Genomic DNA, 115,343 nt, shown 5'->3' with positions numbered 1-115,343 from the left:
CTATTATATCGCAATTTATGTCTATTTGTTAAAACCCTTAACTATTTAAAGGTTTTATTGTCGAAAAACTTTAAATCCGATCTATATCAGCACTTTCGACTACTTGACCACACGCGTTCGAGGGGTCGCACGCTTGCCAAGATAGCTTAATAATAGCAGAAGCGCAATCACGATTAAGATGGGGTAATTACCAAAGCGCATAAAAGGTGTATTACCGACTCGCGCCTGAATATCACCGCGTAATACCGTCCGCTCAAATTGCGGCGCACGCTTCACAATACGACCTTTGTGGTCAATGATAGCCGTGACACCAGTATTGGTCGCACGCATAAACCAACGACCGTTTTCAAGCGCGCGCATTTGTACCATTTGCAGATGTTGTAGCGGACCGGCTGACGTGCCAAACCAAGCATCATTGGAGATGGTCAATAAAAAGTCAGTGTTAATAGCGTTTTTGCGGGTGGTATCAGGATAAGCAACTTCATAGCAAACCGCTGCGCCTAAATTATGACCACGCACACGCAGCGGTGATTGGTTGTCACTACCACGACTATAGCTCAAGATTTCTTGACTGCCTGCTAAATTGGGCAAAATATCCAGCAGTCCTTCAAAAGGAATGTATTCACCAAAAGGTACTAAGCGCTGCTTTTTATAAAGCCCTTCTGCTTCAGCACCTAAGGCAATGACACTATTATAAAATGGCGGATACTTATCATTGGCTTCATCAAACGCCGCTTCATCCTTATAAGGAATGCCAGTTACCCATGTGGTATTCGTTTCTTTGGCCATTTTTACCATTTCACTGATAAAGCCAACCGCATCGGTCTGAAACATCGGAATCGACGACTCAGGCCACAGGACGATATCACGCCCCCACTCTGTACTCGTCAACGTTGCATAGATTTTTAGGGTTTCTACTTGATACTCAGTGAGCCATTTTAAATCTTGCGGAATATTGCCTTGAATTAAGGATACCGATAAATCAGGCGTGCCTTTCGGCTTCGTCCATTGTGGATTCATCAACCATAATGCGCTGCTAATAATTAACAAGGCTAAAGATGGAATCATATAGCCGCCACGGCGACGCAGTAGCTCAACTAAACTGGCTGCCAATAACACCGCCACAAAAGAGACGGCAAACACGCCAGCAACTGGTGCTAATGACGATAACCAATACTGCTCAGTAAAAGCATAACCGACAAACAACCACGGAAAACCGGTAAATAGCCAAGTTTTCATCCATTCTTGTAATATCCAAAGCGCGGCAAAAGACAACGGCTGCTTACCGACCACTCGATTAAAAATCAGCGCCAAAAAGCCATGGAACAATCCCATGCCCAAACCCATCAGCGCAATCATAATCAGCGCAAGCCACGCTGGCGTATCACCATAGACGTGAATAGAGGTATATAGCCAAAACGCCCCAACACACCAAAGCCCGGTACCATAAGCCTGTCCAATAGCAAACGCACGCTTACCACTCATCTCTGGCACCAATAACGCGTATAAAATAGCCGGCGATACCAATGCTAGCGGCCAGATATCGTAAGGCGCGAGCGCAAAGATAAACACTGCCCCTGCCAGCAACGCAATCAATAGAGTCAGCACCAAAGGTAAGCCCTTTGGCTTATCGGGGTTCAGACGTTTTTGCAAATCAACAGTAGACAGACGCATAGCAGTTATCCAAAACCTTATTATTCAATAATTTTAAAACTCAATGATGCAGTCAATGTTCAATTTAAAGCCGACACTATTATGATAAATACAGCGTCTAAAAATTAAACCCGCCTATGATAGCAGCCTCCGCCACTCAATAGGTAAATTTGCGTTGTAAAATACCGGTTTTGAAAGCAAAAAAAACACGACCGCAATCGTGTTTTTTGGGATTAATCATTCATAGATTTAATAATAATGTGAATGATAAATCTGGCTGATAAAACTTTTCGATAAATTAATGACTGAAAAACTGGTGGCTAATAAACTAATGACTGCCTATTAACACTTGCGGGTCATCGTTTATTTTAGTCACCTCAAGATTTTGGATAAAACGTCCCTCAACATCGGTAATGATGATTTGCCAATCATCTATGACGACGCTCTCACCTTCTAGATCACCGACGTAGCCTAGCGCCTGCATGACCAAACCACCCATGGTATCGACATCGGTATCATCAAAATCAGAGCCAATCTCATCATTACAGTCTTCAATCGCCGTAGACGCTTGGATGCGCCACGTATTTGGCTTTTCAGGATCGGCGACAATATTATTAATATCACTGTCTTCATCGAAATCATCATGCTCATCGACGATGTCACCGACGATCTCCTCGAGTAAATCCTCCATCGTCACCACACCACCAAAGTTGCCAAACTCATCGACGACAACCGCCATATGGACTTGGGTACGCTGCAACGAGCGTAGCAAGGTATCAGAGCGTGCGCTCTCACTGATATATAGTGGCTGACGTACCAAATCTCTTAAGCGTTTACTATCAATCTTGTCTTCTTGGTCGCGCACCATATGCACCAAAAGAGGAATTAAATCTTTTGCCAATAGGATACCGATGACCGCATCATCATCTTGGCTATCAAATACTGGATAGCGCGAATGGGTCGTCTCAAGAATGATATCCATCACTTCAGCCAGACTGGTGCTTTCATGCAAGCCAATCACTTGCGGACGTGGAGTCATAATTTCACGAACTTGTGTCGCCGGCAGATCGAGCACGCCTTCTAACATGTCCACCGTATCTGGCTCTAAGAATTGGCGTGACTGTTGCACTAAACTAATCAATTCATCACGGGTTTCGGGGGCAGTCGATAGCCAGCGTTTTAAGCCGCGCATCGACCAACTACTCGGGCTGGGAGCATCTTCAGACATGATGGTGTGAGTTAACCTCTTTAGTTAATGGTAATTAAAATAATACATAGAAAATATGTAAAGTGATATATGGAGATTAAAACAATAAATAAAACCGATTACTTATTATTAAAAATAAATGGACCAGCTTAATGAGTTTCACTTTATCGCAAGGCTTACTGACATTCAACGATAAATTCACTCAAATTGTATTGTCAGTGTGTTGCAAACTTTGCTATGGTCAAAGCCTTCATTCCTCAAAATCAACCCTATGTCGCTACGTGCCTTTGTTTCTCGCCTGCTTTCGTCTCATTCAAATAGCCATCGCTCAGATAACGGCTCAGACAGTCATGGCTTAGAAGCTGATAATTTAAATAATGACATAAAGGCTAGCGCACCGAATAGCAATCCGCCAAAGTCTAAATGGCGACATTATCTGCTGCAATTTTTAATTGCGCTCACCCTTATATTGTCCGCCGTTTGGTTATTGCTGGCGATTTGGTACCAATTTGGTGGGCAATCGGTCATAACGTGGCTAACGATAACCCTTATTGTCGGAGTGCTGGCAACTTTACTGGGTATAAATGCTTGGTCAAAAACTGCTGAAAAATTAATGGATAGGCTCACTAGCGAGCGACGCATCAGTAATAAAAAATCCAACGTTAAAAAAACAAACAATAAGAAAACCACAACTAAAAAGACAGCAACCAGATGGTTAGTGGGATTGTACGCTGCTATTTGGGTTATTGGCTTTGGTTGGTTTATGACTATCGAACCCAAGCAACAACGCGACTGGATGCCTGAAGTCAGTGAAAGAGTTACTTACACGCGTGATGCGACCAACCCTGATTTAATTACCCTAACCAATGTACGCAACTTTGATTGGCATAATGCTGACGCTGCCACTGAACGCTGGGAGACGCGCACGATTGATATGTCGAAATTGTCTGGCGTTGATGTGACCAACTCTTACTGGATGGGACCGCTGATTGCGCATACGTTAGTGAGCTTTCGCTTTGAAGATGATCGACCACTTGCCTTTTCATTTGAGATTCGTAAAGAAAATGGGGAGTCGTTTTCTGCACTCGCTGGATTTTTTAGACGTTTTGAGCTCAGCTTAGTCGCCGCAGAAGAGCGCGATATTATTTATACTCGTAGTAATGCGCGTGGTGAGCAGGTTTATCTATTTCCGATCAGTCATTTGCAGCAGCATGAGGTCAAAGCATTATTTGAATCTTATTTGATCGCCGCCGATGAGCTAAATGAAGAACCCACTTGGTATAACACCTTAATTAGTAACTGTACCAATATTATTTTTTATATGGCTCGTATCGTCAGTGATGATCGTCTGCCATGGGATTATCGAATTTGGGTCTCGGGTTGGCTGCCAAACTATCTACACGATGTCGGTATGTTAGATACCAATCCTGAAAAAACAGGACAACCTTGGTCGATGGATACCTGGTATGAGCGCACGCATATCAATCCGAAGGTCAAAGGCTTTCATAATAACAACGACATTCATGGCAGCGAATTTTCTCAGCAAATTCGCCAAGCTATTCCCATTCCGCCACTTGCTGACTCGCGAACTGATGCCAAGGTAGGCGCTAAATCTGCGGCTCAGGCTTCTAACGAATACTGATGACGATTGCTTCTTCTTAATATCACAGCTTTTAAGGGTTGAGATTTTCAAGAGAAAAGGTTAACGCAACTAACGCCTAATACCATTAAGGCTTAACCCAATTCACCACGCGCGTTTCCATCTCTTCATCATCCATACCAATTTCAGTCACACAGCGACCAGCCACGCCGACATTGGCAGCGCGCATTTGTTGTTGCGTGACTACTGCATCTTGGGTCAATAGCAAATGCCAACTGGGTAAGCTTTGACCTTTATACAAGCGCTTATAGGCACAGTGCGACGGTAGCCACATCATTTTTGGCAAGTTCTCAATGTTCAGTTGAATACAATCTGGCACATGCGCTTGGCGCGTGTCGTAATGCTGACAGTAACCGGTCGCACAGTCCATCAGCTGGCAAGTCACATCGGTATATTCGACCATTTCTTCGTCAACATCGCCGTCCTCGTCTTCGTCAATATACTTAATCAAGCAGCAGCTGCCGCAGCCATCACACAAGGCTTCCCACTCGCTATGGTTTAATTCTGCTAGTGTAAAGCGCGACCAAAACTGCGGACGTAATGTTTCAGTTGCTGCATCATCCAACAGCTGATTCATAGCTGATTGTGACCCTGATTTTTCCTGAGCATCCGAATCAACATCAGTAGCTGCATTTAAGCTGGCTTCATATTTATTTAACAAATTTAGCGTCATAAAGTTGCCGTATCATTTTGACAAAGAGCGTTACAGTATTATAGCTGTTTTTGACTAGGTTGGGCGTTAAGGTAGTAAAGGTAAGGAAAATGATCAGTTAAAAATACTCCTACATCACATTCCTAACCCAAAAATCATGACCTAACATTCATAACATAAAAAAAAGGACAACAATATGTCAATTAAGACTTTTGAATTAATCAGTACTACCGAAAATGGCATTCAGCTAATTAGCTATGTCGCACTGCCAGAAAACGCCTCAGATGACAATCCAGTAGCCGGCATTTTAGTCGCACCAGAATGGTGGGGCGTCGTCGAACATCCAAAATCAATCGTTGAACGCTTAGCAGAAGCAGGCTACGCCGCCGTCGCGATGGACGTCTATGGTGAAGGAAAACTCACCACTGATGCGGCTCAAGCCAATATGTGGATGGAGCAAGTACTTGCTGATCAAGATATGCTTATGGCACGCTGTCGTTTAATTCTCAATGACTTTAGTGACCAGATGGCTGTTAATGGCGATAATCTAGCCGCCATTGGCTTTTGCTTCGGTGGCAAAGTCGTCCTCGATATGGCACGTGAAGGCATGCCGTTAAAAGCAGTTGCAACTTTCCATGGCAACCCTTCACCGAAGCAGCCAGCCGATAAAAACTTCAAAGCTAAAGTATTGGTCGCCCACGGTCGCGATGATTCGATGGTATCGATGGAAGCCATAGAAGGTCTCAAATCAGAGCTAGATGCCGCTGATGTCGATTACACTATTGATGTTTATGACAACGCTAAGCATGGTTTCACTAACCCACAAGCCGATGAGCGCGCTGCCAAAAATGGCGTAGATTTGGGCTATAACGAAGCCGCTGCCAAACAAAGCTGGGAAAATATGTTGGAGTTTATGAAAAGCAACTTGGCATAAAGCTTTATAAAATCTTGTTATAAATAACGCAGCAAAAACAAGGGCAGCTTAAATATTAAGCTGCCCTTGTTTTATAAGTAAAACCATCAGTCTTGTGCTTATCGTCAAATAACGTCATTATCACTCTATTATCAGATGGATTGAGTGACGAGGATGCTATATCTATTTATAAACCAGCTTGGTTGGCTGGCTTTTATTGCTTTGTTAATTGTGGTTGTGGCGTTATACGCCAAGATAAATCAGCAGCTCAGGCATTTACGCCGCGATATGGCACAACTACAAGCTGAGCTTGAGCTGCATAAAGATAGCATAGTAGCAGTAAAACCTGCCCATTCTGCTGATATAAGCTTTATTAAAGATAGTAGTTTTGAATCAGAATCTGTAGCAGCACCTGATAGCGCTTCAAGTCCTTGGCCACCAACGCTTACTTCTTCATCATCGTTATCTTCAGAAGAAGAAAAAGTTACTTCTGCGTCATCTACTTTACCTATTTTTGACTCTATTAAAAACCTGCGCTTAAAGTCGAAACCACAAAATTCAACCACTGACATAGAGCCGGACGAACGCTCTTTGCCAATAGTTACTTCCATTATCAGCTCGATTAAAAACTGGTTCTTTGGCGGTAATTTGGTGGTACGTGTCGGAGTCTTAGTATTGCTGGTCGGCGTGGTTTTATTGCTACGCTTACTAAGCGATTATATCGAGATACCAATTACCGTTAAGCTTATTGCGATAGGCATCATTGGTTTAGGGCTAGCAGGATTGGGATTAAAACTGGCAAAAAATCGTTTTGCTTACGGCATTACCTTGCAAGGAGCCGGTTTAGCCATCGCTTATTTAAGTACCTTTTTTGCCTATAGCGTGTATCACGTCATTAGTGGCTTACCAAGCTTTATGGCACTCGGTATATTATCGGCGCTAACGGTTGCTTTAGCGGTGCGCCAAAATGCATTTCCTTTAGCATTATTGGCATTATCGGGTGGCTTTTTTGCGCCAATTTTGACCAGTCAAGATACCGGCAGCTTAACGGTATTATTTAGCTATTACTTATTATTAAATGTGACTATTGCTGCTATCGCCCATTATCGCCCGTGGAAGGTACTTAACTTATTGGGTGTGGGCGTGACGTTTGGGCTGGCATACTATTGGGGGCTCACTGAGAATTTAATAGCAATTATTGATAATCAGCGCTGGGCATTGGTCCTGCTCGTAGCACTACATGTCCTGCTCTATCTATTCGTCGTCATTCGCTATGCTCAGCAAATCATTGCTTATAACAATAGCCATGAGTTGGATGCTAATAGTAAAAATCAAACTGCTGATATTAAGGCGGCTGTTGACATTCAGACCGCTAATATTACTGACCATCAGTATTTATTTCCTATAGATATCGGGCTGCTATTTTCAGTGCCGATATTGGCATTTGGCTTATTTTCAGCGTTATTGAGCGATATCAATCACGCATTAACCTTTGCTAGCGCTATTTTAGCAGCGATTTATTTGGGGCTTGGCTGGACCTTTATTCAGCGTAGTCAGCGCTATACGCTGATTACTGAAGGCATGCTGGCATTAGGATTTGGCTTTTTAGCCTTGGTGATTCCACTGGCGTTAAACGCTGAGTGGATTGCCTTTGGTTGGTCGGTGCAAGGTTTGGCATTGGTCTGGTTTGGCAGGCGCTCATTACGCGCATGGTCGGTATTATTCGGTTTATCGTTACAGCTGATTAGTATTGCTATGCTGTTAAATAACCTTGTTATCACTGTTACGCATTATCCCACGTTGGCATTAACCATTTCTGCCATCAGTGCGCTCGCCAGCGTTTTTATCCTACGTGCCAGCAACTCGCCTATCCTATCTCCTATCGCAGAGATTCAAGATTCAGCACAAGCTACTCATTATTCTGAAAACGAGCTTAACGCCAATCATACGCTGTCAGAATATGCCAAAGCATTAGGTATCAGTGAAACGGCAGCTCAGCAATGGCTTGCCAGTATCAATAGCCAAAGCATAGCATTTAAAGTTATTTGGCAAAGTCCAGTTTTGATACGTCTGCTAACGCTCACCGCGATGGGTTGGCTACTATATGTGTTAAGTATCGATTTTGATCAATGGCTTACCAGTTGGCAATTGGCAACAACAGCACTGATAGCAATGGCAGCTTTAACCAGCTTAATCATTTATTGGCTAATGAATCAGTATCGTTCATGGTCAGAGATCAGACAGTTTAGCCATGGTTTGCTGCTGTTATTTTATGCCATGATCGTACTACAGCTGCCACAAAAATATGAATTTGATTATCAATGGACGACATTTCATTGGCCGATATTTATGACGCTCTTAATCGGCTGGTTAGTCGTTGGGCAACTTTGGTTAAAAACGTGGCATGACAATACTGATATCAATAAAGACAATCATAACAATGCAGAATTAAAAGGCTACGATAGCGCTAGCTGGCTTGGCACTGGAATTATAGTTTTGGCAGAATTGGTACATTATAGATTGCCCGATTCACAAGGGGTGATGACTATCCTTGTACCGGTTGCGCTTATGCTAGCTGGACTCTGGTGGACGCACCGTCATAACTTAATTCAATCCCATCATTCGCCAGAAAAAAACACATCTTCAGCGCTTTCGCTGTACTGGTTTGACTGGCAACAGGCGCTATTAGGTAGTGCCAAAATTTTTGTGCCCATTACATTAGGCTGGGTTATTTTTACCAACTTCTCCTATGATGGCGTGATTTGGGGACTACCCTATTTCCCTTTGTTTAATTTATATGATGTGACGTTATGGCTAATCGTATTTTATGGGTTGGGCGTTTATTTACTCGATCAATCACAGGGCAAGCAATCGCAAAACATCTTAGATGCCATTCCTAAAAATAATACGCTACTCATTATATTGGCGCTGATAGCATTTTGGATATTCTCTAGTATGTTAGTCAGAACGCTGCACGCTTTTATTAATACACCACTATGGATTGTTGATTTCTACGAAAGTATCGGCGGCGCATGGTACAGCGAGCAAGTGCAGACAGGATTGACCATTTTATGGACGTTACTGGCATTGGCTGCAACTATTATTGCCAGTCGCTACCTACAGCGGGCGCTGTGGTTTATGGGTATTGGCTTATTAGGCATCGTCGTGCTGAAACTGGTCTTGGTTGATTTATCACAAACTGAGGCAATTTGGCGAGTCATTTCTTTCCTTGGCGCAGGTAGTTTGATATTGGTGATTGGTTATTTGGCACCCCTGCCACCTGCTCATGATGAGGTCGTAGATGATCCTCAAGGATAGCGACCGTGATAACTGCCACTGATGACGTCAAGAAATTGTAACGTGATAACGCTGGTTCTGTAGTAAACTGAACACCATTAAAAAGTAAATGACGATTGTCTTACTTTTAGCATTTTTTATAAAAGGTTATAAAAGCAAATGGATAAGAGAGTAAGTATTCAGTGGTTCCCTGGGCATATGAACAAAGCCCGCAATGAAATCAAAGAAAACATGCCACAAATGGACGTGGTCATCGAAGTGATTGATGCGCGTATCCCTTATAGTAGTGAAAACCCAATGGTCGCGGCATTGCGCGGCGAAAAACCGGTCATTAAAATCTTAAACAAAGCCGATCTTGCTGATCCCGAATTGACCCAAGCGTGGATGGATTATCTTGAGCAACAAGATGGGGTCAAAGCCATTGCTTGTGACGATAATAAAGCCGATGACGTAAAGCGCATCATCGCCCTTTGTAAAAAACTTGTCCCCAATAAAGTCGGCACGGGTCGCCAGATCAAAGCCATGATTATGGGGGTTCCAAACGTCGGTAAATCGACTTTGATTAATACCCTAGCAGGACGTGCGGTTGCTAGAACAGGTGACGAACCAGCGGTGACTAAGTCGCAGCAGCTAATTAAGCTTGACGATGACATCATGCTCTATGATACCCCTGGCATGCTGTGGCCAAAGGTTGAAAACGAAAACTCTGGTTATCGTTTGGCAGCGACCGGCGGCATTCGTGATACAGCATTTGATTTTGCTGACGTCGCAGGCTATACCGCTGAATATTTGCTTGAAGCCTATCCTGAGCTATTAAAAGCCCGCTATAAAATCGAAGAATTGCCCAAGACGGATTGGGAGTTTTTTGAAATAGCTGGACGTAATCGCGGCTGTGTGCGCGCGGGCAATAAAGTCGATACTTACCGGATGTCTGAGATTTTGGTGAATGAGCTGCGTAGCGGTAAGATTGGGCGTATTACTTTGGAGACGCCAGCTATGACTGAGGCTGAAGAAGTCGTCGTCGCTCAGCAACGCTTAGCAGCAGAAGAAAAAAGAATAGCTAAAGAAGAAGAAAAGCGCCTGCGTCGTTTAAAGACACGTAAGAATCGGAAGTAGCTAACTCTCAATTTGAGCTATACCTATAATTACAGATCATCTTCTTAGAATAAATGGTTAAACATAAACATGAATAAAAAATATCAGGTTTTTATTAGTTCCACATATGAAGACCTCAAAGAGGAACGCGACCAAGCAATTAAAGCTGTATTGGAAATGGGTCATATTCCTGTAGGAATGGAGATGTTTAGTGCTGGTGACGAAGAACAGTGGCAAATTATTGCCAGACAAATTGAAGCTACTGATTATTATGTAGTAATTGTTGGTCATCGCTATGGTTCTGAAACTGATGAAGGTATTAGCTATACAGAAAAAGAATACGATTACGCTAAGGAATGCGGTGTACCTACATTAGGATTCGTTATAGATAACAAAGCACCTTGGCCTCATGATAAAACTGATAATGACTCTGTTAAGAAAGGTAAGTTGGATGTATTTAAAGCCAAAGTAAAGTCAAAACCAATTCATTTTTGGTCTAACAAAGAGGATTTACATGGAAAAGTTTCAATTTCTTTAATTAAAACTATGAATGCCAATCCAAGGGTTGGATGGACTCGTTCTGATGAGGCTATAGGTCCAGAAGTCACTAAAGAAATATCTAGATTAAGCGCAGAGAATGCTCACCTAAGACGAGATATTGAAAAATTAAAAAAAGCTAAGAATAGTCAAGAAAATAAAGTCAAAGAAGTTGCGCGCATTATGTTCGGTAATAAAAGAAGTTTAAGAGTAAGAGAGTCAACAGCAACTCCTTGGGAAGACTCTCATGAGTATATAAATACTTTATTCAGTATCTTTAGATATATAGCGCCCAATCTAATTAACGAAAGTAGTAATTCTAGCATTGCAATAGATATTGCTTTTAATTTACACGGAAACAAGTATTCCCAAGAAACTCCAATCCCAACTAATATGATTTCAGGCTTAATTACTGACTTTGTAGCACTTGAAGTTATTGAGCCCTCAAAAAAGAAGCATACTGTAAGTGATAAGGAAAAGTATTGGACTTTAACTATTTTAGGTAAAGAATTAATAAAAAAATCTAAAAGAATTGAACTAGAAAGTAACTTGAATTCTGGTGAAGATGAACAAGAAACTAAAGATGATAATAGTAAAAAAGATTTGGTCAAATAATCTTCGTTCCACGCGTCAAATATCATAACAACTCTCTCAACAGCTGCATGAAACGCACACTACTGGATAGTTTAGGAAAATCATTGCAAAATTCGTTCAAACATAGCATCAGAGACCTCCACTCATTCGCCCCGCGCCTACTCGCTTGGTTTGAAATAAACGGTCGCCATGACCTGCCATGGCAACAACACCAAACCGACACGCCCAACCCTTATATTGTTTGGCTATCTGAAGTCATGCTTCAGCAAACGCAAGTAACAACGGTGCTACCGTACTTCGCCCGCTTTATGGCGTCGTTTCCGACCGTGCAAGATTTGGCAGCAGCAGAATGGGATACCGTCGCAGAGCATTGGGCGGGGCTTGGTTACTATGCACGCGCGCGTAATTTGCATAAAGGCGCTAAACAGTTGGTCGAAGTTATCGCTGAGACTGGCGAATATCCAACGACCCTAGCAGGTTGGGAAGCAATATCTGGCGTTGGTCCTTCGACCGCTGGCGCGATTATGGCGATGGGCTTGCATCGTTATGGCGTCATCTGTGATGGTAATGTCAAACGTGTACTCACACGCTGGGCGGCAATTGATGGTGATATCACTAAGTCGGCGACGACTAAAGAATTATGGGCGTTGGCAGAGCGTTTAACGCCTAGAGAGCAATCAGGATTGTTTGCGCAAGCGATGATGGATATGGGCGCAACGTTATGTACGCGTAGCAAGCCCGCTTGTCTATTATGTCCGCTACAAGATGATTGCTTAGCACATGCACAAGGGCGCGAGACGGACTATCCGGTCAAGGCAAAAAAGCAGCCAAAACCCAGTAAATTCAGTAATGCGCTACTTATTAAAAATACAGCTGGTGAGATACTCTGGCTACAACGCCCTGATAATGGCATTTGGGGTGGGCTGTGGAGTTTACCACTAGAGTTTGTAGAAAAGATTAGCGGAAAAGTTGCTGTTAAAGCTGTTATTAAAGACACTATTAAAAATACTGACAACAATACAGATAACAAACTAAGCGCCGCGACTGGTAATCAAACATTAGAAGTTGCTAGTAATGAGAAAGTATACGAAACAGAATTTACCACTGCTGAACAGATTATTAATGAGTGGTTGGCAAAAAATCAATTAATAGCAAAATCAGTGACTAAAAGTTTATTAGATGACGCGCCGATTAAACATTCATTGACCCATTTTCATTGGTATTTGACGCCGCAATCAGTCACTTTAAATGCTAAACAAACTACCGATATAACCGAAGCATTACAAGCTGGTGACATTAATATCAATTGGTTGAATGCTGATGATGCACAAGCAACGCTAGGATTACCAAGAGCGATGGTTAAAATTTTAGAGTAATAATTTGCATTATTCATCTAAACTAAATGCTTAAAAAAGTACTACATACACCATAAAAAAAGCGACTCATAATTAATTATGAGTCGCTTTTACTTTATTGCTTTTACTTAAATAAGCATAATAAATCTATAGAAAACTAAGACTTCGGCACACGCAAACGCATTAAGCCTTCTTGCTGTACCGTCGCCACCAGCTTACCATCTTGCCAAAACTGACCGTGATTTAATCCCATCGCATTGGATGTCGTATCACTCCACATGTCGTATAACAGCCATTCGTTTAAGTCAAAGTGACGATGAAAATGCATCGAATGGTCGATACTAGCAGCCTGCAGACCGCTGGTCATAAAGCTAATACCGTGTGACATCAGACCGGTGCCAACCAGATAAAAATCAGATGAAAATGCCAATAATGCTTGCTGGATGGCGAGCGGCTGATTACCCAATTCACGAATGCGTAGCCAGTTCGCTTGCTTCGGTTTCATCGGTTCTGGATGAATCGGATCACGCGGCTTAACGGGTTTGATCTCGATATGACGGCGGCGCATAAAGCGCGCTTTTAACGCCTCTGGGACTTTACCGACATACTCTTCTTTTAAATCCTGCTCAGCCAATAAATCTTCAGGCGGCGGATAAACCGGCATATCCTCTTGATATTCTAAGCCTTCTTCCATCGGTGAAAAAGACGCAATCATCGAAAATATCACTTGCTCAACCGGCGGCTTACCGCGTACTTGCTTATATTGAATAGCGGTTACTTCACGCGCAGACAGACTGCGACCGTCACGTAAGCGGCGCACTTGATAAATTACCGGTTGATTGATATCACCACCGCGTAAAAAATACCCATGCAATGAATGACAAGGCTTGTCTTTATCAAGCGTATGCGCTGCTGCCATGATCGCTTGCGCGAGCACTTGCCCACCGAAAATACGGGCACCAACATAGTCATGGCTTTTACCTTCAAACACATCAGGGCTGACTTCAATGAGCGCCACTGTGGCAAGTAACTCATCGATCAGTTGCGAATAATCAGACATGACGGTATTTTCCTTATTTTTGTCAATAACGCCAAGCATCTAGATATAAGCGCCAAACGATATCAATATGATATGGCTCAAGCCGATATGGCGTTTTAATTTAAAATAATGTGAAATCACTTGAAGTAATATACAAGAGAAATTTTAGGATGAGCAATAACTTAGTATGATTCATAATAATAACAGACAATAAAACGATTACTCATAACTCATTATAAAACGAAAGGCGTAAAAACGAGATGTTTTATATCACCTCGTTTTTACTATTGTCTTACATTTATGGCTTCACTGCCACCAGCACACGAATAGAATCTGGTACGAGTGATAAGCTTCCTAGCGCCTGCTCGCCTTGTGCTTGTAACTGCTCTAAGCGTTCAATCTCTTCCGGACGCACGTTAGGATTGATAGTCTGTAGATGCTTAAGACGTTTAATCTCACGCGACCACTGCTGGCTAAAGCGTGCGCTTGCTTGCTCACCAATTTCAGCCAACTGCTGACGGGCAATGTCTTCGGCTTCATAATAACGCTGCTCAATCACATCGCCACGTACTTTAATCACTTGGCGCGCGCGGTTTTTATCTAAGCGCTCAATGTGCGGCATAATCATATCGGCGCTGATACGTGCTGATAAATCACTACCCTGCTCACTAATAAAGACACGGATATTTTGCGTGCTCAAGGTCGCTGGCAAATTAAGCAATTTTGGTGCGATGGCTTCTACGCGGAAGTTTACTTCTAGCAGTACCATGCCTTGTGGCACGGCGGCACTTTTTAGCATCGCAACCGTGGTATTACCAAAGGTGCTGGTACTCGCCAGCTCATAAATCGCGCGCATTAGCGGATGCTCATGAGTGATGAATTCGATATCCTCACGCTGCAGCGCTTGCTCACGCTCAAAAGTCAACGTCATGCCATCTTCATCACCAAGTGGCAGACCGTCGATATAATCACTAATTTCAGTGCTATCAATCGGTGCAATCACCCATGAGCCATCACGTTGGATGTTATGCTCGATATTGGCTGAAGCAAAAAATCGCTCAATAAACTGCGGCAATAGATTGTGACCGTCGAAGTCACGCATGGCATCAGCGATACGTCCAGCAACACGTGGACGGCACGAGTTGTATTCTAGTAAACGGTCGCGACCCGCTTGCAGCTGTTCCTCAAGTCCCAATCGCGTCTGTAATGCTTCTGCGACAACATTTTTAAGCGTTGTACGATTCTCGTCAGTATCTGCACCCTCAAGCATTGGTTTCAGCTCTTGGATATACTGCTCTTGTACGCTTTGCGCCGTCGGTGAAATCTGATTAAACATATTTAGCGCGCTGCTGTACCAGTGATAGAGGCGTTCTTGCGCTGTGCCCTGCACATAAGGCACATGCAACATAATTTGCTGCGTTTGCCCGATACGATCTAGACGACCGATACGCTGCTCTAGTGTATCTGGGTTGGCTGGTAAGTCCCACAATATCAGCTGGCTGGCAAACTGGAAGTTGCGACCTTCAGAACCAATCTCAGAACATAATAATATCTGCGCACCTTCACTATCCGCAAAAAATGCCGCCGCTTGGTCGCGCTCAAGTAAGGTCATCTGCTCGGTAAAGATGGCCGTCTTAATACCAGCATGTAGACGCAATACTGCTTCTAAACTCTCAACCGTCGCGCCACTACGAGCAATCAATAGCACTTTTTTGTGCTTAAGCTCACCCTTTAAGATATTAATTAACCAAGGAACACGCGGGTCATCTTCTAACCAGCCGCCATCAGGCTGATTTTCTTCGCCCCATAGCTGCTCACGCAATTTGCCGTTAGTTTGGTAGCTATCGATCCATGCTTCAGGTAATGGCAGTGGATATGGCTGGCTACTACGTCCGTAGAAGCCTTTAACACTCTCACGGGTATTGCGGAATAAGATACGCCCGGTACCATGGCGATCTAGCAGCTCATTGAGCGCATAAGTGCGTAGTTTTTCGTCTTCATTAATCGTTGCTAATTCATCAATACTAATCGTAAGCAGGCTGCTTAACGCTGCGATTTGCCCTTCACTTAACGGCTTATCTTCTATTAATACGCTTGCGACTGACGCAGTTTCCGCAAAGGCTTCTTGTCCATCGATAAATTCATCTAAATCGTCAAAGCGAGCGGGATCTAATAAACGCAAACGCGCAAAGTGACTTTGTGCCCCAAGCTGCTCAGGCGTCGCTGTCAGTAACATGACCCCTGCCGTTTCTTCGGCGAAGTCTGCAATGAGGTCATACTTATCATTACCGCCTTGCGTCTCATCCCAATGCAAGTGATGCGCCTCATCGACGACCAGTAAATCAAACCCTGCGTCCATCGCTTGATCATACAAATCAGGATGGTCGAGCAATAGATCCATACCAGCGATGATACATTGCTCAGTGTTAAAGACGTTTTGCTCAGGGTCATGTTCTTTAATCGCCGCGGTACGTACCAAATCAAACAGGGCAAAGTTTAGATTAAAACGACGACGTAGCTCGATCATCCACTGGTATTGCAGACTGTCCGGCACGAGAATGAGCACGCGCTCAGCTTTGCCAGTCAGCAACTGCTGATGAATAATCAAACCCGCTTCAATAGTTTTACCCAAACCAACTTCATCGGCAAGCAACACACGTGGTGCGATACGTTTGCCAACTTCATGGGCGATATAGAGCTGATGCTCAATGATATCGACGCGCGCGCCCATTAGACCTTTTAATGGATGACCAGCAATTGCCGATTGCATACGCAAAATATCTTGACGCAAATCGTACCAATCACTACGTTCAATACGACCAGCCAGCAGACGCTCAAGTGGCTTTGCTAAGGTGATATTGGCGGCAAGACGGGTTTCCATGATTGCTTTCTCATGCCCATCAACGCTGTATTTGAGCACGCCCATCACTTCTTCGACGGCGCTTACCGTATAGCTCTTACCCGCCTGATCAGAGATGCTATCGCCAACCTTAAATACTACACGCGACAACGGCGCAGAGTTTTTCGCATAAACGCGCGTCTCTTCACTTTGGGGAAATAAAATATGTACACATCGGTCGTCTACATCGATGACCACACCTAAGCCCAGCTCGGACTCCGTATCAGATAAATAGCGTTGACCAACGGCGAATTCGGTGCTGTGCAATGAAGCGATAGAGATAGTCATAGGGCGATGTCTTTTGTACTCAGATGATAAGAAAGTAGGTAGCTTACGATGCGAGCCATGCTTGCTGGGTCAGTAACATTAGTAAGCTAGGTCAGTCAATAAAGCAGACCATTATATAACGTTAGCGACTAGATGAGTGCGCTAAGTTAACTTTTCAAGAGCAGATTCATGCAAGATTCTGACAAAGCCAAGCATAAGTTGGTCATACAAAACAATAAGATTACGACTCGCAAGTAAAGAAAAAATATTGTCATTATAAAATTGTTGCTGTATTGTTAAAAAATGCAATAGGACATTGCTTTCTATTTGCAAGACTATCTGATCAATCTGAATTACCTAGATATTTACCCACCTATTACCTATACACCCATGATAGCCACTATCGATTCTTTCTCAGCGGTTATAGGCATAGTTTTTCTTATTATAGTCCATTAAGTTATTATTTAAATTTCTTATCATTACTTTAAGTTATGTAAATACTTTTTGTCGTTTACGTTTATTACCAATTATTTATATAGCGTTTTAATTAAGCATAACCACATAAGCGATTGTGACCAATAAACCATATTGGCAGTCTTCTTTGTGATCCCTATTACCCAAGGACAAACACTATAATGAGTGACTCCAAAAAAGTTGGCTTTTTCAACCAAGTTAGTACCCAAGTTACTACTATTTTATTTATTGCTTTTGCGGTCGTACTGGCGGTCGTTGTTTATGTTGTTGACAAAGAAGGTTATGAAAAAATTCGCCTTGAGTCAGCAAAACTGGTTGCTGAGCGCGGTAACACGGCGGTTAATAGTATCTCTGCCGATATCAATCGGGTGATGCGTAGTGCTTTGCTATTGCAGCAAAGTGCGCAAACCTTACCACTACAAGAAAATATTTTACAAGCCAGTACCGCCAATGCTTTTGATAAGCGCGATTATAACTTATTAGGTAGTGGCGGCATTTGGCCTGATAACGGTGCACTTGGAGCAAATACCGCGACGCATCCGTTCTTGATGGTACGCCAAAATGGTGATTATCAAGCGGTACTAAGCGATCCAAATCCGGCCAATCCTTATTATCAAGAAGATTGGTTTAGCGTTCTAAAATTGCTCAAACCTGACAGCTGTATCTGGAACCATGTCCGCGCCAGCCAAACCAAAGGCGAGCTTGCCATGAGCTGCGGTGTCGCTATTGAACGTGACAATCAGTTTTGGGGTGCCAGTACGGTTAACTTTACCCTCAACCAGTTACAAGAAAATATCGTTAAGCTCAGTGAAAGCTCTGGCTCAGGCTATATTCTATTACTAGATAATAGTGACAAGGTTATCGCCTCCTCTAACCCTGAACGCTTAAGCTATATTGATGAAGAGACAGGCACGCCGCTTGATATCAAACAAGTGATTAACTCAGATCCAGCTTGGCAACCGGTGCTTGATTTCTTAGATGTTCAACGTCAAGAAACTATCGAGCAAGTCGCCGCCAGTGTTTCGCCGCAAGTACAGCAAGTACTAACCACACTCGATAAAGCTGAAACCGGCACGGCAAAAGGTTACTATTTGGTCAACTACGCTGCTTATTTAAATAACGGTGAAAATAAGCAAAATGCCATGGATAGCCGCTTGTTACAAAGCTTTGAGCTGGCAAAAGACAGTTACTATAACGGCAGTCAAGCGTATGTGTTTGAGATTCCTGAAACTTATTGGAAGCTGATTGTCGTACAACCTGATGCTGAGATTAACGCCATTGCCGATAATCTAAGTGAAAACTTGATTAACTGGATTGCTTTAGCGTTATTATTCACGGCTGGTATTATTTATTTCATGCTGACTTTCTTGGCATTTAAACCATTGAAAGAAACTACTGATAAAATTTCTTTGGCAGAAAACATCATTAACAATAAGCAATACAACAAATTGAGCTCCGTTAAATTTAAGAAAGGTCGTAACGAGATTGGGCTGGTAAACGGCTCTATTAATGACCTATTAGATCGCATTCAATCTAACGAAGGTAAACTTGCCAATATCAATCAACAGCTTGAGATTAAAGTCGAAGAACGTACCGCTGAGCTGCAAGAGACGCTAAAAGAGCTGAAAAACTCACAGCTGCAATTGATCCGTTCAGAAAAAATGGCAACGCTAGGACAAATGGTTGCAGGTGTTGCTCATGAAGTAAACACGCCATTGTCTTATGTGCAAAATAACCTTGAGATTATCGGTCAGTTGACCGAGCAATACGAAGAGTTGATTGAATTGGTACAAGGTTTAAAAGGTATCAAGTCTGACGCGGCTGCTGATGGCAAGATTGACAAGCTATTGACTGATATTGTCCGTGCTTCTGATGAAATCCAAGAAGATGATCTGTCAGCTGAGCTGAAAGAGCTGATTAAAGATTCGTTATTCGGCGTCGAGCAAATCACTGAGATGGTACTCAATCTTCGTAACTTTGCCCGTCTTGATGAGTCAAAAGTGAAAACTATTGATGTGCGTGAATGTATCGAAGCCTCACTTAAAATCGCTGGTAACTCTATCAGACATCAAGAGATTGTCACTGATTTTGCCCCAACCCCTGAAGTGAAATGCTCACCGTCGCAGATCAACCAAGTATTGGTCAATTTGTTAAACAATGCCGCACAAGCTATGGAAGAAAAACCGGATGGCAAAATCGAAGTGCGAACCCGTGCTGATGACAGCAATGTCTATATTGATGTGATTGATAATGGTAAAGGCATGAGCGCTGAAGTGCTTAACCAAATATTCGAGCCGTTCTTTACCACCAAAGGCGCAGGCGAAGGTACTGGTCTTGGGATGGCAATCAGTCAGCAGATTATGGAGCAGCATAATGGTGACATTAAAGCCGTATCGACTGAAGGCGTTGGCACCACATTTACCTTAACGCTACCGATTGATAATGATTTAACAGAAAAAAGCCTAGCAGCATAATCGCTAGGTTCTGTTCTTATTTTAATTGTTAAATAAAGTTATAGCACTGTTATTCATTATAAGGAACTCATCATGAATGAATTAGAAAACGACATCAGTAATGACATCAGAACCGCTGAACTAGGGGTTGAAGCTAAGCCGAAGCTGGCATTTATTGACGATGAACAACGCATTTTACGTTCTATGAAACTGCTGTTTCGTAAAACCCATGACGTTTTTATCACAACGGATCCTACTGAGTATATTGACTATATTAAAAACAACCATGTACATGTCGCGGTCAGTGACCAGCGTATGCCTGAGCGTGTTGGCGTCGATATCCTACGGGAAGTAAAAGAAGTATCACCGTCTACCATGCGCATCCTATTGACCGGTTATGCGGATCTAAATGCAATTATTGGCTCTATTAATGACGGTGAGATTTATCGTTATTTGACCAAGCCGTGCAAATCTGAAGAGCTACTCTCGGTCGTCGGTCGCGCCACCGAAATCGCCTTGACTTATAATCCAGACGAAGACGCTGAGCAATTCGACAGCTCAGGTAATAAGCAAACGCTATTGGTGATCGATGAGACCAACGATCTGATTGAGCAAATACGCAAGCAATTCTCTAACAGTTATAAAGTACTGCATGCTAAAGGCTTAGAAGAAGCTTACGATTATTTGGCGAACGAAGATATCGGTGTTTGTATCACCGATATTAATGTCAGCGGCGAGAATATCGCACCGATTATCTTTACCTTAAAACAAGATGCACCGCATTTAGTGGTCTTGGTACAGACTGAATTCCAAGACGCTGGCTTGCTCATTGATTTGATTAATAAAGGTCAGGTCTATCGCTGCTTACCGAAGCCGATGCGCGCCAGTCTGCTTGAGATTAGTGTTAACCGTGCGTTTCAGCATCATGCAAAACTCAAAGCCAGTCCTGAATTGGTCAAACGTTATGAAGTAGAACACGATCCTGAAAACGATGTGCGTATTGATTTAAGCAGTCGCGTACGTAGTCTGATTGGTAAATTGCGTAAGCGCTTCTCTTTATAAGTGCATAACTTTACAGCGCTTGGATTTATCACCTTATAAGCGATAAAAGATTATTGTCCAATAAAATAAAACCTCTATTTCAAAGCTGAAGTAGAGGTTTTTTTGCTTTGTACTTTTTGACGTACTTTTTGAATAAAGGCAGCAACGTGCTACATTAAGCCGATAATAACCAAAGCCCATTTACCATAACAATGAGATAAGGAATCACCATGCAAGCGGTTTTTTTAGATAAAGGCACTTTTTCTGATAACGTTGACTTGCCAGCACCAGCTGGCGTCACTGATTACATTACGTACGACGATACACCGCAAGAGCTCATAATTGAGCGCTGTCAACATGCGGATATTATCTTTACTAATAAAGTGCAAATCAGTGCCGATGTGATTGCTAAGCTACCCAAGCTGAAGCTCATTCAATTGACCGCAACCGGTATGAACAACGTCGACCAGGATGCTTGCGCTGAACATGGTATCGCGCTGTATAACGTTGCTGGTTACGCAGTTAAAAGTGTGCCTGAACATACCTTTATGCTGATGCTAAATGCAATGCGTGCAGGCTTACATTATCATAATAAAGTGATTGATGGCACGTGGGTAGAGGATGGTAATTTTTGTTTGCTTGATATACCGCTAGTCGATTTAGAAGATAAAACGCTAGGTATTATTGGTATCGGCACCATTGGCAAGCGCGTCACTCAAATCGCCCGTGCATTTGGTATGACGGTATTGTGGGCGGAGCACCAAGGTCGCACGCCGCGTAATGACGATTATACTGCCTTTGATGACGTGCTCGCCGCTGCTGATGTGATTAGCTTACATTGTCCTTTAAACGATGATACCAAGCATTTGATTAATAAAGACACACTGGCAAAAATGACTAAGAAACCGTTACTGGTTAACGTTGCCCGCGGTGGTATCGTCGATAGTACAGCGCTCGCTGATGCCATTAATAACGAGCAAATTTTGGGATATGGTAGCGATGTTTTTGAGCAAGAGCCAATCGCTGCCAACGATCCTTTACTTGCTCTTGATGAGCATCCGCGTGTGATCTTTAGCCCGCATAATGCTTGGGGTAGTAAAAGCGCCCAAGAAACTTTGTGGCAGATGCTCAGCAAGCAAGTTACTGGCTTTATTAAACAGAGTCAGAGAGCTTAGGAAATGACCAACGTTAGTAAAAAATTAACGAGTAAAATGTAGCCACTCATCTTTGATTTTACGGTATTTCAACATTAGGCGATCGGTTAGATAATTATTATTCACCCGCCACGGATAGCGGTCGCCTTGTTTCGGCAACTCATCTTTGGCACGGCTGATATAACCTGCAGATAGCGCGCCAAGTACCGTATCCGGCTGCATGTTCACTTGCTCTTGCTTAGTCTCAGCCTGCGCACATACTGTTTTATAGCCTTCTTTATTCATATAATTAAGTAACCGCAGCACATACTGACAGGCCAAATCAATCTTCAGCGTCCAAGAAGCGTTGGTGTAGCCGAACATGATTGCCATGTTTGGCACGCCCTCAAGCATTACCGCTTTATAGGTCATCCGCGAGCCTACATCGACTGGCTGTCCATCGACATATAAAGCAGCGCCGCCGAGCATCTGTAATTTGAGACCAGTAGCAGTAACAATAATATCTGCCTCCAAATGCCTGCCTGATGCCAATGCAATACCCGTCTGCGTAAAGTGGCTAATGGTATCGGTAACTATCTCAGCACGCTTGCTATGTAAAGCTTGAAACAAATCGCTATCAGGCACTGCACATAAGCGCTCTTCCCACGGATTATAAGCAGGCTTAAAATGGGCAACATCCACGCCACTACCTTTAAGCTCTTTTTTGACTCTATGAGTTAAAACCGCTTTCATAACTTTTGGCGCATGAATCGCGACTCGATAAATCCCTTGCTGAAACATCACATTACGCGTACGTAGCAAGGTATAGGCTTGCGCCTTTGATAAAGGTGAGAATTTACCGGATAACAAAGCAAGTGCATAATCATCGCCTGGTACGCTTGCGACATAAGTCGGTGAACGTTGCAACATCGTGACATGACGGGCACACTGGTCATTATTTTCATCGACCAACGCTGGTATCAGTGTCATTGCTGTCGCGCCACTACCGATGACAATCACTTTTTTATCGTCATAGTGCGTATCTTGCCAATGCTGCGGATGGACAACTTTACCTTTAAAATTTTCTTCACTTTTAAAATATGGTCTATAACCGGCCTCATAATCATAATAACCAGTCGCCCCAACGACGAAATTCGCTGTTAAGGTGAATATTTCACCAGTGGCATGATTTTTAATCATCGCCGTCCATTGTTTACTACTACTTGACCACGATAGCTGCTGTAGCTCATGTTGATAGCGAATATGTTCTACGATTTTGAACTCGCGGGCGGTATCAGCGATATAGCTTTTAATGTCAGCGCCTTTTGCCAGCATTTTGTGATCTAGCCATGGCCGGAAGCTATAGCCAAACGTTAATGCATCAGAGTCAGAGCGAATACCAGGATAGGTAAATAAATCCCATGTACCACCCAAATCCTCTCGTTTCTCTAACACTAAAAAGCGCTCGGTAGCGTTTTTTTCTTTATTTTTACGCGTTTGTTTTACAGCATTTTTACTCTTAAAAAACCCGCTACCTTTTTGTTGCTGTTGGAGATGGCAAGCCATACTTATACCGGCAATACCAGCGCCAATGATAAGCACCTCATAATCCGCTGAGGTGGTCGATTGTGGTTTTGGGCGTTTGAATAAACGTTTGATACTCTTACGATTGCTTTCATTAGCGCCTTTTTGAGTATCATGATGCGCTTGAGATAGTGTGTTATCGACCATGGTCTTATTTATCCTTTATTAATATTTAATCATCCTTAACTCAATCAACTATAAACAATTTTAGCGCTAGGTTAACTTATATTACTGACTGGTCTTTCCAAACTCACTCTTTAACAGGGACTCTTTAACTAAGATTGTAAAAAGTTACCTTTAAAGAGCTATGCATTAAAGAGCTATGTATTTAAAAATCCATTCATTTAAAAAGGTACAGGACTTTCCCAATCCATCCATGCGCCAAGTGTCGGATGCTTAAGACGCAGTTGCTGCGCATGTAAATTAAGCCTTGGCGCAATATCTAATGCACGACCTTCAGCATAAATGGGGTCGCCAATCATCACATGCCCGACGTGTACCATATGGACGCGCAGCTGATGGCTACGACCGGTAACTGGCTTTAACAGTACTCGAGTGACTATCTGACCATTGCATTCTTCATGCGCCAGCACTTCATACAAGGTTAAAGCATGTTTTGACCAATTATGATCGACGATGTGGCGCGGTTTGGTGGCTGGCTCATAACGTACAGGTGCTGATATCTTGCCCGTTGCACCCACACTTTCCCATTGCCCAAATACTCGTGCTTGGTATTTTTTCTGTGGTAGCCGGTCAATAAACTGTTTACTAATATGGGTTTGCGCTGCCGCGTTTTTTGCAAAAATGAGCAGCCCTGAGGTGTCCATATCTAGGCGATGGATCAATTTAACCGCTGGATTGGCGCGCTCAAGCCGAGCAAGCAAACTTACCTTGAGCGTTTTACCATCGACACTTAATAGTCCTACCGGCTTGTCCACCACCCAAATATCATCGTCTTCATAGACAGTAACTTTTTTGGCGAATGTTTGAAAAAACTCAAGCGGATAGGCTTTTTCTTGAGCATTAAGGGCGTCGATCTCTTGATCAGTAAAAGACATAAAAATGGGCTACTTATAGTAATGGACTTGAATCTATAAACCATACTCAGCGAGCGAGTAAAGTTTGAGAGGATGGTAAATTTTGACGCAAAGGTGACGACAGATTAAAGCAAGTGACAGATAAATCATAAGCTGTATCGTTATGTGTCGATTTATTGTACTAATCGTAATTGTTAAACAATTTAACCAGCCTGCGTCTGTCAACTCTAGGCAAACATGTTAATATAATGGCAGGTTTTCACCCCTTCTTAACCATTCTTTAGCCACTCATCATTTTATCGTGACATCTATGTTTATATGGATGAGTGGTGACAGATATAATAAAACAAGAGAGAGAAATTATGTCAGACCTTATTATTAATACTACCGATGCTAACTTTGACCAAGACGTACTGCAATCTGACGTACCAGTCTTAGTAGACTTTTGGGCAACGTGGTGTGGTCCTTGTAAAGCTATCGCTCCTATTTTAGAAGATTTAGCGACTGAGTACCAAGGTAAAGTTAAAATCGTTAAAGTTGACGTCGACAACAACCCACAAGCAGCAAGCCGTTTCGGTATTCGCAACATTCCTACCTTATTCGTCTTTAAAGATGGCGAAAAAGTAGATTCAGTGATGGGTCTACAGCCAAAAGCTGAATTGGCAAAAGTAATAGATAAGCATCTATAAGTAGCCATTTATTTAAGACCGATGATTGCTAGGGTTTAATGATATTTAGTTACTCTCATGCAAGTCATTTGTCGTATAAAAAAACTCTCGAAAAAGCCATTGTCTGTACAAGATAATGGCTTTTTTGCTGCTTTTATGAGCAAAAAACTGGATTATACGACTTTTTTGGCAAAAATTATTGACAATGCTGTCTTGAAGGTCGTATAGTCTGCTAACAAGAGAAAACCAATTGTTTTCATAAATATCTTGTCGCTACTCTCCCCGTGTTTGTCAACAAAAACACCATCGTCATTATTAAAAAACACTACTGACCGAATGACTAAACACAATGAATTATATTGAGTTTTTAACACAGACTCTTATGTAGACTTCTTTATCTTCACTTTTATTACTTTGCCTGTATTTCTTACAACAAGCATATAAGCTGGCACGTTAAATCAAATCTACATAAACCTCAACGCTGTGTATACATCCTCTATCTCCCTAATACTGTTTAATCAATATCGTGATTTGTGCAGATAATGGCATCTCTCATCTGACCAACTGCTAATGACCTATCTATGAATCTAACTGAATTAAAGAAAAAATCAATCGCTGAGCTATTGGCTATCGCCAAAGAAATGGGTCTTGATAATATGGCACGTAGCCGTAAACAAGACATTATCTTTGCTATTTTAAAAACCCATGCCCGTAACGGTGAGGCCATCTATGGTGATGGTGTGCTTGAAGTGCTCCCAGATGGTTTTGGCTTTTTGCGCTCATCAGAAGGCTCTTACTTAGCAGGTCCTGACGACATTTATGTCAGCCCGAGCCAAATTCGCCGCTTTAGTCTCAAGACAGGCGACAGTATCGCTGGCACGATTCGTCCACCCAAAGACTCTGAGCGTTATTTTGCGCTATTGAAAGTCGGCGAAATCAACTTTGATACCCCAGATCGCTCGCGTCATAAGCTTATTTTTGAAAACTTAACGCCGCTATTTCCAACCGAGCATCTCAAGCTTGAGCTTGGTAACGGCACGACTGAGGACTTGACCGGTCGAATTATTGATCTGATTGCCCCTATCGGTAAAGGTCAGCGCTCCATTATCGTTGCCCCGCCAAAAGCCGGTAAAACGATGCTCCTACAGACTATCGCTCAGTCCATCACACGTAACAATCCTGAATGCTATTTGATCGTCTTACTGATCGATGAGCGTCCAGAAGAAGTCACCGAAATGGTGCGTACAGTACGCGGTGAAGTGGTTGCCTCAACCTTTGATGAGCCGCCACAGCGTCATGTGCAGGTTGCAGAGATGGTCATTGAAAAAGCGAAGCGTTTGGTCGAGCATAAACAAGACGTGGTCATTTTACTTGACTCTATTACCCGTCTTGCTCGCGCCTATAACACTGTCATTCCTTCATCAGGTAAAGTGTTGACCGGTGGTCTGGATGCCAATGCTCTAGAGCGTCCAAAACGTTTCTTCGGTGCTGCTCGTAACATTGAAGAAGGTGGTAGTTTGACCATTATTGCCAGTGCCCTTATCGATACCGGCAGTAAAATGGACAGCGTTATCTTTGAAGAGTTTAAGGGAACAGGTAACCAAGAGATTACCCTTGAGCGTGATTTGGCTGAAAAACGGGTCTTCCCAGCAATTAATATCAAGAAATCTGGCACGCGCCGCGAAGAGCGCTTGCTTGATGAAGATAAGCTACGTAAGGTTTGGATTTTACGTAAATTACTACAGCCAATGGATGGCGTACAAGCGACTGAATTCTTATTAGATCGCTTAAAAGAAGCGAAAACCAATGACGAATTCTTTGAGCAAATGAAGCGTAAATCACAAAATTAATTTACCCTCATTCATTGTTGTTAATATAAACCGTTAATCAATGTTCCAATTATAAAGGCTGCCTCAAAGGCAGTCTTTTTGCTTTTGTAACCATTAAAAGTCGTCTTATTAGAAACAGTTAGCTTACTATCAGTATTAATACAATAACCCTAAGCAAAAGCACTACCAACGATACAGTGAAGCAACATACTTTACAGGTTATTTGCAAAGCTTAGCGTTTCTACTACGACCATAAATACATTAACAGTGGTACTATTAGATATGGCATAAGTGTGCTTTATATTAATCAGTGTTGGAAGGAATCAGTACTGAATTTTAATCTTGATAACTCAATAGGTAATATTATGAAATTTGCTAAAACGATCGTAATGACAGCCATTACTGGCTCAGCTCTCATCATGGGTGGCTGTAACTCAACTGGCGGATACGGATACAACAGTGGTATAAACAACACCGCTAAAGGCGCTGCTGCTGGTGCTGCTGCTGGTGCGCTTATCAGAAGTGGCGGCGACAGTAAAGACATCGCTCGTGGCGCAATTGGTGGTGCTGCAATTGGTGGCGCTGGTGCATACATTCTTAATAACAGCAGATAATTGGTTTTAGGTAGCTATATTGGCGGATAGGTTTTGATTAAAAACATTATCTAACCAGATAGCCTACACAAAAAAGCCTGCAATCGATTGCAGGCTTTTTTGTGTCTAGTAGTTTTATATTAGTTAACGAGCAATCTTATAAAATTAGTCTATGTAACTTGATCTATAAAGCGCCACTAAACGTATCACAAGATTGTACATTACCACTCTCTAGACCACGCGTAAACCATTGGATACGCTGTTGGCTAGTGCCATGAGTGAAGTTATCAGGTACTACCGCCCCGCCGCCTGCACGTGCTAAGCGATCATCACCGATTTGACCAGCCGCATTGATGGCTTCATCGATGTCTCCTGCTTCTAAAAACTGTACGCGTTCTTGATTGCGCTGTGCCCAAACGCCAGCAAAGCAATCGGCTTGTAGCTCTTGCAGTACCGATAATTTATTAGCCTGTGCACTTGTCACTTGATGGCTGGCTTCACTAACTTGCTGGGTAATACCTAGCAAGGTCTGTACATGATGACCGACCTCATGTGAAATGACATAAGCTTGGGCAAAGTCGCCCGCTTTATTTTGGTTTTCGCTATCGCCTGAGCCTTGAATATCACCCGCAATACCAAGATTTTGCCGCATTTCTACAAAAAACGACGTATCTAGATAGACAGTCTGATCACCTGGGCAATAAAAAGGTCCTGTCGCCGAGCTAGCACTGCCACAAGCTGAGCTAATCTGCCCATTAAATAAAATCAGTGACGGTTCTTTATAAGTGCTTCCTGCTTCATTGAATATCTGATGCCAAACCTCTTCGGTATCGGCCAATACGACTTTGACAAACCGTGTATCACGATCATCGCTGGTTGCTGGCTCGGTGGACGTATTACCTCCGCCACCTGCTACTACTTGACCTGTCTGTAATGCGGTCATCGGGTTTACCCCAAATACTAGCCATAAAATGCCAGCAATAATGATACCGCCAATACCACCGCCGATCATTTTACCGCCACCACTGCTGGTACGTACGTTAGAACTGCCGCGTCTGCCTTCCCATTTCATAATCTTACTCCCAAAAATATGATAGCGTCTGCTATAGTCAGTTAAAAATGAAAGCGATACGATTGTAATAACGTGCTATTGCGATCATTTTTTCTTGCTTGCTGTTCGCAGGCGTGACAGATACTGCAAAAAATTTATAGCCAATAGCACTGTATCGTTTTTAAAATGAACCTACTATATGCGTACCAATAATTATTTATGTTATATAATTTTTAGTTCAATCCTTTGATTCAACCTTTTAAACCTCTAATATCATGTGTAATAGATTACTCAATCACTTGAAGATACTCACAATGTATTTATCTTTATACTCGACTACGATTGTATAATTTCACTCATCCAATCCTTATGTTACTTATCCTAGCGTAAGAATACAGATAGAAAAGAGTAAGAGCATTAGACCATAGAGGCCTTCTTGCAAACAGTCTGATGTTATTGATTATACTTCGATTAATTCAATTTATTGTATTAAGAATTATGTTAGATAAGTAAAGTAAAACCCTATTTACAATTTTATTGTAACTTAATTGTACAACCTCTTTCTATACAGAAAGAAATCATATAGAATGCGTGAAAGCTGAGTAGCTGTAACTAAGACTAGTTGAATTCTGAGATATCTCTGATTCAACCTTTTTTGCTGCTACTGCTCATTCAATTATTCCGGAGAAAACCTTATGAAACTTAAATTACTTGCTCTAGCTGGTATCATGACTGCAACTATGGGCCTAACTGCCTGTGACAGCAACAAAGAAAACGCTGCTGAAGATTTATCTGACGCGCAAGAAGAAGTGCAAGACGCTTCACAAGAATTAGATCAAGCTGCTGCTGAAGGCGAAGCTGTTCCTGCTGAAGCTGACGCTGCTATTGCTGGTGCTGAAGCTGACATCGCTGATGCACAACTTGCTACTGCTACTGACGAAATCGACGCTGAAGTTCCTGTAGACGGTACTACTACTAGCGTTGATGTAGCTAGCGAAACTCCAGCAGTAGACGCAGCTGACGAAGTTGTAGTTGTTGAAGAACCAGCTAAGTAATTTTTATTTTTATAAATAAAAATACTGTATTAAAAAAGAGAGCCTATGCTCTCTTTTTTTATGGCTGTTATTTATGATATTTACCAATTATTTAAAATACTAGATGCTTGACGTCATATATAAATTTATGGCGATGAGCTATCGCGACGAAATGAGAATATATCGTTAATTTAACCCATTCATTACACTATTAACTTTATAAAAATAAAAGTTAATGTTATTCATCAAATAAACGCTCATCGACTTGTTGACGAAATTTTTGTCCTGTTTTGAATGTAACAACACGACGTGCCGATACAGCAACTGGCTCCCCTGTCTTTGGGTTACGACCTGGGCGGCTATTTTTATCTTTAAGCTCAAAGTTGCCAAAGCCTGAAAGCTTGACCTCTTTGCCATCAATCAAACTCTCTGACAATTCGTCAAAAAAATTCTCTACCAAACAACGGCCTTCTTGGCGTGTTAGGTTTAGATGACTCATCAAATGCTCAATCATGTCAGATTTGGTTAAGGTGCTCACAGTACGACTCCTATGCTATGTCGTGATGTCGAATATCATGGTCTAGCGGTATGAAGATTAATGTTAGCTATTATAAAGGTTTTTTACCGTCTTTTTAATAAAGACTACATTAAAATCCTTTATTAATAACCACTTAACTCATTTTCGAAAAAATTTGTATAAAAAACAGCTTATATAAAAAACCATTTTTGCGAATAATAGTTTTTAAGAATAACAATGCTCCATAGCCTCTTAATAAGAACCTATAGAGCATGGTATCTTTTTACAGCTAAGTTTTAGCTATCACGCAACTGTACTGAATGCTGATCCGTTAGCGCTTGTACCACTTTGTCAGTGACCGTTTTTACGGCTTCATCAGATAATGTTTGGGTTTTATCTTGCCATATTAATGCAAAGGCTAATGAACGTTGACCAGTCGGTATTTTGTCGCCTTGATAAACGTCAAACAACCATAGGTCAGTCAACAAATTACCTGCCGCAGCGCGTATGGTCGACTCTAACGTCTGCAAACTGATATCGCTATCTACTAAGACAGCGATATCACGGCGTACTTGCGGGAATTTGCTTGGCGTGGTGATGGCATGCTGTTCACGAGCAAGCGTTAGTAATGGCGCAAGAGACAATTGAGCGACCCAAGTAGCGGGTAGATCTAACTGTTTGGCAGTATTGGGATGTAATTGTCCTAACCAACCGACATATTGGTCATCGATATATAGTTTGGCGCTTTGTCCAGGGTGCAAGAAATTCAGCGCACTGCGCTCATAGCGAATACGCGCGCTATCGATTTTCGCAGGTAATAATTGCTCAATATCATGCTTCAAATCATAAAAATCTAGCGCACGATTTTGATAAGCTTGCTCATCCCAGATATCACCAACTGCCACTAGAGCAATACTTGGCGTTTGTACTAAATCACTAATACTATGACCGACAAAACTCAGACCCGTTTCAAAGAAACGCACGCGCGATTGCTGGCGATTCAGGTTATATTGCACGCATGGCAGTAGGCTCGACAATAAAGTACGGCGCATAACCGCCAAATCACTAGAAATAGGATTGGCCAGTGCCAACACTTCTCCTAAGGCTTCATCATCAAGCAAGGCTTCTAGTTTGGCATCACTAAAGCTAAAGCTAATCGCTTCCATATAACCATTATCGACCAGCGCTAGCTTCATCTCATGGGTCAAGTCTGCAGTATCGTCATAATCCATGCTAACTTGCAGGTGCGGCAAGATGCTTGGAATATTGTCATAGCCATAGATACGAGCAATTTCTTCGATTAAATCTTCTTTGATGCTCATATCAAAGCGATATGATGGCGGCGTACAAATTAGGCTATCTGCTTGCTGCTCTACTTCAAACCCTAATTGGGTCAAAATACGCACCATGATTGCTGGCTCAATCTCAATGCCAATAACATCACGAACCTTTGTAATCGGTAAAGTAATTGGCGCACGAGCAGGTAGGTGCTCGCTACTTTCAACTTTTACGATTTGTCCCGCTTGGCTACCTGTAACGCTTGTAATCAAATCAACAGCACGCGCTAAAGCAAGCATTGGTAATTCAAAATCAACACCACGCTCAAAGCGTTGTGAAGCATCGGTATGCAAACCAAAACGACGTGCGCGCGCAGCGATAGCCAATTGATTAAAGAAGGCACTCTCTAATACGATATTAGTGGTGCTATCAGTAACGCTACTACGCTGACCACCCATAATACCAGCAAGCGCAAGTACACCTTTATCGTCAGCAATGACCAACTCATCACCCGTTAAAGTAATGGTTTGCTCATTAAGCAAGGTAATAGTTTCTTCAGGCTGTGCCAAACGTACAACGATATCGCCCTCGATAGTATCAGCGTCAAACGCATGTAGCGGTTGACCTAATTCCATCAGCACGTAGTTAGTCACATCAACTAAAAAGTTGTGCGAACGTAGTCCTGACTGTACTAATGCATCTTGCATCCATTTTGGCGTATCGATACTACGATCAATGTTACTAATTGACTGTAATAGATAGCGCGGGCAAGCTTCAACAGCACTAACTGTCACAGCTGTCATATCTTGCATAGCTTGGTTATGAGTAAATTGGCTGTTATCAGGGATATTTGGCATTTGCATAGGCAAATCATTAATCACTGATATCTCTCGCGCAATACCACGTACGCTAAAGCAGTCACCGCGATTTGGGGTGATAGAGATATCCAATATTTGATTGTCTAAACCCAAATACTCACGGATATTCATGCCAATTGGTGCATCAGCTGCCAATTCAAGCAAACCGTCTATGCTATCAGTTAAATCAATTTCAGAAGCACCGCAAAGCATACCGTTAGAGTCGACACCGCGTAGGTTGCCATTTTTAATTTTAAAGCCCGCATTTTTACCACTGACGTCATCAGAGGGTAAAACAGCACCAACGGTAGCAACGGGCGCTTTCATACCGACAGTGACATTGGGCGCACCGCAGACGATTTGCAACGGTTCAGCTGCACCAATATTGACCTGTGTAACACGTAATTTATCTGCATCTGGATGTTGCTCGACGCTGATCACTTCACCGACAACCACACCGCTAAAATCACGGGCAACCGCATAGCGATCGTCAATCTCAAGGCCTGCCATGGTCAATTGGTCAGCCAATTGCTCACTGTTATTGTTGGGGTTTACCCATTGACGTAGCCACTGTTCGCTAATTTTCATAAATATCTCGGATCAGAATTTCATAATAAAGATTTTGGAGTAAAGGTAGCCGTATTAATAACGACAATCTAGCCAAACTGCTTTAAGAAGCGCACGTCATTTTGGAAAAATAAACGTAAATCGTCGATACCGTAATACAGCATCGCAAAGCGCTCAATGCCCATACCAAAAGCAAAACCAGTATATTTTTCGGCATCAATACCGCAGTTGGTCAGCACTTGTGGATGTACCATACCGCAGCCCATGACTTCAAGCCATTTGCCATTGTCATCCAAGATATCTACTTCAGCAGAAGGCTCCGTAAACGGGAAAAATGACGGGCGGAAACGCACAGTCAGCTCTTTGGCAAAAAATGCTTCCAAGAACTCACTAATTAGACCTTTTAGCTCAGCAAAGGTGCTCGACTCAGTAACCATGAGCCCTTCTAATTGATGGAACATCGGCGAGTGGGTTTGGTCTGAGTCATTACGGTAGACGCGACCTGGACAAATAATACGAATTGGCGGCTCATTTTTTTCCATAGTACGAATTTGCACTGGGCTGGTATGAGTACGTAATAGATAGTGAGCATCAAAATAGAAAGTATCGTGCATCGCCCGTGCTGGGTGATGTGAAGGGATATTAAGCGCTTCAAAGTTATAATAGTCGCTCTCAACTTCAGGACCAGTAGCAACATTAAAACCAGCTTGCACAAAATATTGCTGCATACGCTGGGTAATCATCGTCACTGGGTGCAAATGACCCTTTTGACCACCGCGAGCAGGCAAAGTGATATCAATGCTCTCGCTTGCTAGTTTGGCATTTAATGCCGCCACTTCTAGCTGCTGCTGCTGTGCTGTCAATGCGTCTTGAATACGGCTACGCACTTGATGCAACCAACCACCGTAAGTTTTTTTGACGTCAGCATCTAGTTTACCCATCTGCTTTGACCAGCCGGTTAATGGGCTCTTTTTACCAGTCAGTTGCACACGCAAATCTTGTAATAGACGTGTATCGCTTACTTGTAAGATTAAGGCTTCAGCAGCACTGGTAAATTCAATAAGCTGCGTTTCGTTAAGCTCATTGATCTCTGAGGACAAGGTCGGTAGCGCCGACAAATCGTTGGTAGCAGCAGGGGTAGTCATAAGACGCATCATTCCTGATTTAAACGGACTATTAATTGTAGGGATTTGACCAAATATTGCAAACCATTTACCCATTTTTTTTAAAATAATGCTAGTTATATGAATGGCTTGAATATTTAGACGACGATAATTTAGACGATTATAAGTGTCATTTCACAAAGGTTATATCTATGATCGGTATTTATAGAGTTAGCTGTAAAATACTTTAATATAAAAAAAGCCACCGACCAGCGGTAGCTTCTATTAATATCGTACTATTAATTAATATTATCTCTATCCATGTAGATAACTACTTATAAATAATCGCTTAACAAGCAGCATACCTAAATAGAATCGTTAATATTTATGCTAGTTCCGCTTTTGCTTTTTCAACCAATGCTGTGAAAGTCGCTGCATCATGCATAGCGATGTCAGCAAGTACGCGACGATCGATTGCAATGTTAGCTTTTTTCATGCCGTTGATAAAGCGGCTATAGCTTAAGCCGTTTAAGCGTGCACCAGCATTGATACGTGCAATCCAAAGGCGACGGAAAGTACGTTTTTTGTTGCGACGGTCACGATAAGCATATTGACCAGCTTTGGTCACTGCTTGTACCGCTACGCGGTAAACACGTGAACGGGCACCGTAGTAGCCTTTTGCGCGTTTGAGGATTTTTTTGTGACGGCGATTTGCCTGTACACCACGTTTTACACGGGCCATAAATTACTCCAAGATTTCTTTAGTTAAGCGAGTAACGACGTTATTAAATAATAAGCATCGTTTTCAGATTGCAAAGTCAAATATATTTAATCAAAATATTTTTGATTAAATCCAAATGACGATAGGTTATTAGATGTATGGGCACATACGACGAACTGCTGCTTCGTCAGACTTGTCCACCATCTTAAGACCACGCAACTGGCGAATACGCTTAGCTGATTTCTTGGTCAAGATATGGCTTTTGAATGCTTGCTTACGCTTAAAGCCATTCGCTGTTTTTTTGAAGCGTTTAGCGGCACCGCTTCTGGTTTTCATCTTAACTTTCATGATGATTTGCCTCTTTGTCTTTGATAGAACCCGGTCGTCAAATAGTTAAAAGCGTATAGTCGCTGTAAAAACAACCACTAAACCTCTATTTGCCTCGAGGTGGGAGGCGCTATTTTAGCAGATAGGTCGCTGTTTTGCCAAGGAAAGTTTTGCGCCCTACTCTTACCTAAAATTCTGTGCAAAAAAAATAGCATTTAACTCATATTTACACCCTAAGTTTTTATAAATAAAATCCTAAGAAGTACATTTTAAATATTCACAAATAACTTGGGGCTAATTTACAATTATTGATTTATCAAAATTTAGCTCAGGTATAATTGGCGCTTATTTACTGATTTAAAATATTGAATGTCAGTCTCAGCTATGTTTAAGTATATATTGCGTCTTGATAAAGCTTTAACATAGCGCATAATAAATCCTGACTGCTGTTATTTGACCACCCTTTTACTACTTTCTACTGATAATAAGACAGATAAATTATGACTTTACCTGCTTGGCTGACTGCCGTAAGTTTTAATGCTGATGGTTTGATTCCTGCAATTGCCCAAGACTTGCAGTCAGGACGTATTTTGATGATGGCTTGGATGAATGCCGAAGCGTTACAATTGACTGCGCAAACACAAACGGCGGTTTATTTTTCGCGTTCGCGTGCTAAATTATGGCATAAAGGCGAGTCATCAGGACATACTCAGCAAGTGCACGATATTCGTTTAGATTGCGATGCCGATGTGATTGTGCTTAGCGTCACTCAGGCTGGTGGTATCGCTTGTCATACGGGTCGCGAATCTTGTTTTTATCAACGTTTAGATTTATCTGGGCAAACGCCTGCATGGCAAACAGTCGATAAAGTATTAAAAGATCCGGCAGAAATTTATAAATCTGATACAGCCGTCAGCGCTACTCATCAAGATACTGTCATTGATACAGATTCTGATAACGTCAACAAAGCTCCTAATATTATTGCAAACTCTGACAGCCAAGTTAAAGTTGCGACCCATTCTATTTTACAGCAGCTTGATAAGGTATTAGCAGAGCGCAAACAAGCAGATGCTGATAGTTCTTATGTGGCAAGTCTATACGCCAAAGGTCTGAATAAAATATTAGAGAAAGTTGGTGAAGAAAGCACCGAAAGCATTATTGCGGCTAAAGACTTTGCCAATTGCGATGAAAGTACTAACAAAGCGCAATATGACGAGGCGCGCAATGAGCTCATTTATGAAGTGGCGGACGTCTGGTTTCATACCTTAGTTGGACTGGCATGGTTCGATATAGAATCGAATACGGTATTAAATGAGCTAGGACGACGTTTTGGCTTATCAGGTATTGATGAAAAAGCGGCTCGATAGCCTTTATAAGTTCGATAGCATTATTAATCTCAATAATGTGGGCAGTGGTTATAAGCTACTACCCTGTTTGATTATTGTTGCTTTCACCTTTTTGTCACAAGTGCAGGTTATAATATAACTCTGTTTTACTTCGCATTGTATGTCGAAGATTTTTATTGAGTATAACGATATTCGATAAACCCAAAGTAGGCATACAAAGACTGAAAACCAAGACATAAGGATACCTTTATGGGTAGTTTTTCTATTACGCATTGGCTGATTTTATTGGTGGTAGTGGTGGTCGTATTTGGCACCTCGAAGCTTAGAAATGCTGGCAAAGATTTGGGCGGTGCCGTCAAAGGCTTTAAAGAAGCGGTCAAAGACGAAAATACCGAGCATGCTAAGAAGCACGTAGTCCTTGATCATGATGGCAATGCACGACCAACAAACCATGCGACAACGAATAAAGTGGACGATGCTAACATCAACTCCACTACTGATGATAACCACAAGGTGTAATGCGTGCTGCATCTAGATAGTGATATTTAACGCTTATGTTTGATATTGGGTTTTCTGAATTATTGCTTTTTGGCGTCATCGCCTTAATTGTCTTGGGGCCAGAAAAGCTGCCCCAAGCGGCGCGTACGGCTGGGCAATGGTATGCCAAAATCCGCCGTACGGTCTCTACGCTACAGTCTGAAATAGAAGCTGAGCTCGACTTAGCTGAGACTCGGCAGCAAATGCAAAAAGAGCTGGCCAAAATTCGCCAAACTGAAGCCGAGATGAGACGCGAAATGGCCGAGATGCGCGGCAGTATGCAAGAGTTTGAATCTTCGCAAAACCAGCATTTAAAAACCACGCATAATGCCGTAACTGATGAAGAGTATGACGCCAATAATGAAGACGCCAATGATAAAGAAAAGAGTAATAACAGTGATCAAAGCAATCATGAGTCAGCCACGCCAAAAACATTTGACTACAGCTATCAGCAAAATGACCAGTCAAAAGTGTCTGATGACAATTTAAAAACTGACTCCAATGATATCAAAGACAATTCAGATCAAATCGCTCAAATTATCACCACCAAACCGTGGGAAAATATGTGGTTCCGCCTTGGTACTTATGATAAAGCGCGGCGCTTGCCTACAGCGCCCTATTTACCGAACTATAAAGCAGATATTTTATTAAACAGTGGTTTAGATAGCCCTTTAAACAACCATTTAAATAAACAGTCTTCTGCCAACAAGCAGGAGAGTAAATAGTGGGTTTATTTAAACGTCAAAAAAGCCGCCAAGAAAAGCTGACAGACTCAGCCATTGAAACCGAGACAGAGTCGGAAAATAGTAATGATTCGGGCGACATATTAAGCTCATTGGCTGATATGCCTATCACTGAGCATTTAATTGAGTTACGTATACATCTAATTAAAATATGCGTTGCCGTACTGATTATATTTTTAGCGTTAGTTGGATTTTCACGTGAGTTGTATGATTTTTTATCGGACCCCTTGGTTGCCCAGTTACCTGCCAACTCAACGATGATTGCCACAGATATCACTTCAAACTTTATGGCACCAATACGCTTAACGATATTTGTAGCCGCATTCTTTGCTATGCCTTATATCCTGTATCAAATTTGGTCGTTTGTAGCTCCAGGCTTATATAAAAAAGAGAAAAAAGTCGCTATTCCAGTACTGCTATCCTCTATATTTTTATTTTATTCTGGGGTGGCTTTTGCTTATTTTATTGTACTCAAAGGCGTCCTAAAATTCTTTATCATGTTCGCCCCGCAGAACGTCTTGCCAATGACAGACATCGACAGTTATCTGAGCTTTGCGCTCAAGCTCTTTATGGTATTTGGCTTAACTTTTGAGATTCCAGTCGTCACCTTGCTGTTGATATTGGTCGGCATCGTCTCCATTCAGGGCTTAGAAGATAAACGTCGTTACATTATTGTCGGCTGTTTTGCCGTTGCTGCCGTCGTCACTCCGCCTGATGGCGTGTCGATGCTAATGCTGGCTATTCCCATGTGGTTGTTATTTGAGCTGGGTTTATTTTTAGCGAAAATCTTAATTAAAGAGGATCGCAATACTGCTTTAGCGGCAGTAAATAAAGAATTGAACAAGGAATAAATTTCCTTATTAGAAATTTTTTCAAAAAAATAGCCAACCATTTAATCTGGTAATATGACTCACCTTACATTGATTTCTATGTGCATTTTTTTTCTAAATGAATTGTCGCTTCACGTATTTTTATCATCGTCGTTTACAGTCATAAGTATCTTACGATAACGTCCATTATTACTCATCAGCCATTGTCTATGCAGTGGCTTTTTTTACCCCCATTATTTTTGTCCACATTCTAGTCTTTTAGGTAGCTTTGTTATGTCCGCATCTATGCCAGCTTATATGAGCGATCCCACTGATGAGCAGCTAAACGCGCTTAATATGGCGATGGATCATAAGTCATTTAAAGTGGTCGCCTATGCCGGTGCCGGTAAAACGACGACCTTGAAGCTCATCGGTGAGCGCTTGCGTGGACGCGGCTTGTATTTAGCCTTTAACAAAGCCATTGCTAATGATGCGCGCTCAAAGTTTCCGTCACATGTGGACTGTCGTACTTTTCACTCACTCGCCTACCGCCACGTACCCCGCGATATCACTGCTAAACTGTCTTTGCCGCGCTTCTCACCCAAACGCCTTGGGGATGATTTGGGCTTGCAACCGGTACAAATCCGTCGGCAGATGGATGGGGTAAATAAATATATTACTTTGACTCCAGCACGGTTATCGCGTTTCGTCAGTGATGCCGTAAGCAATTTTTGTAGCACGCATGCCAGCTACCCTGCGCCAAGGCATATCTTGTTTCCAAACTGGCTTGATGCCTCAGATGCCGAGCAGCTACGTGAGATGCTCTACCCTGCCGTGGAGCAGCGCTGGCTACAGTCGATTGATGCACGCCACCCTGCTGGTATCGGTCATGATATTTATCTTAAACTTTGGGCATTGTCAAAACCAAGTATTCCTGCGGATTTTATCTTATTTGATGAAGCACAAGATGCAGATCCATTGATGATGGGAATTCTGACCCAGCAGCCACGGCAAGTGATTTATGTGGGCGACGCTCACCAACAGATTTATGAGTGGCGCGGGGCAGTCAATGCCATGAAACAGCTGCCACTGCCGCAAACCTTGTTGACGCAGTCCTTTCGTTTTGGTGAACCGATTGCCGACATTGCCAATACGCTATTAAAGGCATTGCAAGAAGATGTACCGCTAAAAGGCAATCCTAAGAAACAATCTTCTACTGAAAAAGGCATGGTACATAGTAAAAAGGATGCCATCCTTTGTCGTACCAATGCCGCTGCTATGTCTCAATTACTGACTGGTCTGAAGCTTGGACATCGGGTGGCGCTACAAGCTGATACTGACCGTATGCTCAAATTCTGTCAGGCAGCCGAAAACCTAAAAAACGGTAAATCAGCATATGGCGTACCTGAGCTGGCGTATTTTTATAATTGGAGTGATGTACAAGAGTATTCTGAAACCAATGAAGGTAGCGACCTAAAAACGCTGGTCAAATTGGTCGATGATCATGGTACCAATGTGTTGAGCCAAGCGGTCAATAGCTTATCAAGTATTGAGAATGCCGATTACGTCATCTCAACTGCCCATAAAGCTAAAGGGCTTGAATGGGGCAAAGTACAACTAGATGATGATTTTTATTATGATGTGACGACCAATGCGGTAAAAATCAGCCCAGAAGAGCTACGCTTGCTCTATGTCGCTTGTACGCGTGCCCAAAGTAATTTGGACATCCATAATATTAAAGACTTGATATCAGGTTTGCAGACGGGGAAGAAGGTGATTTTTGGCAATTCTTAACCTTGCGATTTATGCCATCGAATAGATTTTGATTGTGCCAACTTATAATGATAATGCCTCATCAATAGATAATGAACAATAAGCCATGAATAATCAGCAGCCTAATTTACCTCAACCGTTATCTCAATTATCTCAGCCACTACAAGAGCGCCAAAAAACCATACAAAACTTATTCACCAATCCTGTCCGCCTACTTGCTCCTATGGAGGGCTTAACCGATCCATTAATGCGGCAGATATTGACTCAAATTGCCACAGATTTAGGTCGTCCTTATGATTGGTCGGTCAGCGAATTTATTCGTGTCACCCAGCATGTCTTGCCTGCGCATGTGTTTTATAAATATGTTCCTGAGCTGCATCATGACGCCAAAACAGCATCTGGTACACCGATTCATATCCAGCTACTAGGAAGCGAAGCACAGCTTATGGCAGAAAATGCTGCTTACGCCTGTGAGCTTGGTGCGCCTGCAATTGACATCAATTTTGGTTGTCCTGCCAAAACCGTAAATAGCCATCGCGGTGGCTCAGTTTTACTTGATGAGCCTAATGTCATGTACGATATTATCAGTGCCGTACGTCAAGCCGTTCCTGCCCATGTCCCCGTATCAGCAAAGATTCGCTTGGGCTATACCGATAGCAGTCGCATGGATGATATTCGCGGGGCGATTGCTGTGAGCGGCGCCGATTGGCTGACCATTCATGCGCGGACGAAAACCCAAGGCTATAAACCACCTGCTTATTGGGATAAGATTCAAAATTTTAATGCGCTTAGTATTCCGATAATTGCCAATGGTGAGATATGGAACGCGGAGCACGCGCAAAACTGTATGGCGCAAGCAGGGACAGCGCATTTAATGTTAGGTCGCGGCGCCGTCACCCGTCCCGACTTGATTGCACAAGTTGATAATGACAATCGCCAAAATCCAGAAAATACGACAACATTATTATGGCAAGATCTGATTGCTCATCAGATTAAGTTTTTAGAAGGCGCAGCGAAAAGCGAAGTGATATTAGTCGGTCGTTATAAGCAGTGGCTTGGCATGCTGACCAAAAGCTATAGCGAGGCTCAAATACTGTGGGACAGTATCAAACGAGAAAAAAATAAAGCAGCAATTATCCATGCTTTGCAAGCCAGCGCACGGTAATAATCGGCTGCTTTTATTATAAAATAATGCCATTAATTAAATACATTCAGTTAAAAACTAACCCGAATGGCTAAATAGAAGAGCATGAGGCAACAGATAATCGATAATACCCAAAGAATGGAACGAAACATTGCCAAATTGGTAATATATGCCACGCAAAAACCAATACGAATCAAGACATATAGCCACGCCAGCGCATTGATAATAGGTTGTGGAACAAAAAACAGCATCGCTACCAATACCGCTGCCAAAAAGACTGGCAATGTCTCATAGCTATTTTGCTGTGCTGCATTAGCGCGCGCTGCCATGCCCGTTGTACCTTGTAAAAACTCTCGCGGATGGGCATTGTCAGTCAAGTTAAAGCCGCCGAGCGCTTTTGCAGTTAATGCCATTGCTAATGGCAACAGACTTGCCACTATCATCGCCCAAATGGCAGACGCTGCGGTATCAGAGACCAATCCAAAAAATGAATTCATGAGTATGTTTGCCTTTATCCTGCGATAACTTCAAAATCGTGTGTCACATTAACCCCACCTTGTACCAGCATTCGGCTGGCTGAGCAGTATTTTTCTGCTGACAGTTTTATTGCCCTTTCTACTTGGCTTTCTTTGATGTCTTGTCCCTTCACAGTAAAGTGCATATGAATATCCGTATAAACAGCTGGTACAGTTTCGGCACGTTGGGCTGTCAGCTCACAGCTTACATCTGTTACTTCTTGACGAGATTTTTGTAAAATCGATACCACGTCATAACTGGCACAACCGCCAAGCCCTAATAAAATCAGCTCCATCGGGCTTGCGCCTTTTTCTTTATCGGCATCGATTTGGACGTTATGACCTGATGGTGATATACCCATAAAGGCTTTGTTTTCTTGCCACGTAACACTTGCTTTTGACTCTGACATTTTGGCGAACCCTTGTTTTAATTGGTAGATAGTTAATCGCGAATAGAATATTTTTTATTGGCTTATTTCATTAGCCAACTTCATTAACTTAGTGTTTTATTATTGATTGAGATAAGTAGAATATGACTAGTGTAACATAAGCTAAAACGAGATTTTATGAAGCATTGTCTTGTACCATTAAGTTAGCATATATGGTGTATCTGCCAGCATAAACGAAGTAAAAACCAACAAACAGAAGTACAAATTCATCAAAATAGTTTGTTAAAAAAATTCACAAAAGTCTATTTATATACCCCTATATAATTACTTTATTTTAAATAACTAAACTCGTGAAACATTTTATAGCAAAATACTGTTACACATTTGGCTTGTTTCTTGGTTTAATAACGGTAATGAATCTTATTTTGACCTGATATCGACAACGATCACCCTATAATAATTATGATTGCGGTCAGTGTGTCATGTCAAGATAAGCTGTTTTAAACAATTTAAAAGGTTAAGTCATGATAGATGCAGACGGCTTTCGTGCCAATGTCGGCATCATCTTGGCAAATACACAAGGGCAAGTTCTGTGGGCAAAACGCATTGGTCACAACGCTTGGCAGTTCCCTCAAGGTGGCATCGACTGCGGGGAGACGCCGATGGATGCGATGTATCGCGAGCTCTGGGAAGAGGTCGGTCTACATCCACGTCATGTGGATCTACTGGCGGTCACGCAAGATTGGTTGCGCTACCGCTTGCCAAAGCGCTATGTGCGCCATGGGCAGTATCCTTTGTGTATTGGGCAAAAACAAAAATGGTTTTTGCTACGCTTAGATGAGCCGAACACCCAACATATCCGCTTTGATGAAGGAAAACCAGAATTTGACAACTGGCAATGGGTCAGCTACTGGTATCCACTCGGACAAGTGATTCACTTTAAACGTGGGGTATATCGCCGCGCCTTGCAAGAATTGGTGCCCGAACTACCGCTCAAACAAGAACTTATTATTCCAGAACAAAACAACCATTTGTTGGTGAAATAAGGTCACTGATTGCTTCGACAATTTTAGAATAAAAAATCCCCATATTGATTGTTCATCATTACTATGGGGATTTTTTTATGTTAATTCTGCTCAATGTTTGCATTCACGACTAATAATTTCCGCTTGGATTTTTTTATCTGACGCGCTTTCTTGACGAAGTAAGGTTAGAATACTTTGGGTACGGGTGCCATAGCTTGGCAATGCTATAGGAGTAATACCTGTCAAATTTGCACCTTCAATATAAATAGACGACAGTGCTTGTTCTATTTTTATATCGATACCAGTATCGGGGAGATTATCTACTGGCGCGGTGGTATTGTCCGACATGACAGAAAAAGCAGCCTCTTGCCAATACTCATGTGCGCTGTTCTCGCTAATTAATGGTAATACCTCTTGGCGTAGCCGACCGCGTAGCCGCTCAGTTTTAAACCAACCTTCTTCTGGCTGACCATTAGAGAAGACGTGTAAGCCTGCATGTAACGGTGTCGGTGCATGACCGCGGTTATTAACGACAACCGCTTGCTTGCTATTACCAATAATAAGGTTAAATCCTGCGTAGTCTTGCAGATTAATTTGCCTTGCAAAGTCCATCGGGCTTAAAGTACTGGTTAAAAAATCAGTCACTAATTCACCACGCGAGCGCTCATTATTACTTGCCTGTACACCATCACGAAAGTTCAATACCGCCGCCCAGCGTCCATTTTGTTGGTGAAAATTCGTCTGCTGCTGTTGGTGAATGCCCAGCCAAGTACCGCCACTTTGCTTATCGCGTCCCGCATAAATAGGCTGATCTATCCATTGATGCAGCGGCTCTGTCGGACGCTGTAAAAACTCATCACGATTGGACAATAAAACCAAAGGTAGCTCATCAAATAACTGCCAAGCAATGGCGACAATACACATAACATTCCTTTATATTGATATTTTCAGCATTTAATTGGTGTTTAATTTTTTATCCGCAGGGTAGCTAATTTGATAGGTCGATTGCAGTACTTGAGATTGCTTACTCGGCAAATCAAACTCCCAAGCAACCATGCCCTTATTATCGTTCCAGTCTTTTTGGCTAATGGCTGGTGTATGGGTCGCGGTTACTTTAATACTGTCATCGCTACTGACCGGCTCTGCTCCTAACACTTGCAAGCGTACGCTGCGATTGTGCTGATTGGTAAATTGATAAGCCTGAGTAATAGTTTTGGTTTGTTGACGATTAAACACGCCTTTATCGCCTTGTTTGTTTTCATCAGTGAGCTGTTTCACTAGCAAACTAGGATCAACACCAAAACCAATGCCCTGCTCTTTTAAACTCTGATAATCATACTGCGACTGTCCAACATAGTTATCGTCGCGGTACAGTTGCAACGAACCGTTAGCCCAAGCTGGTGTCAAAAACGGCGCAGATGCATACCAATAAGCGGCAGCTTCGGCACTGGGTGTACTACGTAACCATAGCTTACTGGTACCCGATTGCTCATCAATAACCGTACGTACCCGCCTGCCATCACTAGGAATACTCACGCGCTGCGGTAGCCGATATTCGGTGATGCCGTTTTTATTTTGACTGCTAACCGTAAAGCTGGGTAACGGCGGCATATCTGCTCCAGACGCGCCGCCATAGCTAGCTCTAGCAGAAACGACGACTGGTGCAGATTCACTCTCCATCATGGGTTGTGCATAGCGAGCCAATTTATCTTGGCGCTCTTCATATAACGACAAGCGCTCGACTCTTGGCAGTTGACTGGTTGTCGTTTGATTGGGATTAACGGTACTTAAAATAACGGGTACATTGTTCCAATTCTCGCCTGTTTGTTGGGCAATGATCGCAGAGGCGGTGATATTAAGCTGCTTACTATCGGTATTTAAGCGTGCTTGATAGGTTGGCTCCCAACTTGCACCGCGTACTTGATAATGCAGTTTAACGCTGCTTGCAGAACGACTGGCGATACGCACACTTACTTGGGTCACGTTATTCTGTGCCGAGGTGGTACTGCCCGCGACCAATTGATTTAAGGCGTCTTTAGCACGAGCTTCTTGCTTTTGCAGCTCTACAATCTTTTTATTAATACTGGCAGCTTGTGTCTCTAAATCGCGTGCATTATTAGCAAGCGTGCCAGCTGTAGTTATCTGCGTCACTTTAGTCAGGTTTTGCAAATAGGCTTTGGTCAAACGCGCTGCTTCTAATTCGGCGCTGATATTGGTTAGATTATTCTGCTGAGTCTGTACGTTAGCATCACCTTGATATTGACATTGCGCTGCTTGTTCACCGCTTAGCGTCTCAATACTAACCTCACCAATATTGACATTACCCAGTGCTTGTACGCTGATACTATCTGGTTCAATAGCAGGCGATAAGCAAGAAAAAACCAGTGTCTGCTCACCGCTGCCGCTGATTGGCAAGGCGCGAGTCACACTGGCTAAACCTTGATAAATTATAATTTGTTCGATACTACTGTTTGCCGCTTGCACGGTTACAGGAACAAAAACCGTTAAGCCTGATGCCACTGTGTATAGCACTGATAATGGCAGTGTTTTCAATTTAAAGTTACTATTTAAGATTAACGCATCAAACTTTGTTTTTAATTTTTTATCGTGCAAAGGTGATCGCGGTGATAAATTAGTGTGCATAATGATTCCTTAGAAATTGATGCGCTTTTTTTCATCTTATCGGTTTTTTTAGTGCTTTGCTATCCATTCACTTATCTAGTTCCATAATTCGCTGCAATAGTCCGCTTCAATAACCATAGTGTCGATTAGCGTTAGAAAAAATACCGTGCTGCTGTGATAGCTAACCGTCTTTTATTTTGAACAGACGGTAGTGTTCGTAAGGGTTGAATTTTGCTATTATGACCAGCATTCTATTATTAATAATTATGATACCTTTATGATAATTCATCCTCAGTACGATCCTGTAGCACTGTCCTTGGGTCCAGTAGAAGTGCACTGGTATGGCCTAATGTATTTGCTGGCATTTGCCGCAGCTTATGGTCTGGCTTGGTATCGCAGCACAAAAAGCGATAATTGGACCACCGATATGGTGTCTGATTTGGTCTTTTATGGTGCGCTTGGCGTTATTTTAGGCGGTCGTATTGGCTATGTGTTGTTTTATCAATTCGGCGAGCTACTACAAAACCCCGCATACCTATTAAAGGTTTGGGAAGGCGGTATGTCTTTCCACGGCGGCTTTATTGGCGTCATGCTAGGTATGTGGTTCTTTGCGCGCAAATATAAAAAAACCACTTTCCAAGTATTCGATTTTATCGTTCCTTGTGTGCCAACCGGTTTACTATTTGGTCGCATCGGCAACTATATTAACGGTGAGCTATGGGGGCGCGTATCAGACGGTGGCTATAACTGGCTGACCTATTTCCCGCAAGCGGCTGCTTTTGATATGGAGCAATTACAGAGCAATCCACAATTGCAAGAATTGATGATTGAGGTTAATGGTCAGTATGTGCTGCCGCGTCACCCATCGCAGCTATACGAAGCCTTTGCCGAAGGTCTGCTACTATTTATCTTCTTATGGTGGTATTCATCCAAGCCGCGTCCACGTATGGCCGCCTCTGCTGTGTTCTTACTAGGCTACGGTATCAGCCGCTTTATCATCGAATTCTTCCGTCAGCCTGACGTTGACCAAGGATTTGTTTTATTAGGCTGGATGACCAAAGGACAACTATTAAGCGCACCGATGATCATCGCTGGCTTAATCATGCTGATTTATGCTTATAAACGCGGCATCTATGATTGGGGTAAGCAGTCAGCTTATTAAGCTTTATCTTCCTTCAGCATTACCTTAAGAACGATATCAACGATGCGTTTGAACAGCGTAGAAGAGTAACTTTATGACCATGAACAACGTTATTATTAAAACCGAGCAGATTAAAAACGAGCAAGCCTATTTAGACTTGCTAAAACACGTCATGACTCATGGCACCGAAAAAGGTGATCGTACTGGAACCGGTACGCTCAGCCACTTTGGCGCACAGCTACGTTTTAATTTAACAGACGGTTTCCCCTTATTAACCACCAAAAAAGTGCATCTTAAGTCCATTACTTATGAGCTTCTATGGTTTTTAAGTGGCAGTACCCACGTCGATTACTTGCAAGAAAACGGCGTGCGTATTTGGAACGAATGGGCAACCAGCGAGCAAACCGCACGCTTCAATCGTCCTGCTGGCGATTTAGGTCCTATTTATGGTCATCAATGGCGTAATTACGGGGCAACTAAAAGCGCAGATGGTCATTACAATTTTGATGGCGTCGATCAAATTACCCAAGTCATCGAGCAAATAAAGACCAACCCCAATTCGCGCCGTTTGATCGTCTCTGGCTGGAATCCAGGTGAGGCAGAACAAGTCGCCTTGCCACCTTGTCATACGATGTTTCAGTTTTTTGTCGCGGACAATAAACTCTCTTGCCAGCTCTATCAGCGCTCAGCCGATTTATTCCTAGGGGTGCCGTTTAATATCGCTAGCTATGCTTTGCTTACCCATATGGTGGCGCAAGTTTGCGGCCTAGAAGTTGGCGAATTTATCTGGACGGGTGGCGATTGTCATATCTATCAAAACCACCGTGAGCAAGTCGATTTACAGTTGACGCGCTCGCTGTATACGCTGCCAACATTGACGCTCAATCCTGATGTTAAAGATATTTTTGCTTTCAAATATGAAGATATCAACGTTGCTGGTTACGAGTCGCATCCTGCTATCAAAGCAAAGGTTGCTGTATAGCGTTGGTCTTATTGACTGTTTTAAATAAAACCTGCATTTTAGAAGCTAATAAAAAGGATACGTTATGAGTTATGCCAACACCGAAGTTGCCCAAATCGCAGCTATCAGTAGCAATCGCTGTATTGGTAAAGACAATGAGCTACCGTGGCATATCTCAGCCGACTTGCAGCATTTTAAAAGTATGACAACCAAACCAAATGATGGCGCGATACAAGGCATCGTCATTATGGGTCGCAAGACGTTTGAATCGATGGGCAGTAAACCTTTGCCAAAACGTGTTAGTTTTATTATTAGTACCCAGCTAGATTATGCTGAGCAAAAAGGCCTTGTCGGCAAAGATAACGCTTATGTGGTACATAATTTAGACGATGCCCTGACCCAAGCAGCAAGTCTCGCTCATGGTGCGCATATTGATACGATTTGGGTAATTGGCGGCGAGCGCGTTTTTAGCGATGCGTTGATGTATACCGACCGTATCGAGCTGACTCATGTCGATACTGAAATTACTGATGGCGAAGCATTTTACCCCGAACTGCCAAGCGAATTTGAAATAACAGAAGGGTCTGAGCAGATGCACGATGATAAAAGTGAGTTAGATTTTAGATTTGTGACTTATAAGAATAAAGTTGCTGAATAATAAAGTGCTACCGTTAAAAAAACCAAAAAAACTGGGGCTGTTCTAGGGTTATCTAGAACAGCCCCAATTTTATTTGGCGGATTCAATTTATTTCTATAATTCATTTTATATTATAAGAAGCTCCGATTTAGCTTATATTAATGAAGTTACTCGTGCAAAACCTTATAGACCGTTTTCGCCAAAATTGGTCCAATACCCTGCACGCCTGCCAACTCTTGCTGCGATGCGCCTAGCAATTGCTGCAATCCGCCAAAATGATTGAGCAAGTCACGACGGCGCTTTTCACCCAATCCTGGTATGACCTCTAGCACTGACGATGAACGGCGCTTATCACGCTTTTTACGATGCGCGGTGATGGCAAAACGATGCGCCTCATCACGAATATGCATCAATAAATGCAGCGCTTTGCTATCCATGGGTAAATCAAGCGGCTCATGATCAATAAAGTGCAATACTTCAAGCCCAGCCTTACGCCCTTCTCCTTTTGCCACGCTAATCAGCAAGGTATCAGCAAGAATACCCAGCTCTGTCAGTACTTCTTTGGCTATTCCAAGCTGACCTTTACCGCCATCGATAAGCAGCAAGTCAGGCAGCGGCTGCTTCTTATAACGACGGGTCAGCACTTGCTTCATGGCGGCATAATCATCACCACCGACAATGTCATGAATCGCATACTGACGATAATCACGGCGACGCGAACCACCTTGGTCAAAGACTACACAGCTACCGATGGTCGCCTCACCCATCGTGTGCGAGATATCAAAGCACTCAATCCGATCAATGGTTCGATCAGTGACGTCAGCCAAGACGTCTTTGAGTGCGCCAAAACGCGCATGCAACTCTAAATAATCGCCAAGCTTGGTTTTTAAGGCATTATTAGTATTAAGCTTGGCTAAGTCTAACCATTCGGCACGGTGCTCACGGACGCTGGTTTTGATGACGACTTTACTACCAAAATGGCTCGCCAGCGCTTCACTGACCGCAACCTGATCCGGTAGTTCATGACTCAACATGATTTCTGCTGGTAAGTCATCAGTTACCTGAAAATAAAACGAGGTGATAAATGCCGATAAATTATCAGCAAGCGGCTCGCTGCTATCAACATCGGGGAAGTAATTCTTACCGCCAAGTACACGTCCGCCACGTACGGTCAAGACGTTGACACAAGTCATGCCTGCTTGACTGGCAATAGCAATCACATCCGCCTCACCTTGTACGGTATAAACAGCTTGCTTAGCTTGTACCTCACGCAGCATAGACAGCTGATCGCGATAAAACACCGCTTTTTCAAAATCTAATTCTTCCGCAGAAGCTTCCATTTTTTCAATCAGCGCGCTATGAATATCACTAGAATCACCCTTTAAAAAACGAATGGTATTGCTGACGTCTTCTGCATATTCATCAGCTGATACCAAGCCCACACAGGGCGCACGGCAGCGTTTAATTTGATATTCAAGACAAGGGCGCTTACGCTGCTTAAAAAACGTATTGGTACATTGGCGCATTTGAAACATTTTTTGCATCAAGACTAACGTCTCTTTTGCGGCATGTGCGGAAGGGAAAGGTCCAAAAAAGCGCCCTTTTTGATGATTGCCCTTGCCGCGCCCATAAGCCAATCTTGGATAGGGCTTATCTGCTGAAATAAACACGTAAAGATAGGATTTATCATCGCGCAGTAGCACGTTATAAGGCGGACGATGCTCTTTAATCAGGTTTTGCTCAAGTAGCAGGGCTTCGGTTTCGCTACGAGTAATAATGGTTTCGATATTATGAATCCGTGCTACCAGTGCACGCGTCTTCGGATGATCAATCGTCTTAGCAAAGTAGCTGTTCACACGACTTTTAAGCGATTTTGCCTTACCGACGTATAAGATATCGCCATTTTTACCCAGCATTTTATAGACCCCTGGCAAATTTGGCAGGCGCTGGATTAAATGCTTCAGACGGGCTTTTTTATCGTCGACGGGACTCGATGCTGAGACATTGACCATAGAATTTATTGCTCTCAAGATACTGATATACAGCTATTTATGGGGCGATAGTGAGCGTTTTACAAGAACAGTTATCAGCTTAGCAATAACCATAAAAAAAGCCAGCACCAAGGCTGACTTTTTTGCAAAAATAACAATAATTCTAATGACGGAAATTTGGCATTAATGCTGGAATACCCGGCAACATACCAACGATAGCCATCACGCCCGTTAATATCACAAAAGTAATCACAGGGATAATCCAGCGGCTCATCTTGGTTAAATTGGCACTACGCTCTTTAGAGCCAATCAAACCTAAATTATCAAGCACCAAGGTAATCGACCAACCAAAGGCTGGATTTACCAACGCTGAGGCAAAAACCACAATAGCAGCGGACTGGGTGGTTTTACCTTCACGTGTCATCTCCATTCCTGCTTCAAGCAGCGGAATAAAGACCCCGACAATGAGCGCCACACACATAACTGGCTCCCAAATTGCCAAGTCCATGGGATAACCCCAAACACCAGCGATGATACAGAAAATACCGGTCAAAATTGCGCCAGCTGGAATCGGACGCTTCGCAATCGCTGCTGGTACAATATATGTACCCCATGAGGAGGCAAAGTTTGCACCGCCAAGCAAAGAGCCTACCACCTGACGAAACGAGGCACTGGTCATCGTATCATCAATATCCATCAGCACACGTTCGGTACGTTTAGGATAGCTGATTTTTTGGAAGACCTGATGACCCAAAAAGTCTGGTGACCACATCGCTACCGCCAACACCGCAAATGGCAGTACGACGATAAAGCTCTCAACCGTTGGTAATCCTAGCATCCAACCGGTGTTTTCTCCCCACCAATACATAGGGCTCATATTCGGTAGACCTGGTGCTGTTTTAAAAGCAAAAGGCGCACCCATAGCAAAAGCAACCCCGCCACCTAGCAAGCAACTAAGCGGCACGGCAAGCCAGCGTTTTTGAAAATTCTCTAGCACCGCATAAAGTATGATTGTGAGTAGAATCACCACAAAGGCAATATGTGCCATACCGATGCCTTCTGCCCAAGTAAACAGATTTTTAACTTGAGAGATGGTACCAATGAAGCCCAAGTACAGCAGCAAACCACCGCACACGCCTTTACTGGTTAAGTTTGCCAGCAGACTACCGCCCTTACTTATTGCTAATAACAAGCCAAAAGCGCCGATAAGCAGACCGAAAGCCATTGGGTGACCACCAGCAGCTACGACGATGGGAATGAGTGGAATTAGTGGACCATGGGTACCCGCAAGATTCGCTGTAGGTAGCAAAAAACCTGAGAATAAAATAACAAAGAACGCCACGATTAACAGCTCATAACGGACGTTTTCTAGTACAAAGGCATCACCCAAACCAAGCGGTCCTGCAAAGGTGGCGGCAATGGCACCGACCATCACGACTTTGCCAATGGTTGCCGCCATTGCCGGAATCGTATCTTCATATTCAAAACGATAATCACGGAACGGCAAATTAGGACGCCAACGCTTGGGCTGCATGATTTGTAATTCATGGTTCAGATAGGCGTTACGATTTTTAAAACTTGAATTGGGCTTATGTAAATCTACATAGCTACCTTGCAAATCACTATCAGAGAGGATTGGGTGCTGCGGATTGGACCCTGAAGCGGGAAGCTGTGTATCACTCATCACATTTCCTTATGTCGACCGATGTTTGAGTGACTGCCCGTTCATTTACTAAACTTGCTATAAACGTTAAGTCACCAAAGACAAAATTGCGGCTATTGTATGCTATGAGACTTTGAAATGCGAATTTATAACTATTAAAAGATACTATATGCATCGTTATTATTGATAACTTAAAGTTTCCATTTATGAGTATCTGAAACTAATCAGATGCTTATATAATAAAAGGATATAAAATTACGCTATATCGACGGACTAATATGAGACTAGCTTAAGCTAAAACACACATTTTCTTTTTTGGCTAATTGCGCCAACAATTATAAACACCATTACGATAAGTGATTAATAATAATAGAAAGTAACGATTAAAGTTCTGCTTCAGTTACGCTTTAGGTCTAGCGACTTTAGTTATTTTTAATTATGATGAATACCTTTTTATCAATCACGATTGATTAGTAGCCGTCTAAAAAATCAAGAAAAGGCCATAGGATAAATTTATGAGTTTACTACCCAGCAAACTTGAGACTCTAAAACGTAATGCTAAAAAAAACATTATGCCATTGCTCACGCCTTATCTGCTTAAGCTGCGTATCAACACTTATGCTCCCTATATCGGTGCCGGTATCAAAATTGAGCATATCAACCTTGATCAGGGCTTATGTGTAGTGAGCATGGGACTTAATAGTCTGAATAAAAATATCGTGGGTACACAGTTCGGTGGCAGTTTATACTCAATGATTGATCCTTTTTATATGCTGATGCTGATGCACCAGTTAGGTAGTAGCTACGTCGTTTGGGATAAAAGCTCACATATTGAATTTATCGCACCAGGCAATAGCAAAGTCACCGCCCGCATGAAAATTCCTAGCAATGAAATCACAATTATCCAAGAATTGGCAAAGGACGGCGAACCCGTCTTTCGCGAATACCAAGTAGATATCGTCGACGATCAGCAAAAGACCATCGCTACCGTCACTAAGACGCTATACATACGCCTGCGTAAATACAGTAAATCTAAAGATCAAAACAGCCGTATCGAAAATCTTGATGGTTAAAGTCAACTTTTAAAACTGTGATTTAATTTTAAAATGGTTATTTAGCTTTGTTATTTAAATCATGTTAATTAAAGCAACAGAAACAAAAACCCCAATCTGGCATACGCACAGATTGGGGTTTTGTCTTTTTTGGTACTACCCGCTTATTTATATGATAAACCTATGAATAAGGGCTTGTATCTGATTTTTCTGTATTGCCGAATCGCATAATAGACGGTTCAGCAATAAAGTAATATTAAGCACAATGCTTAAAAGCAGATACTGGATATAATCTAAGCGTCAGCTTTTGGCTTAACAACTTTAGGTGCACGCGGAGCAAGCTTCTCGCGGATACGTGCTGATTTACCAGAGCGCTCACGTAAGTAGTATAGTTTCGCACGGCGAACAGCGCCACGGCGTTTCACTTCGATGCTCTCAATAATTGGTGAATGCAATTGGAATGCACGCTCAACACCAACACCGCTTGAGATTTTACGTACGGTAAACGCTGAGTTTAAACCGCGGTTACGCTTAGCAATTACAACGCCTTCAAAAGCCTGTAAACGCTCACGCTCACCTTCACGTACTTTTACTTGAACCACAACGGTATCGCCGGGTGCAAAGCTTGGGCGCTCAATCAATTGAGCATTTTCGATGACCTGAACCAATGGATGCTTGTTGCTCATGAGAGTTATCTCCTCACATTAGATAATAGAGGCTTAACGCATATCACCTGTTTGTAATAATTAATCGTATCTGTTTTAATGAGACACAACGTAAGTGGGTTATGACAAACGGCCATTATGCTATGACTCGTTTTATTGTTGCTCAAAATTTTATTACTTAACTGTTTATCTTTATAGCAGCTATCAACGCTACTTTTTATCTGTTTTTGCCAATGCTTTTAACCACTTCGCTTGCTCTACCGTTGGGGTAAACGCTTGCCATAAGTCTGGACGCCGCATTTGCGTACGCTCAACTTGCTGGCTAAAGCGCCACTTCGCGATATTGGCATGATGGCCTGAAAGTAACACTTCAGGCACTGTCATACCCGCAAACTCATGCGGCTTAGTATAATGTGGACAATCAAGCAAGCCATCGACGAACGAGTCTTGCTCAGCTGACTTATCATCACCCATAATATCAGGCAGACGACGTATCACACTATCCATTAGCACCATCGCTGGTAGCTCACCACCGGTCAGTACATAGTCACCCAGCGACACTTCCATATCCACATACCGCGACAATAAGCGCTCGTCAATGCCTTCGTAACGACCACATAATATAATCATGCCGTCATACTCAGTCATATCGACCACACTACTCTCGCTCAGCGTCTGCCCTTGTGGTGACATGTAAATCACCGGACAGTGCGCTGCGTCCATACGGCAACCATGTTGGCTGGCGCGCAGACGAGCATCTTCAATAGCTAGTGACAATGGCTCAGCCATCATTACCATACCAGGACCACCACCATACGGACGTTCATCAATACGGCGATAGTTGTCAGTGGTATAATCGCGCGGGTTAATGCATTCAATCGTGACCTTTTCCTGAGTCACTGCACGCGCTGTGATACCAAAATCACGAATCGTTGCAAACATCTCAGGAAAAATACTAATCACGGCAAAATACATCTGAATCCTACATACAAGCGTTTAAATAACGACTGACATGATGATTACGATATTAACGTTGTGCTATTAACATGACATTAATAAGCAATAAATTAATAAGCACTGAATTAACAGGCACTAAACTAATAGTCGCTTTCCCAAGCTACCGTTACCGTTTTACTGGCCATATCGACCTGTATCACGGTTTGCTTATGCCAAGGTATCAAGCGCTCTTCCCCATCTAAACTGTCTGAGGTTGCCGCTACACGCATGATGTCATGGGCACCGGTCTCAAACATTTCAGTGATATCACCAAGATACTGGTCTTGCTCATTCATAACCCGCATACCAACTAAATCCGACCAATAATATTCGTCTTCATTAGGTTCTGGCAATACGTCTTGAGCAACCCAAATGGTAACACCATTCATAGTTTCAGCAATATTACGGTCAGGCACTTGTTCAAACTGAGCAACAAGTCCTGTGCCTTGCTCACGCCACGCTTTAACAGTTAACGGCTTCATACCGGTAGCTGTTTTCATCCACCACTGCTTAATGTCAAATATTTCCGCATGTTCATCGGTGTCGCTAAACACCCAAAGCCAACCTTTAATGCCATAAGGCTTTTTGAGTTGACCGATTTTCATAAGGGTACTAGCGTCTGGAACAGATGACATAACGGCTAACCTAACAATATATAAACAGCAGTAAATAAATCGCGCCCGTTTAACCACGGTAGTCAATTAAAACAGCGATAAACAGTTAATCGCGCATACTGGTCAGACCAGCTACGCTGTGTGTTCTAAAACTACGAGATAACGCTATTATCACGTTATCATTTTTTACCACTAAAACGCCTGCTTAAAAATTAAGCAGTCGCTTCAGTAGTAGCCGCAGCTTTGTTATAAGCTTTTGCTAATGAAGCAACGCGATCTGAAGGTTGTGCACCTTTTTCGATCCACGCATTGTACGCTTCCATGTTTAGGCGTACTGCTTCTTCAGAATCTTTAGCGAGTGGGTTAAAAAAGCCGATGTTTTCAATATAGCGACCGTCACGCGCGCGGCGTTGATCAGCAACAACTACTTGATAAAATGGGCGTTTCTTGGCACCGCCCCGTGCTAAACGAATAACAACCATGTGAATTCTCTCTTTCGCAGGTATACCAAAAAGGGCATAATTATATCACAGTCTTATTTTATTGAAAACATAAACTGTGCTTATTTAATTATTTATTAACAATAGCTTAAATCATCGTTGCTGTAAAACAAAATCCATAATCCGTACTCATTATTAGAATAATAGGCTCGTATTTTTCCGCCTATGTGGGCAAGCATTTTGTAATATGAAAGCTACCAGCGCCACTATTTGATTATGCTATCCTAGTATCTACCATTGCATACCAATATCTTGGACTCATATGACGACCCCAAATACTCAATTGCCTCATAAAAGCTGGCTGCCACGCTCTTACTCCAACAGTTGGCTGACCACCTTGATGGTCGCTTTTATTGTTATCATCAGTGTCGGGGTATCGATTTTATTTTTTTGGCGTAGTCTGTATTTACCAGAGCTTAAAAGCCATGCACGCTATTTGACCAGTGAGCTACGGTTAATGAATAGCGTCAATCAAGATTGGAAGGACAATCCTGAAGTACGTCAATGGATTTACCAGCACTCTCATGTAGTGGTCGTAGACAATCCAAACGACTTTCCACAGATTGCGGATAAAGCTTTTGTCGGTGTCTTTACCGATGTGCTACAACGCGAAATCGGGGCGCAGTTGGGGCGACCGGTGGAGGTGTATTTTAAGTTTAAACCGACCCCGCAGCTTTGGGTACAAGACAGTCGTGATAGTAGTTTTTGGATTCGCGAACCGGTGGTTTATTATTCTCAGTACAGTCCGACCTTATTAATATTATTTTTAATTGGCCTACCGATTTTAACGCTATTGACCATCATTCTATTAGCGCGTCAATTAAATCGCCCGTTACGTTATTTACAGCGTGCAGCGACCAACTATATTCGCCTCGGTCATGCCACCACTTTGCCAACCCGTCATGGTCCTACTGAGATTCGCCAAGTTAATATGGCCTTTAACCACTTGTTTACGACGCTCAATCAAGCGCAAAAAGAGCGCACGATTATGCTTGCCGGTATCTCACATGATTTGCGTACACCGCTGACTCGGATGCGTTTAACCGCTGAGATGCTGCCTGATGAGTTTTTTCGTGAAGGCTTGATTTATGATATTGAAGATATGGATGCTATTTTAGAGCAGTTTATCTCCTTTATGAAAGATGGCTCTGATGAACCGGTACGCCTCACCAATTTAGATACCATATTTAATGAGATTATGGTGCAGTTTGCACCAATGGAGTTTATTTATCAGTCAGAATGTCACAAGGTCGTCCCCGTAAGACCTATGTCCATTAAGCGCCTGATTGTCAATCTGGTAAACAATGCCAAACGTTATGGCAAGCCGCCTATTTATCTATCAGCAACGGTTGTGCCAACCTTTATGGAGACAGAGGTAATAGAAGATAGCGACGTGGTGACTGAAAATGCGGTCAACAAAGAAGCAAAAGAGCAATTGATAATATGTGTGCGCGACTGTGGTGGTGGCGTTGCAGAAGACCAATTAGAGCGTATTATGCAGCCGTTTGAGCGGGGTGAGTCAGCGCGTACCACTCAAGGCAGCGGTTTAGGCTTAGCGATTGTCGATCGTATCGCGCGCTTGCATCATGGGACAGTTGAGGTCATTAATCATCCGGATGGCGGCCTACAGGTCTGCGTACACATTCCTTTGATCTCCAAAGTTGCTGGAGAACAACCATTAGATGCCAATACAGATAAAAGTCCTATGGCTGCTAAACAGTAAATAAATAACGCTAAAAACAAAAAGTCTGACTAAAAATACAAACGATAAAATTTTTGCAGCTATTTTATGCGGTAGATACTACTCTCTAGTACCAATGATAGGCGGGATATACTCAGCGCTATTGGTAAACGCTAAAGGCTGGGTTATGTCTTCCTGCGCCGCTTTTAAAGTCTGAGTCGTGGTTGGTTGCTGCAGAAACAAGTAATACCCTAGCGTTGCGGCATTCAATACGACTAAACCACCAAATAAATATGGCATCCTTTGCTCTCCTCTATTTTCGAGTATATTATTCTACAAGCTATAGTCGATTATTTTTAATTTTGCACTGACTATAAATGATTAAGCATCAAAATCGCGTTCGCTCTTTTCTTGCGTTAACTCATCAGCAGCAAGAACTTGGGTCAGCGGTTTAATCGGCCAGGTCATGACGAATCGTGCACCGCCCAAATCGCGGCTCTCACCTACGTTCATACTGCCATTAAACCAAAAAGCGATACGTGAGACGATAGATAAACCCAAACCATAGCCACCTGAGGCACGCGTACGACTGTCATCTAAGCGTGAAAATGGAATGAACACCTTTTCACGATCTGCTTCTGAAATACCGTGACCGTCATCTTCTACACTGACAAAGGCATTGCCCTTTTTGACTCCGGCACTAATAATAATAGTGCTCTCCGCATAGCGTAAGGCATTACCTGCCAAATTCTGAATAACGCGATGCAAGTAGCGCCTATCGGCTACTGCGGTCACTTTAGCATTTGGCAGCTTAGTCACTATTTTGATAGGCTTGCCTAAAGCATTGGTTTCACGCTCAATCTGCTCAAGCAACTCTCTAAGATTGACCGGCTCCAAGTCTAGTTTTGGTGAGCCTTCTTCAAGTTTCGCATACGTTAATATCTCATCAATCAGACCGTTCAGCGCCTCAATATCTTCATCAATAAAGTCACGCTGACTGAACCGCGAGTCTTCATCATCAGTATCTGCCAGCATATCAACGGCAAAGCGGATACGTGCAACTGGCGTACGCAGTTCATGGGAGACCGCGCGGGTCAACTCACGCTGCGACTCAATCAAACGCTTAATATGAGCAGTCATCGCATTAAAGGTTGCTGATAAACGCGCTATTTCATCTTGCCCAATGACCTGTACTTGACTATCAAGATTGCCTTTACTAACTTCATTTACCCCAACTTGAATCAGTTGTAATTTGCGCTCGAGCGGGAAAATCAGCGCATAAACGCCCAAACTGATTAAAAACATACTGATCAGAATCATACTGACGATTAAATTAAGCGGGAAAAAATTAAACAGAGGGACTGGTCCTATCAAGACCGCCATATCGTTTATTTCAGATGGCACAACAACTTTAATAGACGAATTGCTTTTACTGCTATTAGTATCTTGCAATAAAATGACGACCTCATCACGGCGCAAGCGCGCCATCTGATCAGGATCTAAATCGAGTGTATTTACGGCTTTAAATGCTAACGGAAACGAAAATTTTTCTTCCAACTGCGCCAAACGTGCGCGCTTATCAGACAAGGTACTGTAATAGGACAAATCATCTAATAGAAATACAGCAATTGCCCGTACATGCTGTTCGGTGACTTGTGATATGCGGGCGGTTAAAACACTTTTATTGTCTGGTAACCGGTAATAAACATCAGCGTACATCGGCTGACTGACATAGCGAACGACAGTATTTCCCTTCTCAAAGCGACGCAATTCACTGGCATTGAAGTCCACCTCATCGATGGACAAAATACTGAATTCTGTGCCAAACAAACTGCTTGCATCAGCTAGCCAATAATCACGTTGCGCTTCATTTTCTTGGTGAGTAAGACCTTCGCTTACTATATGAAAAGCCCCTGTTGCCATGTTTTCACGGTAAGATTGAACGCGTTCTTTATTGATAGTATCCATCAATAGCTGGGCAAATAATGCCACACACAAGCAGACTATTAATAATCCTGCATAAATACGAACAAAAATACTGTGTTTGAGAGAAGAGACTAATGACATACGTGCCGTAACCAACCTAATGAATAAGAGTTATTGATACCATGATAAATGTAAGCAACTGCGGTTAAGTCAAAAACAAATAGCGGCTGTTTTTAATGGCTGCTTTTTGAATACTGCGTGTTATATATCATAACGGATATATGATAAATATTTGCTATTGTATTTATCTAACATTTACTTAACTGGCGTATTAAATTATCGCTTAATTAAACCACATAACACAGCGATTAAGTTTAAAAACTTAAAATTTAAACCATAAAAAACCAGCTTCATGCTGGTTTTTTATTAAATAACGATTAATGCTAAGGGTTTGCGTCGAAAAGAGTGTATTAGTTGCCTTCTTTAACGAACAAATACCCTTTACTACGGACGGTTTTGATACGTTTTGGATTCTCTGGATCATCACCGATTTTTGGACGAATACGCGAAATACGTACGTCAATAGAACGATCTTGACCGTCGTATTCGATACCACGTAGGCGCTCAAAGATATCTTCACGCGACAAGATACGACCAGCATTAGAAGCCAATAACCATAATAGGTCGTATTCAGCGCTGGTAAAGTCAACCAACTCTTCGCCTAGCATGACTGAACGACCACCGTTATCGATGATAAGCTCGCCAAACTCTAAACGCTGTGGCACATCTTCTGATGGTGCATTTTCTGAGCGACGTAATAATGCACGAATACGTGCTAATAATACACGCGGCTGAGCAGGCTTAGCGACGTAGTCATCAGCACCCATCTCAAGACCCAATACTTGATCCATATCTTCTGTGCGTGCGGTCAGCATCAAAATAGGATTTTGGTAATGTGGGCGCACCTCACGGCATACAGTCAGCCCATCGCTACCAGGAAGCATGACATCAAGCACGACCAAATCTGGTTGTTCATTGACAATACGGCGAATGGCGCGATTACCATCCGTTTCAATCGCAACTTCTAAACCATTTTTGACCAAATAATCTTGGGTCAACATGGCCAGACGCTCATCATCCTCAACAATCAAAATTCGTGGGGTATTGTCATCATCATTCGTTGTCATTGTTATATCCTCTAATACATCTCATTTAAAAGCAGTCAAAGTAAGAGCGGTAAAATTAATAGCACCATCAAGCAGTGCAATTGATGTTGGTATAGCTGTTACAAACTTGGTAGCACAGTATACTATTAAACCTACAGCTTCCTATACTATAGCGTATTGTTGGTAACAAAACCTATAAACTACATCCGCTAAAACTTTAGTTTGCGTCCAAAAATCATACCTTTTATAGCGAACAAAAGAAATAAAATAGCTTTTATTCAATAATAATTTTTTATCATATTCAAACGATTACTTACTAAGCTAGATAGCCAAATAATACAGACATGCTTAATAAAAATCAGGACTAGTAACTTGATACTTAAAGTTTTATTTTCTAACCCCTAATATAACCATATATTGCCATTGTCGCTAGCGACTTTTCCAGCAGTTTATGAAAAACTTTTAATTCGTTGGTGAGAGTTCTATTAATACAGTGTATCTCTGTGGGAGTTAAACATAAAAAGCCAAACAATGATAAAAACAGACATATAAAAGATAGGCATAAAAAAACAGCCCATCATGGACTGTTTCTTATTATCGTAGAAGAAGCTAAAATAAATAGTTAACCTTACTAACAAAAAATACTAAGCACGGTTTTTGTACTTACGAATAGTTTGTAGCTGTGCGACTGACTCGGCCAATGACGCCAAAGCTGCATTGGTTTGTACGGTATCAGATTGGTTGACCAGCATTTGCTCCGCTTTTTTACGCGCTTCAACGATTTTACTTTCGTCAAGATTATGCGCACGCATGGCAGTATCAGCCAATACTGTCACCATCTTAGGTTGTACTTCTAATACACCACCTGATACATAAATCACTTCTTCTGCACCATCTGGGGTTTGCACGCGCATTGCGCCAGGCTTAAGCAAAGTAATAAGCGGGGTGTGACCTGGCAATATACCAATCTCGCCTTCGGTACCACTAGCTATTAACATGCTAATTTCGCCTGAATACAACTCTTCACGAGCACTTACGACGCGACATTGTAATGTTGCCATACTTAATTCCTTACTATCAAAGCGCGATCAAAACTGCGATGCGTTACTTATTAGCAAGTAGGCCTGTTATAGCCTACTTGCCTTTAGCGAATGCTTAAATCATTTACGCTGCAGAAGACTTCATTTTTTCTGCTTTAGCAACAACTTCATCGATACCACCAGCCATGTAGAAAGCTTGCTCTGGTAAGCTATCATATTCACCAGCGATGATTGCTTTAAAGCTTGCAATGGTATCGCGTAGTGGTACATATTTACCAGGTGCACCGGTAAATACTTCGGCTACGTGGAATGGCTGTGATAAGAAACGCTGGATTTTACGAGCACGATAAACGACTAGTTTATCTTCTTCTGACAACTCATCCATACCCAAAATTGCGATGATGTCTTTTAGCTCTTTATAGCGCTGTAGAACTTCCTGAACACCACGAGCAACGTTGTAATGCTCTTCACCGATAACCAATGGATCTAGCTGACGTGAGGTTGAATCTAGTGGATCAACCGCAGGATAGATACCTTGTGAGGCGATATCACGGCTTAGTACAACCGTTGCATCTAAGTGAGCAAATGTTGTAGCTGGTGATGGATCTGTCAAGTCATCCGCAGGTACATATACTGCTTGTACAGAAGTAATTGAACCTGATTGCGTAGAAGTAATACGCTCTTGCAGCATACCCATCTCTTCAGCGAGTGTTGGCTGATAACCAACGGCTGATGGCATACGACCTAGCAATGCTGATACTTCAGTACCGGCTAGTGTATAACGGTAGATGTTATCAACGAATAGCAATACGTCACGACCTTTGCCAGTGGCAGGATCTTTGGTATCACGGAAGTATTCAGCCATGGTCAAACCAGACAGTGCAACGCGTAAACGGTTACCCGGCGGCTCATTCATCTGACCATATACCATCGCCACTTTAGACTTACTAAAGTCTTCGGTATTAACAACGCCAGCTTCTTGCATTTCGTGATAGAAATCATTCCCTTCACGCGTACGCTCACCGACACCCGCAAATACTGATAGACCTTCGTGCTTAAGCGCGATGTTGTTGATCAATTCCATCATGTTGACGGTTTTACCAACACCAGCACCACCAAACAAACCAACTTTACCACCTTTAGCAAACGGGCAAAGTAAATCGATTACTTTGATACCAGTCTCTAGCAGCTCAGTACTGTTTGATTGTTCCGCATAGCTTGGCGCTTCGCGGTGAATTGACCAGCGCTCATCTGCCGCAACTGGACCTTCTTCATCGATAGGACGACCAAGAACATCCATGATACGACCTAGCGTACCAATACCGACTGGCACAGAAATCGGGCCACCAGTATTAGTAACCGGTAGGTTACGCTTTAGTCCTTCAGTAGAACCCATAGCAATCGTACGTACGATGCCATCACCCAGCTGTTGCTGTACTTCTAAAGTGGTTTCGGTGCCATCAACTAGCAAAGCATCAAAAATCTTAGGTACTTCGTTACGGTTAAACTCAACGTCAAGAACCGCGCCAATAATCTGTACAATACGACCGCTACTCATTGCGTTCTCCTGAAAATTCTGTATATAGTGGGTTTCATAAAGGGTTTCAATTATGAAACAGCAGCAGCACCGCCAACGATTTCCGAGATTTCTCGGGTAATCGCCGCTTGACGCAGCTTGTTATAAACCAACTGTAAATCGTTAATTAGGTCGCCAGCATTATCTGTCGCCGCTTTCATCGCAACCATACGTGAGGACTGCTCAGAGGCAATGTTTTCCATTACCGCTTGATAGACGATCGATTCAATGTAACGTCCAAGCAACTCATCAATCAATGTTTTGATATCAGGCTCGTAGATATAATCCCAGCTCAGTTCTGTTTGAATGCCGCTCTCTTCTTCACCAAATGCACTTTCTGGTAAAGGTACCAACTGATTAATGGTTGGCTTTTGCGTCATCGCATTAACGAACTTATTATAAACCACATAAATGCGATCTATTTTACCGTTAGTATAATCATCAAGCATCGCTTGAACCGGTGCGTTTATCTGCTCAAAAGTAGGTTTGTCACCATAATCAGTCACTGCTGCAGTGACCTTGCCACCAAAGCTTTTAAAGAAGCTGACACCTTTAGAGCCAATCACGGCAAATTCAGCTTGTACAGACTGGTCTTGGTATTGCTGGATACTTTTAGATAAGGCTTTAAATAAATTAATATTTAAACCACCCGCTAGACCACGGTCGGATGTGATGACAATATAGCCAACTCTATCGACTGGACGGCTTACCATATACGGATGTTTATAATCGGATGAGGCATGCACCAAATGCGAAATAACCCGGCGCATACTATCAGCATACGGGCGACCCACTTCCATGCGCTCTTGGGCACGGCGCATTTTACTAGCCGCTACCATTTGCATAGCGCGAGTAATTTTCTGGGTGCTTTGAATACTGGTGACTTTGGCACGTATTTCTTTTAAGTTTGCCATAATGATTCCAATATAAGAGGGTTAAAAAAGCATTGGCGCATGCAACAATATTTTAATATAAAACAGTGTTCTTATTAACATTAACAATGTAGCATTGCTGCATTTTATCATTGTTTTGATGTTTTAATATCTTGTGGCATGACGCAACCATATACCATGAGTTGTGACTAAAGTGGCGCTGCTGTCTTAATAAAAAGCTTATCAGACAACGCGCCACTCCATAAGCTCTAACACTAAAGCCACAACAAAACTGGCTTAACCCGTTAAATTAATAACTGTGATTTTGTTTAAAGGTCTCTAAAGAGGACTTTAAACGACCTGCGATATCATCGTTATAATTCGCAGTGTCATCAATCTCTTTCATTAAGTCGGCTTGCTCATCATGCATATAACGTAAGTAAGCTTCTTCAAAAGAACCGATTTTTTCAACAGGTACGTCTGCTAAGAAGCCTTCGTTTGATGCATAAATAACAGCGGCTTGCTCAGAGATAGACATTGGCTGATATTGCTTTTGCTTCATCAGTTCAGTCACACGCTCACCATGATCAAGCTGTTCGCGCGTTGCGTCATCAAGATCTGATGCAAACTGCGCAAATGCTGCCAACTCACGATACTGAGCCAGTGCGGTACGGATACCACCCGATAGCTTTTTGATAATCTTAGTCTGAGCAGCACCACCAACACGCGATACCGAGATACCAGCGTTCACAGCCGGACGGATACCTGAGTTGAATAGGCTTGATTCTAAGAAAATCTGACCATCAGTAATTGAAATTACGTTAGTCGGTACGAATGCAGATACGTCACCAGCTTGGGTTTCAATGATAGGTAGCGCGGTTAAAGAACCAGTTTTACCAACCACTTCACCATTGGTGAATTTTTCTACGTACGCTGCGTTTACGCGTGATGCACGCTCAAGTAAACGTGAGTGTAAGTAGAATACGTCACCAGGATACGCTTCACGACCTGGCGGACGACGTAATAGTAGTGAAATCTGACGATAAGCAACGGCTTGTTTTGATAAATCATCAAATACAATCAGTGCATCTTCGCCGCGGTCACGGAAGTATTCACCCATCGTACAACCTGAGTACGGTGCGATATACTGTAGTGCTGCTGGCTCTGACGCTGAAGCGACTACAACAGTCGTATATTCAAGCGCGCCAGTTTGCTCAAGTTTACGTACGACGTTGGCAATGGTAGAGCGTTTCTGACCGATTGCAACATAGACACACTTAATACCAGAGGCTTTCTGTGCAATGATCGCATCGATAGCCATCGCGGTTTTACCCGTCTGACGGTCACCAATGATAAGCTCACGCTGACCACGACCGATTGGAATCATGGTATCAACAGATTTATAACCAGTCATGACTGGCTGATCAACTGATTGACGATCGATAACGCCTGGGGCGATCTTCTCGACTTTGTCGGTCATTTTGGCATTAATAGGACCTTTGCCATCAATAGGGTTACCTAAAGCATCAACAACACGGCCTAGCAACTCAGGACCTACCGGAACTTCAAGGATACGACCAGTACAATAGGCTTTTTGACCTTCTTGTAGTTTTAGGAAGTCACCCAGTACTACTGCGCCAACAGAATCACGCTCTAAGTTAAGCGCCATTCCGTAGACTTCACCTTCAAACTCAATCATTTCGCCGTACATGGCATCTTCAAGACCATGAATCTGCACGATACCGTCAGATACTTTGACAATCGTGCCTTCATTCTTTGCAGTTGCACCCGCATCAAGGTCTTGAATGCGCTGCTTAATCAGGTTACTGATTTCCGCTGGATTCAATTGTTGCATTGCCTTGTTTCCTTTAATTTATGATAACCCGCCACTGACGTAAATGCTCTTATATCACGCATGCTTGATAAGCTACGTTGACGATTGGCATTAGGCCGTTAGCTGTGTTTTTAACTGTTGTAACTTGCCGCGCATCGAATCATCAATGACTTTGTCACCGACTTTGATCGTAACGCCTGCCAAGAGACTTGGATCCACCGATTCATGAATCACTACGCTCGCATTTAGCGAAGTAGCAAGACGCGCTTGCAGCGTATCACGCTGTGCATCGGTTAATGGATAAGCAGAGGTCACATAAGCGTCAAGCTGCTTTAAGCTTATTGCCTTGTGACGGCGATAATGCTCATAAACTTCAGGAAGCAGCGCCAGACGCTCTTGCTCTGATAACTGTTTAACGAAGTTACTAAATGCTACTGATACTTTTGGATAGCTGGCGTTGCTGTCATGACGAGCCCCTTGGGTCTCACCTAATAACTGCTTAAAAGCAGAATCACTAGCGCTAGCTACTTGCGTATCATAAAGATCGACCAAAGCAGCTGACTTATGCTCAGCAGAAACAGCTGGATTGTCTAGCCAAGTACTGAACGACTTGTCGTTGACAACGGTAGCCGCAACAAACAAGAAGTTTTCCCAGTCATTTACTGCCCCGTTTTCATTGGCATAGTCAAAAGCGGCTTTAGCGTACGGTCGTGCTAAGGTTGATAAGTCAGCCATGTTATCCTCACAATTACAGCTTCGCCGCCAGCTGATTTAACATACTGGCATGTTTTTGCACATCGACTGTGTCTTGCAAAATCTTCTCAGCACCAAGTACCGCCAATTCAGCAACTTGGGCACGTAATGACTCACGCGCTTGATTGATTTCTTGGTCGATAGCCGCTTGTGCTTGTTGGCGAATGCGCTCGCCTTCCGCTTGGGCTTGAGATTTTGCATCTTCAACAAGTTGATTGGCGCTTTTGTTCGCTTGCTCAATTAGCGCAGCAGCTTTGGTCTTAGCCAGATTAAGCTCCTGCTGTACATCTTGCTCCGCGGTCGCCAAATCTGCTTTTGCTTTTTCAGCAGCATTTAAGCCTTCAGCAATTTTACGCTGACGGTCATTAATAGCGCCGATAAGTGGTGGCCACACGAATTTCATGCAGAACATCACAAAGATTGCAAAAGCAATGGCTTGACCGATGAGGGTAGAATTGATATTCACGTGATCACCTCTTTGTTAATGAAAAACCAGTTTCATTGATCATATTTGATAGCCAAACTTTGGCTATGGTTAAGATACAAACTTTGACTACCAAACATTTACAACTGAGCTTTCTGATTAACCTGCTAGAGGGTTAGCGAACAACAATAGCATAGCAATACCAACACCGATCATCGGAATAGCATCAAGAAGACCTGCTACGATGAACATACGAGTTTGCAACTGTGAACCAAGTTCTGGCTGACGCGCCACACCTTCTAGGAATTTACCACCTAGAATAGCAAAACCAATACCTGTACCTAGTGCACCTAAACCGATAAGTAGTGCTACTGCGATAACTGTGTAACCACCTAATACTGGATCCATGGATGTATCCTCATTTACCTATTGAATGTCTAATTAATGTTCAGTTGATGATGCAAGTGACATATAAACTATCGTCAGCATCATAAATACGAACGCTTGGAGGGTAATAATTAAGATGTGGAAAATAGCCCACGGTACTGACAACGCCCACTGAATCCAAAATGGCATTAGGGCAATCAGTATGAAAATCAACTCACCAGCATACATGTTACCGAATAGTCGTAAACCTAAAGAGATAGGCTTGGCTATCAGAGTAACAAACTCTAAGATAAAGTTGATGGGTATTAAAATAATTTGTACGATAGGATTTTTGGCACTAAACGGATGCAATGTTAGCTCGCCAACAAAGCCGCCCAAACCTTTTTCTTTGATACTATAAAATAGAATCAGCGCAAAGACAGAGAATGACATGCCAAGCGTGATATTAGGATCAGTGGTTGGAACAATCTTAAAGAATACATGATGCGGATCATGTCCCATCATGGCGCCGATTTGTCCAGCGAGCATAGGGATGAAGTCAACGGGTAATAAATCCATCAAGTTCATTAAGAATATCCACACAAAGATAGTCAACGCCAAAGGCGCGATCAGCTTTGAGGTACCACTATAAGAGTCGCGCACGTTGTTATCAACGAACTCAACGATCATCTCAACCGCAGTTTGCAGCTTACCCGGCACGCCTGAAGTGACTTTTCTAGCGACCATCCAAAAGATGGCGCAGAAAACAATACCGAGACCAATTGACCAAAGCATAGAATCAAGGTGGATCGCTTTAAAGCCCATTAATCCTGCTTCTTCGGCAGTATAGGCAACTTTCCAACCTTCGCCCGGCAGATAGCCGTACGTCCAGTTCGTTAAGTGATGAGAGATATAGTCTGTGGTTGTTTGCTCGCCTGCCATAATATAAGCTTCTTATTAGTCAACGATTTACTCAACTACCAAAAAATACGGTTGCTATCTGATGAGTTCTCTAGCGCTTCTTATATCGGCATTACTTAAATGCCGATATAAGAAGCGACGCTAAAGCACCTCTGTAAGCAATAACATCCAACCCATAGTTCTGTTACTTATGCTAAATTTGCTAGCTGATGATAAATTTTAGCTATCAAAAAAGGGCTTATCATTATTCATTAATGGCCCTTTAATGTATGCGGTAAAATATCATCTATTGTTTGCTTCGCCCGTTTTGTCACGATAAACGCTTAATACAGCGATCGTAAGCAAGATATTTAGCCGCCTATATTAATGCAGCGTTGTATTCGTGTAAAGTCAATTATGACTTTTTTATCTACTGTATGAATAAGTTAGCTATGAATCGCCTTAAACCACACAGCTTTGCATCGATAATTAAATTGTAAGCATTTAATTATCAAGGGTAATAAACGCTCCCCTACCCGCAAATAACTGCGTATATCTTTATATCGAAAATTTATATCACCATTATTGCTGCTATTTTAAGGTAATGATTATACTGCAACTTACTAAAACCAGTCATAGAGAAGTTGGACAGCAGGGTGACGAGCTCAGTGCACTCAATGAGGCAACTATAAAATAGCTATCCTCTATCTACACTAGCGTATATGCCACAACATCCAACTGTGACTAATTTGCATTACCATAAAACCGATGAACAGCGCAGGCGCCGATAGGGGTTGTACGGTAATAAAAATTAGTGCGAAACCAAACACGGTTAACAGCCATTTAGCCATCTGACCCCGATAAAGCTGGCTCACAATATGTAAGCGCGCGCGATAACCGGTATACCAAAAGATAAAAAAAGCAAATACGGCTTGGGTGGCAAAACTCAGCAAGGCACCAATAGCGGTACTTTTCGCTACGGTAAGCTCACTATGTAGCCATATCGTATCTATCATCCAAGCAATAATAATTAGGATAAATAATATCCATGCTTGGCGCTTGAGATAGATGCCAATTTTATCTTTTTGTGTGCGTTTAGCAGGCTTGGTCATTGATATTCCTATAGCCCTACAACATGGGAATAATGTAGCTTGCTTGCGAAACTTTTATCCGCGAGTAGCTCACCATATAGGCGTTATCTTTCAACCAAAATAAAACGCCCTCATTATAAGGAGCGAGTGTCTTTTAAGCAAGTAAAATATCCCTTTTATCAAGTATTTGCTGGTTTAGTAGCGAAAATTTCTCTACATAATCCATAAAGCAGAGCTAATACGTCAGCAATCAGCGTTTTTATATTATTAGCTGAGAGCTAGAAGCGATTAATTTAGATTTAGTATCGGTTTATTTTCAAAGCGTATCTCTTTCACCTGATTTCTCAAATTCTAACCTTCCAATTTGTTTAGCCAAAAACCCTTTATAAAAATTATTTATGATATGCATTGACGGATTTGCTCCGCCATTATCTGCCAACCGCTAATAAAGTCTTTACTGTTACTCATATCTTCAGCTTGAACGGTAGCTTGAACGGGTTGTAGCTTGGCGAGCAAACCTTTGGCAGGTTGGCTTGGCGATACCAAGCACATTTGCTTGGCTGGGCGCTGCTCATTGAGCCAGCGTAATTGGCTTGCTTTTGGTGCGAGATGATGGTCGGTACTTAAGCTACCGATCAGCTGTAATTTGGCACTGCTTTCCATATATTGATAAGCATCATGATAGGCCCAATACGGTAAAGGTTTCTGCGAATTATTTTGGTTGGTCACCGCCACGGCTGTATCCATCCGCTGGGCAAATTTTTGCGCATTGGCATGATAGAGCTTTTTATATTGTGGATTGGCATGACTGTGTATGACAGCAAGCGCACGGGTAATGGCTTTGGCATTATCAGGATCAAGCCAAATATGGGTGTCTAACGTACCAGCAATGCCTTTACCTTTTACATCGCGCAGTGGATGACGATTAAAAGCATCAAACTTAAATAAAGCAATAGCATTGGGCGCACTATTTAAACTTGCTGCCAAATTATTTTCTAATGGCTCGCCAAACCAAACCACAAAGGTGCTGTCTTGAATCGCTTTAATATCACCAGGACTGATACTGCCATGGTGACCCACCTCCCCTGCTTGCAATAATTGCTTGGCAGGTGGCGATCCTGCAGTTACTGCCTGACTTAATAAAAATAGTGGATAGTTACTCACGCTGACCGTTGCTGCTTGCGCATTTATCGCCAAAGAGCCTAGCATCATTACTACAGTTATCAACAAGCGTTGCGGCTGTAATATTAAGCGCCAAAGTTTATTTATAGTCTTTGTAGCATTGTGATAATAGGCAATCATGCGTCGTCAACCCTGTAAAGTAGATAACAATAGTAGAAGTTATGGTTCTTATTAATTTCATTATGTTATACTATAACAATATAGAATTACACTTTTATTTTTAATGCTTGTTATTCTATTTAGTTTTAAGCGGTTTCAATCGCATAAAAAATACGATAATGATGCTTAGCAATCCTCAGTATTTGCTTTATTATTTGACGTTATACTATGTCACCTTTAAATACTTATAGAATGAATACCTGCTTTATAATTTAGATTGCTTTTTGGGAGCTTGTGCTATGCCGACCACCTCATCTACCTGTGAGCATGTGCACGATGTGCAAGATTTTACGCCACACAATGTGACTGAGCGTCTAGAGGCAGCAAAAGAGCAGTCTCGCATACGCGGTGTGCGCTTTACGCCCTTGCGGCAACAGGTTTATATGCTGATATTACAAGCCAATAAGCCAGTTGGCGCTTATGACTTAATCACCCAATTACAGCAAATGCGTCTATTAAACAACGATAATGACACTGATGGGACAAAGAATGTTGCGCCGCCGACGGTGTATCGCAGTTTAGAGTTTTTATTAAGCGAAGGTTTGATTCATCAACTGACTTCTATTAATGCTTATGTTCCTTGCTGTCATCCGCGCGCGCAGCATACGGCAGCGTTCTTGATCTGTGAACAGTGCCAGCGCGTACAAGAATGTAGCAGCTTACCCGTGCAAGAGATGATGAGCTTTGCTGAGCAAGATATTGGCTTTACCGTTGCTCGTAGTGTGATTGAGCTAAGCGGTCGGTGCCAAGCGTGTCAGTAAAACAGCAGCAGTTTTATTAATATGACTGCTTGGCACTTGAGACTTAGCTTTGCATAGTTGCCTCTTGTCATTATTTATTACCAAACTTATTACCAAGCTAACAGTTGTCAGCCTATGAGCCTGTCTACCTCACCATCTAATCAATCCTCTACTGCTAATATAAGTGGTCATACGATGAATCATGCCAGCAAGTTGCTGAGCTTAAATAATATCAGCTACCATATTGGGCAACAACGCTTACTATCGCATATCAATATCGATATTGCAGTCAATGAAACTGTGAGTATTATTGGACCTAATGGTGCTGGCAAATCAACGCTCGTGAAGCTAATTTTGGGGCTGATTGACCCTACGGAAGGTCAAATTAGCACTTATGAACCATTGAAGCTTAGCTATGTACCTCAGCGCTTTGCCGTACCGCCAATACTGCCGTTACGCGTATGCGATTTATTAGCGCAAGCAGACAAAAAGCGCTTAACGGCTGAGCAACGTCAGTTTATATTTGATAATTTGTCATTAACCCATTTGCTCTCACGGCAGATGCTGCATCTGTCGGGCGGTGAGACCCAGCGAGTATTGTTGGCGCGGGCATTATTAGACAAACCCAATTTATTGATTTTAGATGAGCCGATGCAAGGGCTTGACCCTGATACTGAAGTTTGGCTTTATCAGTTTATTGATGAATTACCAGAATTTTTGCAGTGCGCCATGCTAGTGGTGTCGCACGATTTGCATTGGGTGATGAAAGGCAGTCGACGGGTAATTTGTCTGAATAAGCATATCTGCTGTGAAGGTCAGCCAAGCGAGCTTGCGATTAGTACTGAGTTTCAAAAGCTGTTTGGACATCATTACGAACAGCCATACGTCCATCAGCCACACGCCTGTGAACATCATGCACCAAGCGAAATATGATAGAAAACAGAAAACCTAGCTAATTAAGACAAAAAAATGCCTTGTGGCCCTTTTTATAAAAATTTTATGGATACTTATTATGACTGCTTGGTTAGCCATCATTGCACCTGCTTGGATTGCTGGCAGTATTTTAGCGCTGCTCTCTGCACCCTTAGGGTGTCTAGTATTGTGGCGACGCATGGCTTTTTTTGCCGATGCTTTGGCGCATGGGACATTGCTAGGGGTCGCACTGGCGGTATGGTGGCAGTTGCCAATGGGCATTGGCATTGCTCTGGTCAGCGTTATGGTGGTACTAGGGTTGGTACTCATCGATGATGAGCGTTTGCCAGTCGATGCAGTGCTGGCAGTGGTTGCGGTATCGCTACTTTGTTTAGGGCTATTGACTTTAACCCAGCTTACCGATCAGCAAGCCAATGTATTAGGCTTTTTATTTGGTAATCTACTTGAGCTTGATTGGGCTGACTTGCCATTGATTGCTGCTAGCACACTGGTGGGGTTGGGGTTACTGATTTATATATGGCCAGCGCAAATAAAGCTCGCTACTAATGAAGCGTTAGCGCGTATTCAAGGCATTAACCCAACGCGGCAACGATTGTTTTTCATGGGCGTATTAGCAGGGTTTTGTGCGATTGCCTTGCAAGCGGTTGGTAGCTTATTAATTAGCGGCCTATTGGTATTGCCAGCTCTCACTGCGCGCCTATACTCAGCATCGCCAAAACAAATGGTGATTATAGCGCTGATCACCGCTCAACTTGGCGTGACGCTAGGTGTTTGGGGCAGTATTTGGCTAGATATTCAAACTGGACTTTCTATCGTATTGATTTTAGCCATGCTATTTTTCGCCGCCTTGATTGTCTCAAAACTCATATCAGCAAAGTCAATAATGGCAAAATTTTGGTCGCCACGTCGTTAGGTCATTGTATCGTCATAGAATTAGATTAGAATAGTTTGTTGCTGTCATACAGTTGATTTACTTTAAAAAAACACAGTGCTGCTAGGATAGATTTTTCGAAGCTTATTCAAATGCGAAACACAAAGTAGATGATGAAAATTTATACCAATAGCATGTGACTAGTCGCGTTCTGACAGCGTTCCGATTTTACTATGCTTTGATTGTATTTTAAGTATAAATTTTGATTTTGAACAGACTATAACTATTATGGCAGCGGCACTAATCGACACGGCAAAGATATTTTCTATCTTTTATAAAGTTTTATTTCATCAAAATTGCTAAAGCTTTCAGAGGCATTATGTTGTAAACTTTCCCTAATACTATCAACACTATAGTTAAATACGTCTACCATCAAACGAGCGGTGTATAAACAAGCTTTATATAGGATTGGATGATCGCTTTTGATGATCGCTCTTATAGTATAAAGCTTCATTTTATTAACATGACACATAAATACCAGACAAGTAATAGTCGCTCATTTATCGCTACTCGTTCAATCGTATTAACTTATAAAAATGTTCATTGATTCGATGAGGGACTGAATCCAATGCTAAGCTATCCTGCCAGTACCATCAGCACGCCAGATGGACAGGTCAACGTTTTACAAATAACTGATTTGCATTTATCATCGCCTATGCCTGCTGCTGAAAACAGTAGTGAGGTGTCTGTTTGTCAATACAGTTTTGAAGCGATTGTCAAACAAGCATTAAGCAAAGAGCTTCGCTGTGATTTGATCCTTGTGACGGGCGACTTGGTCAATAAAGTGCAGCCAGCTATTTATGATCATATCTTTGAGGTATTACAGGAAACCGGTATTCCTTTTGCCTGTATTGCAGGCAATCATGACGTAACTGATGAGATTGGTGAGGATTTACCATTTTTCCAGCGAGAACTTATTGCTAGGCCTACTGACTCACGTTTGCTGAGTCGGCATATTATTGAAACCGACCATTGGCAGCTACTTTTATTAGACTCCTCCATTACAGGCAAAGTAGAAGGTGAGGTTACGCCGACCGACATTGATTGGGTATTTGAGCAGCTAGATTCTTGTGATAAGCCAGCGCTCATTGCTCTACACCATCACGTGCTACCGGTAGATTCTGCGTGGATTGATAGCCATATGGCTAAGAATGCAGACAATTTTTGGCAGCATATCTCAGCGTTTGAGCATTTAAAAGTGGTTATTCATGGACATACTCACCAAGACCAAATGCGCCACTATCAAGGGGTCACCGTTTATAGTACGCCCTCTACCTGCTATCAATTCAAGCCTTTTGAGGATAATTTTGCTTACGATAAAAACGCGCGCCCAGGATATCGTTGGTTGCAATTAGCCAACAATGGAAAGGTTGCAAGCTGGGTTGAAAGACTAGATACTTGACGACCAGTTTTATTGGCTAGGATTTGTCTATCGCTTGACTACCCTTTGTCTATAATAGGGCATATGAAAATGAGGCATCTGTATTTTATATCGCTAGCTGATTTTGCTTGATTCAATATGAAATGGCTGGCACAGTACAGGTCTGTATCTATCTTAACAATCGCTTTCTCGCTTTTGCCATCAGCGATTTAGAAGCAGCACTATCAACGATGAAATGCCATAAAAATGCGTACGGTCTAAGACTTAATTAGGCAAAATTATAATAGCTAGGATGGCTACATTGACCACAATCTAAGTTTTCACAGTCCGTGATTTGTTATTTTATTTAAGTACGACCATTTAAATAAAAATATTTATGACAATATACTTGACCATTGATATGTCGAAATCGGCATATCGAGATAACCATCTTAATTAGATCAACTGTGTTACTAAGTGGTAAAACGTTTTATAAAGGGACCATTTATAGCGTTTGGTAAATTGATAACGTCTTGTCTGTCGACAGGTCGTTTTATTGGATTAATTTGAAAAAGTAGGATACCCATATGAGCACCCTGACCACGAATCCAAGTGATGTTAAGTTTACGCCTTATGCACCTGCCAAAGACGAAGAATATATGTCTGATGAGCAGTTAGCGCATTTTAAGGCTATGTTATTAGACTGGAAGCATCAGCTTATTGGTGAAGCTGATCGCACCAAGACTTATATTCAAGATGAATCGAGCGCTATGCCAGATATTAATGATCGCGCCACTCAAGAAGAAGAGTTTGCTCTGACTTTGCGTACGCGTGATCGTGAGCGCAAACTCATTCGCAAAATCGACAAGTCTATTTCAGAAATCGAAAATGACGATTATGGTTTTTGCGAGACCTGTGGTGTAGAGATTGGTCTGCGTCGTCTCGAAGCACGCCCAACGGCAACTCAGTGCATCGACTGCAAAACCTTGTCTGAGATCAAAGAACGCCAAAATCAAGGTCATACCTAAACGCGCGCTTACATTAGCTATTAGTAAAACCATAACAAACACGAGCGACCATATATTGGTCGCTCGTCGCGTTTTATAATGCGGCTATTTCATAATGTCACTTTAGGTTTGTTGACGAGTTACCAACAAAATAGAGCTATTTGATAAATATCTTTTTAGCATCATTTTCTTTATTCTATCTATATATCCCTTGGTTCAATAACTGGCTACTTCAAAAACGTCTAACCTCTCTAGATTAAAAACCCTATGCCAAACATCTCGTTGCACGCTCAAAAATCATTACTTCAGCCTATCGGTCGTTTTGCGCCTTCACCCACAGGTGAGCTACATCTTGGTTCGTTAACGACAGCGCTTGCCAGCTTTTGTCACATCAAATCCCTCGGTGGTAAATGGTTATTACGTATGGAAGATACCGATACAGAACGCTGTGATAGACAATTTACTGAGCAGATTCTTATAGACTTAGAGGTGCTTGGGCTAAACTGGGATGGTGATGTTATTTATCAATCTGAACGCATTGATATTTATAATGATTATCTCTCTTCAGTGCTGCACCCGCTGACTTATGGCTGCCAATGTTCACGTAAGAGCTTGGAACACTACTGGACGCAGCAAGAAGAACAGCACGCAACAGCTATGAACACGGAATTCTTAACAACCGAGTTGCCCTCTATGAAGTCCTGCCAAGTACAACCTAATAGACAGCGCTATCCACGATTCTGTGTTAATGCTGATCTGAGTCATGAACAATATAAGCTACGAATACAGTTACCAGACTATAGCATTGGCTTTAAGGATGGCATTCAAGGCGTACAGTGGGATAATCCACAGCAGACTTTAGGGGATATGGTGGTTCGTCGCCAAGATGGGATGATTAATTATATTTTGGCCGCCAGCCTTGATGATGGCTTACAACAAGTAACCCATATCATGCGCGGTTTGGATATTTTACCAATGACCACGGCTCAAATTAGTATCATGCATGCCGCGCGCTTGCCTGCTATCGAGCATTGGTATCATTTACCGTTGATATGCAATCCTGACGGTCAAAAGCTATCTAAGCAGAATCTTGCCCAGCCTATTGATACGCGTGATCCAAGTAAGCTGATTGCTCATGCTTTACAACTATTACAGCAGCCTGCGGTCGATCATGACACGCCAGTACTCATGCTCAATCAAGCGATTGCACAATGGGATAACGTACCATTACAGGGTATACAATCGTTAAACATGCCAGACATTTAATAAAAAAAGCGCCGCTGCTGCGACGCTTTAATATATTTACTGATTATCAGTTTATGATCAAAATGCTCAAATAGTTTAGTAATAACGACACTGGCTTTTTTCGATCTCAGGGCTTTCTTTGTAAATCTTTAGCAGCACCGCCACCATCACTAAGCTAATCAACATCGATGAACCACCGTAACTAAAGAAAGGCATCGTCAGACCTTTGGTCGGAATCGCACCCATATTCATCGCGGCATTAATAATTGTCTGCGCAATAAACACCACAGCGATACCAAAGGCGGTATAGCTCATGCGCATCTGCCGACGTTTTAGCGCATTATAGCTGATACGCATTGCACTACCGATAATCAACGCCTCAAGCACTAATATCATCGTAACGCCAACAAAGCCCAACTCTTCACCCGTAATCGCTAATAAGAAATCCGTATGCGCCTCTGGTAAATGCGATAATTTTTGTACGCTTTCACCATAACCGACACCAGTAAACTGCCCACGACCAAAGGCAATCAAGCTACGTGCCAGCTGATAATCCGTATCTTGGACATCATCGAAAGGATCCAAAAACGACATCACCCGCACCAATCGGTATTGTACGGTCGCGACCATTAACACCGCCCCACCGACGGCGACCGCACCCAAGGCTATAAATTGCTTGTAGGGTGCACCAGCAATATAGAAGATAGCAAAAACCATTCCAATGATAACCACAAAGGAGCCAAAATCTGGCTGCGCTAACAGCAGTACAGTTATCAGCCCGACCACTAGGGCAATCCTCAAAAAGCCATCCCAACCATTACGAACCTCAAATGAGCGCCGTACCACAAAGTCTGAGACAAACACAATCATCACCAGCTTTGCCAACTCTGCTACCTGAAAGTTAAAACCTCCCAAGCTTAGCCAGCGCTTAGAGCCATTAATGGGCGTACTAAATAAGGTGGCAACCAGCAATGCCCCGGTGATGGCCAATAGCATAAACTGAGTTTCAGTTTTATATAAATTCTTTAGGGACACAACACGATAAGCAATACCTGCGACAGCCAGCCCAATACTCATGTAGAGTAGCTGATTATTGAAGAAATGCAGTTCTGTCATGCCGCGACTGAGCGCAAAAGGAATAGAAGCCGAAGCAACCATCAATAGACTCAGCACCAACATACAGCCGACGCTCGATAATAAAATGGCGCGCGCTGATGGCATAGAAAGAATACCATCTGAACCGGTAGCTTGCTGAGATTGAGAAGATGAACGAAAAATAGAAGAGAGCGCCATAATTTTATATACACTAGCAAACGAAAAAACACGGCGTCTATAGAAACGCCACCGTTTAAAAAATATGAAATAGATTTTATTAAATAACTAACAGTTCAGTATCGACAAATAACACTTTATTCAGTGCTCATAAGCTCACTGGCTGCATTTGTCACAGCCTTCACTGCTTATGTTTGACAGTAGCAGCAATTTATAAGCAAAACAATCATTTATCAAAAAAATGCAGATCGTTGTTACGATTATAAATTGTGCGTTACATGATGTTGTCATACAGCCTTTTATGACATGACACCTTATATCATCTTACAAAACCGCGTCTGATTGTCTGACAAGCTGACTGAAGTGCTCGCCACGATCGACAAATCCACTGAATTGATCAAAACTGGCACAAGCGGGTGACAATAACACAGCTTGTACTTGCGATAAACTACTCGCAGTCACTTGCTCAATTGTTGCAAAAGCGCCTTCTAATGTCTGGCATTGATGTAGTGTCACATCGTCACTGAGGCCAGCTGCCCGTAAATGCTGCTCAATCTGCCGACTATCCTCACCAATAAAGAGTAATTGACTGACGTATTGATTAATAAAAGGAGCCAATTCGCCAAATTGCTGACCTTTACCTTGACCACCTAAGATTAATAACAGCTTACCGTCTTTTGGGGCATAGACCGCACCTAACCCTTCGACAGCCGCCATGGTTGAGCCAATATTGGTGCCTTTAGAATCATTAAAGTAATCAACACCAGCGACCGTAGCGACGTATTGACAGCGATGCTCAAGCCCTGCGAACTGCTGCAAAGTGTTCAGCATGCTCTCAAGCGGTAAACCTGCGAGCTCACCAAGTGCTAAAGCCGCCTGAGCATTAAGCAAATTATGACGACCTTTAATTCGTAGCTTATCCGCCGATAGTAGGCGCTCTGTACCTCGTGCGAGGTAAGTCTGCCCTTCAATATCAGTAATAAGACCATACTGACCTTTATCAGGCGCATGAATACCCGTGCTCAATCGCGGTAAATTATCCGACACCAGTGGACGGGTCAAAGCATCTTCACGATTAATGACCACTGACTTAGCATCTTGAAAGATACGATGCTTAGCTTGATGATAGCCGAGCATATCACCGTGACGGTCTAAGTGATCAGGCGACATATTAAGAACTGTTGCGACCTGCGCCCCTAAGTTTGTCACAGTCTCTAGCTGAAAACTTGATAGTTCAATAACGGCCAGCTCCATCTCGGTATTCGTCAGCAGAATCAGTGCTGGCACGCCGATATTACCGCCAACTCCCACATTGACACCAGCATCCGCCGCCATTTGACCGACCAATGTGGTCACGGTGCTTTTTGCATTAGAGCCAGTAATCGCGATTATCGGTACGGTACAGGCGTCACAAAACAGCTGAATGTCGCTGACTACTGGAATATTCGCCTCTCTGGCCGCGCTAATGGCTTCGTTATCTAGAGAGATGCCAGGACTGATAATAATCCGTGCCGCTTGTTGCAATAAATCAGCATCTATACCACCGAACTGTCTGATTTCAACAGCGGCAGGCAATTTGTCTGCTAAAGTGGGACTAGCCTGATTATCAGTAATAGCGACTCGATAGCCTTGCTCGGCTAAATAATGTGCTACCGATAACCCCGATTGCCCCAAACCGACCACGACTTGCAAGCCATTACCCTTGTGAATTAAGGTTTCCATTACGGTGTTAGCGGTCATATCTTTTCCTTCTGGTGGACGAGAAAAATGCTATCAAGCAAATAAGCACTGTTTAAGCAGGCATGATATAAACTGCCCTTATGTAAAAACGCACTACATATAGTCAGTTCAAAATAAAAAAGATACGATTGTAATAACGTGCTATTGGCTATAAATTTTTCTTGCTTGCTGTTCGCAAGCGTGACAGAGGCTGCAAAAATTTATAGCCAATAGCACTGTATCGTTTTTAAAATAAATCTACTATACCTTCTGAGTGATACGCGGCAGATGGATAGCATCATAGCGGTATCGCTCAGATTTCGGTACTGGTTTTTCAATACACTGGTTTTTCAAAACGTTGTGCTATTATGCGCCTGTTTTTATATTGAGTGGCTAATGCTATAATAGCTGGCCTAACAATAACCGCTAATTTGACTGATAATTTAAATCAGCCTTCAATCTAGCATTTTAGTTTAGCATGTTGTCACCCTTATCACGCTATTGTCATCTCTCTTTAGCAACGATTCATATTGTGGTAATGGTATGACAGACAACTACTTGCAGACAATTTTGCGCTTTTGTCTGCCAGATTATTTATCTTCTTCTATCGCAGCACATCATTGCGGACACGTATTCATCATTTTTAGATATTTTCATCATAGTTACTATTGATGATTGTATTTGCGATACCGTTATAAATGTCGCTAGCTATCATTACTACTTATCGGTACTACTGATTTTTTCGTTTTGAATAACAAATAGCTTTTAACGACCAATGATAACTGTGCCAAGTAGCATTAAAAAACAACCGAGAGCGCTTATCATCGCAACGCAATCATTCTATCACTGAATAATGATTGCTTTTTTTGTCTCTAACCCTATGCAGTTTACTTATGACATCTTTTTTTGGTAGTTTGCGTGAAGAGTGGTTTTCCAATATTCGTGGCGATACATTATCAGGCTTGGTGGTCGCACTGGCTTTGATTCCAGAAGCCATTGCCTTTTCTATCATCGCTGGTGTCGACCCAAAAGTGGGTCTGTATGCCTCATTTTGTATCGCCGTTGTGATCAGTTTTGTCGGTGGACGTCCGGGAATGATTTCGGCTGCGACCGGAGCGATGGCACTGGTAATGGTTGATTTGGTCGCCGAGCATGGCCTTCAGTATTTGCTTGCTGCCACCTTATTGTGCGGTGGCATTCAGATAGTTATGGGAATCTTAAAACTCGGTAATCTGATGCGCTTTGTTTCTCGCTCCGTAGTCATTGGTTTTGTCAATGCGCTGGCGATTTTGATATTTGCCGCGCAGATACCAGAGCTTAATCCGATGACTGAGCGTGTCGGTATGACCGTCTATATCATGACTGCCGCAGGTTTGGCGATTATCTACTTATTTCCACTGATCCCTAAAATTGGTCGCGTCATTCCTTCACCACTGATTTGTATTGTGGGATTGACCGCGGTAGCCATGTATATGAATCTTGATATTCGTAACGTGGGTAGCATGGGCGAGCTGCCAGACTCGTTACCGATGTTTTTGTTGCCGGATATCCCGCTTAACTTAAATACCTTGTTCATCATCGCGCCTTATTCCATCGCACTAGCGATTGTAGGTTTATTAGAATCGATGATGACGGCGACCATTGTAGATGAATTGACCGATACGCCAAGCGATAAAAACCGCGAGTGTCGTGGCCAAGGTATTGCCAACGTGGTCTCAGGATTCTTTGGCGGTATGGCAGGCTGTGCCATGATTGGGCAATCGATGATTAACGTCAAGTCTGGTGGGCGTACTCGTTTATCAACGCTCATCGCCGGTGTGGTGCTGCTGATTATGGTGGTATTCTTGAGTGAATGGGTCAGCCTAATACCGATGGCAGCGCTGGTCGCGGTCATGATTATGGTCTCTATCGGCACCTTTAATTGGCAGTCTATTCGTGAATTTAAAACTCATCCGGTGTCATTTAATATCGTTATGCTGGCGACGGTATTAACCACGGTCTTTACCCACAATCTAGCGTACGGCGTCGGTGTTGGTGTGCTGCTATCTGCGTTGGCTTTTGCCAACAAAATCGGTCAATTTTTAACCATATTTAGTGAATATGATGACGATAGCAATACGCGTTACTATTACGTTCAAGGACAAGTATTCTTTGCTTCAACGACACAGTTTTTACAAAGCTTTGATACCAAAGAAGCATTAGACAGCGTGCACATCGATGTCAGCCAAGCGCACTTTTGGGATATCAGTGCGGTTGATACTTTGGACAAATTAGTCATACGTTTGCAGCGCGAAGGTATCGATGTCAAAGTAGTCGGACTCAATAGCGCCAGCCGTACCCTTATTGACCGTTTTTCTATTCATGATCGCCGCGATATTGGGCTACTGGATTAAGAAACGCTGCATTTTGTTATCAAGCTGATATAAACGCCTTGTTTATTGATCAGCAGTTATATTGGTATATAAAATCAGGTCTGATGGTTAAGACAAACGCTTTAACTGTCATCCCTGCATTTTAATTATTGAAATGATGTGATGTCTTTATGAGTAATTTGAAGCCAGATAGCGTGATTGCCTGCTTAGATTGTCCTGATCACGTGCAAGCGGTGTTGGATGCGAGTATGTGGGCTTCTATTCGCCTGCAAGCGCCAATTGGACTGCTACATTCAGTACCAAGCTTACAGCAAAAAGCAGCCGTAGATTATTCAGGTTGCCTCAATATTGATGATGAGAACACTTTATTAGATCAATTCACTGCAAAAGAGTACTCCAGTAATTGCGAGCTAAAAGCACAAGGTAAGCTACTCCTGCATCAAGCCACAACCTATTGTGAGCAGCAGCATCATAAACTTAAAACCTATACACTGCATCGGCACGAGAATCTCAATGAAAGCATTGATTACGTCGACGACAAAGCACAATTAATTGTGATCGGCCATCATGTTACCTCTAAATCGACATTAAGCCAGCTCATACGTTTAAGTCTCTGCCCCATTTTGGTGACTCACGCACCATTTTTGCCCCCTACTAGCGCTTTATTTGCTTTTGATAATAGCCCAACATCGCATAAACTGCTGAATTGGCTTTGTAAAACACCGCTCGTCCGCGCCTTGACGGTTCATATTGTCATGGTCGGCAAAGAGAATTCTGAAAACTGTGATGCGTTACGTGAAGCTTATGCGCGCCTTAAGCAAGCCGGTATCAAATGTAAAAAAACCTTGCTGGACTGCCGCGATGTCGCCGCTGCTTTAAACTACTATCAAAGTGAGAACGATATTGGTCTTCTTATGACCGGTGCTTTTGGTCAACCTCGCTTGCTTGAGCTGATTAAAGGTAGTGACACCAAAAAATTGCTTGGTACGACTACTACCCCGTACCTACTCTTTCCTAGAGCCTAAAACCGAGCTTTTATTTCAATACTGAGACCGAATGCTCACCACTATGAATCCCATTTTTCATAGCGGTGAGCATTCGGTCTTTATCTTTTATACCTATTGTATATCCTATAAGCGTTTATCAAATCATCACATGAAATAAAGGCATCGCTGCCCCAAGCGCTTAAAAAGTTGGTTATAATAAAGTTTTCGTTAACACAACGTTAAAGGTTGATTGCCCTTGTTTATGCAGCTTAAGACGAGCTTATCGTTGCCGTATAAACAATATTCTTTGTCATCACCGTGGTTATTTTTGAGCAAACGTGCCCTATCCTACCTCCCCCTTGAGTAGTTTTGGCACAGTTCTTGAATCACTTACGGTAAGCATGACAATAGGATGCTGCATCAAACTGCACCTATTAACCTGCGACATCACCCATATAAGGATTTTTTTATGAAGCTAATCACTGCGATCTTAAAACCATTTAAGCTCGATGATGTGCGTGAAGCGCTTTCTGACATCGGTGTTAAAGGTGTCACCGTCACTGAGGTAAAAGGTTTCGGTCGTCAAAAAGGTCATACCGAGCTCTATCGCGGCGCCGAGTACGTGGTGGACTTTTTACCTAAAGTAAAAGTCGAAGTGGCGGTTATGGATGAGATGGTTGAGCCGGCTATCGAAGCCATTACTCGCATCGCTAGTACCGGAAAAATCGGTGATGGCAAAATATTTGTGACCAATCTTGAGCAAGTCATTCGTATTCGTACGGGTGAAACAGGTCCTGACGCTATCTAAGCGTAAGACCCACCTATAAACGTTGATTTTAAACATCGATCTATAGGTCATATCGATCACTGTATTGCATATATTCAAGGGGGAATAAACATGCAAAATCAAATCTTCGAGCTCCAGTACGCATTAGATACGTTTTATTTCTTAATGTGTGGGGCGCTAATCATGTGGATGGCAGCTGGCTTCACAATGTTAGAAGCAGGGCTGGTTCGCTCAAAAAATACCGTCGAAATCCTAACCAAAAATATCGCCCTCTTTGCCACTGCCTGTACCATGTATATGATATGTGGATATGCCATTATGTATAATGGCAATCTATTTTTGAGCGGTATTGCAGGTACTGAAACCTTAGTAGCAGACGCTTTAGCAGCCTCAGCCAAAAATGGCTTTGGGGGCGACTCCGTTTACTCAAAAGCATCCGACTTTTTCTTCCAAGTGGTATTTGTCGCAACCTGTATGTCCATCGTCTCAGGCGCGGTAGCTGAGCGCATGAAGCTGTGGTCTTTCTTAATTTTTGCCGTGGTAATGACGGGTGTTATTTATCCGTTAGAAGGCAGCTGGACGTGGGGCGGCAAAGATGTCTTTGGTTTATTTAATCTAGGCGACTTAGGATTCTCTGATTTTGCTGGCTCAGGTATCGTACATATGGCAGGGGCAACAGCGGCATTGGCAGGAGTACTGCTATTAGGCGCCCGCCAGGGTAAATATGGTCCTAAAGGGGAGATCCGTGCCATTCCGGGGGCTAACTTACCATTGGCAGCGCTTGGAACATTGATATTATGGATGGGCTGGTTCGGCTTTAACGGTGGATCGGTTCTAAAACTGGCCGATATCACCAGTGCCAACTCCGTTGCCATCGTGTTTTTGAATACCAATGCTGCTGCCGCTGGTGGAGCGATTGGCGCATTGCTCATCGCACGGCTGATTTTTGGTAAAGCTGATTTGACCATGCTCTTAAATGGTGCATTAGCAGGTTTAGTCGCTATTACTGCAGAACCTTTAACCCCCTCAGCGCTGCAAGCCACACTGTTCGGGATGACAGCGGGCGTTATCGTCGTCCTATCGATTCTTATATTAGACAAAATAAAAATCGATGATCCGGTGGGTGCTATTTCTGTTCATGGCGTGGTAGGCTTATTTGGCATACTAATTGTACCATTGACCAATCCAGCGTCGTCCTTAATAGGTCAAATAGCTGGTGCTGCTACCATTTTTACTTGGGTGTTTGTGACCAGTTTAATCGTTTGGAGCCTCATCAAATTAGTAATTGGTCTGCGTATCTCCGAAGAGGAAGAATATCAAGGTGCCGATATTACAGAGTGTGGTATGGAAGCCTATCCAGAATTTATAAGATAGGCTATTTATATTCTCGCTTTATTAACTATCAAAGCAGCTGACATAACTAAAAAGCCCGCACGACCTTTCGGTCATGCGGGCTTTTTTATGCTTTATTAAGGCTAGTTTTAACTAAAAATTAGACTTAATGAGAATACTACATCAACATCAACTTATTTCTTTTTCCACGTTTGGCTACGTGAGAAAGGTCCTAAGTGACCTTTTAGAGCCAAGTTGCTGCCGCTCAAGTTAGCGGTAAGTTTATAAGTTTTGTTTTTTTCAGGATCAGTGATTTTACCGCCACTGTATTTACCATTGCCATCAGCTTTTAGACCAGAGATGATTGTCATGCCCACGTGCTTCTGACCTTTCTCTGAAACTGTGCTGATTAGCTTACCCGTTAACACACCATTTGACTCAGTGATTTTAACCACGCCTTTTGGTTTGCCTTCATCATAGGTCTGCCAAGTAGTATTGGCTAATGGGTCAGCGGCGAATGCCATGCTTGCTAAACTGATACCAGCGATGGCTAATGTAGTTTTTGCGAATAATTTCATAAATAGACTCCCTTCAATCAATGATTACTAGAAACATTATGTTTCTGATGTCCTATGCTTATCCTTTGCCGACAATCTTTTATTAGAAGCTAAGCTTTTCTTGAGTAATTTTACATTAATTACCAATAGGAGCACTTAGTTACTGATTAGCTTTTCATAAAAAATATAAACAACATAAGCGATGTCTTGACTCATTATAAGCAATTTTAAGAATTTGCCTAGTAATTTTTTTATAGTTTATTATTTCTAGAAAATCAAAAGCATATCAAACAGTTACAGGAACGGATTGTCTATAATTTTATCCGATTGGTCATCTTTTTCTTTTGACTTAATGTCTTTATTACTATAAGGGCTTCTATTTTCAAATGCTAGCAGAATTTTACTGGTGAGCTCATGCAACTGCTGTGCTTGTTCATATCCAGCATCATCAAATACCAGATTAATGTCACCATAAATAATAATTTTATCTTCTTGGTTTTCGATCACCAGTTCACCGATTTGCATACTTTGGTGATTATTAGCAAATGGGTCAATCATTTAGTTCTCCTATTCATTAACAACGCATTACCTGATTTTTTAAAACAGTGGGGGTTTAGTTACATTTAAACGACTTATGCCTGTAATTGTGCCATAAGCCATTCAAAGATTGCCAAGACAAATAACATCCAAGTGGGCTCTTCTTCAGATGTTTTGGGCGTATCTAGTGCCTCGCCCGCTTTAAGGGGTAAATTAAAGGCTTGGGATTTAGTTTTTGCATCAAGAACAGGTAAAACATCGATACCAATCTTCGCGGTTAACTCGTCAATACTAATGATTTCTATACGCTCTGATTCGTCATTTGGTGCATAATAAACACCTGCTTGATTGCTTGCTGGGATATAAACTGCCTTAAAAAAATGACTGGGCACGAGCACACGTTCAGCCAATTGCTTGGTTTTTTTATCGGTAAATGCTACTCCAGTGATGGTATAAACCTCACCATATTGTTGGGTCAAATAGCGAGTAGCAGATTCAATATTACGCCAAATATAGCGATTGTTACGCGGCGATTGCGGGGCTATATTGGCTAAGCTAAAACTATCGTACTGTTGGCTACGATTGGCCATATCGCCATTAGGCGCTAAATGTCCGCGGTCATAACCAGAACCTGAGTAGTCAGATAATTTGGCGCGCATGGATTGTGGTAGGCGGCTCTCTTCATGAAAGCTGTCTTCGCGATCGATTTGTTTGGCTTGCTGCAGACGTTTACGATTTAGATATTCTGCTGACCACAGCGGCGTACGTGATACACCAGAATACATGACGGCAAAACCATCCATACATAGCGCTTGGGTATTGTTACTGAGCTTAGTATTGGCAAATTCGGGATAGACGCCGCCATAAAATGACTGACTACATTCAATAAAGTCATCAGCATATGCTGATGATATGCTGAGTACGGCAGTGATTACCGTCATCGTTATACTATTTTTAATATTAGACTTACGTTTAAAAAGACTGATCATGCAACTTCCAACCATTTATATCCACTATTACATATGCGCTATCCTAGCAGGCGTCTGCCAATAAAGAAAGATACACCGCAAGCCGTGACATTTTAAATGGTATCCGCTATACTAAGTCGTTCAAAAATCAGTGCTTGTCAAAAAACTGCATACTTTTAAAGACCAGCTGCCTGAAACAGGCTAATGGTAGATTATAGTATTTTTATAATGAATAATCTCTGCGGTAATCAAATGAGCAATGCCAAAAACGGTGAAGTGGGTGAGTGGCTGAAACCGCACGCCTGGAAAGTGTGTATGCGTTAATAGCGTATCGAGGGTTCGAATCCCTCCTTCACCGCCAATCTTATCAAATGCTAGTTTTCCCACCTTGTCCCAAACACTCCCATATACCTCTGTAACCCTTTATAAATAACGCGTCTAGCGTTTTTTTTATGTCTGCTGTTTTCCCAATCTATCCGAACATAACCCACCTATCCCGTAGCTTGTGTTGGTCTATCTGTTGGTCTATTATCCATATACACCTCAATTAGACCAACATTCTATCTCGGTTTATATGCCTTAGACCAACATAATCGTCTTAAAGCTTTAAACATATAGCTCGTAGGTATAGGAATAGACCAACATGTTAAGTGATGCCAAAATTCGTAAGCTCAAACCAACTGATAACTGTACCCCTGCCCGTCCAGATAAATATAGCGATCAGCAAGGTTTACAGTTATTAGTACGTAGCTCACCATAGACTAATAAATTCTTCATTCTATGCGCTTCATGACTACCTAGAATGGCATCATCAATGGCTCGAGGGAAATCATCTAGCATCGCTTGCTCACCTGTATTGTTGGCAATTTGCGACATCACACAATTATTCTCATAAAATTTATCAGCAATGGTATTGGCATAATTCCATGTCTTGATTGGTCAGCTTAAGGGAAAGTCCCGAGACGTTGACCATATTTTAGTGCTTTAAATTCCGTAAAATACTAAAACATAAGAGAGCCCTCTAGAGGGCTCTCTTATTTCTTTAAATGATTTAATCATCATTGACAATTTTGATTGTATTTAAGGTTTAACCTAAATTAATATTTTTAAATATCACTCAGTACTTTTGGTTTATCTGATGAACTTGTCGGCATTTTGAATTCAATACCAGCCTTTTTAAATAGTTTTGGATATTCCACCAAAGCCATAGTTGAATTTTTAGCAATACCAGTGATATCTCCGACCACACCTTTAGCCTCAACTAAAGACATTCCTGTATTGGTCAAGCTTTTCGGATTTGCTATTAAACTCGTACCTACTTGTTTAGCGCCTACCGCCAATTCACGAGCGGTTAAACTTGCGATTACAAAGTTTGTTGCAGAGTCCAACAAATGCTGCTTCTGCTCCACATTCAATGCTGACAGCTTAGCTACTGTTCCTTCTTCATCTTTTTGAGAGGCTTCTAAAACAGCATTAGACAACACTACAATTTGTTTTTGAATTGCTTCTTGTTCTTTCGGATCAGAGGTCGTTTTCAGACTTTTCTGTTTTGCTTTTAATTCATCTGAATCTTGTTTACTTGCGAGTAATGAAGCTAAAGCAGTACGACTCTGAGTAAACATTGCATTGGTTGCTTTAGCCTGCGTGAAGAAACCATTGATATCCATATTTGAAGAAGATACGCCAGTAACAGATTCAGATAATGACGATGCCATCTTACTCAGTGATCCAAAACCTGCATAGACGCTTGATGCTCCCATTGAAGCCGCTATTGCTAAAACAATTGCAATTTTTTTCATACCTTGTTATCCCTATTGTGAAGAATCGGCTTTTTGCACGATTTGATTTAAAATTTTTGGTAAAGCCTCAAACATCTGAATGTTATACATTTCATGACGATGCTGATGATCTATACCCTTTAATGCGATTTCTTGTTGCAAACCATAAGCCCCTATTTTTTCAGACTTTTGGTTGAATATGCGTGCACCACTGGCCATAACCAATGTGGCGTCACAATTACTTTTGTCTGCATTACATTTAATACTGTCTTGTTTCACTTCAATCTTAAGTACTGGCTGTAAACATTTATCTGTTGGAATATAAAAGTTAGCTTTCATATCTTTTTTAAACCCAGCATTTTCAGTCATAGCAATGACTGAATCTTTCAGTAGAGTCTGTCCTTTAAAGCCAGAACCTGTCGCATAAAATGGTCGTTTCGACTGACTGGCAAAAGCGTGGTAAATCAAAGGACCAAAACCATAAAATGGCACTTCACCGACTTGCTCGGTATGTAAGCTTGGACATAAAACACGCGATTGCTTCGAGTCACCCACTGGAGCAGAACTATCAAGCAAAATCCTGTCTCCAGAACGCACGGGTAAACGATCACTGCTGTTGACAGGGAAATCTAATTGCGCTGTAACTTTCGCACCTTGACGTTCCAAAACAGTCGCTTCCCATGTTGGAATCAGAATATTACGTCCTGCTGCCTTATCTGAATGATAAATATGGACTTTCATTCCGGTACTTAAGCGTTCCCCCGCATCATCAATGATAATGTTATGACCACTTGAACTCGAGACTTTTAAATCAGAACGAGTAAATTGAATCCCTTTTTGAAATTGTTGACCTAATTTCAAAAGTGCATTTTTCAATACAACTTCTTTACGTGCCTCTAGAGAAAATCCCATTCCTTCTGAAATCACGTCTTTAATATCATCTGTTGCATGTGCTGAGTAGATCACGCGACCAGAACGATCAATCATTTCAGCAAACACTTCACTATGGAAAACTTGTTGCTGAGTTATTTTTCCAATCTGCTGTTGATAAGCAATTACAGGAATGACATTAATCCGAATAAAAAATTCAGGTAACTCACGTTGGTTAATGTCTTCACTTTGCGCTAATGCAGTCTGTTCACTAACACTTTGTGCCATAGCACTATAACGTCGATTGACTGGAGTCAAAGTAAATGAGGCTTGCTCACCTACTGCATCAGAAAAAATTTGCTCAATTAAATCTTTTGATTCGCCTTGATAAGTCAGTACATCAACCACTAATGCTTTAGGCTTATTTATAGCCTGACGTGTATTAGTTGATACTTTACTAAAGCGCTTACTACGACCCTGCATCAATATTGGTACTGCCACAGCATAATCACTGTCCGCATGTACCACACGAATCAAATCGCCATCTATTGAACTCAGCTCATCTTGTGCTGCGATCCCTTGCTTAAAGCCTTTATCTAGAACCAAATAAGATTTCCACCGATCAATCACTTGGGTCTCAGTTTCAGAAATTTTAAGTTTGGATTTTAATTCTTCAGTTACTTGCTTAGTCAATGTCAACAAAGTACTTTGAAATTTCTGTTTAATTGCTGTTTTTGTTGTAGGTGAATCAATTTCAGTAGTAAGTACCTGAATCGGTTGCGACAACGTCGCACTGTCACTATAAATGACCTCGCCCGACAACACGTTAGTGAGTTTTAGACTTAAGGTGACTGGCAGAAAAATTTCTGCTGTCGAATCCTTCTTTACAATGTATTCACTCGCGCGTAAAACTTCTAGAGAGGCTATATAAGTACGATTTTTAGTTTTTTGCGAAATAGTATCGACAACTTGTTCACCGAAATTTTGTTTTAAACCTTGTACAAAAAGTTGCTCGGCTTGTTTACGAATGATTTCATTGTCAATCGCTTGACTGAAATCACACACAATAGAAGAACCATTCGCTTCATATTTGCTAGGATCGGTACGACAACCTTGCTCCAATCCAAAAATACCTTTCGATGGGTAGATTTGAATATTCGCATTTGCCCATGCTGAAACAAGCATCGGCATAGCCAAACATAAGACTTTGAATTTTATGTGCACTGTGTACCACCGATGCAGAGTGTGATCGTATTTCCAGCTAGTAATCGCTCGGCACTTGATAACGTTGGGCTTACTTTACGTAGCGCTTTAGCCAATTCTGCACTAATCGGTTTTTCACTCTTATAGGTCATGGTCATTTCAACCAATTTGCCGTCTTGAGTGCGAATATCGATATTTTCTGCGCCATCCATTTCATCTAAGGCAATATACAAATCATCCCCTAGACGTGAAGAAACATTACCAGAAACACTTTTCACAAAAATGGTAATTTCTTTACCGTACATAGAGCGATTTTTTGCATAACCTAAAATCTGTGGTCCAACTTGGCTAACTGCTAACTCTCCTAGTTTCTTTGCTACATTGGTACGGCATGAATCTGTGGTCGCACCTGTCGATGACTCTGTACGAGTTTCCCCACCCATTAAAGTCGAATCATCTACTGAATAAATTTTAAAACTTACAGCACCATCGCAGACAAATTGACCCGTGGCACTCGAACGACCACGATCATAAATATAAGAGCTACCAGCCATAAACCAGTCCGCTTTTTCTTTACGCGCCGCGATTACTAGCTTATTAAGCTCTACATCACTCATTAGTTGTTGAATCGTCATACTACGACCATTTAAATACTGACTTCTGAAACGGTCAGAATCGAGCAACCGCAAATCATAACGAGATGCAGAACTTGCAATTGAATTTAATGTTTGATTATTACGCTCAGCTTTAGTACTTGGTGTTTGATATTCCACATATTTCACAAAACTTTGAATATCCTTTTGACTTTCAGATTGGCTATATTTTGCCGACTCACTGGCATTGTAGCTACTTGAGGATGCTGATTTACCTGAATTATTATGGCTTGATGAGCGAGCAGCAACACCTACACCAGCCCCATAATAATTATCATAGGCATAACCTGAGGCGGCAGCCGAGCGTCCTTTTGAAGAATAAGAATCTGACGCACTGGCTTTAGCACTTTCACTAGCTTTGTAACTTGCATCTTCATCATAGCTATAACTACGATCTGAAAAATAAGAAGTAAATTCTTTAACTGGCTTAGAGTTATCTTTTGGTACGCCGAAGTATTCATCCATCACAATCATAATCGGACTGGTTCGACTATTTTTCTTTGCCAATCCTAAATCATTAAGAATTGAACGAAATTCTTGGTCATCTATTTCCAGACTAACTTGAGTGACTAATTCATTGTTGCTGTTGGTACTACTGCCTCGGTTTAGCACATAATTACTGTCAACTTGTTTTACAATGTCATTTAAATATTGACTCGCTTCATTCATCGCCTGCGGACCATTAATACGCTTAATGAGAGCAATGACAGCATCAGTTTTTGCATTGTTGTATGCTTGATTACGTGTGCCATTCAGATCTTTTTTGATAATAGGTGTAGCACCTTCCCCATTCACTTTAATAATTTCAGCATTACTAACTTGAACAGTCAACAAACACAAAAGTGTCAATATAGCCTTTTTCATAACTCACTCTCTTAATTAAAATTTCTAGCTACCTTTATAATTTCTTTACTAGATTTTAAATTCAGGGCTTACTCGATAATCATCTCTGTCAGCAATTAAGGTCGCCTTCTCTAAAGTTTGCGTAAATCCTAAAATTAACCCATTAGACGTTAGGTTTGCATCAATATAACTACCCATTGCCAGCCTCTTGAGTTTACTGTAAGTTACTTTAACAGCGTGACTATAACTGATTAGCAATATTCTAGCAATAAATATGTGTCTGGAAAATGAACTAAGGTTCAATTTAGAATGAGACTTATAATTACAGCACTGCTTATAATGATCTTGGAAAGATGTACGCAGAAGATAGTGGTGTATTAGGTAAGTCCAAGGCTGAAAAGAGCTGTAGATAGATAATTAAATAAAGCCAACTGAAATAGCAGTTTAAGTCATAGATCCGTCTTACAATATAACTGAACACAATAACGATAATGGCGGGTATATTGATTAACCCGTGGATGAGGATGATATTGCTAGCCTACTACTAGAGGACCTTTAGTACGATGCCCTCACAGGAGAACTACTATTCCTAGGTAGTGACGGTTCTGATTGGGAGCTATTTCTAGGAAATATAGACAAACTTAATGAAAGCGCTGTTAACTGAAGAAAAAATGTTGTTGTAGTCGATATGAAACACGGATCAAATTAAAATTAGCAATCATTGTATAAGAGCAGAAAATATGAAAAAAATTAGCTATAGTTTTGGGTATGGTATTTTTAGGACATACAGCAATCGCTAATGCCGCAACGGATTGGACACCCTACTTAAAACCAATGATGTCAGGATGTAATTTTCCTAACCCAACCGATAAGCTACCGGCACGTTACAAAACCTCTATAGCCAGCAAAAAATTTAGAGTTGATAAAACCAATGAAATTGATGGATACGGTGAACAAATCACTACCTATACTCTAAAAAATGCGACTGCTTTTGGACAACCTTTGTTGAAGCTTGAGTATTTGGCAGGATACGAGTGGGGGCACTTAAAGCTCTATTTTAAAGATACTAAATTCACCGCACTACGTCCGCAATTTAAACTACCGAAAGTTGACAATTACCCAGACGATCCTCTGCAAGTAATGAAGAATAATGCTAGTGGTTACGAAGTTGAGGAAATGGGTTATACAAATTTAATATTTGATAGGAAGGAAAAAAGTATTACTTGTTTCTCGGGTCTCTAAATACTATTTGACCCTAATGAATGCGAGTAATCCACCTTATTCATTCAAATACAGCTCAGCCATCCCATCGAGCCTAGCTTTCACCTCTTTCCAGTTCGGCATCACCTGCGTTAGTGAGCGCCAAAAGCGCTCGCTATGATTGTGCTCGGCTATATGACACAGCTCATGTAGTATTACGTAATCAATGCATTCTTTTGGGGCTTTTACCAAATGCGGATTAAGTATTAAATTGCCTTTAGTTGAGCAGCTTCCCCACTGCTTTTTCATGGTCATTAATTTTATTGAAGGACTATCTTTAACCCACGAAGCCTTATAAATTAAGGCTTCAAGCCTCTCTCTAGAGATCAACCTAAATTTATCTTTATACCATTTATCAATAAGGCTCTTTACAAGAGCAGCTCGTTCTTCAGTGTCCAACTCAGAATCACTTTGAGACAATTGTACATTCAGCTTACCGTGACTGAGCTTCACAGTGTTGTTTATCACATCGCTAGTTTCTGTATCGGTTATCACTTTTAAGACATAACGACGACCCAGATAAAACTGGGGCTCACCGCTGACATAACGCTTAGGTAATACATGATCTTGTTGCTTGGCAAAATCTTTTAGTCTTTGCCATATCCAGCGGGCACGTTTCATCATGGCATCATGGATCATTTCATCCGTGGCATCGATAGGCACTGTGGCGACCACACACTGATCAGTATGCACCTTAATTACAACTTTGCGAGGCTTGGTCTTTTCGATGAAAAGTTTATCGCTTGCCAACTTATCGACTGCTTTCTTTCGAGCTGAGTTCTTAAGAGTGAATTCCTTACGCACCACTTCATAGTGAATTTTATCTTCACCATAATAAACAACGTTATTCTCAATCATTAGCGACTACCTTCTCGCTGCTCTAGGGCTTCTTGTTTCTGCTGAAAGCCCAATACGGGTAATCTTTAGCACTTTCTCAATGAGTTGTTGGGCTTTTTCTATACCTAAGTCAAGAAACAACATCGGCAGTAATTTGACGCTAATGGCGTTTTCAATCTCCGCTGGATTGATATAATACTCAGCCACTACAATATTAGTTGTATAAGGAAACTAGACAGTATCGCGAAGTGGGTAATACTAAAATCGAGGTTAACTTTTATTTGATAATAAATAAGCACGGCAAGCAAAATTTCTCATTGCTTGCCGTGTGTTATCTCAAATAGAGATAGCTAAAAAACTCTAGGTAAAGCTTTAACGCTAATTCAAATTAAATCACTACCCTACAGATATTTTTAAAACTCTTTTACGTTATAGCCATACTTTTTAGCTGCATCAGTAGAGTCACCATCAAAGTTATGGCAAGCCTGAAGGTATATAGTGGAGTCAAAATATAAAACACCTGGAACTCCTTCTGCTCTGTTGATAGGTATAATAGTAGTCTGATCTCCAATCTTAACACTGGGCTTCTTCAGTGAGCATGTAATATACAAATCATGAAAGTCATGGTTCCAAATCGTTTTTTTCGAATCCCATTCTTGTGTTCCACCTACAACCTTTAGTTTTATAAGTCTATAGGTAGGCTTATAAAACTAAAGGTTGAAATTCATTACTTTTACTACGCTACATGGATTACGATAACAAGATGATGAAGTAGCACCTTTTTGTATACCTTTATGATTAAAAGTGGGATTGGCAGCACTTGCATTAACAGCGAGCAAAGCCAAAGGAAATAATAAAAGTTTCATTATCAGCTGCATTAAATAACTCTCCTAAACTATAGTTTACTAAGTTATGAATAGTAACTATATCAGTAACCTCACTAAAACGTTCGATTCTTTTGATGACTTTATTTCTTTAATAAAAGCTTAATCGCCGAAAAGTATATTACAATGAACATTGGTCAATAAATAAAATATTATAGAATATTGAAGAGGCATTATGAAAAAAGTTGTTATAGCAATTAGTCTGTTAGTTTTACTCAGGCTCAAGCTGCACAATCGATTGGTGATCTCTTAGAGTATGAATCTGCCAGAGGTTACTTCAACTGTTCTTATAAAAGTAAAAAAGCCAGTAAAAAATGCTTAGTTATAAAATCTAATGTTAATTCATCAATAGATATCCGAACCAAACAATTTTATGGGGCTAACTATAAATTACCATCATTAACTATTAATTGGCCGGACGGTGATACTAGCCGTTACGTATTTTTAGACAGTGGCGATTTATATAATTTAGCTGATAGAAAATCATATTCAATCCGTGATTGGAATCAAGATACTAGACTTATAAGAGGTTTGTTTATTGATAATTCTGGTAAAGATCATATTCGCTTGTGGTAATAGTTTGGTATGAAAGCCCGAGAATTATATACATTATTAGCTTTGATCTATGCTGAAAAAACTGTAAAAACCAATCTGCTAAAATACTACTAGACCTTTGCTCCGACTATAAACCTATTGATACCTTAGAAACAGAAAACGGTCAGCTACATAATCAAGTTATTGAGGCAAGCTAACAAGCAACAAAGCAATGGAGAAGATGAAGGCGAGATACGCTACCAATCCCAAATAACTTACTGATGAATGAACACACCTTCCGTGATCAACAAGAATCGATCCAAAAATTTATCATAGTAGAAAGATTTTGGGCTATTTAGCTTTCACTAGTTTACCGTTCGTTATTTTGTAGGATTTTAAACTTTGTTTTGAAGGGCAACATTCTGGATCTTCATCCCCATAGTCATATGAGATTACATTAATAACTCCTTTATTAATATTTTTAATCTTAGCATTAAGCCCTAGAAAAGCTGATCCTAATTTAGTAAATTGATTTTTGCCAAGCCCTTTAAAAACAACTAAATTTACACTCTTTGTAGTTGCATGGCAGCTAGTCTCTTCGCAGTAGTAAATAAGCGCTATAGCATCCTGAATACCATCAAAGTTAAGGTCCTTCATAACAACTTCTTTTCTATCGAAAACAAAGTTCATTGCCTCATCTTCATAGCCATTCTTACGAGCTTCCTTTTTTTCATCAATATTCAAGAGTTTAATATTCTTAGCAACTTCTTTATTTATCGCTACATTAATAGATTGAGCGTAAGAGGCTATGGATAAAGTAGTAAGTAAGCATATAGCAGTAATCTTCATTAAATAATTCATATAAGTAGTCTCAAATAAAGTGATTTTGGATATAGCTGTGCTAATTTTTAGCGAATCTTCTTCTTATCAAGATCTAATGTGGCACTTCTAAATTTTATACCTTCTTCATAAAAGTCTAAACCTTCACCCAAAGGAACTATGTGTCCCATTCCATCACCTCTAGCTGGTATCCAACATACGGGCTGAATTTTATTACCATTTACTCTTATATATGCAGGTACATAAAAATCATCACTGCAAACGATACTATGCTCTGTTTTATTTGTAAGATAAGTAGCATCTTCAACTGTCACAGCTGAATGATCAAAAAAGATTAACTCTTTACCCTTACTTATTGTGCCAATTTGCACTTTGACGTTTTCAGCAAATGCTTGAGAGCTCCCTAATATAGAGACAAGCAACACGCTTACTATGAGGCTAAGTTTCAAATTATTCATGCTATAGAATCTCGATTAGTGTTGAATATAAAGTGTGAAATATAGCCTATTATTAATAAGTAACGCAATAAATTTAAGCTGCTATGGTTCAATGAATTATTGCTTAGTAAGCTAAGTATTTATTTCAGTCAATACATATCAAAAACATCACGATATAAATCGTCGTCTGTATCAAATCTGCCCTTAATTGCTTCAAGCGCCTATCCCTACAATAAAAGTTATCTCATCTAAGTAATTAGATATTCTTGCTTAGGCTCACCTTTTATTTATGACAACTATTAAAAATTCTTTCTTTTTGATTTAAATGAGAAGACTGTAGTTGTGCTGTCCAATAATGGCGGCTGTGTATTTTTCTATTTCTTTAATGTCAGCACAATTGACTTAGAAAAGACTAAAACTCATGTACCAATGCTTAAAGAGTTTTATCGATGAACAGATGACTTTTAAAATTAAAAGCAGTATTCTTATCCTTTTTTAATTTCGTCACTGCATGTAGTCGGTCCACAATAAAATTAGTACAAACCATATCATGAAACAGCTTAGGTAGATTATTCTCCATCCAACCTTGGCGTAGAAACTTCGCCTGTGCCCATTTTTTCTCAACAGGGTTTAAATCGGGACTGTACGGCGGTAGAAATAACAGCCGATGGCCGTGTCTATTCAGCAGCCTTTGTACCCGCTTATGAAAGCTGGCGTTGTCCATAACAATGACGCATTTTGTTTTGAGGCTTGGTATTAGCGTGTCTTTGCACCAGTTATAAAATATATTCCCATTGATGTTTTTATTAAAGTAATCTAATACAAAAAGTATCTTTTCATATAAAGCGCCAATGACGTTGGTTCGTTTTTTACCTTGCCAGTTATAGCTATCGATACAAGGCTTACCTACCGGTGCATAACCAAAAGGGCGCAGTGTTTCAGACTCAAAGCCGCTTTCATCCATGTATACAATAGCAAAGCCTTGAGCAATGTATTCGTTAAGTTTGCTTAGATACTTAACCCTCTTTAGGGGGCAAGCTTTTGGATGCTCCAAGGTCTTTTTTTTGACTGATGCCGAGGCGTTTTAAAGCGGCCTCTATGCCTGACTTGCTACACCCAAAACGCTGTGCTCTCTCATACATATAATCGTCTGGATACTGTTCAACATCTTTTAATAGCGCTTCATTAGGTATTTTACTGGGTGGTTTATTGCGAGTTAGTTTGATACTAGGATCTTTAAGCCAGTTCTGTAGCGTCGCCTTACTAATGTCATAGAATGTACAAGCTTGTCTGATGCTCATGTCTTGTTCTTCAACACTTTTAATCACTTGAGCACGAAAGTCTGCTGAATAAGTCATAATCTTTTTACTTTTCGATTGTTTTAAAACTACTGTACCACTTTTATAAAGGCTCTACTATAGATGACTTAAAGAAAATACAAATAAATATTCAAGGGCAAGTTATGAAGTCATCAGTTTTAAGCAGTGTACTAACGAGTATTATATTCTCAAGCGTTCTATTGACGGCATGTGGAGGCGGAGGTAGTTCAGATAACAATAGTGCTAAGCCTGATATATCTACACAGCCAGAGGTAACGCTACCAGCTAAACCAGTAGTACCACCAGCAGTTAAGCCTACAGAACCTGAAAAACTACCAGTTGAACCTGCTGAGCCACCTGCTAAATCTGACATGGAAAAAAGAGCAGAAGAATTACAGGCAGGCTTAGCAGTTGATAACTTCCTTAGCTTACAGCGTCAAGCCTGTGGTATTGGTGGCTACACTTATGATGACAAGCTTGCTGAAATATCATATAAACACAGCAACTACCTCGGTTATCTATTTTCTAATGTAAACTTAGGCGGCGTGAATCAGCATCAAGAAGATACCTATCAAAGCTATGAACATGTCTCTGGCCCAAAAAATCCGTTCTTTATGGGTGTTACGTTAGGAGATAGGGTAAAGGCCGCTAAATATTCTGAACTAAGATTTTCATCAAGTGAAAATATTGTACGTCGTACTGAACGCAATTTTAATGGCGTTAGACCATCGCCTGAAGATATCGGTATAAGCATGGCAAGAGCTTTGCTTTCAGCACCTTATCACCTGCGTACGTTGGTCGATCCAAGCTTCGTCAAATCAGGCTCTAATGTCTCCATTTACACGCCATCAGGAACTGACCCTAAAACTACTTTTGGTCATATCTTAACTTCTACAGGCGCTAGTAAGAATAATGCAGATGCTATTGAATTGAGTGGCATTACTACTTATCCTTGCGCTGCTACAACTGACACAAACACAGCTTTGTACGATGAGTCGCCCAATCCTACAAAAGGCACAGGTAGAAATCTTCGTACCGACCCAATCGGTCAACCGATTCACGTTAAAATGTGGTCGGCAAAAACGATCAAAGTTAGCAATATCAAAATCACAGATGTAGCTCGTAAGATTGATGTACCAGTTGCGGTGATTGACTATAATAATGACCCTTACAAGAATACAGACTATCAGCTTCCTGATAATGAAGCATTCATCATGCCAATCACTGACAGCCTAAATAGTTGCGAAGCAGGTACTCGTAAAAACTGTGGGTTGTACGGTAATAGTAAATACTCCGTAAGCTTTGATGTAATGATAGATAGTAAAGACTTGCAGAAAAAGAGCTTTACGTTCAGTACTGGTAATGTCAATTATTAACTTAAAATACTAAAATAAGAAGTAGTCGCTTTTTATTGAAGCGACTACTTATCTGAATAGAAACAAATAAAATCACGTCAATTATTATTCTAATTACTCCTACCCTTTAATCCTCTATACCAATCGCCCATTAATCGTTGATAGCCTGTTAAAAACTTAAGATTGCTCTAGCAAACAATTGCTTCAGTACTAAGTAGTGAATGTTAGTGAGAAACCCATCTCTCGTGCACATAATGGGAATGATGCAGATGTAGTAGTCAAAGGATCGCTTGTACTGTTAAAGGTAGTGATGAGTAGCATCAGACAGTCTGAGCAGTGATGATAGGAAACGAAATCCTAACTACTAGAAATGGTTTTTAGTGATAGTATATGTTTGAAATTAAATAATACTCTAGAAATATTTAGTTACATCTTATTATTAGATAAATCCTATTACCTGCACTGCATCCAATACTTTAAAGGTGTTGGTCTAATAGCTGGTCTATATCATTATTATTTAATATAATAATTAATTAAATCAATATCTTATAATTAATGTTTGACTTCCTCCTTCACCGCCAATCTTAGTTATCCTCTGTTTGTCCCGCTTTTCCCTAAACCTCCTTCAAACCCTTTAAATATAAAGCTTATAACTCATATTGGCTTCATATTTTTTCCTAAACTACCTCTTAGTAATCTCCACGATCCATATATTGTGTGGATTTTTTATTCATAAACATAGTGAATAAATAATCTAATAGACTTAAAGTATTTGAAAAACCAATAATTTACCGTTCATCCTACCAAAAACGTCATTCGTCTGTTCATGCTCGGTTTGTTAACGCCTCTATGTAACTATGTGTTTATTAAGTAACAAAAACTATTTAAACACCTAGAGGTATACTATGAAATTTAATAAATCCCTACTAACTGCTGCACTACTTGCTGCTGGTTCTTTGACTGCTGCTAATGCAGTACCTATTACAACCGATCAGTTCGATGTTTTGCTAACAGTTGATCAAGTCTGTTCCATAGTAACGGGCGCTACTACTGATATCAATCTTGGCAATATTGCAGCGGGTGAAGCACAACTGTTACCTGGCAGTGTTACAGGTTCTACAACAATTACTACAAATTGTTCTGTAGGCTCTGCTGCTATTATTGCACTTACACCTGTTTCAACTACAGATACTACTGGTCTTGGTAATTTGATCGGTCCAAATACTGAAACAGTTGCTTATAAATTGACTTCTGTTACTGGCGGTACTGGTGGTACTGCTTGGGGTAATATTATTGGCACTAATACAGTAACAACCGCTCCTGCTACTAACTATGCAACTGGTATTGCTACCACAGTTTATGCAACTGTAACTGATACCGCAGATGTTACACCTGGTGCTTACAAAGATACTGTAAACGTTTCAGTAACTTTCTAATCTAAATGCTAAGTCTCTGGCTACGCCGTGTTGCGATACACAGTATTTTCTCTGGTTTATTATTGTCTAGTGGAGTGGCAATGGCGAGCGGTCTTCAGGTCTCTCCCATTTCATTAAGCTTGCAAGCCAAACAAAATGCTAGCGGCCTGACGCTCAGTAATACTGGTAACGATGTAGTACATGCGCAAGTGCGTGTGTACCATTGGTCTCAGGATAACAAAGGCGATCAGCTCACCGCATCACGAGGGTTATTGGTCAGTCCGCCAATGATTGAACTGCAACCGGGTGAAAAACAGCTCATTCGTATTATTCGTGCATCTGCTCCGCCAAGTGGCGTTGGCGCTGTTGAAGACGCTTATAGACTGTCAATTGATGAAATACCGGTTAAATCTACTGAACAAAAGACTGGTTTACAGTTTGCACTAAGTTATTCATTACCTGTATTTATACAACCTGTAGGTATTAAACAAACCTCTCCAAACCTGCAATGGACTTACACTGTACAGCCAGATGGTCAGCAGGTGAACATGCGTGTCAGCAATACTGGTAATGGACGTGCACAGTTGGCCAAACTCAGCATAGAAGATACTACTGGTAAGAATATGGAGATAAATCCTGGCTTACTAGGTTATGTTTTACCGGGTGCCACTATGCAATGGACACTCAAAATACCACCAAATGAATTAAAGAATGCCGGTAAAGTTAAGGTGATGATTAATGGAACTGACACGATTCAAAACGTTACGTTGGACAGTTCCACTCGCTAAAGCACTTTTGCTGCAAAGTGTGGTCGTTTCTAGCAGCCATGCCGCAGCAATAAATAATGCTCCTGCCCTTCCTACTTCTTTCAACCTGAAAGATACCAGATCTACCCAACTCGACCTCGATGAGGATACGAGTCAGACGCGTGGCTTAGACTTATATCTAGACGTTACCCTTAATGGCGCTAGCGCAGGCTTAACGCATTTTAACTATCGTGACGATCAGCTTTGGGCGAGTATCGCAGTACTGCAGCAGCTGGGTTTTATAGTGCCTCCCGGTACTACAGATCCTGCACCGCTCAATAGTTTCGCTAATATTAAAGTGGACTATAACGCGCGCATGCAGTCCGTTACTATCATCGCTCCTTTGAGTACACTCAACTTAAGCACCACCGTATTAAATAATCGTGATAGCCGACGCACTCAAGCCAGCGCATCGCCTGGGGTATTGTTAAATTACAACTTCTATGGCTCAAGGTCGGATAATAACTCAACCAACCTAAGTGCTTTTACAGAACTCCGCGCCTTTAATGCTAAAGGCGTATTAAGCTCGACTGCATTAACCACAGGTAACCGATTTTCTAATAAGAATGCTAATGGCAATGATAATAACCGGGATTGGGACAGTCGTACGGTTCGGTTAGATACCAGCTGGAGTCAATCTTTTCCTGATAAGCTCATGACCGTGCGTGCCGGGGATATCCTCACCGGGGCGTTGTCATGGACACGCTCTACACGCTTGGGTGGTCTACAGTTTGGTAGCAATTTTGATTTGCAACCTTATATGACTACTACTCCACTGCCATCATTTTTTGGTTCAGCTACCCTGCCTTCAGCGGTAGAACTTTATGTCAACGGTCTAAAGCAATATAGTGGTGAGGTACCGGCTGGCCCCTTTGAGCTAAATACTGCGCCTAGCATCAGCGGTGCAGGTAATGCCCAGCTCGTATTAACCGACGCCTTAGGACAAAGCTCTACGGTTAACTTTTCACTTTATGATACTCATCGATTGCTGCGACCAGGGCTGTCCGACTGGTCTGTAGAGCTCGGCACTGTACGCGAGAATTACGGAACCAAATCTTTTGATTATGGCGATGATATTGCCGCCTTTGGTACTTGGCGTTATGGCGTAAATAACCGCTTCACCGCTGAGACTCACGCTGAAGCGACTAAAGGTCTTGCTAATGCAGGCGTTGGTGGAACGTGGGTATTAGGCGGTTCAGGCGGTGTCTTATTTGCCTCATTGGCAGGCAGTGAGAGCCAAGGACAAAGCGGTATGCAATATAGTGGCAGCTATTCATGGAACAACAACCGCTTCAATATCGGTCTTAACACCCTAGGTACCAGCGGCGATTATCGTGATGTCGCCACCCAATACGGATCAACCCCCATACGTCAAAGCAATCAAATTTCAACCGGTTATAGCACCCAATCTTTAGGTAGTTTTGGATTAAGTTATAATCAGGTGGACTATGCGGAGGAAGATACTGCGCAATTTGCCAGTGCCTATTGGAGTAAATCCTTTGGCCGACGGCTCAGTATAAACGCCAGCTATAACCATGACATTAATGACTCGGCGAATAATAGTGCTTCCATTGGAGCCTCGTTTTCACTAGACCGTAATATCTCGTTTAATAGCAGTGTCCAGCATACAGACGATCGCAATGATTTTGTAGCCGACGTGTCACAATCGGCTCCGGGTGCAGGCGGTTTAGGGTGGCGCGCGCAGGCGCGGCACAGTATTGATAGCAGCATAGATAATAATAACAACAGTGGTGGATTAGCAGAATTAAATTATCTTGGTCGCTACGGTCAGGTACAAGCAGGACTCAGTAGTTACGATGGCAATTACTCTACCTTTGCCAGTGGCACAGGCTCGCTAGTCATGATGGGCGGTGGCTTATTTGCCGCACGCCAAATTAACGATGGTTTTGCCGTTGTCTCAACTGATGGCGTCGCAGATGTACCAGTGCTGCTACAAAACAATGTTATCGGTACCACTAATAGTCGTGGTCTATTGCTGATATCACCGCTGAATGCTTATCAAGAGAATAAGATTGGCATCGACCCTATGGACTTACCTGCCGACCTGCGTATAGACAAAGTAGCGCTTGAAGCCACACCTACTGACCGCGCTGGCACATTAGTCAACTTCAAACTCACTCCAGTACGCTCTGCCTCTATTATTTTAACGGACAGCGAAAATCAGCCGATAGAGATTGGCAGTCAAGTGCGTTTGACTACTAAGAAGGATGCGCCGTCGGCTATCGTCGGCTTTGATGGTGAAGTATATTTAGATACGCTTGACGAGCATAATATATTAGAGGTAAGCATCCCTTCTGGTGATATCTGCACTGTTAGCTTTGATTATCAAAAACAAGGTGATGACATTCCACTCATTGGTCCGTTCACTTGTCAGAAGGTAAAGTAATGAAAATAAAAATCTTTCAATGGCGTTACAGCCCATTTTTAATCTTGCTGCCTTTATGGTTACCAACAGGTAATGTGCAGGCTGCACTATCTGTGACGTGCAAAGCAGGTATGAATGCTGTACCGGGCGCAACCGGCCTCGTGAATTTTGACCCAATCACCTCAGATGATGTTGGCAGCGCCAGTATTTCAGGTACGCTGAACTATAGTTGCACTAACACTGGTAACACACCAGGTTATGTTTCAGTTTGTCTTGCAGCAGATGGTGGAGATAAACCCAGTGCTGTTATTCCACGTTATATGAAGACTGTACCCAGTAATCGCGAGTTAGCTTTTAATATGACATTGTCAAAAGGCGGCATCTGGGGAACACGTAATCCTGGCGTTGGAACTGAATACAGCTCAGGCCCAATATATATTCCAGCAAGACCTTATCTATTTGGTCAGAGTACTATTTCAGGTAAAGAAACTATCAATATCTCCTTGCTCTCAAGCAATGCACAACCTGTACCAGGAATATATAGTAATAATTTTAATGGCGCTCATACTGCGATAACTATTAGTACTAATGTCAACCAAAACCTTTCTAATTGCTTAACACCAGAAGCTCAAGGAACTATTCGATTTCCCTTTACAGTTCAAGCTATCGTAATTCCCAGCTGTAAAGTCACTGCCAAACCTAATATTGATTTGGGTCCCCATCCAGCTAGTGAAAAAGATATTACAGGTAATAACGCTATCGGTATTACCTGCACAAATACCACAGCCTATAACATCGGCTTGGCTCCTTCCAATGGTAGTCTAAATGGTGCTGGTCTTATGAAGGGATCTGATACTAACCCAATTGTGCCATACCAACTACGTTCTGCTACTGGTCTTGGTGGAGCCATATGGGGTAATACTGCCACTTCTACAAGTGTGGGAAATGGCGTAAAGGGAACTGGTAGTGGAGAAGTTCAAAATAAGACTGTTTATGTCACTGTGCCTAGCGCTGATTTTAAACCCGATACCTACTCTGATACCGTCACTATTAGAGTTAACTATTGAAATAAGCCTGATAACAATTGATGATAAACATTTTTAAAATTTTCCTCATTCAAATACAGCTAGGCACGGTCACAGGCTTTTATTTCTACCACTATACAGTCCTGACTTAAACCCTATCAAGAAAGAATGGGCTCAGGCAAAGTTTCTACGCCAAGGGTGGGTGGAGAATAACCTGCCTAAACTATTTTACGATAAGAGTTGTATCTATTTTATAAAGACTTAAATATAACGATTAATACCCTGTTTATTTGCAGTTTGTTTTTATTTGCGCTTATATTTAATCCTTATCTACTACAGCCCACTATTATTATTAAAAAAGATTAAATGACCAACTTGTAAAAGAGTAACAGCAATCATCGCTAAAGGTATGTTCAAAGGGGATTTTCGTATTGCTACTATTTACTACTCTACTATGTATTGCCACTATAAACTTAGACGCTTTAAATTAGGTTCTGGTTTTACTATGTAGCGTAGCTTTTTTGCGTTGCTTAGCTTGTCGCGCGCTTTGCTCAATCTCTAATGGCGTCAGACCACTTTTCTTCTCTTTAAGATAATTGAGATAAGCGGGTATATGCGTTCCACCTAAATACTTGTCTAAATATGGCAAAAAGCCAGCGTAATTGCCTTTGAACTTGGCATGATGAAAGTCGTGATAGACCGGCCCTTCATAGACTGGCAATAAATGTATCGGGTTCCAAGGTATGTCATAACCGATATGACCATCAGCGCCTTCGACCTGACGTAATATCACCCACATATATACGACATAAATATGCGCCCCAATCAGAATCGGACCAACCAAAGTCAATGTCGCAGTCAGCGAATACTCCACCCAATGCATATAGTTGCCATTGATACCGCAAGTATTATGAATGCGATGATGCACACTGTGAATGTGCTTCAATAACCATTTATTCTCATGCATATATCTATGCATCCAGTAATACAAGAAATCATCTAGCAGCACAAAGAAAACCAATTGTGCGATGATGAAATACCATACCGGCATCTCACCGCTGTGCACACCGGTCAATTTTAATAGTGGCCAACTGAGCACTAGTAACGATGCCAAAATCACATTATTGACCACGATACGACCAATGGACGGCAGCAGGAACTTTTGCATCTCGAACGGTTTTTGTTGAATCTTATATTTGCGTAGTGGCTTAGGATCTAGCCAAGCAACGACCGTCCACGGAATAGCAACCACCAAAAAAGCCGCCATGCTAATGGCTAGCGTTGCCATCGGGAACTGCCAAAACCAAGGGTCATTATAGAATCCTTGCCAATATGAGAACACATCCATATGTCACCTCTTCATAGACTATGCGAACGTTTGATTACCCACCCAGTTTACCCAACTGACTGCTAGCGGCCGCATTTGCAGTCTAAGTATCTTTGCCATGAAACCCGGCACCACTAAAAGCTCATGATTTTCCCCACCTTTGAGTATGGTTTTGACGGCGTCACCGATCTTTAGTTCATCTGCGAACTATTTAAGCGTTGTCCTTGATCAAAGACCCGAACGTTGCCTCACCAATCAAATAGCTTACTTTATGACTGGGTATTAGCCAGTATGGAGTGGCTTCACTACTCGATGCACAATTTGGGAAATCGGGATTCTTGGATGGACCCGCAATAGTTTTTTCTATGATCATAGAAATGTATTGGTCGGTACTGTCTTCCAATGTATTGCCATTTAAGATGACTTCCATACCGGTATCTTTGGCATAGCGGCGAATCGCCTTAACGCTTGAGTTCATAGGTGCATAAGCATCTACACCCACGCCGTTTTCTGAGGTAACGCGGATACCATCAGGTACTCTAGCGACTAGTGAATGGTTGCCTTCAGTGTGACCTGGCGTGTGTACTAGCGCCAAACCTTTACCTAATTGTATGCTACTCGTAAAAGTGATGACCTTATCAGGATCAACACCATCAATACCGTTCGGACAGTACCATTCCGCTTGTACTGGTAACAGCCCTTGCACGCTTTGCCACTCTTTTTCGTGTACGAGTAATTTGGCATTAGGGAAATATGCCGGTCTATCTGTCGAGTCGGTAGTCGTACCGAGCCATTGGCGCACATCTTGGGTATGGAGGTGGTCGTAACTGATGTAATCGATATCTTCTGGCTTTAGATTTACCTCTTTGAGCGCTTGCGTGACATCACGGGTAATGGGTGCGACCATATTCTCAAGTGGTGACCAGTTTGGCATTCTATCGGTGAGACGCTTAAAAAACGGTGTTTCGCGATCCGCATCGATATCCGAAGGTGAAAACAATAATGTCTTCAACTCTCCTAAGAGGTCATAGTATTGAACGATAAAAATTCGATTAAGGATGTGCAGGTAGGGAAATTTATAGGTGCTTTGGGTATAGACACCACTGTAAGCGTACCACGTTGGATAGGGAACTCTGACCATATCCGCACTTTGATAAAACTGTACGCATGGCTCATCCATGAAGCGCTCTCGAAAGGCGGTCGCTTTTGCTCGTGCCGCTTTTAGGCGTTCTTGTGGTAACGGACTTTGACGAACGTCATCAAAATCATGTAAGGCTTTCATGCCCAACTGTTGTAAACTCATAACACACTTCCTTGTGATAGTTATTTAACGTCCATTACATAATGTTACCAACAATATTTTAGAATTGATAGCATAAAGATAAAATATTGCGTTTACTATTGGCGCTGTTAACTAGCGTACTCTATTCGTATTTTCTAACCGTTTTATAAAAAAGGTTAGGTCGATTACGTATCATATTGGCGCTTTGGCTGGTATCGTACTTGTCGGCCCTGAGCTTGGTTTTGATACCACGCATCACAACGAATAGATGCTTATTATCACTATACTTTTACTTAGATTTAGAGCGATTTATGTTAAAGACTTTAGTCACGGCAGTACGTGTCGTTTTATCCGTTGTCGGTGTGGCTGTAATCGTTGATTGTATTGCTTTGATGACAGTCGGTAAGGTCAACTTTGGTACGGTTGTGCCGCTTTTGATAGGTGTCATCTTCGTTACCCATGGTATATTTTGGCACGCTATTCGTCACTTTGTGATTCAAAATCGTTGGTTGACACGCCTTTGGTATGCGCTATGGATCATATTTTTTATCTGGTTTCTCAGCTTTGGGGTATTTATTTTCTCATTGCAGCAGATGAAACTTAGCAAGCAACCCACACCTGAAGTCACGGCTATTATTGTCTTGGGTTCAGGTACGGTCGCAGGCAAGCCCACGCCAACACTTGCCAAGCGCTTAGATACTGCCGCGCCGCTTATTACATCACAAAAAAACGCCTTGGTCATTACCAGTGGTGGCGTTGGTTTTGGACAGACACGTAGTGAAGCCAATATTATGGCAACCTATTTGCATGAGACTTATAACATTGCATTCGAGCACATTTTGCAAGAAGGCAAAAGCACCAGTACAGCAGAGAATCTAGCCAATAGCCAAGCGCTATTAGCCGCAAAAGACGTTTCTATGACGGCGCCCATCGCTATCGTGACCAGTGATTTTCATACCATTCGCGCAGCAGCCATTGCTCGTCGCCAAGGCTATCAGCAGCCTATCATGCTCGCCAGCCCTACTCCGCTATCTATTCGCTATAACGCTTGGTTTCGAGAGTATTTTGCCTTTGTCAGCGGTTGGCTCTTAGGAGAATACTGAATGCCTGTTTTTTCTGTCATGTATCAGAGATATGATATTTTATTGATGGAAATGGTTAGTTCAGAATAAGCCAGCATCACCAATAAGCCACATTTGATTTTAAAATAATAATAATAAAGGACGGCATTGTGATATTAGATATCTTATTGACCCTACATTTTATCCTGCTGGTACTGATTTCTTTACGAGTCTTATCTCGTCATGATTTGACCTCGCCTGCGAGATTGGCGTGGATTGTCGTCTTATTCGTTTTGCCTTATTTTGGCGTGCTGATTTACTGGATGTTCGGTGAAGTGCATTTAGGTCGTGACTTTACGCAAAAACGTAAAAAAATTATTGATAGGTTAAATGCTCATAACCCAGCCGTTCTGGGTAGCAAGATAACATTAGCAAAGGTTATGAAGCCTGAGTATCAAGCGGCTTTTGCCTACTCTGCAAAAGCCACAGGCTTTCAGACTACCGTAGGTAATAGCGCTGAGCTAATGGCGGATGCTACTGAGACCCGCAGACGCATGATTGCCGATTTTGACGCAGCGACCGAACATATCCACGTGCTGTATTATATTTGGCTCGTCGATGGCATGGGGATTGATACGGCTCAAGCACTTATCCGAGCTACAAAGCGTGGCGTCACTTGTCGCGCGATGGTCGATGGCATGGGTTCACGTAAGATGGTAGGCTCAAAGATATGGCAGGAAATGATAGACGCTGGCGTACAAGTCAGTGTGGCACTACCGATTAAGAATATTTTTAAAGTATTGTTTTTTAGTCGTATTGACTTGCGTAATCACCGCAAGATTACCGTAATTGATGGCAAAATTGGCTATTCTGGTAGTCGTAATTGTGCCGATCCTGAGTTTCGCGTAAAACCAAAATATGCGCCGTGGGTCGATATTATGCTGCGTATCGAAGGACCCATCGTTGGGCAAAATCAGATGCTGTTTGCCAGTGACTGGCTGATTGAAAACCCCGATACCCCACTCGATAGCTTTTTTTACGATAGCACGCCAAAGCTTAATGGCTTTCCCGCCCAAGTTTTTTCAGATGGTCCGACCCAGCGCCACGGCACCACGCCGCAGTTTTTGGGTACATTGATTAGTCAAGCGCAGCACACGCTGATTATCTCTACGCCCTATTTTGTACCGGATTATTCCCTGGTCAGCATCTTATGCGCAACCGCCTATCGCGGGGTTGATGTCACGATGATTTTTCCTCAAAACAACGACTCCTTTATCGTCGCCGCGACCAGTCATAGTTATTATTGGCAATTGCTTGAAGCAGGCGTAAAAATCTATGAGTATAAGCCAGGATTACTACACGCAAAGACCCTCACGGTCGATGGTGAAGTCAGCTTGATTGGCTCGACCAATTTAGATTTGCGTAGCTTTGATTTGAACTATGAAAACAATATTGTCTTTAGCGATACCGCGCTCACGGCTGACATTATGCAGCGCCAATATCAGTATATCGCTGACTCAGATGAAGTCACGCGTGAGGAAGTCAAAAACTGGCCGCTGTCTTATAGGATTTGGAATAACGTCATTGCTACAATGGGGCCAGTTTTATAAACCATGTTTGATAAGTTACAACTTAATGTAGTCAGTCATAAATAACAGAAACACAAATATTATAACGCACTACTGGGATTCATTTAAAAGTGAATCAAATGTAAGATTAGTCTTATGACACTACTTTTTTTGCAAAATATAGACGATAAATTTTGCTTCGGTTACGAATGATTGTGTCGCAACTTTTGCTAATAGCGCTTGTCTTTTTTCACTACGTGCGCGATATGCATAAGGCGTCATGGTCAGTAAGTCAGCTAAATTATCCTCTGATAATGTCATCTCAGTACTGACACGACAAGTGTTTAGCAGCATAAAATATGGGGCTAATTCCTGCAAAAACTTATCAGAATCATGCTCACGGACGTCATCAAATAAAGCGTCACGCATCGTCGCTAAGTGCCCAACATCTGGCTTCGCAATGATTAAATAGCCCTCATCGCTTAACACTTCATTAAATACTTCTGGCAAGATAGGACTAAAAATACTGCTAATCCCCATCACACTATGCGCGCGTAATGGTAAATTGGCGGCGCTGGTTACCATTGGATAAATCGCTGCTGTTTTAGAGCCGTCAGCTATTTTAAAGCCATCATTCTGATTTTTCTGAGACCAAAGCTTACCTGCAGCTTTACTCACTTTCGCAAGCTCTAGCACGGCAGGTTTACTAATGTCTGCAGCAAGGAGGATATCCACGCCAGTTTGTGCCATTGCCTGCGTATAATAGCCTTCCCCGCAACCAATATCTAACCAATGGACAAGCTCTTTATCCTGCTCAGCTATTGGCTTAGTGACCGACTCATTTTGCGCCAGTAATTCAATCATTTTTTGACAAATAAGCGCCTGTAACGGCTGATAATGCGCCGCATTCAAAAATCGCTTTCGCGCCTCGATGGACGCTTGGCTATCTCCGGGGGCTTTAGATTTTTTTTGTTGGACAGGCAGTAGGTTGACATAACCTTGACGTGCTACATCAAATGGATGAGTTGTTTGCTTCGGGTGCAAGCTACCATCACAGCGCCATGTATCTATTGCGGGCTGTAGTGGTGACTGACAAAGGGGACAAATAAATAAGGACACAAGCATCTCAAAGTCATAACAATATGGCTGACATTTTATCAAAGTTCATGCTCAGTAAGTAATAAAAGGCATGAGAAAAGAGAAGATAACATAGGAAACAAAAAAGCCATCTCAATAAATTTGAGATGGCTTTTTTAATAACCTACCGTCAATTCACTTTAAAAATAAAACAGTGCTGCTGGGATGAATTTTTCGAAGCCTTTGGAACGCTCAGCGTACAGCAAGCGAGGAAGATTTATACCAGCAGAGCGCTATTTTAAATGCATCTTTTTTATGTTGAACTGTCTATCATTAATAAGAGTCATGCTGTGTTAACGCAGCTTTAACGTCATCAATCCAAGGATAACAAGGATGATGGCGATAATCCAAAACCTTGCGACCACTTGGGTTTCTTTCCAGCCAATCTCTTCAAAGTGATGATGTAGCGGTGCCATACGAAAGACGCGTTTTTTGCGTAGCTTATACGAACCCACTTGTACTATTACCGACAGTGCTTCGGCAACAAAGAGTCCACCCATAATCGCAAAAGCGATTTCTTGACGGGTCATGACGGCAATCGTACCGAGCATCGCGCCCAGTGACAGCGCACCCACATCACCCATAAATACTTGCGCTGGATGAGCATTGAACCATAAGAAGCCAAGCCCTGCGCCAATCATCGCCCCGCAGACAATAATCACCTCAGAATTATAGGCAATATAAGGCACGTGCAAGTAATCAGCAAAGCGTACGTCACCAGAGACATATGCCATCGCGCCTAAACCTGCTGCGACTAAGACCACCGGTAAAATAGCCAAGCCATCCAAGCCATCGGTCAAGTTGACGGCGTTAGAGGCACCATTAATCACAAAATAAGTAAAGATAATAAAACCAATTCCAAACGGTACGGCCGAAAATGGAATCATCCAATCTTTAAAGATAGGTATTAGCAAATCTTGCATTTCGCGAGTCGTAACAATATCCGGCTGTAACGTCGCGATATAATATAAAGAAATACCGACGAATAATGCGCCCATGGATAGCCAAAAGTATTTTTTGCGAGCGATTAAGCCTTTGGGGTTTTTATATTTAATTTTGAGCCAATCATCCGCCCAGCCTACCGCGCCAAAAATAATCATCACGATGAGCAAAATCCAAACATAAGGATTATTCAAACGTGCCCAGAGTAAGGTCGACACTCCAATCGCACTTAAAATCAGCACCCCACCCATGGTCGGGGTGCCAGTTTTGAGCAAATGCGATTGCGGACCATCATTACGAATCGCCTGACCATACTTTAGCGCTTTCAAGCGCCGAATGACGCGACCACCAAAAACCATACTAAAGGCAAGGGCGGTAATGACCGCCAGCAACGCGCGCAGCGTCAAAGAAGAAACCGCAGAAAACGGGGTATAATACTGACCAAGCCAGCCAAACAACCAAACTAACACCGCCTACTCCTCTACTAGCGCATTGATAAGTGTTTCCATTTCCATGGAACGAGAGCCTTTGAACAACACAGTACAAGGCTGAGCCTGTTGCGCTTGTAAATATGGCTGTAAATACTGTAATAAACTGTCTTTATCAGTAAACGCATGAGCACTGATATCAGAAATTTCTTGCGCACCTGCTACGGTATAAGGTGCATACTCACCCACACAAAGCAGTACATTGATACCCGCGGTAGCGATAGTCCGACCCAAGCTTTGGTGTTCGCTAACTGCAGCATCCCCTAGCTCAGCAATATCGCCTAACACCATCACTTGCGTGCCGGTTTGCGCCGCTAATACTTTAGCAGCCGCACGTACCGAATGTGGGTTGGCATTATAGGTATCATCAATCAAGCGATGCATGCCAAGCAGCTGACTATTCAAGCGCCCTTTAGCAGGACGGGCGTTTTCAAGCCCGATGACAATGTCATTAATGTCAATATTTAACGCATGCGCACAAGCAGCAGCCGCCAAGGCATTATTGACGTTATGCTCGCCCGCTAATGGCAGATTGATATCATGGACTTGGCTGCCAATATGTAATTTAAACTCACTGCGTTCAGGCTCGACATCTAAATGACTGGCGCTGACGTCGGTATTACCAAAACCAATCACATGTGAGGTATGCGTTTCCGCAATACGGCGTAGCTGATTGGTAAAGTCGTCTTTATCAGGCACAATCGCAAATTGGCTATCATTCAAGGTATGATAAATCTCTGCTTTAGTTTGACAAATACCGTCACGGCTACCAAACTCACCCAGATGCGCGGTGCCAATATTTAGGATACAAGCCACATC

Annotated in this window: 98 protein-coding genes, 1 tRNA gene and 1 pseudogene (1 of these 100 only partly in view); 45 read left to right on the top strand and 55 right to left on the bottom strand. The window is 42.0% G+C overall.

Going from position 1 to position 115,343, the window contains the following annotated elements; genetic code table 11:
• Nucleotides 1–99 precede the first annotated feature (99 nt).
• Both lnt and EPB74_RS08890 read right to left on the bottom strand, forming a co-directional pair.
• The gene (gene lnt, locus EPB74_RS08895; RefSeq protein WP_079692769.1) at nucleotides 100–1,674 is read right to left on the bottom strand and encodes an apolipoprotein N-acyltransferase; all 1,575 of its coding nucleotides are present in this window, start codon (nucleotides 1,672–1,674) and stop codon (nucleotides 100–102) included.
• A 307-nt stretch (nucleotides 1,675–1,981) separates the two neighbouring features.
• Nucleotides 1,982–2,881: a CBS domain-containing protein gene (locus EPB74_RS08890; RefSeq protein ID WP_079692770.1), complete on the bottom strand. Its 900-nt coding sequence runs from the start codon at nucleotides 2,879–2,881 to the stop codon at nucleotides 1,982–1,984.
• 199 nt (nucleotides 2,882–3,080) lie between these two features.
• Here EPB74_RS08890 and EPB74_RS08885 point away from each other — a divergent pair, with 199 nt between their 5' ends.
• On the top strand, nucleotides 3,081–4,502 hold the full coding sequence (locus tag EPB74_RS08885; RefSeq protein ID WP_274903878.1) for an Lnb N-terminal periplasmic domain-containing protein: 1,422 nt from the start codon (nucleotides 3,081–3,083) through the stop codon (nucleotides 4,500–4,502).
• An 85-nt stretch (nucleotides 4,503–4,587) separates the two neighbouring features.
• Here EPB74_RS08885 and EPB74_RS08880 read toward each other — a convergent pair whose 3' ends face one another.
• A complete protein-coding gene (locus EPB74_RS08880) occupies nucleotides 4,588–5,097 on the bottom strand; it encodes a YcgN family cysteine cluster protein (RefSeq protein WP_446740033.1) in 510 nt (169 codons plus the stop codon).
• A 271-nt stretch (nucleotides 5,098–5,368) separates the two neighbouring features.
• Here EPB74_RS08880 and EPB74_RS08875 point away from each other — a divergent pair, with 271 nt between their 5' ends.
• The 5 genes from EPB74_RS08875 to mutY all read left to right on the top strand — a co-directional run bounded on the left by EPB74_RS08875 (nucleotide 5,369) and on the right by mutY (nucleotide 12,984).
• Nucleotides 5,369–6,106, top strand: a complete 738-nt coding sequence (locus tag EPB74_RS08875) for a dienelactone hydrolase family protein (protein ID WP_089555316.1) — start codon at nucleotides 5,369–5,371, stop codon at nucleotides 6,104–6,106.
• Nucleotides 6,107–6,259: 153 nt separating this feature from the next.
• Complete coding sequence (locus EPB74_RS08870) at nucleotides 6,260–9,403, top strand: DUF2339 domain-containing protein (protein WP_274903876.1); 3,144 nt, start codon at nucleotides 6,260–6,262, stop codon at nucleotides 9,401–9,403.
• A gap of 138 nt (nucleotides 9,404–9,541) precedes the next feature.
• Nucleotides 9,542–10,498: a ribosome biogenesis GTPase YlqF gene (gene ylqF / locus EPB74_RS08865; RefSeq protein ID WP_274903875.1), complete on the top strand. Its 957-nt coding sequence runs from the start codon at nucleotides 9,542–9,544 to the stop codon at nucleotides 10,496–10,498.
• A gap of 69 nt (nucleotides 10,499–10,567) precedes the next feature.
• Nucleotides 10,568–11,629: a DUF4062 domain-containing protein gene (locus tag EPB74_RS08860; RefSeq protein WP_274903874.1), complete on the top strand. Its 1,062-nt coding sequence runs from the start codon at nucleotides 10,568–10,570 to the stop codon at nucleotides 11,627–11,629.
• A gap of 83 nt (nucleotides 11,630–11,712) precedes the next feature.
• Complete coding sequence (gene mutY / locus EPB74_RS08855; RefSeq protein ID WP_274903873.1) at nucleotides 11,713–12,984, top strand: A/G-specific adenine glycosylase; 1,272 nt, start codon at nucleotides 11,713–11,715, stop codon at nucleotides 12,982–12,984.
• 136 nt (nucleotides 12,985–13,120) lie between these two features.
• Here the strand turns inward: mutY and EPB74_RS08850 are convergent, their stop codons facing one another.
• Complete coding sequence (locus tag EPB74_RS08850) at nucleotides 13,121–14,023, bottom strand: acyl-CoA thioesterase (RefSeq protein ID WP_079692778.1); 903 nt, start codon at nucleotides 14,021–14,023, stop codon at nucleotides 13,121–13,123.
• 277 nt (nucleotides 14,024–14,300) lie between these two features.
• Nucleotides 14,301–17,189, bottom strand: coding sequence for an RNA polymerase-associated protein RapA (gene rapA / locus EPB74_RS08845; RefSeq protein ID WP_274903872.1), 2,889 nt, complete (start codon nucleotides 17,187–17,189; stop codon nucleotides 14,301–14,303).
• A gap of 614 nt (nucleotides 17,190–17,803) precedes the next feature.
• Between rapA and EPB74_RS08840 the strand changes: the two genes are divergently transcribed.
• From EPB74_RS08840 to EPB74_RS08830, 3 genes are all read left to right on the top strand, one after another.
• Nucleotides 17,804–20,116 (top strand): sensor histidine kinase, encoded by a 2,313-nt coding sequence (locus EPB74_RS08840; RefSeq protein WP_274903871.1) that lies wholly within the window; start codon nucleotides 17,804–17,806, stop codon nucleotides 20,114–20,116.
• Between the two features lie 72 nt (nucleotides 20,117–20,188).
• Nucleotides 20,189–21,157, top strand: a complete 969-nt coding sequence (locus EPB74_RS08835) for a response regulator (RefSeq protein WP_274903870.1) — start codon at nucleotides 20,189–20,191, stop codon at nucleotides 21,155–21,157.
• Between the two features lie 209 nt (nucleotides 21,158–21,366).
• The gene (locus EPB74_RS08830) at nucleotides 21,367–22,311 is read left to right on the top strand and encodes a D-2-hydroxyacid dehydrogenase (RefSeq protein ID WP_274903868.1); all 945 of its coding nucleotides are present in this window, start codon (nucleotides 21,367–21,369) and stop codon (nucleotides 22,309–22,311) included.
• Nucleotides 22,312–22,335: 24 nt separating this feature from the next.
• On the opposite strand, the gene EPB74_RS08825 is transcribed toward EPB74_RS08830, so the two are convergent.
• The gene (locus tag EPB74_RS08825; protein WP_274903867.1) at nucleotides 22,336–24,000 is read right to left on the bottom strand and encodes a flavin-containing monooxygenase; all 1,665 of its coding nucleotides are present in this window, start codon (nucleotides 23,998–24,000) and stop codon (nucleotides 22,336–22,338) included.
• Between the two features lie 197 nt (nucleotides 24,001–24,197).
• Nucleotides 24,198–24,911, bottom strand: coding sequence for an RluA family pseudouridine synthase (locus EPB74_RS08820; RefSeq protein WP_274903866.1), 714 nt, complete (start codon nucleotides 24,909–24,911; stop codon nucleotides 24,198–24,200).
• Nucleotides 24,912–25,252: 341 nt separating this feature from the next.
• Between EPB74_RS08820 and trxA the strand changes: the two genes are divergently transcribed.
• From trxA to EPB74_RS08805, 3 genes are all read left to right on the top strand, one after another.
• The gene (gene trxA, locus EPB74_RS08815; RefSeq protein ID WP_079692784.1) at nucleotides 25,253–25,579 is read left to right on the top strand and encodes a thioredoxin; all 327 of its coding nucleotides are present in this window, start codon (nucleotides 25,253–25,255) and stop codon (nucleotides 25,577–25,579) included.
• Between the two features lie 560 nt (nucleotides 25,580–26,139).
• Entirely contained in the window at nucleotides 26,140–27,408 is a 1,269-nt protein-coding gene (gene rho, locus EPB74_RS08810) for a transcription termination factor Rho (RefSeq protein ID WP_079692785.1), read from the top strand.
• Between the two features lie 344 nt (nucleotides 27,409–27,752).
• Nucleotides 27,753–28,001 carry a hypothetical protein gene (locus EPB74_RS08805; RefSeq protein WP_079692786.1) on the top strand — a complete coding sequence of 83 codons (249 nt, stop codon included), beginning with the start codon at nucleotides 27,753–27,755 and terminating at the stop codon, nucleotides 27,999–28,001.
• Nucleotides 28,002–28,164: 163 nt separating this feature from the next.
• On the opposite strand, the gene ypfJ is transcribed toward EPB74_RS08805, so the two are convergent.
• Entirely contained in the window at nucleotides 28,165–29,052 is an 888-nt protein-coding gene (ypfJ, locus tag EPB74_RS08800) for a KPN_02809 family neutral zinc metallopeptidase (RefSeq protein ID WP_274903865.1), read from the bottom strand.
• 674 nt (nucleotides 29,053–29,726) lie between these two features.
• Here ypfJ and EPB74_RS08795 point away from each other — a divergent pair.
• A complete protein-coding gene (locus tag EPB74_RS08795) occupies nucleotides 29,727–30,086 on the top strand; it encodes a hypothetical protein (RefSeq protein WP_274903864.1) in 360 nt (119 codons plus the stop codon).
• 217 nt (nucleotides 30,087–30,303) lie between these two features.
• On the opposite strand, the gene EPB74_RS08790 is transcribed toward EPB74_RS08795, so the two are convergent.
• From EPB74_RS08790 to rpmI, 5 genes are all read right to left on the bottom strand, one after another.
• Nucleotides 30,304–30,603, bottom strand: a complete 300-nt coding sequence (locus EPB74_RS08790; RefSeq protein ID WP_079692789.1) for an integration host factor subunit alpha — start codon at nucleotides 30,601–30,603, stop codon at nucleotides 30,304–30,306.
• A gap of 275 nt (nucleotides 30,604–30,878) precedes the next feature.
• Nucleotides 30,879–33,305 (bottom strand): phenylalanine--tRNA ligase subunit beta, encoded by a 2,427-nt coding sequence (pheT, locus tag EPB74_RS08785; protein WP_274903863.1) that lies wholly within the window; start codon nucleotides 33,303–33,305, stop codon nucleotides 30,879–30,881.
• 68 nt (nucleotides 33,306–33,373) lie between these two features.
• Entirely contained in the window at nucleotides 33,374–34,429 is a 1,056-nt protein-coding gene (gene pheS, locus EPB74_RS08780) for a phenylalanine--tRNA ligase subunit alpha (protein WP_274903862.1), read from the bottom strand.
• Between the two features lie 343 nt (nucleotides 34,430–34,772).
• Nucleotides 34,773–35,129 (bottom strand): 50S ribosomal protein L20, encoded by a 357-nt coding sequence (rplT, locus tag EPB74_RS08775; protein ID WP_011281252.1) that lies wholly within the window; start codon nucleotides 35,127–35,129, stop codon nucleotides 34,773–34,775.
• A gap of 129 nt (nucleotides 35,130–35,258) precedes the next feature.
• Complete coding sequence (gene rpmI / locus EPB74_RS08770) at nucleotides 35,259–35,456, bottom strand: 50S ribosomal protein L35 (protein WP_011281253.1); 198 nt, start codon at nucleotides 35,454–35,456, stop codon at nucleotides 35,259–35,261.
• Between the two features lie 479 nt (nucleotides 35,457–35,935).
• On the opposite strand from rpmI, the gene hisI reads away from it, so the two are divergent.
• From hisI to EPB74_RS08740, 6 genes are all read left to right on the top strand, one after another.
• Nucleotides 35,936–36,802 (top strand): phosphoribosyl-AMP cyclohydrolase, encoded by an 867-nt coding sequence (gene hisI, locus EPB74_RS08765; RefSeq protein WP_274903861.1) that lies wholly within the window; start codon nucleotides 35,936–35,938, stop codon nucleotides 36,800–36,802.
• 228 nt (nucleotides 36,803–37,030) lie between these two features.
• Nucleotides 37,031–37,300 carry a Sec-independent protein translocase subunit TatA gene (tatA, locus tag EPB74_RS08760; RefSeq protein ID WP_079692792.1) on the top strand — a complete coding sequence of 90 codons (270 nt, stop codon included), beginning with the start codon at nucleotides 37,031–37,033 and terminating at the stop codon, nucleotides 37,298–37,300.
• A gap of 35 nt (nucleotides 37,301–37,335) precedes the next feature.
• Nucleotides 37,336–38,043, top strand: a complete 708-nt coding sequence (gene tatB, locus EPB74_RS08755) for a Sec-independent protein translocase protein TatB (protein ID WP_274903860.1) — start codon at nucleotides 37,336–37,338, stop codon at nucleotides 38,041–38,043.
• Nucleotides 38,043–38,912, top strand: a complete 870-nt coding sequence (tatC, locus tag EPB74_RS08750; RefSeq protein WP_274903859.1) for a twin-arginine translocase subunit TatC — start codon at nucleotides 38,043–38,045, stop codon at nucleotides 38,910–38,912. Before tatB ends, tatC begins: the two co-directional genes overlap by 1 nt.
• A 252-nt stretch (nucleotides 38,913–39,164) precedes the next feature.
• Nucleotides 39,165–40,664 carry a UvrD-helicase domain-containing protein gene (locus EPB74_RS08745; RefSeq protein ID WP_274903858.1) on the top strand — a complete coding sequence of 500 codons (1,500 nt, stop codon included), beginning with the start codon at nucleotides 39,165–39,167 and terminating at the stop codon, nucleotides 40,662–40,664.
• A gap of 85 nt (nucleotides 40,665–40,749) precedes the next feature.
• Entirely contained in the window at nucleotides 40,750–41,808 is a 1,059-nt protein-coding gene (locus tag EPB74_RS08740; protein WP_274903857.1) for a tRNA dihydrouridine synthase, read from the top strand.
• A gap of 50 nt (nucleotides 41,809–41,858) precedes the next feature.
• Here EPB74_RS08740 and EPB74_RS08735 read toward each other — a convergent pair whose 3' ends face one another.
• Both EPB74_RS08735 and EPB74_RS08730 read right to left on the bottom strand, forming a co-directional pair.
• The gene (locus tag EPB74_RS08735; RefSeq protein ID WP_274903856.1) at nucleotides 41,859–42,284 is read right to left on the bottom strand and encodes an MAPEG family protein; all 426 of its coding nucleotides are present in this window, start codon (nucleotides 42,282–42,284) and stop codon (nucleotides 41,859–41,861) included.
• A gap of 14 nt (nucleotides 42,285–42,298) precedes the next feature.
• Nucleotides 42,299–42,712, bottom strand: coding sequence for an OsmC family protein (locus tag EPB74_RS08730; RefSeq protein ID WP_274903855.1), 414 nt, complete (start codon nucleotides 42,710–42,712; stop codon nucleotides 42,299–42,301).
• A gap of 503 nt (nucleotides 42,713–43,215) precedes the next feature.
• On the opposite strand from EPB74_RS08730, the gene EPB74_RS08725 reads away from it, so the two are divergent.
• A complete protein-coding gene (locus EPB74_RS08725) occupies nucleotides 43,216–43,737 on the top strand; it encodes an RNA pyrophosphohydrolase (RefSeq protein WP_274903854.1) in 522 nt (173 codons plus the stop codon).
• A 90-nt stretch (nucleotides 43,738–43,827) separates the two neighbouring features.
• Here the strand turns inward: EPB74_RS08725 and EPB74_RS08720 are convergent, their stop codons facing one another.
• Both EPB74_RS08720 and EPB74_RS08715 read right to left on the bottom strand, forming a co-directional pair.
• Nucleotides 43,828–44,640 (bottom strand): NRDE family protein, encoded by an 813-nt coding sequence (locus tag EPB74_RS08720; protein WP_274903853.1) that lies wholly within the window; start codon nucleotides 44,638–44,640, stop codon nucleotides 43,828–43,830.
• Nucleotides 44,641–44,670: 30 nt separating this feature from the next.
• Complete coding sequence (locus EPB74_RS08715; protein WP_274903852.1) at nucleotides 44,671–46,359, bottom strand: DUF4139 domain-containing protein; 1,689 nt, start codon at nucleotides 46,357–46,359, stop codon at nucleotides 44,671–44,673.
• 256 nt (nucleotides 46,360–46,615) lie between these two features.
• Here EPB74_RS08715 and lgt point away from each other — a divergent pair, with 256 nt between their 5' ends.
• The 3 genes from lgt (at nucleotide 46,616) to EPB74_RS08700 (ending at nucleotide 49,098) form a co-directional block, all read left to right on the top strand.
• Nucleotides 46,616–47,500, top strand: a complete 885-nt coding sequence (gene lgt / locus EPB74_RS08710; protein ID WP_274903851.1) for a prolipoprotein diacylglyceryl transferase — start codon at nucleotides 46,616–46,618, stop codon at nucleotides 47,498–47,500.
• A 73-nt stretch (nucleotides 47,501–47,573) separates the two neighbouring features.
• The gene (locus tag EPB74_RS08705) at nucleotides 47,574–48,461 is read left to right on the top strand and encodes a thymidylate synthase (protein ID WP_274903850.1); all 888 of its coding nucleotides are present in this window, start codon (nucleotides 47,574–47,576) and stop codon (nucleotides 48,459–48,461) included.
• Between the two features lie 64 nt (nucleotides 48,462–48,525).
• Nucleotides 48,526–49,098, top strand: coding sequence for a dihydrofolate reductase (locus tag EPB74_RS08700; RefSeq protein WP_274903849.1), 573 nt, complete (start codon nucleotides 48,526–48,528; stop codon nucleotides 49,096–49,098).
• Nucleotides 49,099–49,244: 146 nt separating this feature from the next.
• On the opposite strand, the gene uvrC is transcribed toward EPB74_RS08700, so the two are convergent.
• Nucleotides 49,245–51,089: an excinuclease ABC subunit UvrC gene (uvrC, locus tag EPB74_RS08695; protein WP_274903848.1), complete on the bottom strand. Its 1,845-nt coding sequence runs from the start codon at nucleotides 51,087–51,089 to the stop codon at nucleotides 49,245–49,247.
• A gap of 142 nt (nucleotides 51,090–51,231) precedes the next feature.
• Nucleotides 51,232–52,752, bottom strand: a complete 1,521-nt coding sequence (locus EPB74_RS08690) for a DUF3360 family protein (RefSeq protein WP_274903847.1) — start codon at nucleotides 52,750–52,752, stop codon at nucleotides 51,232–51,234.
• 494 nt (nucleotides 52,753–53,246) lie between these two features.
• On the opposite strand from EPB74_RS08690, the gene EPB74_RS08685 reads away from it, so the two are divergent.
• Entirely contained in the window at nucleotides 53,247–53,804 is a 558-nt protein-coding gene (locus EPB74_RS08685) for a DUF4442 domain-containing protein (RefSeq protein WP_274903846.1), read from the top strand.
• 272 nt (nucleotides 53,805–54,076) lie between these two features.
• Here EPB74_RS08685 and rplS read toward each other — a convergent pair whose 3' ends face one another.
• From rplS to rpsP, 4 genes are all read right to left on the bottom strand, one after another.
• Entirely contained in the window at nucleotides 54,077–54,469 is a 393-nt protein-coding gene (gene rplS / locus EPB74_RS08680) for a 50S ribosomal protein L19 (RefSeq protein WP_079692808.1), read from the bottom strand.
• Nucleotides 54,470–54,658: 189 nt separating this feature from the next.
• Nucleotides 54,659–55,423 (bottom strand): tRNA (guanosine(37)-N1)-methyltransferase TrmD, encoded by a 765-nt coding sequence (gene trmD, locus EPB74_RS08675; protein WP_274903845.1) that lies wholly within the window; start codon nucleotides 55,421–55,423, stop codon nucleotides 54,659–54,661.
• 122 nt (nucleotides 55,424–55,545) lie between these two features.
• Complete coding sequence (gene rimM, locus EPB74_RS08670) at nucleotides 55,546–56,079, bottom strand: ribosome maturation factor RimM (RefSeq protein WP_274903844.1); 534 nt, start codon at nucleotides 56,077–56,079, stop codon at nucleotides 55,546–55,548.
• A gap of 191 nt (nucleotides 56,080–56,270) precedes the next feature.
• Complete coding sequence (rpsP, locus tag EPB74_RS08665) at nucleotides 56,271–56,540, bottom strand: 30S ribosomal protein S16 (RefSeq protein WP_079692811.1); 270 nt, start codon at nucleotides 56,538–56,540, stop codon at nucleotides 56,271–56,273.
• 280 nt (nucleotides 56,541–56,820) lie between these two features.
• Between rpsP and EPB74_RS08660 the strand changes: the two genes are divergently transcribed.
• Nucleotides 56,821–58,281: an ATP-binding protein gene (locus tag EPB74_RS08660; RefSeq protein ID WP_274903843.1), complete on the top strand. Its 1,461-nt coding sequence runs from the start codon at nucleotides 56,821–56,823 to the stop codon at nucleotides 58,279–58,281.
• Nucleotides 58,282–58,359: 78 nt separating this feature from the next.
• Here the strand turns inward: EPB74_RS08660 and EPB74_RS08655 are convergent, their stop codons facing one another.
• The 13 genes from EPB74_RS08655 to EPB74_RS08595 all read right to left on the bottom strand — a co-directional run bounded on the left by EPB74_RS08655 (nucleotide 58,360) and on the right by EPB74_RS08595 (nucleotide 71,489).
• Entirely contained in the window at nucleotides 58,360–58,539 is a 180-nt protein-coding gene (locus EPB74_RS08655) for a hypothetical protein (protein WP_079692813.1), read from the bottom strand.
• A gap of 81 nt (nucleotides 58,540–58,620) precedes the next feature.
• A complete protein-coding gene (locus tag EPB74_RS08650) occupies nucleotides 58,621–60,306 on the bottom strand; it encodes an ATP-binding protein (RefSeq protein ID WP_274903842.1) in 1,686 nt (561 codons plus the stop codon).
• Nucleotides 60,307–60,635: 329 nt separating this feature from the next.
• Nucleotides 60,636–61,352 carry a response regulator gene (locus EPB74_RS08645; protein WP_079692815.1) on the bottom strand — a complete coding sequence of 239 codons (717 nt, stop codon included), beginning with the start codon at nucleotides 61,350–61,352 and terminating at the stop codon, nucleotides 60,636–60,638.
• 623 nt (nucleotides 61,353–61,975) lie between these two features.
• Nucleotides 61,976–62,392, bottom strand: coding sequence for a F0F1 ATP synthase subunit epsilon (locus EPB74_RS08640; RefSeq protein ID WP_079692816.1), 417 nt, complete (start codon nucleotides 62,390–62,392; stop codon nucleotides 61,976–61,978).
• A 103-nt stretch (nucleotides 62,393–62,495) separates the two neighbouring features.
• Nucleotides 62,496–63,929, bottom strand: coding sequence for a F0F1 ATP synthase subunit beta (atpD, locus tag EPB74_RS08635; protein ID WP_079692817.1), 1,434 nt, complete (start codon nucleotides 63,927–63,929; stop codon nucleotides 62,496–62,498).
• Nucleotides 63,930–63,979: 50 nt separating this feature from the next.
• A complete protein-coding gene (gene atpG, locus EPB74_RS08630; protein WP_079692818.1) occupies nucleotides 63,980–64,861 on the bottom strand; it encodes a F0F1 ATP synthase subunit gamma in 882 nt (293 codons plus the stop codon).
• Nucleotides 64,862–65,129: 268 nt separating this feature from the next.
• Complete coding sequence (atpA, locus tag EPB74_RS08625) at nucleotides 65,130–66,674, bottom strand: F0F1 ATP synthase subunit alpha (RefSeq protein WP_079692819.1); 1,545 nt, start codon at nucleotides 66,672–66,674, stop codon at nucleotides 65,130–65,132.
• A gap of 90 nt (nucleotides 66,675–66,764) precedes the next feature.
• Nucleotides 66,765–67,388, bottom strand: a complete 624-nt coding sequence (locus tag EPB74_RS08620; RefSeq protein WP_274903841.1) for a F0F1 ATP synthase subunit delta — start codon at nucleotides 67,386–67,388, stop codon at nucleotides 66,765–66,767.
• 13 nt (nucleotides 67,389–67,401) lie between these two features.
• Entirely contained in the window at nucleotides 67,402–67,872 is a 471-nt protein-coding gene (locus tag EPB74_RS08615) for a F0F1 ATP synthase subunit B (RefSeq protein ID WP_274903840.1), read from the bottom strand.
• Nucleotides 67,873–67,989: 117 nt separating this feature from the next.
• On the bottom strand, nucleotides 67,990–68,238 hold the full coding sequence (gene atpE / locus EPB74_RS08610; protein ID WP_010197960.1) for a F0F1 ATP synthase subunit C: 249 nt from the start codon (nucleotides 68,236–68,238) through the stop codon (nucleotides 67,990–67,992).
• A gap of 33 nt (nucleotides 68,239–68,271) precedes the next feature.
• Entirely contained in the window at nucleotides 68,272–69,138 is an 867-nt protein-coding gene (gene atpB / locus EPB74_RS08605; protein WP_274903839.1) for a F0F1 ATP synthase subunit A, read from the bottom strand.
• A 671-nt stretch (nucleotides 69,139–69,809) separates the two neighbouring features.
• Nucleotides 69,810–70,208: an ATP synthase subunit I gene (locus EPB74_RS08600; protein ID WP_079692823.1), complete on the bottom strand. Its 399-nt coding sequence runs from the start codon at nucleotides 70,206–70,208 to the stop codon at nucleotides 69,810–69,812.
• Between the two features lie 375 nt (nucleotides 70,209–70,583).
• A complete protein-coding gene (locus EPB74_RS08595) occupies nucleotides 70,584–71,489 on the bottom strand; it encodes a metal ABC transporter solute-binding protein, Zn/Mn family (protein ID WP_274903838.1) in 906 nt (301 codons plus the stop codon).
• Between the two features lie 278 nt (nucleotides 71,490–71,767).
• Between EPB74_RS08595 and EPB74_RS08590 the strand changes: the two genes are divergently transcribed.
• The 6 genes from EPB74_RS08590 to gluQRS all read left to right on the top strand — a co-directional run bounded on the left by EPB74_RS08590 (nucleotide 71,768) and on the right by gluQRS (nucleotide 77,765).
• Nucleotides 71,768–72,289 carry a Fur family transcriptional regulator gene (locus tag EPB74_RS08590; protein WP_274903837.1) on the top strand — a complete coding sequence of 174 codons (522 nt, stop codon included), beginning with the start codon at nucleotides 71,768–71,770 and terminating at the stop codon, nucleotides 72,287–72,289.
• Nucleotides 72,290–72,403: 114 nt separating this feature from the next.
• Nucleotides 72,404–73,201, top strand: a complete 798-nt coding sequence (locus tag EPB74_RS08585; protein ID WP_446740032.1) for a metal ABC transporter ATP-binding protein — start codon at nucleotides 72,404–72,406, stop codon at nucleotides 73,199–73,201.
• Between the two features lie 79 nt (nucleotides 73,202–73,280).
• The gene (locus tag EPB74_RS08580; RefSeq protein ID WP_274903836.1) at nucleotides 73,281–74,114 is read left to right on the top strand and encodes a metal ABC transporter permease; all 834 of its coding nucleotides are present in this window, start codon (nucleotides 73,281–73,283) and stop codon (nucleotides 74,112–74,114) included.
• Nucleotides 74,115–74,700: 586 nt separating this feature from the next.
• Nucleotides 74,701–75,534: a metallophosphoesterase gene (locus tag EPB74_RS08575; RefSeq protein ID WP_274903835.1), complete on the top strand. Its 834-nt coding sequence runs from the start codon at nucleotides 74,701–74,703 to the stop codon at nucleotides 75,532–75,534.
• Nucleotides 75,535–76,079: 545 nt separating this feature from the next.
• Nucleotides 76,080–76,520, top strand: a complete 441-nt coding sequence (gene dksA, locus EPB74_RS08570; protein WP_011514645.1) for an RNA polymerase-binding protein DksA — start codon at nucleotides 76,080–76,082, stop codon at nucleotides 76,518–76,520.
• A gap of 246 nt (nucleotides 76,521–76,766) precedes the next feature.
• Nucleotides 76,767–77,765 carry a tRNA glutamyl-Q(34) synthetase GluQRS gene (gene gluQRS, locus EPB74_RS08565; RefSeq protein ID WP_274903834.1) on the top strand — a complete coding sequence of 333 codons (999 nt, stop codon included), beginning with the start codon at nucleotides 76,767–76,769 and terminating at the stop codon, nucleotides 77,763–77,765.
• 75 nt (nucleotides 77,766–77,840) lie between these two features.
• On the opposite strand, the gene ftsW is transcribed toward gluQRS, so the two are convergent.
• Complete coding sequence (gene ftsW / locus EPB74_RS08560) at nucleotides 77,841–79,037, bottom strand: putative lipid II flippase FtsW (RefSeq protein WP_227516698.1); 1,197 nt, start codon at nucleotides 79,035–79,037, stop codon at nucleotides 77,841–77,843.
• A gap of 303 nt (nucleotides 79,038–79,340) precedes the next feature.
• A complete protein-coding gene (gene murD, locus EPB74_RS08555; protein ID WP_274903833.1) occupies nucleotides 79,341–80,756 on the bottom strand; it encodes a UDP-N-acetylmuramoyl-L-alanine--D-glutamate ligase in 1,416 nt (471 codons plus the stop codon).
• Nucleotides 80,757–81,628: 872 nt separating this feature from the next.
• On the opposite strand from murD, the gene EPB74_RS08550 reads away from it, so the two are divergent.
• The 4 genes from EPB74_RS08550 to EPB74_RS08535 all read left to right on the top strand — a co-directional run bounded on the left by EPB74_RS08550 (nucleotide 81,629) and on the right by EPB74_RS08535 (nucleotide 86,254).
• Entirely contained in the window at nucleotides 81,629–83,128 is a 1,500-nt protein-coding gene (locus tag EPB74_RS08550; RefSeq protein ID WP_274903832.1) for a SulP family inorganic anion transporter, read from the top strand.
• A 149-nt stretch (nucleotides 83,129–83,277) separates the two neighbouring features.
• Nucleotides 83,278–84,132 (top strand): universal stress protein, encoded by an 855-nt coding sequence (locus tag EPB74_RS08545; RefSeq protein WP_274903831.1) that lies wholly within the window; start codon nucleotides 83,278–83,280, stop codon nucleotides 84,130–84,132.
• Between the two features lie 430 nt (nucleotides 84,133–84,562).
• Nucleotides 84,563–84,901 (top strand): P-II family nitrogen regulator, encoded by a 339-nt coding sequence (locus EPB74_RS08540; RefSeq protein WP_011514651.1) that lies wholly within the window; start codon nucleotides 84,563–84,565, stop codon nucleotides 84,899–84,901.
• Between the two features lie 90 nt (nucleotides 84,902–84,991).
• Nucleotides 84,992–86,254 carry an ammonium transporter gene (locus EPB74_RS08535; RefSeq protein WP_274903830.1) on the top strand — a complete coding sequence of 421 codons (1,263 nt, stop codon included), beginning with the start codon at nucleotides 84,992–84,994 and terminating at the stop codon, nucleotides 86,252–86,254.
• A 152-nt stretch (nucleotides 86,255–86,406) separates the two neighbouring features.
• Here EPB74_RS08535 and EPB74_RS08530 read toward each other — a convergent pair whose 3' ends face one another.
• The 3 genes from EPB74_RS08530 to EPB74_RS08520 form a co-directional block, all read right to left on the bottom strand.
• The gene (locus tag EPB74_RS08530; protein WP_079692833.1) at nucleotides 86,407–86,790 is read right to left on the bottom strand and encodes a DUF2147 domain-containing protein; all 384 of its coding nucleotides are present in this window, start codon (nucleotides 86,788–86,790) and stop codon (nucleotides 86,407–86,409) included.
• Nucleotides 86,791–87,063: 273 nt separating this feature from the next.
• The gene (locus EPB74_RS08525; RefSeq protein WP_079692834.1) at nucleotides 87,064–87,327 is read right to left on the bottom strand and encodes a hypothetical protein; all 264 of its coding nucleotides are present in this window, start codon (nucleotides 87,325–87,327) and stop codon (nucleotides 87,064–87,066) included.
• Between the two features lie 74 nt (nucleotides 87,328–87,401).
• Complete coding sequence (locus tag EPB74_RS08520; protein WP_274903829.1) at nucleotides 87,402–88,295, bottom strand: DNA/RNA non-specific endonuclease; 894 nt, start codon at nucleotides 88,293–88,295, stop codon at nucleotides 87,402–87,404.
• Between the two features lie 249 nt (nucleotides 88,296–88,544).
• Between EPB74_RS08520 and EPB74_RS08515 the strand changes: the two genes are divergently transcribed.
• Nucleotides 88,545–88,635: transfer RNA gene (locus tag EPB74_RS08515), tRNA-Ser, on the top strand.
• 359 nt (nucleotides 88,636–88,994) lie between these two features.
• Here EPB74_RS08515 and EPB74_RS08510 read toward each other — a convergent pair.
• The 4 genes from EPB74_RS08510 to EPB74_RS08495 all read right to left on the bottom strand — a co-directional run bounded on the left by EPB74_RS08510 (nucleotide 88,995) and on the right by EPB74_RS08495 (nucleotide 93,642).
• A complete protein-coding gene (locus EPB74_RS08510; RefSeq protein ID WP_274903828.1) occupies nucleotides 88,995–89,153 on the bottom strand; it encodes a hypothetical protein in 159 nt (52 codons plus the stop codon).
• Between the two features lie 227 nt (nucleotides 89,154–89,380).
• Nucleotides 89,381–90,073, bottom strand: coding sequence for a hypothetical protein (locus EPB74_RS08505; RefSeq protein ID WP_274903827.1), 693 nt, complete (start codon nucleotides 90,071–90,073; stop codon nucleotides 89,381–89,383).
• A 12-nt stretch (nucleotides 90,074–90,085) separates the two neighbouring features.
• Nucleotides 90,086–92,113: a hypothetical protein gene (locus EPB74_RS08500; RefSeq protein ID WP_274903890.1), complete on the bottom strand. Its 2,028-nt coding sequence runs from the start codon at nucleotides 92,111–92,113 to the stop codon at nucleotides 90,086–90,088.
• 23 nt (nucleotides 92,114–92,136) lie between these two features.
• Complete coding sequence (locus EPB74_RS08495; protein ID WP_274903826.1) at nucleotides 92,137–93,642, bottom strand: hypothetical protein; 1,506 nt, start codon at nucleotides 93,640–93,642, stop codon at nucleotides 92,137–92,139.
• A gap of 747 nt (nucleotides 93,643–94,389) precedes the next feature.
• Between EPB74_RS08495 and EPB74_RS08490 the strand changes: the two genes are divergently transcribed.
• On the top strand, nucleotides 94,390–94,863 hold the full coding sequence (locus tag EPB74_RS08490) for a hypothetical protein (protein WP_274903825.1): 474 nt from the start codon (nucleotides 94,390–94,392) through the stop codon (nucleotides 94,861–94,863).
• Nucleotides 94,864–94,899: 36 nt separating this feature from the next.
• Here the strand turns inward: EPB74_RS08490 and EPB74_RS08485 are convergent, their stop codons facing one another.
• From EPB74_RS08485 to EPB74_RS08465, 5 genes are all read right to left on the bottom strand, one after another.
• Entirely contained in the window at nucleotides 94,900–95,739 is an 840-nt protein-coding gene (locus EPB74_RS08485) for a M48 family metallopeptidase (protein WP_274903824.1), read from the bottom strand.
• A gap of 1,748 nt (nucleotides 95,740–97,487) precedes the next feature.
• Nucleotides 97,488–97,997 (bottom strand): hypothetical protein, encoded by a 510-nt coding sequence (locus tag EPB74_RS08480; RefSeq protein WP_274903823.1) that lies wholly within the window; start codon nucleotides 97,995–97,997, stop codon nucleotides 97,488–97,490.
• 47 nt (nucleotides 97,998–98,044) lie between these two features.
• A complete protein-coding gene (locus EPB74_RS08475) occupies nucleotides 98,045–98,434 on the bottom strand; it encodes a hypothetical protein (RefSeq protein ID WP_274903822.1) in 390 nt (129 codons plus the stop codon).
• A gap of 412 nt (nucleotides 98,435–98,846) precedes the next feature.
• Nucleotides 98,847–99,467 carry a transposase gene (locus EPB74_RS08470; protein ID WP_274903821.1) on the bottom strand — a complete coding sequence of 207 codons (621 nt, stop codon included), beginning with the start codon at nucleotides 99,465–99,467 and terminating at the stop codon, nucleotides 98,847–98,849.
• On the bottom strand, nucleotides 99,430–99,771 hold the full coding sequence (locus EPB74_RS08465) for an IS630 transposase-related protein (protein WP_274903820.1): 342 nt from the start codon (nucleotides 99,769–99,771) through the stop codon (nucleotides 99,430–99,432). Before EPB74_RS08465 ends, EPB74_RS08470 begins: the two co-directional genes overlap by 38 nt.
• Nucleotides 99,772–99,875: 104 nt before the next feature.
• On the opposite strand from EPB74_RS08465, the gene EPB74_RS08460 reads away from it, so the two are divergent.
• From EPB74_RS08460 to EPB74_RS13405, 6 genes and pseudogenes are all read left to right on the top strand, one after another.
• Nucleotides 99,876–101,108 carry a CAP domain-containing protein gene (locus EPB74_RS08460; protein WP_274903819.1) on the top strand — a complete coding sequence of 411 codons (1,233 nt, stop codon included), beginning with the start codon at nucleotides 99,876–99,878 and terminating at the stop codon, nucleotides 101,106–101,108.
• 884 nt (nucleotides 101,109–101,992) lie between these two features.
• On the top strand, nucleotides 101,993–102,523 hold the full coding sequence (locus tag EPB74_RS08455) for a spore coat protein U domain-containing protein (RefSeq protein WP_274903818.1): 531 nt from the start codon (nucleotides 101,993–101,995) through the stop codon (nucleotides 102,521–102,523).
• Nucleotides 102,524–102,603: 80 nt separating this feature from the next.
• Nucleotides 102,604–103,290, top strand: a complete 687-nt coding sequence (locus EPB74_RS08450) for a fimbrial biogenesis chaperone (RefSeq protein ID WP_274903817.1) — start codon at nucleotides 102,604–102,606, stop codon at nucleotides 103,288–103,290.
• Nucleotides 103,241–105,715 carry a fimbria/pilus outer membrane usher protein gene (locus EPB74_RS08445; RefSeq protein WP_274903816.1) on the top strand — a complete coding sequence of 825 codons (2,475 nt, stop codon included), beginning with the start codon at nucleotides 103,241–103,243 and terminating at the stop codon, nucleotides 105,713–105,715. The genes EPB74_RS08450 and EPB74_RS08445 overlap by 50 nt, the downstream gene beginning before the upstream one ends.
• Nucleotides 105,715–106,761: a Csu type fimbrial protein gene (locus EPB74_RS08440; RefSeq protein WP_274903815.1), complete on the top strand. Its 1,047-nt coding sequence runs from the start codon at nucleotides 105,715–105,717 to the stop codon at nucleotides 106,759–106,761. The genes EPB74_RS08445 and EPB74_RS08440 overlap by 1 nt, the downstream gene beginning before the upstream one ends.
• Nucleotides 106,762–106,831: 70 nt before the next feature.
• Nucleotides 106,832–106,984 (top strand): annotated as a pseudogene (locus EPB74_RS13405) (IS630 family transposase); the annotation flags it as partial.
• A gap of 222 nt (nucleotides 106,985–107,206) precedes the next feature.
• Here EPB74_RS13405 and EPB74_RS08435 read toward each other — a convergent pair.
• Together EPB74_RS08435 and EPB74_RS08430 are read right to left on the bottom strand one after the other, a co-directional pair.
• Nucleotides 107,207–108,067 (bottom strand): sterol desaturase family protein, encoded by an 861-nt coding sequence (locus EPB74_RS08435; RefSeq protein ID WP_274903814.1) that lies wholly within the window; start codon nucleotides 108,065–108,067, stop codon nucleotides 107,207–107,209.
• 190 nt (nucleotides 108,068–108,257) lie between these two features.
• A complete protein-coding gene (locus EPB74_RS08430) occupies nucleotides 108,258–109,349 on the bottom strand; it encodes a hypothetical protein (protein WP_274903813.1) in 1,092 nt (363 codons plus the stop codon).
• Nucleotides 109,350–109,639: 290 nt separating this feature from the next.
• Here EPB74_RS08430 and EPB74_RS08425 point away from each other — a divergent pair, with 290 nt between their 5' ends.
• Nucleotides 109,640–110,431: a YdcF family protein gene (locus EPB74_RS08425; RefSeq protein WP_274903812.1), complete on the top strand. Its 792-nt coding sequence runs from the start codon at nucleotides 109,640–109,642 to the stop codon at nucleotides 110,429–110,431.
• A gap of 128 nt (nucleotides 110,432–110,559) precedes the next feature.
• The gene (gene cls, locus EPB74_RS08420) at nucleotides 110,560–111,999 is read left to right on the top strand and encodes a cardiolipin synthase (protein ID WP_274903811.1); all 1,440 of its coding nucleotides are present in this window, start codon (nucleotides 110,560–110,562) and stop codon (nucleotides 111,997–111,999) included.
• A gap of 120 nt (nucleotides 112,000–112,119) precedes the next feature.
• Here the strand turns inward: cls and EPB74_RS08415 are convergent, their stop codons facing one another.
• The 3 genes from EPB74_RS08415 to EPB74_RS08405 all read right to left on the bottom strand — a co-directional run.
• Nucleotides 112,120–113,082 carry a putative RNA methyltransferase gene (locus EPB74_RS08415; RefSeq protein WP_274903810.1) on the bottom strand — a complete coding sequence of 321 codons (963 nt, stop codon included), beginning with the start codon at nucleotides 113,080–113,082 and terminating at the stop codon, nucleotides 112,120–112,122.
• A 305-nt stretch (nucleotides 113,083–113,387) separates the two neighbouring features.
• Nucleotides 113,388–114,506 (bottom strand): phospho-N-acetylmuramoyl-pentapeptide-transferase, encoded by a 1,119-nt coding sequence (mraY, locus tag EPB74_RS08410; protein WP_274903809.1) that lies wholly within the window; start codon nucleotides 114,504–114,506, stop codon nucleotides 113,388–113,390.
• 3 nt (nucleotides 114,507–114,509) lie between these two features.
• Nucleotides 114,510–115,343: the 3' portion of a UDP-N-acetylmuramoyl-tripeptide--D-alanyl-D-alanine ligase gene (locus EPB74_RS08405; RefSeq protein WP_274903808.1), read on the bottom strand. 624 nt of this gene lie beyond the right edge of the window; 834 of the gene's 1,458 nt are visible here — the last part of the coding sequence; its start codon lies beyond the right edge, outside the window; its stop codon occupies nucleotides 114,510–114,512.

The sequence above is a fragment of the Psychrobacter sp. DAB_AL62B genome (assembly GCF_028895345.1).
GTDB lineage: Bacteria > Pseudomonadota > Gammaproteobacteria > Pseudomonadales > Moraxellaceae > Psychrobacter.
The sequence above is the reverse complement of the archived record's forward strand: the minus strand, read 5'-3'. Positions and strand labels throughout refer to the sequence as shown.

What these genes read in the sequence shown, in the direction of transcription:
- lnt (WP_079692769.1), bottom strand. Translation starts at nt 1,674, where the DNA reads ATGCGTCTGTCTACTGTTGATTTGCAAAAACGTCTGAACCCCGATAAG.
- EPB74_RS08890 (WP_079692770.1), bottom strand. Translation starts at nt 2,881, where the DNA reads ATGTCTGAAGATGCTCCCAGCCCGAGTAGTTGGTCGATGCGCGGCTTA.
- EPB74_RS08880 (WP_446740033.1), bottom strand. Translation starts at nt 5,097, where the DNA reads ATGAATCAGCTGTTGGATGATGCAGCAACTGAAACATTACGTCCGCAG.
- EPB74_RS08875 (WP_089555316.1), top strand. Translation starts at nt 5,369, where the DNA reads ATGTCAATTAAGACTTTTGAATTAATCAGTACTACCGAAAATGGCATT.
- EPB74_RS08870 (WP_274903876.1), top strand. Translation starts at nt 6,260, where the DNA reads ATGCTATATCTATTTATAAACCAGCTTGGTTGGCTGGCTTTTATTGCT.
- ylqF (WP_274903875.1), top strand. Translation starts at nt 9,542, where the DNA reads ATGGATAAGAGAGTAAGTATTCAGTGGTTCCCTGGGCATATGAACAAA.
- EPB74_RS08860 (WP_274903874.1), top strand. Translation starts at nt 10,568, where the DNA reads ATGAATAAAAAATATCAGGTTTTTATTAGTTCCACATATGAAGACCTC.
- EPB74_RS08850 (WP_079692778.1), bottom strand. Translation starts at nt 14,023, where the DNA reads ATGTCTGATTATTCGCAACTGATCGATGAGTTACTTGCCACAGTGGCG.
- rapA (WP_274903872.1), bottom strand. Translation starts at nt 17,189, where the DNA reads ATGACTATCTCTATCGCTTCATTGCACAGCACCGAATTCGCCGTTGGT.
- EPB74_RS08840 (WP_274903871.1), top strand. Translation starts at nt 17,804, where the DNA reads ATGAGTGACTCCAAAAAAGTTGGCTTTTTCAACCAAGTTAGTACCCAA.
- EPB74_RS08835 (WP_274903870.1), top strand. Translation starts at nt 20,189, where the DNA reads ATGAATGAATTAGAAAACGACATCAGTAATGACATCAGAACCGCTGAA.
- EPB74_RS08830 (WP_274903868.1), top strand. Translation starts at nt 21,367, where the DNA reads ATGCAAGCGGTTTTTTTAGATAAAGGCACTTTTTCTGATAACGTTGAC.
- EPB74_RS08825 (WP_274903867.1), bottom strand. Translation starts at nt 24,000, where the DNA reads ATGGTCGATAACACACTATCTCAAGCGCATCATGATACTCAAAAAGGC.
- EPB74_RS08820 (WP_274903866.1), bottom strand. Translation starts at nt 24,911, where the DNA reads ATGTCTTTTACTGATCAAGAGATCGACGCCCTTAATGCTCAAGAAAAA.
- trxA (WP_079692784.1), top strand. Translation starts at nt 25,253, where the DNA reads ATGTCAGACCTTATTATTAATACTACCGATGCTAACTTTGACCAAGAC.
- rho (WP_079692785.1), top strand. Translation starts at nt 26,140, where the DNA reads ATGAATCTAACTGAATTAAAGAAAAAATCAATCGCTGAGCTATTGGCT.
- EPB74_RS08805 (WP_079692786.1), top strand. Translation starts at nt 27,753, where the DNA reads ATGAAATTTGCTAAAACGATCGTAATGACAGCCATTACTGGCTCAGCT.
- ypfJ (WP_274903865.1), bottom strand. Translation starts at nt 29,052, where the DNA reads ATGAAATGGGAAGGCAGACGCGGCAGTTCTAACGTACGTACCAGCAGT.
- EPB74_RS08795 (WP_274903864.1), top strand. Translation starts at nt 29,727, where the DNA reads ATGAAACTTAAATTACTTGCTCTAGCTGGTATCATGACTGCAACTATG.
- pheT (WP_274903863.1), bottom strand. Translation starts at nt 33,305, where the DNA reads ATGAAAATTAGCGAACAGTGGCTACGTCAATGGGTAAACCCCAACAAT.
- pheS (WP_274903862.1), bottom strand. Translation starts at nt 34,429, where the DNA reads ATGACTACCCCTGCTGCTACCAACGATTTGTCGGCGCTACCGACCTTG.
- rplT (WP_011281252.1), bottom strand. Translation starts at nt 35,129, where the DNA reads ATGGCCCGTGTAAAACGTGGTGTACAGGCAAATCGCCGTCACAAAAAA.
- rpmI (WP_011281253.1), bottom strand. Translation starts at nt 35,456, where the DNA reads ATGAAAGTTAAGATGAAAACCAGAAGCGGTGCCGCTAAACGCTTCAAA.
- hisI (WP_274903861.1), top strand. Translation starts at nt 35,936, where the DNA reads ATGACTTTACCTGCTTGGCTGACTGCCGTAAGTTTTAATGCTGATGGT.
- tatA (WP_079692792.1), top strand. Translation starts at nt 37,031, where the DNA reads ATGGGTAGTTTTTCTATTACGCATTGGCTGATTTTATTGGTGGTAGTG.
- tatB (WP_274903860.1), top strand. Translation starts at nt 37,336, where the DNA reads ATGTTTGATATTGGGTTTTCTGAATTATTGCTTTTTGGCGTCATCGCC.
- EPB74_RS08745 (WP_274903858.1), top strand. Translation starts at nt 39,165, where the DNA reads ATGTCCGCATCTATGCCAGCTTATATGAGCGATCCCACTGATGAGCAG.
- EPB74_RS08740 (WP_274903857.1), top strand. Translation starts at nt 40,750, where the DNA reads ATGAATAATCAGCAGCCTAATTTACCTCAACCGTTATCTCAATTATCT.
- EPB74_RS08735 (WP_274903856.1), bottom strand. Translation starts at nt 42,284, where the DNA reads ATGAATTCATTTTTTGGATTGGTCTCTGATACCGCAGCGTCTGCCATT.
- EPB74_RS08730 (WP_274903855.1), bottom strand. Translation starts at nt 42,712, where the DNA reads ATGTCAGAGTCAAAAGCAAGTGTTACGTGGCAAGAAAACAAAGCCTTT.
- EPB74_RS08725 (WP_274903854.1), top strand. Translation starts at nt 43,216, where the DNA reads ATGATAGATGCAGACGGCTTTCGTGCCAATGTCGGCATCATCTTGGCA.
- EPB74_RS08720 (WP_274903853.1), bottom strand. Translation starts at nt 44,640, where the DNA reads ATGTGTATTGTCGCCATTGCTTGGCAGTTATTTGATGAGCTACCTTTG.
- EPB74_RS08715 (WP_274903852.1), bottom strand. Translation starts at nt 46,359, where the DNA reads ATGCACACTAATTTATCACCGCGATCACCTTTGCACGATAAAAAATTA.
- lgt (WP_274903851.1), top strand. Translation starts at nt 46,616, where the DNA reads ATGATAATTCATCCTCAGTACGATCCTGTAGCACTGTCCTTGGGTCCA.
- EPB74_RS08705 (WP_274903850.1), top strand. Translation starts at nt 47,574, where the DNA reads ATGACCATGAACAACGTTATTATTAAAACCGAGCAGATTAAAAACGAG.
- EPB74_RS08700 (WP_274903849.1), top strand. Translation starts at nt 48,526, where the DNA reads ATGAGTTATGCCAACACCGAAGTTGCCCAAATCGCAGCTATCAGTAGC.
- uvrC (WP_274903848.1), bottom strand. Translation starts at nt 51,089, where the DNA reads ATGGTCAATGTCTCAGCATCGAGTCCCGTCGACGATAAAAAAGCCCGT.
- EPB74_RS08690 (WP_274903847.1), bottom strand. Translation starts at nt 52,752, where the DNA reads ATGAGTGATACACAGCTTCCCGCTTCAGGGTCCAATCCGCAGCACCCA.
- EPB74_RS08685 (WP_274903846.1), top strand. Translation starts at nt 53,247, where the DNA reads ATGAGTTTACTACCCAGCAAACTTGAGACTCTAAAACGTAATGCTAAA.
- rplS (WP_079692808.1), bottom strand. Translation starts at nt 54,469, where the DNA reads ATGAGCAACAAGCATCCATTGGTTCAGGTCATCGAAAATGCTCAATTG.
- trmD (WP_274903845.1), bottom strand. Translation starts at nt 55,423, where the DNA reads ATGTATTTTGCCGTGATTAGTATTTTTCCTGAGATGTTTGCAACGATT.
- rimM (WP_274903844.1), bottom strand. Translation starts at nt 56,079, where the DNA reads ATGTCATCTGTTCCAGACGCTAGTACCCTTATGAAAATCGGTCAACTC.
- rpsP (WP_079692811.1), bottom strand. Translation starts at nt 56,540, where the DNA reads ATGGTTGTTATTCGTTTAGCACGGGGCGGTGCCAAGAAACGCCCATTT.
- EPB74_RS08660 (WP_274903843.1), top strand. Translation starts at nt 56,821, where the DNA reads ATGACGACCCCAAATACTCAATTGCCTCATAAAAGCTGGCTGCCACGC.
- EPB74_RS08655 (WP_079692813.1), bottom strand. Translation starts at nt 58,539, where the DNA reads ATGCCATATTTATTTGGTGGTTTAGTCGTATTGAATGCCGCAACGCTA.
- EPB74_RS08650 (WP_274903842.1), bottom strand. Translation starts at nt 60,306, where the DNA reads ATGTCATTAGTCTCTTCTCTCAAACACAGTATTTTTGTTCGTATTTAT.
- EPB74_RS08645 (WP_079692815.1), bottom strand. Translation starts at nt 61,352, where the DNA reads ATGACAACGAATGATGATGACAATACCCCACGAATTTTGATTGTTGAG.
- EPB74_RS08640 (WP_079692816.1), bottom strand. Translation starts at nt 62,392, where the DNA reads ATGGCAACATTACAATGTCGCGTCGTAAGTGCTCGTGAAGAGTTGTAT.
- atpD (WP_079692817.1), bottom strand. Translation starts at nt 63,929, where the DNA reads ATGAGTAGCGGTCGTATTGTACAGATTATTGGCGCGGTTCTTGACGTT.
- atpG (WP_079692818.1), bottom strand. Translation starts at nt 64,861, where the DNA reads ATGGCAAACTTAAAAGAAATACGTGCCAAAGTCACCAGTATTCAAAGC.
- atpA (WP_079692819.1), bottom strand. Translation starts at nt 66,674, where the DNA reads ATGCAACAATTGAATCCAGCGGAAATCAGTAACCTGATTAAGCAGCGC.
- EPB74_RS08620 (WP_274903841.1), bottom strand. Translation starts at nt 67,388, where the DNA reads ATGGCTGACTTATCAACCTTAGCACGACCGTACGCTAAAGCCGCTTTT.
- atpE (WP_010197960.1), bottom strand. Translation starts at nt 68,238, where the DNA reads ATGGATCCAGTATTAGGTGGTTACACAGTTATCGCAGTAGCACTACTT.
- atpB (WP_274903839.1), bottom strand. Translation starts at nt 69,138, where the DNA reads ATGGCAGGCGAGCAAACAACCACAGACTATATCTCTCATCACTTAACG.
- EPB74_RS08600 (WP_079692823.1), bottom strand. Translation starts at nt 70,208, where the DNA reads ATGACCAAGCCTGCTAAACGCACACAAAAAGATAAAATTGGCATCTAT.
- EPB74_RS08595 (WP_274903838.1), bottom strand. Translation starts at nt 71,489, where the DNA reads ATGATTGCCTATTATCACAATGCTACAAAGACTATAAATAAACTTTGG.
- EPB74_RS08590 (WP_274903837.1), top strand. Translation starts at nt 71,768, where the DNA reads ATGCCGACCACCTCATCTACCTGTGAGCATGTGCACGATGTGCAAGAT.
- EPB74_RS08585 (WP_446740032.1), top strand. Translation starts at nt 72,404, where the DNA reads ATGAGCCTGTCTACCTCACCATCTAATCAATCCTCTACTGCTAATATA.
- EPB74_RS08580 (WP_274903836.1), top strand. Translation starts at nt 73,281, where the DNA reads ATGACTGCTTGGTTAGCCATCATTGCACCTGCTTGGATTGCTGGCAGT.
- EPB74_RS08575 (WP_274903835.1), top strand. Translation starts at nt 74,701, where the DNA reads ATGCTAAGCTATCCTGCCAGTACCATCAGCACGCCAGATGGACAGGTC.
- dksA (WP_011514645.1), top strand. Translation starts at nt 76,080, where the DNA reads ATGAGCACCCTGACCACGAATCCAAGTGATGTTAAGTTTACGCCTTAT.
- gluQRS (WP_274903834.1), top strand. Translation starts at nt 76,767, where the DNA reads ATGCCAAACATCTCGTTGCACGCTCAAAAATCATTACTTCAGCCTATC.
- ftsW (WP_227516698.1), bottom strand. Translation starts at nt 79,037, where the DNA reads ATGGCGCTCTCTTCTATTTTTCGTTCATCTTCTCAATCTCAGCAAGCT.
- murD (WP_274903833.1), bottom strand. Translation starts at nt 80,756, where the DNA reads ATGACCGCTAACACCGTAATGGAAACCTTAATTCACAAGGGTAATGGC.
- EPB74_RS08550 (WP_274903832.1), top strand. Translation starts at nt 81,629, where the DNA reads ATGACATCTTTTTTTGGTAGTTTGCGTGAAGAGTGGTTTTCCAATATT.
- EPB74_RS08545 (WP_274903831.1), top strand. Translation starts at nt 83,278, where the DNA reads ATGAGTAATTTGAAGCCAGATAGCGTGATTGCCTGCTTAGATTGTCCT.
- EPB74_RS08540 (WP_011514651.1), top strand. Translation starts at nt 84,563, where the DNA reads ATGAAGCTAATCACTGCGATCTTAAAACCATTTAAGCTCGATGATGTG.
- EPB74_RS08535 (WP_274903830.1), top strand. Translation starts at nt 84,992, where the DNA reads ATGCAAAATCAAATCTTCGAGCTCCAGTACGCATTAGATACGTTTTAT.
- EPB74_RS08530 (WP_079692833.1), bottom strand. Translation starts at nt 86,790, where the DNA reads ATGAAATTATTCGCAAAAACTACATTAGCCATCGCTGGTATCAGTTTA.
- EPB74_RS08525 (WP_079692834.1), bottom strand. Translation starts at nt 87,327, where the DNA reads ATGATTGACCCATTTGCTAATAATCACCAAAGTATGCAAATCGGTGAA.
- EPB74_RS08520 (WP_274903829.1), bottom strand. Translation starts at nt 88,295, where the DNA reads ATGATCAGTCTTTTTAAACGTAAGTCTAATATTAAAAATAGTATAACG.
- EPB74_RS08505 (WP_274903827.1), bottom strand. Translation starts at nt 90,073, where the DNA reads ATGAAAAAAATTGCAATTGTTTTAGCAATAGCGGCTTCAATGGGAGCA.
- EPB74_RS08500 (WP_274903890.1), bottom strand. Translation starts at nt 92,113, where the DNA reads ATGCCGATGCTTGTTTCAGCATGGGCAAATGCGAATATTCAAATCTAC.
- EPB74_RS08495 (WP_274903826.1), bottom strand. Translation starts at nt 93,642, where the DNA reads ATGAAAAAGGCTATATTGACACTTTTGTGTTTGTTGACTGTTCAAGTT.
- EPB74_RS08490 (WP_274903825.1), top strand. Translation starts at nt 94,390, where the DNA reads ATGGTATTTTTAGGACATACAGCAATCGCTAATGCCGCAACGGATTGG.
- EPB74_RS08485 (WP_274903824.1), bottom strand. Translation starts at nt 95,739, where the DNA reads ATGATTGAGAATAACGTTGTTTATTATGGTGAAGATAAAATTCACTAT.
- EPB74_RS08480 (WP_274903823.1), bottom strand. Translation starts at nt 97,997, where the DNA reads ATGAATTATTTAATGAAGATTACTGCTATATGCTTACTTACTACTTTA.
- EPB74_RS08475 (WP_274903822.1), bottom strand. Translation starts at nt 98,434, where the DNA reads ATGAATAATTTGAAACTTAGCCTCATAGTAAGCGTGTTGCTTGTCTCT.
- EPB74_RS08465 (WP_274903820.1), bottom strand. Translation starts at nt 99,771, where the DNA reads ATGACTTATTCAGCAGACTTTCGTGCTCAAGTGATTAAAAGTGTTGAA.
- EPB74_RS08460 (WP_274903819.1), top strand. Translation starts at nt 99,876, where the DNA reads ATGAAGTCATCAGTTTTAAGCAGTGTACTAACGAGTATTATATTCTCA.
- EPB74_RS08455 (WP_274903818.1), top strand. Translation starts at nt 101,993, where the DNA reads ATGAAATTTAATAAATCCCTACTAACTGCTGCACTACTTGCTGCTGGT.
- EPB74_RS08450 (WP_274903817.1), top strand. Translation starts at nt 102,604, where the DNA reads ATGGCGAGCGGTCTTCAGGTCTCTCCCATTTCATTAAGCTTGCAAGCC.
- EPB74_RS08445 (WP_274903816.1), top strand. Translation starts at nt 103,241, where the DNA reads ATGGAACTGACACGATTCAAAACGTTACGTTGGACAGTTCCACTCGCT.
- EPB74_RS08440 (WP_274903815.1), top strand. Translation starts at nt 105,715, where the DNA reads ATGAAAATAAAAATCTTTCAATGGCGTTACAGCCCATTTTTAATCTTG.
- EPB74_RS08435 (WP_274903814.1), bottom strand. Translation starts at nt 108,067, where the DNA reads ATGGATGTGTTCTCATATTGGCAAGGATTCTATAATGACCCTTGGTTT.
- EPB74_RS08430 (WP_274903813.1), bottom strand. Translation starts at nt 109,349, where the DNA reads ATGAGTTTACAACAGTTGGGCATGAAAGCCTTACATGATTTTGATGAC.
- EPB74_RS08425 (WP_274903812.1), top strand. Translation starts at nt 109,640, where the DNA reads ATGTTAAAGACTTTAGTCACGGCAGTACGTGTCGTTTTATCCGTTGTC.
- EPB74_RS08415 (WP_274903810.1), bottom strand. Translation starts at nt 113,082, where the DNA reads ATGCTTGTGTCCTTATTTATTTGTCCCCTTTGTCAGTCACCACTACAG.